The sequence below is a fragment of the Gorillibacterium sp. CAU 1737 genome, from assembly GCF_039888655.1.
Lineage (GTDB): Bacteria > Bacillota > Bacilli > Paenibacillales > NBRC-103111 > Gorillibacterium.
This window is the reverse complement of the sequence record NZ_JBDQQO010000002.1, coordinates 474,335-586,566: the sequence shown is the minus strand read 5'-3', so window position 1 is coordinate 586,566 and position 112,232 is coordinate 474,335. Positions and strand designations below refer to the sequence as shown.

The window sequence follows — 112,232 nt, the reverse complement described above, 5'->3', positions numbered from 1 at the left end:
AAACACGAGAGGTTGCCACGCGGCTTCATGTGGAGAAGGCGGTTTGGTCCGCCGCTATGGCGCCCTTGTATTCGGACGAGTCGATTCGCGGGGCTGTTGTTGTGCTCAGGGACGTTACGGAGGAATATCGAGCCGAGAAGATGAAGACCGACTTTGTCGCCAACGTCTCGCACGAGCTGCGCACTCCGTTATCCATGCTGCAGGGCTACAGCGAGGCACTCATTGACGATATCGTGGCCTCTCCGGAGGAGAGAAAGGAACTGGCCCGCATCATCTACGATGAGTCGCTGCGGATGGGGCGTCTCGTGCGGGACCTGCTGGATCTGTCGAGGCTCGAAACCGGGCATATGCGAATGCATTTCCGCGAGACCGGTGTGCATGAGCTTCTCTGCCGAATGCAAAAGAAATTTGCTGCCCTCGGACGAGAGAAGGGAGTCGAGCTTGCTCTGGAATGCGTCCCGAACGCCGAGATATGGATTCATGCGGACGAAGACCGGTTGGAGCAGATTCTCACCAACCTTCTCGACAACGCCATCCGGCATACGCCGGCAGGTGCCGTCATTACGCTGAGATCCTATCCAACGGTATGGAAAGGCCAGCCCGCCGTCACCATGGAGGTGGAGGATCAAGGGGAGGGCATTCCTGCTGATGATCTCCCTTACGTATTCGAACGGTTCTACAAAGCCGATAAAGCCAGGAAGAGAGGAGGGACCGGGGGGACCGGTCTCGGCCTGGCCATTGCGAAGAACATCGCTGAATTGCACCGCGGCTCCATTGAGGTGCGCAGCAAGCTCGGTACCGGTACGACGTTTACTCTGTTTCTGCCGTTATCGCCGCCCAAATGACGCCAATCGCCAAAAAACCGGAACTTCCTGAGGAAGTTCCGGTTTTTTTCTTGAAGTGGTGTAGCGAATGGATCATGATTTTGCCGCAATGACAGAGAGAATCTTGTTTGTCGTGGAACACTTTCGCCATTTGACGATTTAAAGCGTTAATTCTTTTACCTTCACGATCTCTTCCAGCTGCTCCAATTGAGCCTGGGCTTGGTGATCGGCGTGCTTGTCGATGGTTAACACCATGATGGCAGAGCCGCCCACTACCTTGCGGCCAACCTGCATGGAGGCGATGTTGACGTTGTTTTCTCCGAGCAGCGTCCCCACCTTGCCGATGATCCCGGGTTTATCCGTATGGGAGATCAGGAGGAGGGTCCCTTCAGGAGCGATGTCCACCGGGAAGTCGTTCACCTGCACGATGCGTTCTCCGTATTCGGCCAGCAGGGTTCCGGCCAGCGTCAAGTCTCCGGCTTTCGTCTTCAGCGTGACGGTAACGAGGTTCTTGTAGTTTGCTGCTGTCGCTGTCTTCTGGACAAGGACATTCACCCCGCGCGATTTGGCCAAATGCGTAGCGTTGACGAGGTTGACCTCGCTGCCCAAGTGAGCGGAGAGCACACCCATGATGACATAACGTGTAAGCGGGTTGGTGTCCAGGTCCATCAGCTCGCCCGAGTAGCTGACGATGATGTCCGAGACCGGCGCTTCCGCCATCCGTGCCACGAACAGGCCCAGCTTCTCGCCAAGCTTGAAGAAAGGCTGCAGCTTATTCAGTACCACAGCCGGTACCGGGGGCATGTTGACCGCATTCTTGTACGGCTGATCGCGCATGATGTTCAGCACTTCCTCCGAGACGTCGATCGCCACGTTCTCTTGGGCTTCAACGGTCGAAGCGCCGAGGTGAGGCGTGACGATGATGTTCGGATGCTGGGTGAAGGGATGATCCGCCGGAAGCGGCTCCTGCAAGAAGACGTCGAAGGCGGCTCCTGCCACGATACCTTCTTCGACTGCTGCGACAAGGGCTTCCTCATTGATGATGCCCCCGCGTGCACAGTTGACGATGCGCACACCCTTTTTCATTCTAGCAAATTGCGGACGATCGAGCAGATTCCTCGTATCGTTCGTAAGCGGAGTATGGACCGTTATGAAGTCGGCCTGCTCGACGATATCATCGACGCTGGCAAAGACCACGCCCAGCTTCTCTGCGCGCTCCTCCGTAAGGAAAGGGTCATAGCCGAGCACCTTCATGCCGAAGACTTTCGCTCTCTTGGCAACCTCGCTGCCAATGCGGCCCATGCCGATGACACCAAGCGTCTTGCCGCGAAGCTCCACGCCGACGAACGTCTTGCGGTCCCATTCGCCGCCAATCGTTTTCTTGTATGCCTGCGGAATCATCCGCGCCGTCGCCATCATCATGGCGAAGGACAGCTCCGCCGTAGCGATGGTGTTTCCGTCGGGAGCATTCACGACGACGATCCCTTTTTTGGTGGCCGCTTCGAGATCGATGTTGTCTACCCCGACCCCGGCACGACCGATCGCCTTGAGGCGGTGGGCGGCTTCCAGGATCTTCGCGGTTACCTTCGTCTGGCTGCGGACGAGAAGAGCATCGTAATTCCCGATGATTTCGACGAGCTCATCTTCCTTCAGTCCTGTGATTTTGTCGACTTGCACGTCCTCTGCATCGTGAAGCTGTTGAATCCCCATGTCGCTGATCGGATCCGATACCAATACTTTGTACATCCTTGTTACCCCTCTCCTCAATGGAAATGATCAGTCATGCCAAAAAAGCTCCCGTCCTCACACGGATATCCGTATGAAGGGACGAGAGCTTATACTTCGCGGTGCCACCCTTGGTTCGCTGGTTCGCTCGCGCAAAACAGCCTCATGGTCTGAGACAGACCCGGATTCGTAACGGTGCCCTACACCGGCGAGGCCTACTATCGTTCAGCTCCGCAACTCAGGATTGCTCTGCGTTCTTCCCCTCGCCGGTTCGCACCAACCACCGGTTCTCTGAGAGGGTCCAGACGCTTCCTTCCGTCATCGTTCTTGTTCGTCTATGATCTTTTCATACTTTATCACGTCAACGTATGAGTGTCAATATTCATTTCCGAATTAAAATCCTTAATCACGGTGAATAATCGCATTTATTTACAAAAGGGACGAACAATTGTCGAACAATATCGAATAATGTTCGTTTTCGAGGTATCAAAAAGCTCTCCATGAAGGAGAGCCTGGGTTAAACAGCATCAATTAAAGAAAGGAATAAGCGGCATCGTTTCGTTGGGATAACGCTTGGCCTTCAATCGAGAAAAGTCGCCTTCTCTCACGGCGTCTGTTGCGAGAAGCACATCCACAGCATCCTGAACCGATTTGAGCTTCAGCTTGTCTCTTTGCCCGGTTGCGATGAGTGCATCGATTTGCGCCGTAAGGTCTTGTGGGGCATAATTGGAGAAGAGCGGGGCTTCCGTAGCCGTGCGCGCCAGGTACATGTTCTTCTGGTTCAGCTTCAGCAACTCCCAATTCTTCAGGCTCAGATCTTTTTCCTTGAGGAGCTCTGCATTCTTCGTACCATCCGGTGCTTTATTATTCCATTGAAGGATGGCAGCAAAGTATTCTTCCTGAGCTTGCAAAGCGAAGCGCATTGCCTCCTTCAGGCCTGCACTCTTGTTCAAAGCAGCAGCCAGTTTGGAGCCGTCGAGCGTCTTGGCATCCGCTTCGAACTTGGCGAGCTCTTGGTCAAACAGCTTCATGCTCTTCAAGAGGTGGTTATGAGCATCTACCAGTAAAGGAGAGTGCTCTGGCATCGTGCCTTCGTGAATGCGATCGAAGGAGCTGGTGGCCTGCTTGCGGATCTCCTGCACAAGCGAGCTGGTTTCCTTTCCGCTGTCAGCCGTTTCGAGCGTATTTGTATTTTCAAACCAGACCTTTCGGAAATCTTCATAGGGAAGGTAAGCAAGATGGTAATAAGAGGAGAGACTTGCTTGGTCATAGGCTCCCGTTTGGTTGAGCGGATCGCTTCTTTCGGCGAGCAGGGTCTTGTACTTGGCTTCCACTTTATCGGTTCCGGTCAAAAATCCATAGAGGAACGCGACAGCGATACAAACCATAAAAAAGACGAGGGCCAAGGCGACGAAGTATTCGGATCGTGACTTTTTCAAGGCAAACACCTACTGTTTTTTCTTCCAGTATAGGGGAACGAGGAGAAAAAGGGAATACATCTTTCGACATGCCTGGAAGGATGCTTATGAAAAAATGGAACTTTCGTAATGTAAAAGTAAAGAAAGTGTCGATCGACGACCTGGACGACCGGCTGCTTCTCCTAAATCTGGGAATCACCCAGTTTCTAACGGTGCTGATCGGGATCATTCTTCTTGTGGTGCAGGAGCAAAACCTACGAGGTCTCTTTCCGATAAAGCTACCCGATATGGTGCTTTGGGGAGGGGGTCTTGCGCTCCTTGTCATGGCTGCCGATTTCCTCGTGGCGCGCGTGGCGGATGAGGAGGTTTCGGATGATGGCGGAATTAATGAGATGCTGTTCGGGAAGCGAAAGATCTGGGAGATTGCGGGAATCAGTCTGGTGGTCGCCCTTTGCGAGGAGATTCTCTTCCGCGGAGGAATTCAGTTCTGGCTAGGTCCGTATTGGACGAGCATCTTGTTTGCCGCTATTCATGTCCGCTATCTTCGGCATTGGCTCATGACCGGGTTGGTGTTTTCCATCAGCTACGGCCTTGGCTGGGTGTATCTCCATACCGGGACGCTGTGGACGCCGGTCATCGCCCATTTTCTTGTGGATTTTGTCATGGGCTGCCTCATTCGCTATCGGAGCAATAAGCTGGATGACGAAGAAGAGGAAGAAGCCTAAGCAGCAAAAAAAGCCCAATGAACTCAGCACGATAAACGAGAGTTTGAACAAATTCTCATTTATGCGGTACAGGGTTCATGGGCTTATTTATTTGGCAAAAATGCTTACGGTGATTCCGGCGTCAGCGTTTGAATTCGGTTCGGGTCGAGGAAGGAGTAGCCTTTTTCCTCCAACTGAGTAAGCAGGCTGTCCAGCGCTTCGCTGGTCCAGGGCAGCTCGTGCATCAAGATGTTCGAGCCCGAATGAAGCTGGTCCATCACATTCTGGATGACGGCCTTCGGTTTGTCTGTGGTTCCTTTGGGAAGAGCCCAATCGAGAGAGCCATTGGACCAGTTCATGCGGAGAATGCCCTGTTTCTTCAACTTTTCCCTTAAGTACTCATTGGAGAGGCCGTTCGGCGGGCGCATGAATTTCGGTGCGCTTCCCGTCAACTCCTCAATCTGCTTTTGTACGGTATCGATCTGATAATCGATGGAGGCGTTGTCTTCTTTATTCAAATGAATGTGATCGTAGGAATGATTGCCGATGATCTGGCCGCGCTCGTGAATGAGCTTGAGCAGCTCGGGGTTCTCCTTGATTCGATATCCATTGACGAAGAAGATGGCCTTGGCCTGATGCTTATCCAGCGTGTCCAGGATGGGCAGCAATGTCTCTTCCGCCTTCGGTCCATCGTCGAAGGTGAGCAGGATGACCTTGCGATCACCGCCCTCGGCAATCGGCACGACGTCGTAGTTGGCGTTCACCTGATAGTCCGCCTTCACTTCTGGTGATGGACTGGGTGAGGGGCTGGCCGTAGGGACAACGGTGGGAACGATGGATGGCGATGGCGAAGCGGATGCAGGCGCTGAAGGAGCAACTGAAGCCGTCGGGGCAACACCGCTTGGGCTTTGAGAGGCTGACTTCGCCCCGCATGCAGACAGGGCAAGCGAGAGGGCGGCAGCCGTACTGAGAACAGCGAATGCTTTTTTCATGGAGATCTCACCTTTTGCTTGGAGTAAAGAAGAATAAGGACAATGGAGCTTATGAACTCGTTTAGTATAGCATACTTCTTTTGAAGCTCTGGTTGAATTTACAGAAATGGGAAGGAAGACCTGAACGAAAGAATGGGTTTCCTAAATTTCACTTGCATAGGTCATTCCTTCCGGTTAAACCCTATCCCTGTATTACCTTACCCTATACGAGGAGGATGCAACATGCGAATGAGCGGGTTTATCGCCGGAGCAATCGTAGGAGCGTTCGCAACCCGGTATGTCATGCGGGGAGGAAAGTTCTCCTGGCTTACCCCGAATATGGCGTGGATCGGCGGCGGAACGGCAAGCAAGGCGGCAGCCGATAAGGGCATAAGCGGCGGAGCGGTTCGGTACAAGGAGCAGGGGGAAGCAGGGCTGGGCAAGGTGAGCGAGCTTCTCAATCAAGATCCTGAAGTGAAAGCTCAGGTCAATGAAATTCTGCGAAAGAATAGCGAAAAATCCGCTGAGCTTCACTGATTGCGGACCCGACTCCCGGAAATAACACAATTCCCCTTCCATCGGAATTGTGTTATTTTTCCGTTCGGCGTGTAATAAGGATAAACAAGGTTTCAGCCCGGGATGGACGGACTCTCGTGATCGTTTTCCAAACCCGAGGGCGTCATGATATAATAGAGAAAGCAGAATACATGGCTTGGCTTAAGCGGAACACCTTTGTGCTCAGGCATCATATTCTGTTAGCAAGTGTTCGTTCGGCATAGAGCCTGTTTGCAGACACGCTTTCCCCCAATAGCTTGATGGAAAAGGAGGATCCTGTATGAAAATTGAACGACTCGGTACCGATAAAATTAGGATTTTCCTTACGTTCGACGATTTGACGGAGCGTGGTATCAAGAAGGACGACATGTGGCGCGAAGTTCCTAAGGTTCATGAACTGTTCAGCGAAATGATGGAGCAAGCATACTCCGAGGTCGGTTTTGATGCCAGCGGTCCTCTTGCGGTGGAAGTGTTCGCTCTTCCGGCTCAAGGAATGGTCGTCATCGTGACGCGCAGCCGGAACGCAGAACCGGACGAAGACCGTTTTGAGGACGAAGACGGGTACGAGATGGAAGTAACGCTGGAGCACAGCGACATCATCGCGTACGCATTCCGTGATCTTGAGGATTTAATTCGAATGGCCAAGGTGATTCAGCCCCATGCGGGGAATGATGGCACCTTATATTCCTATAAAGATCGTTGGGTTCTGTTGTTCGATACGCCGGAAGTGGATGAGGATGAACCGAAGATTCAAGCCCTTATCGCCATTTTATCCGAATATGGAGAGGCCACTTCCGTCACACAGGCCGTTCTTGACGAGTACGGCAAGAAGGTAATCGAGCGGGACGCCGTCAACGTGCTTTGCACCCATTTCGGGTGAGAAGGCCGAGAAATCCGCGAACAAAGTCTTCAGCCCCCTTAAGGGGAAGGCTGGAGGCTTTTTTTTGTAGGAGCCCCGGATTCCGATCATGAGGGCGGTTCATCCGGGAAAACGTAAGATTCCAGCGGATTCCGGGGGGAAACCGGCTTTTTGCCAGCGGAAAGGAATAGCACCTGCCCGGTTTCCACGTTATAATAGAAGTATTTTAAACGGATGAGGTTGAGTGAATGGTTTTTTCCATCATTGCCGCCGCGGCGGCTCCCGGCTGCGCGCTGCTAGCGTACTTGTACCTGAGAGACCGCTACGATCCGGAGCCGATTCATCTGGTCGCCCGCATGTTTCTATGCGGTGCGCTCATTGTTTTTCCCCTTATGGTGCTTCAGCGAGCTTTCGTGCTGGGCTTCGGGGAGAACTCCTTCCTGTTCTCGTTCGTCTATTCCTCCGGCATGGAGGAGGCGGCCAAATGGCTGATCCTCTATGTGTTCATCTACAAGCATGTGGCGTTTGACGAACCCTATGACGGCATCGTCTATGCCGCGGCTGTTTCACTCGGCTTTGCGACGGTAGAGAACATCATCTATGCGTTGGTCAACTATTCCTCCTTTGGACAGATTGTCATGAGGGCGCTCTTGCCCGTATCCGGCCACGCGCTGTTCGCCGTCTTCATGGGCTATTACTTCGGCAAGGCCAAGTTCGAGCCGCAGGCATTTCGCAACCCGCTCGCGCTCTCGTTCCTTCTGCCGGTCTTTTATCACGGGGTGTTCGACTACATTTTGACCGATTACGATTCGCGTTGGGTGTGGCTGATCGGCCCGTTCATGCTCTTCCTGTGGGGGCGCTCGCTGTGGAAGATCAAGAACGCGGTTTCCGCCTCTCCCTTGAGGCTCGCCTTGGAGGAGGAGTATAAACTCCCTGTATGACGGAGATACTGGCTCGTGACAGCTTTCTTTGGAGGGAACGCAATGTCTTCACGGGTGAAGGTGCGGATTCGCTGCCGCCAGTGCGGCGAGAACTTTGTGTTAAAGGGGATTCGGTCGAAGGGCCGAATCGATACCGGCTTCAAGCGCTGTCTCTGCGACAACGACCGGGAGCTGGATGTGGAGGAGCTGGAATAAGGAGCATCGCCTTTTCTCGGGGCGGGCTCCTTTTTTCGTTGGCGGGTTGCTACCGATTTTGGCTTCATTTGCATAAAGGATCGCGAGGCGAAGAACTCTAATCGGGAGGATGAATCCCAGCACGGAAGGAGCAAGAAACCATGTACAAAACCGTAAGCGGAATCGTCATGCCCATCGCCGTCCTAGCCGCCATCGGCCTCGGGGTTTGGGGGTACCAGGTCAACGCGGAGAAGAACGCCATCCTGATCAAAGCCGAGAACCAGTACCAACGGTCCTTTCATGACCTGTCTCACAATGTAGGCCAGCTGCAGGAGGAATTGGGCGGCATGGTGGCGGTCAATCCGACCAAGCAAGCCTATTATCGGCGGGAGATGATCAACGTCTGGAGAATGACCAACCAGGCGAAGACAAGCATCACCCAACTGCCGCTGACGATGCTCCCCTTCGACAAAACCCAGGAGCTCTTGCATCGGCTGTCCAAATTTGCCTACCAGACCTCCATTCGCGACCTGGAAGCCAAGCCTCTGACGGCGGACGAGAAGAAAACCTTGACGTCCCTCTACGAGTGCACGAAGGAGATCGGCAAGGAGCTGAGCACGGTACAGACGCGGATCTTGTCCAACAACCTTCGATGGATGGACGTCGAGGCGGCGCTCGCCAGCCAGAAGGAGAACCAGGATAACGTCATCATCGACGGCTTCAAGACGCTCAACAAAAAGGCGGAAGGATACAGCGATTTGGACTTCGGGGCTTCCGTCATGGAGGCGAGCACGCGTCAGGATCTGAACAAGCTTCCCGGAAAAGAGCTGAGTGCAGAAGAAATCCGCAAGAAAGCGCAGCACTTCCTCGGCCTGTCTGATCCGAATGCGCTCAAGATCACGGAGAATGGATCCGGTACCGAATTTAACACGTATACGGCAACGTACCCGCTGAACAACAAGGAAGACTTGACGCTCGATTTTTCGAAAAAAGGCGGCCATCTGATCCAGTTCATGCGGCCCAGGAGCATTGGAGAGAAGGTCCTCGATGCAAAAGGGGCTGTGGAAGCCGCTAAGGATTTCTTGCAGGAGCATGGCTTCGCAGACATGGCGCTGATTAACTACGATGAGTACCAACGAACGGCGGCCCTCACCTTTGCTCATGAACAAAAGGGTGTGCTGGTCTACCCCGAATCGATCATGGTCAATGTAGCACTGGATGACGGTGAGGTCACAGACATGCGAGCGGCGGATTTCCATCTGGCTTACAAGGAAAGAACCTTCCCGGCCCCGAAGCTTACGGAAAAGGAAGCACGTAAGGAATTGAACCCGAAGTTTCAGGTGCTGTCCACTCGGAAAGCTTTAATTGAAGGAGAGCTTGGGGAAACCGTTCACTGCTATGAATTTTACGGAAAAATAAACGGCCAGCTCTACAAGATTTTTGTCAACAGCGGGACAGGCTACGAGGAGAAGATCGAGAACCTGCATGACGGCTCAGGCGCTCAAGCCAACCTCACCTGATCTCTAAAGTTTCGGATATTCAGCGGAAGCAACCTCATGGTATAATCTTCTCGGTTATGGCCGAAGGCGGCCGTTGTTGTTTTTACGGGGGGTGTCAGAGGGTTGCTTCCAAGCATTAATCAGCTTCTTTACATGCAGATCAATTCCATCGACGAAGCAGAAGCGAATCAGGAGTACAAGGCGAGAATCGCAGATATGGGAGACCGCCATCTGGCGATCGAAATCCCGATGAATGAGAAGACGGGCCGATTGAAGCGCCTCGTTCACGGGGATGAGCTGTCCGCTTATTTTGTGACCGGCGACGGATTTAAGCATTACTTCACAACCTCTGTCATCGGGTTCTCGGAGGACGGCATTCGGCTTGTCCATCTGCGAAAACCGGAGCAGGAGGAGATCACGAAAGTCCAACGTCGAAGCTTTCTGCGCATCGCCGCCGACCTCGAGCTGTCCGTGAAGCTGCCTAACGGCCGTTACTTCGTCACGCGGACCGACGATGTGGGAGGCGGAGGCGTGTCGTTCCTTTCAGACAAGGACAGCTTGTTTCAGCCGGACCAAGAGCTCAGCTGCTGGCTTCTTGTGCCGCAGCGCGGCAAGATCGAGCATGTCAAATTTTCCGGTGAGGTCATTCGCGAGCAAGTGACGGAAACTCGCCGCATCTGCATGCTTCGCTTCAAAACCATCACCGATATGGACCGCCAGAAGGTCATTCGGTTCTGCTTCGAACGGCAGATCGAGTCGAGAAAGCAATAGCGAGAAGGGGCGTCAGGCAACCTGCCATCCGGCTTTACAGCGACGGCCTGCTTTTGGTATACTTTCTGTTGTCGGCAGGCAAGCGCCTGCTTTTTTCGTCGAGGGAACGCCATCTCTCGAGCGTGCGAGCGGGACAACCTGCCGCATGGAACATGCATACGGCACGCAGGCCGGCAACGAACGGTCCAAGCGGCCGATTGGGGGCTTTTCACCTTGAATCGATTCAACATTGCTCTCGACGGACCGGCAGGTGCAGGGAAGAGCACGGTGGCGCGCATGGTCGCAAGCGCTTTAGGATTCGTATATGTCGACACGGGCGCGATGTACCGCGCCGTCACCTGGAAAATCCTGAAGCTGGGCATCCGTCCGGAGGACTTTGCCGAGGTGGCGAGAGCCACTCGGGAAATGGACATTCGGCTGGCCCGATCCGAGCAAGGACAGCGGGTCTATGTCGATGGAGATGAAGTGACCGACTTCATCCGTTCCGCTGAAATCAACGGTTCGGTATCCGTGATCGCGCAAAATCCCGATGTTCGGGAATTGCTGGTGGACAAGCAGAAGGCGCTCGCCGATAACAAAGGCGTTGTCATGGATGGCCGAGACATCGGAACACGGGTCCTGCCCGACGCCGAGGTCAAGGTGTTTCTGACGGCAAGCGCTAGACGCCGCGCGGAGCGGCGGCTGGCGGAGATGCCGGATGCGGACCAAACCGTCGAAGAGATGGAAGCGCAGATTTCCCAGCGCGACCGTATCGATTCGATGCGCGAAGTCTCTCCGCTGCGACAAGCGGAAGACGCGATCCTGCTCGATACGACGGAGATGGAGCTGGCGGAGGTTGTGGAAGCCGTTCTTGCTCTATGCCGATCTTATGTGTAGCGGAGGAACCGCCCATGTTTTATGAATTTGCGCGAGGATTGACAAGAGCGTACTACAAAAGCCTTTATCGGCTCGAAGCGAAGGGCCGGGAGAATATTCCGGCTGCAGGGCCCGTGATTCTGTGTGCCAATCACACCAGCAATCACGACCCGTTGGTCTTGGCGATTCCATTGAAGCGCCAGGTCAACTTCATGGCGAAGGCAGAGCTGTTCGGCGTTCCGCTGCTCGGACCGATCATCAAGAGGCTGGGCGCTTTTCCCGTCAAGCGGGGGGGCGTCAGCAAGGAATCGATCAAGCACTCCATTGAGCTGCTACGATCCGGGAAAGTGATCACCATCTTTCCCGAAGGGTCCCGCTCCAATGCCGGAGGAGCCGGGAAGAAGGGGGCCGCCATGCTGGCGCTTCGCTCGCAGGCAACGGTTATCCCCGCCGCCATTATCGGCAGCTATCGACCATTTCGCAAAATGACAGTCATTTACGGAGAACCCGTCGACCTCAAGGAATCCGAGGAAGCCGGCTCCGACCAGCTCGAAGTCGCGACCGAGAAAATTATGGCCGCCATTCGAAAAATGGTTACAACCCATGAAAAGCTGGGTAAAAATTGATTGAAGTGAATGGAAATGGTATCTTAGATCTATACTACTTATACATTATGTTTATTTTACCCATTTCGTAGCTGTTGGGTTGTTAAACGTTAGGAGGTTATCGGGAATGACGGAAGAAAACAATGTGCAAGGGAACTCTACACCTGAAACGGGAGTAAACCCGGAGAACGTACCTGCTGCCACCGGTGAAGAAACCGTAGCGGTGGAGGCAAATGCGGCAGCGCAAGCCGCTTCTTCGGAAGTGGAAGACGCTTACGGCGTTGCGGTGCTCAAAAAAGGAACGGTTGTCCGCGGCAAGATCGTAAAGGTGGACGACGACCAAGCATTTGTCGATATCGGTTACAAGTATGACGGCATTATTCCGATTCGCGAGCTGTCCTCGGTCCAACTGGGAAGCGCTCAGGATGCGGTCGAAGTCGGCCAAGAGGTCGAATTGAAGGTGGTTTCGCTGAACGACGAGAAGGAGAAGCTGGTTCTCTCCAAACGCGCCGTAGACAGCGAAAACGCATGGGGAGATCTTCAAGCGAAGCTCGACTCCAAAGAAGTCATCGAAGCCAAGGTTGTCGATGTCGTGAAGGGCGGACTTGTGGTTGACGTTGGCCTGCGCGGCTTCATCCCGGCTTCCATGGTGGAGCGTCACTTCGTGGAAGATTTCAGCGATTACAAGGGTCGTGATCTCCGCCTGCGCGTCAAGGAGCTGGACCGCGAGAAGAACAAAGTCATCCTGTCTCAAAAGGACGTTCTGGATGAAGAATACGAAGCCAAGAAGCAAGATGTTTTGGCTGGAATCAACATTGGGCAAGAGATCGACGGAACGGTTCAACGCCTTACCCCGTTCGGCGTATTCGTCGACATCGGTGGTGTAGACGGACTGGTCCACATCTCCGAGCTCGCTTGGAACCATGTAGAGCATCCTTCTGAAGTGGTGAAGGAAGGCGATCAAGTTCGCGTGAAGGTTCTGAAGGTAGATCCGGCGAACGAACGCATCAGCCTCTCCATCAAGGCCGCTCAACCGGGTCCGTGGCAGCGCGTCAAGGAAGAGCTTCAAATCGGTGCGATCGTTACCGGTACGGTGAAGCGCCTGGCCAGCTTCGGTGCATTCGTCGAAGTTCTGCCGGGAGTGGAAGGCCTTGTGCACATCTCCCAAATCGCTCATCGTCACATCGGTACCCCGCATGAAGTATTGAAGGAAGGCGAGCAAGTGAGCGTGAAGATTCTGGACATCAACCCGGATGAAAAACGCGTGAGCCTGTCCATCAAGGAAACCGAAGAAGCTCCGGCGCAAGCTCCTCGTCCAGAACGCGGCGAACGCCGTGCTCCGAAGGAAACGATCTCTGAAGAGTACAACCAAGCGCTGAACCTGACGCTGGGCGAACGCTTCGGCGACAAGCTGAGCAAATTTAAATGATTGCACCGATATAACCTTTAGCGGAGGTAGGGATAATGCGCCCATCGCGCAAGATGGAACACATCCGCTTCGCTCTGGAGCAAGGAACAGCGGGAACGAACGGCCTTCGGGACGTTCTGCCTCTGCCCTCCAATCTTCCGGAGCTGGCGCTTGATTCCGTTTCCCTCGCTACTTCTTTCGGCGAACTCACCTTGAGTTCGCCGATTGTCGTTAATGCGATGACAGGGGGAGCGGAGGAGACAGAACGCATCAATCGCAAGCTGGCAGAAGCCGCTGCCGCTTGCGGACTGGCGATGGCGGTGGGATCACAGATGGCTGCGCTTCGCGACTCGCGCGTGGAAGAAAGCTATCGGGTGGTACGCCGCACTCATCCCCACGGAGTGTTGTTTGCCAATTTGGGCTCGGAAGCCTCTGTCGATCAAGCGAAACGCGCGGTGGACATGCTGGAAGCGAATGCTCTGCAGATTCACTTGAACGTCATGCAGGAGCTCGTTATGCCGGAAGGCGATCGTGATTTCCGCGGAGCGCGCTCCCGGATTGAAGCCATCGTAAAGAGCCTGGATGTACCGGTCATTGTGAAAGAAGTCGGCTTCGGCATGACGGCCGATACGGCCCGCCAGCTTGCCGAGCTAGGCGTTGCGCTGGTGGATGTGGGCGGGCGAGGCGGTACGGATTTTGCCAACATCGAGAACGCCCGACGGCCGGAGCCGCTTGAGTGGCTGACCGGCTGGGGCTTGCCTACCGCTGTATCGCTGCTGGAGACGGTGCCGTGCTATCCTTCCGGTCACGTCATGGCGAGCGGCGGTCTGCAGCACAGCCTGGACATCGTGGCCGCACTCGTGCTGGGGGCGTCCGCTGCCGGGATGGCAGGCAAGCTTTTACGCGTTCTGCAGGATGAGGAGACAGCAGGGTTGATCTCGTTTCTGAAGAAAACGGAGGAGGGCGTTCGTCTTCTGATGACGGCCCTTGGTGCTTCGACGATCCCTGAGCTTTGGAAGGTGTCGGCTGTCATTAGCGGCAGAACGGCCGACTGGTGTCGGGAACGCGGCATTGATACAACCGCGTATGCGCAGCGAGTCCGATAAAACGGACATACTATCCCATATCTGCTTCATTCGATCAGGGAGAGCCATAACTGGTCAAGAGCGGATGGAGGGAGGCTGCAATGCACGCAGGCTACTTGGGCTATGTGTATCTGATTGCCACCCTGATTTTGTTCACAACCGGGTGGGAGGGGGTGCTGGCCGGCGGGATACGCGCCAGAGAGGTCTGGCGGTTTGCCGCGGTGACAGCGCTTTTCTCATTTTCACACCTCACATTTCCCGGGCTCACGGTTCGGGGAACGGTCATCCCGCTCGCCCTCTTCCTCATCTTAAGCATCAAGCGGCTTAGCAGCGGACTCGAAAGAGCCGTCGTGGTCGGGTCAGGAATCCTTCTTGCGGGTGCCGGCCATTTGACAGGTGAGTGGGCAACCGCCCAGCCCGCTCTGATCCTGACCACGCCCGAGATTGACTTCGCCCTCTTGCTCGCGTTGGTGCTCGGGCTTGGGCTCCGTGATCCCCGCTACCAGCTCCCTGTGATGACATTGGCTCTCCTGCTGCTTGACCTGATCAACATCGCCGAATTACCGGGGTATGCGGAGCGGGAGTGGGCGGGACGAGCCTTTTGGGACGAATGGTGGCTGACGCTGTGGACGGCTCGCTTCTTCTCGGTCATCGTCATTTTGCATATTGGGATCTGGCGAATTCTGAGGGGCAAGTGGAAGCCGTATGGCGGGATCAGGAAAGAGCCTTAGGCCGAACGAGCAGGCGTGGTGACGGCCCGTAAGTAGCCAAGGCCGGGCAATTTTGGTATGATGAAGCATGTTGATTGTTTTTGCGTATGCAATTTATTGGACAGGAGTGAACCCCATGGCAAAACCCGTGATTGCCATTGTCGGCAGGCCTAATGTGGGCAAGTCGACGATCTTCAACCGATTGGTCGGAGATCGGTTGGCCATCGTTGAAGACCGTCCGGGCATCACCCGGGATCGGCTGTACGGGACGGGGGAATGGCTCGACAAGCCGTTCAGCGTCATTGATACCGGCGGCATTGAGATCGACGGCGAAGATGAAATGTTGAAATCCATCCGTGTACAGGCCGAACTGGCGATTGAAGAAGCGGATGTCATCATTTTTATGGTGGATGCAAAGGCTGGATTGACCCCCGCCGATGAAGAAGTCGGGCAATTGTTGTTCCGTTCGGGCAAGCCCGTGATTGTTGCGGTCAACAAGACTGACAATATCAAGCTTCAAGAGAACATGTATGAGTTTTACAGCTTGGGCTTCGGTGAGCCGATTCCCATCTCCGGTGCACACGGCATCGGCATTGGGGATATGCTGGAGGAGGCCGTCAAGCATTTCCCGGAGGACGACGAAGACCCGTATGGCGAAGAAGTGATTCGCATCGCCCTTATCGGTCGGCCGAATGTCGGCAAGTCATCCCTGGTCAACGCCATTTTGGGTGAAGACCGCGTCATTGTAAGTCCGGTGGCCGGAACAACCCGCGATGCGATTGACTCCCCGTTCGAACGTGACGGGCAAAAATACGTCCTCATTGATACAGCCGGGATGCGCAAGCGCGGCAAGGTCTACGAGAACGTGGAGAAATACAGCGTCATGCGGGCCATGAAGGCGATTGAACGGGCGGATGTCGTCCTGATCGTCATCAATGGCGAAGAAGGCATCATCGAGCAGGACAAGCACATTGCAGGCTATGCGCACGAAGCAGGCAGGGCGTGTATGTTTGTCGTGAACAAATGGGACATCGTCGAGAAGGATGACAAGACGATGCAACGGTTTACGCAAACAATTCGCGATCACTTCCTCTTCATGACGTACGCGCCGATCGTGTTCCTGTCGGCTAAAACCAAGCAGCGTCTCCATAAGCTTCTGCCGGTTGTATCGGAAGTAGCGGAGCATCATTCGATGCGGATTTCCACCTCGGTGCTGAATGATGTGATCAACGACGCGGTATCCGTCACTCCGCCTCCTACGGACAAAGGACGTAGGCTGCGCATCAACTATGCGACCCAGGTAGCCGTGAAGCCGCCTACGATCGTACTCTTTGTCAACGATCCCGAGCTGATGCACTTCTCGTACACGCGGTTTTTGGAAAATCGGCTGAGGGAATCCTTTGATTTCACGGGAACGCCTCTTCGGCTCATTACCCGCCGAAAAGCTTCGGACGAATAGGAGACGGTTGCCATGCAGGTTCTTGCCATTCTGCTCAGTTATCTACTCGGTTCCATCAGCTTTAGCGTTCTAATCGGAAAGCTGAAAGGCATTGATATCCGGCAGCACGGGAGCGGCAATGCGGGGGCGACGAACACGCTTCGGGTCCTTGGAAAAGGGCCCGCCCTCTTCGTGCTTGCGCTGGATGTGTCGAAGGGCATTGCCGCCGTATGGATTGGCCGTCTTTTTGGCGGGGACCGCATCTGGATTGAGATCCTGTGCGGCCTTGCGGTCATCATCGGCCACAATTGGCCGGTCTTCTTCCGGTTTCGCGGCGGCAAAGGCATCGCTTCGACGATCGGCGTTTTGGCTACTCTTTGCTTCTGGCCGGCTCTCTTTGCCGGCATCTTCGCGATTCTATCGATCGCGATCACTCGCTATGTATCGCTAGGCGCACTCATCTTTACCTTCCTGACTCCGATCTTCCTCCTGCTGACCAATGCCGAACCGGAGCTGTTCTGGTGCAGCCTGCTGATCATGGCGTTCGCCTTCTTCCGCCATCGGTCCAACATCGTCCGGCTGTGGCAAAAGAAGGAGAACAAGCTCGGCGCAAAGAAATCGTAGTTTGGAAAGGATGGATGCAGCATGTCGAGGAAAGTAGCCGTATTGGTCGCAGGGAGCTGGGGAACCGCTCTTGCTTCCGTTCTCGCCGGGAACGGACATGAGGTTTTCCTGTGGTCGCACAGCCAGGAGCAGGTTGACGAAATTAATCAATACCATACCAATAAAAGCTTGTTAAAAGCCGTCACGCTGTCGGAGAAGATCGTAGCCACCCACTCTATGGAGGAAGCGGTTCGAGACGCGGAAGCGGTTGTCTTCGCTGCGCCTTCCTCGGTTATGAGAGAAGTAGCAGCCAAAGCAAGCGAGTACCTGCAGCCGAACACCCTCCTCATTCATGCGACAAAGGGCTTTGAGCCGGAGACGCTCAAGCGAATGACGGTCGTTCTGGCGGAGGAGATCCCCGCAGCTGATCCTTCGCGCATCGTGGTGCTGTCCGGCCCAAGCCATGCGGAGGAGGTCGTGCTGCGCTGCCCGACAACCATCGTTGTGGCAGCCGATGATATCCTGGCAGCGGAGGCCGCACAGGATCTATTCATGAGCAGCTACTTCCGTGTATACACGAACCCGGATGTCGCTGGAGTAGAGATCGGCGGAGCGCTCAAGAACATCATCGCGCTTGGTGTCGGAATGTCCGACGGCCTCGGGTTCGGCGACAATGCAAAGGCGGCTCTCATGACGAGAGGGCTTGCCGAAATTGCCAGACTCGGCATTCAGTTGGGTGCCAATCCGCTCACCTTTGCCGGTCTTGCCGGGGTAGGCGACCTCATTGTCACCTGTACGAGCAAGCACAGCCGGAACTGGAATGCAGGCTATCTGCTTGGGCAGGGCAAGCCGCTGGATGAGGTGCTGGAGCATATGGGGATGGTGGTCGAAGGGGTCAAGACCACCCGCTCGGCGTATTCACTCGCTCGGAGTCAAGACATTCCGATGCCTATCACCGATGCGCTGTATGCGGTTATGTTTGAGAACAAGCCTCCCAAGGAGGCGGTGGAGGACCTGATGGGCCGCGTTCGCACCCATGAGATCGAAGAGATCGCCCAATCTGCCGCATCCAATTGGATTCCTCGCGAAGAAGAACGTTAATTCGGAGAGCCATTTCACTTTTGTCCTCCTTCGTTTATATGCTCCGCCCACACCCAAACGGTCCCTCTTACATATCCTATCCTAGTGCGACAAGGTCGAGGAGGGATGGGCATGAGCAAGAATGTTCCCAAGGACGTGCTGAACCTGGTGAAATCGAAGACCGGCAAGACCGTCACGGAAAAGGACATCAAGTCCATCGCGGATGGGGTGAAGCCGGGAACGTCGCAAGACGAGATCCAGCTTCGCAAGCTGATCAAGCAAGTATCCACTATGGTGAACGTACCGGTGTCTGAGGAGACAACCCGCGAGATCATTCAAGCGGTAAAAGGCAGCGGGGGGAAGCTGGGGCTCGATACGCTCGTGAAGCTGCTCGCCGGGAAGAAAAAATAATCGGATTCGCGTGAGAAACGAATCGGCTTCCTTGCGGAGCCGGTTCGTTTTCCATAGACGATGGACAAGCGGATCCCGGGAAAAGAGGCGTGATCCATGATGCATCGAGTACGGTTTGAACCGATGGACGTGGAAGTCGAGGTTAGAGAGGGAACCACCCTCCTGGAGGCGGCGCGCAAGGGAAAGGTAACCATCCGTACCCGCTGTGCGGGGGTGGCCGGCTGCCTGATGTGCAAGGTGACCGTCCGGGACGAGAGCGGCTTGTCCCCGCTCAGCAAGGCCGAACAGCTGAAGCTTGGTGGCCAGGCGAGCCGAGGTATCCGCCTCGCTTGCCAAACCAAGGTTCAAGGGGATGCGGTCGTTCAGGTACCAGAGGATCCCCTGAAGGCAGCCATTCGCGCCCAGCTGGCCAAGCAGAAGGAAGAAGATTCTCTCTGGTGAAACCATTTTTGTGATGGGGTAATAGGCCAGATTGCAAGAATTCATAACGAGCCTGTGGATCAGGCATACGAGTCTGCACGCCAGTCTCCCTGTTGGGAGCTGGCGGCAGGCTTTTTTTGTACCATTTTGGTTGCAAGTGGGCCAAGTTTCAGATTTGCTGGCATATTCTATGAACCGGCACATATATTTTTACCAGTATAAAGGATTGTACGAGTGTGGTCGCGTGACGAGCCGTCCCATGGAACCGTTCCATGGCCGAAGTCCTTCCCGCTTCGGACCGGTTCTTTCCTTAGGTTCGCAGGCTTCCGCTGTCTTCGTTACATCAACCTGTAGGAGGAGATCTCAATTGGAGAAAGTTGATATCTTTAAGGACATCGCAGAACGAACCGGCGGGGATATCTACCTGGGGGTCGTGGGAGCCGTGCGCACCGGCAAATCCACCTTCATCAAACGATTCATGGAAGCCGGAGTGCTGCCGAATATCCGCAACGAAGCGGACCGTCAGCGCGCTATCGACGAGCTTCCGCAAAGTGCGGCAGGACGAACCATCATGACGACGGAGCCGAAGTTCGTTCCGAACAATGCGGTTCAGATCACGGTGGCGGAAGGACTGAATGTCAACGTTCGCTTGGTGGACTGCGTCGGCTACGCCGTTGAGGGAGCCAAGGGCTATGAGGACGAGAACGGTCCTCGCATGATCACGACCCCCTGGTTTGAAGAACCGATTCCATTCGAGGAAGCGGCGGAGATCGGAACGCGCAAGGTGATTCAGGAGCACTCGACGCTCGGGGTAGTGGTGACGACCGACGGCACGATCTCAGAGATTCCGCGTTCCTCCTATGTGCTGGCGGAAGAGAGAGTTGTGGCGGAGCTGAAAGAGGTCGGCAAGCCCTTCATCCTCATCATCAACTCCACGAAGCCGACTGGAGAAGCCGCGCAAGAGTTGAGAGGCGAGCTCTCCGCCAAATATGACATTCCGGTCATGGCCTTAAGCGTGGCCACCATGGGCGAGGAAGAAGTGCTGTCTGTGCTGCGCGAGGTGCTCTACGAATTCCCGGTTCATGAAGTGAACGTCAATCTTCCGAGCTGGGTCATGGTGCTCAAGGAAAACCACTGGCTGCGCAGCAGCTTCGAAAACTCGGTTCGCGATACGGTGCAGGACATTCGCCGTCTGCGGGATGTCGACCGGGTAGTCGGCCACTTTGCCGCCTATGATTTCATTGATCGCGCCGCGCTGGCCGACATGAACATGGGGCAAGGGGTTGCCGAGATCGACCTCTACGCCCCGGATGAACTGTACGATCAAATCCTCATGGAAGTGGTCGGCGTCGAAATCCGCGGCAAGGACCACCTGCTCCAGCTAATGCAAGAGTTCACCCACGCCAAGCGGGAATATGACCAGTTCGCCGAAGCGCTGGAGATGGTCAAGACGACGGGCTATGGCATTGCGCCGCCGACGCTTGCAGAAATGGCGCTTGACGAGCCGGAACTGATTCGCCAAGGCTCCCGCTTCGGCGTCCGGTTGAAAGCGACGGCTCCTTCGATCCACATGATCCGCGTAGACGTGGAATCCGAGTTCTCTCCGATCATCGGAACGGAAAAGCAAAGCGAGGAGCTCGTTCGCTACCTCATGCAGGACTTCGAGGAAAACCCGCTCAAGATTTGGGATTCCGATATTTTCGGGCGCTCCCTTCACTCCATCGTGCGCGAGGGCATTCAAGGGAAGCTCGCCATGATGCCGGACAACGCTCGCTACAAGCTGCAAGAGACGCTCGGCCGGATCATCAACGAAGGCTCCGGCGGGCTCATCGCGATCATTCTGTAAGGCAAAACCCGGCTCCGCAGCGAATGCTGCGGGGCTTTATTTATTGTCCAGTCTGAAAATAAGAGGAAAAAGCTGGTCGTCTTGGCCAAAATGGGATGGACGGCACTTGAAATTGCTTCGGTGGTGTATTACTATAAATCTGTTCCTAAAAGCTTGTTGGATCAAGGATTTTTCATGCTTCTATGTATAATTGCTTGCGAAAACGTGAAGAAAGATTGATAGCAATGCTGGACGTTCATAAGGAGGTGAATGACATGAATAAAACGGATCTGATCGCGAAAGTCGCGGAAGTGTCCGAGCTGTCCAAGAAGGATGCAACGAAAGCGGTGGAAGCCGTATTTGATGCCATCGCAGAAGCTCTTCAAGCCGGTGACAAGGTTCAATTGGTAGGCTTCGGTAACTTCGAAGTTCGGGAACGCTCTGCCCGCAAGGGTCGCAACCCGCAAACCGGGGAAGAGATCGAGATCGAAGCGAGCAAGGTGGCTTCCTTCAAGGCCGGTAAGACGCTGCGCGAAGGCCTTCGCTAAGCGAACGCTATCGAGCTCTCGATGGCTCCTCAAGCAGGTTCGGCCCTACCGGGTGACGGATATGGGCGTGCGTGACATACATACGACCTTTCGTTCTCGAACCTTCCTTCATGATTTCCCACAAGCGATGGACCTGCGCGAGCGGCTCCATAGGGATAAGAAAAAGGCAGACAGCCTGCACGCTGTCTGCCTTTTTGATTATTGGCTTTCTCTCTATGAGCGGTCGGTGATTTCATTCAAAAACTCGTGGTTGACAATCTTTTCTGTCTGTTATAAACTCTTTCTTGCAGTCGAAAAAGGACTGCCACTTTCAGAGTGTCGGGGTATAGCGCAGTCTGGTAGCGCGCACCCTTGGGGTGGGTGAGGTCGCACGTTCAAATCGTGTTACTCCGACCATGAGAAGGACATCGTCATGACGATGTCCTTTTCCTTTTGCAGAAGCATTTTTTTGTGATTCGAAGAAGAGGATGGGGTTTGACTTCCGCTGCTTTTTCCCTCATGATGAAGGCGAGAATGAATGTAGAGGCAGGCGAAGCGAAAGTGGAACCGAAGGAATTTGAATATGTGGTGATCAAAGCCAAGGAAAACGGCGTTCATGTGATCGGCTTGACGCGAGGGCAGGACACTCGATTTCATCACACCGAGAAGCTGGACAAGGGAGAAGTCATGGTTGCGCAGTTCACGGAGCATACCTCGGCTATCAAGGTACGCGGCAAAGCGACGATCCTGACCCGGCACGGATCCATCGAATCGAATGATTGACCAAAAAAAGCGGAATAGCCCGCTTTTTTTATTTGTACAATGAGATAAATAGATCCTCTGAGGGGGAGCCGCCGATGAACGGATTGACCCGATACGCCCTTGCTGCCGTGATGTCGATGGGGATTGCGGTCGGCTTGTCGCAGCTATCCAAAAGCGAGTTTCGGCCGGAGAGCGTAGCCGTTTCGGGAAAGGAGGATGATTCCCGATTGCTCACAGCTTCTACGCTTGTGGACCGAATGGCCGAGCTGCCCTTTTACTTGCCCCTTCGTCATGTGGCTTGGGAGAATGGAATGCTCAGCGTCGACTTCAAGGCGCCTGCCGCGGTGGACGTGGCGGCAGTCTATTCCGATGTCTATCGTTCGATCCGATTCGGACTGGCCAAGACGGCCAATGTGGAGGAGGTCCGGGTTCGGGTCTATGGCAAAGCGGCTGGTTCATCCGAAGCTCTTCCGCTCCTGATGTCGGCAGACGCTAGAAGAGAGGACGGCATCCGGTTTGGCCGCGAAGAGCTGCCGGAGGCGGATCAGGTGAAGAGGTTTCTGGAGACCCGATGCCGGTTAACCGAGACGGAGCGCTGGCGCGGTATGCTGGGCCATTAGGGTGGTCGCCGGCATCCTGGTTGCCATCCTCGGTTAAGTGCGATTGTGTTGGGGTTATGCTATAATAATGTGTCGGAACTGAGAACGAAGAAGAATTGTCACGATGAGCCCGGAGGAGCAGTATGACCCTGACCAACATTGAAAAGCTGGTAAAACGTTATACGGAATATGACGTCATTCAGATGTACACGGATCTACCGGCCTACCCCGAACTCCGTGTTCGTCTTCTGGATGCCTACCTGAAGGAAACGGGAATGGAATCGTCCCGCAGCGAGCTGTTCTCTCTGGTGACGGCGATCATTCAGATGGGGCTGGATGCTCATGAGCAAGTACCCGTTCGAAACACACTCAAAACGAAGCCGGAAGCTCGCAACCGTCAGTTGAAGGTGCTGGCGGGGGCTTATTTCAGCTCGCGCTATTACAACCTGCTTGCAGAGGCGGGCGAGGTGGCTGCCGTCAAGCTTCTGGCAAGCTCGGTGAGCGAAATCAATCGCTTGAAGCTCGCCCTGTATGTGAAGATCAAGCAGATGAAAGTAACGGCGGAAGAGTACATACGCCAGCGCGTACAAATCCAGGCGCAGCTTTTTCTCTCTTTTGCCGAGCTGATACCGGATTATGCCCGCAAGACATTAACCGACTTGATCTATGGGGTCTCCCGATTCGAAGTGTTGGCGGGTGAACTTGATCGGCTAAGAGAGGACCAAGCGGCAATCGAGAGCTGGGGATTCTGGCATGTGCACGACATGGGAAGCCGGGATGAACGCAAGCAGCTTGCAGCGGGAGCATCGGACCCGTCGCGGCTTAAGGCTCTGCTGTTGAAATACAAAGCCGGACAACAGCTGCAGCATTTGCTGGAGGAAGAAGCCGGCCATATTTGCCGCAAGCTGCGAGAGGTAAATTCCGAACGCCTGCTGGAGGAGCTTCGGCCGTTGACAGAACGGCTCTCCCGCGCAATGGGCAAGGCGCGAATACTGGAAGAACGTTGAGGTGAACCCACATGAAGGCAGCCAAATCCAAAGAGGAGTTTGTCCATGATGTCTTTGAGCGCATCGCGCCCAAATACGACCGCATGAACGACATTCTCAGCTTTCAACGCCATCGCTATTGGCGAAAATTCACGATGAACAAGCTGGCCATCAAGCCGGGTATGGCCGCGCTTGACCTGTGCTGCGGAACCTGCGACTGGACGATCGCGCTCGCGGAGGCGAGCGGGACGGGCAGAACCGTCGGGCTTGATTTTAGCCCAAGCATGCTGGAGGTAGGCGAGCGGAAGGTTCAGGAAGCGGGACTTGCCTCCCGCATCGAGCTGGTGCAGGGCAACGCGATGAGCCTGCCGTTCTCGGACAATCTGTTCGATATCGTCACGATCGGCTTCGGCCTTCGCAATGTGCCGGATATCGAGCAGGTACTGCTGGAAATGCAGAGAGTCGTGAAGCCCGGGGGACGCGTGGTCTGCCTGGAGCTGTCCAAGCCGACCTGGCAGCCCTTTAAGGGGCTTTATTATTTCTATTTCCGGCGGGTTCTGCCGCTCCTCGGCAAGCTGCTCGCTCGGAGCTACGAGGAGTACAAATGGCTGCCGGAATCGCTTCTCCAGTTTCCGGATCACCGGCAGCTGGCGGAAACCTTCCGCGAGACCGGACTTGTGCAGGTGGAGGCTCATCCATTGACCGGGGGAATCGCGGCCTTGCACATCGGCACCAAGAATTTAAACAAGTAGATCAGAGGGACGTTCATGTTGAGGAAGCTCAAGATATTTCTGGAAATGATCAAATTTGAACATACGTTATTCGCGCTGCCGTTCGCTTATATGGGCGCCGTGCTCGGTGCGGTGTTCATGCTGGAACGGCTGCCCTCCTGGCCTGAAATAGGCTGGATCACGCTGGCGATGATCGGGGCGCGCAGCGCAGCGATGGGGCTTAATCGCATCATTGACCGAACCATTGACAAGAGAAACCCGCGCACTTCGGCACGGGCCATTCCAGCCGGTCTCCTTCACTTCCGGGAAGTGATGGTGTTCGTCGTCGGCTCGTTCGGGCTGTTGTTTCTGGCGACGAGCAACCTGAGCTCCTTATCCATGAAGCTTTTGCCCGTAGCGGTGTTCATGCTGGTTGCCTATTCGTATACCAAACGGATTACCTGGCTGTGTCATCTATTTCTCGGGTTAACCATTGCTCTCGCTCCGGCTGGCGGCTGGCTTGCCGTCACGGGACAAGGGAGCTGGACTTCTCTTATCTTTTATCTATCGATTGCCTTCTGGACGACGGGCTTTGATATCATTTATGCCTGTCAGGATGTGGAGTTCGACCGTAAGGAGGGCTTGAAGTCGATCCCGGCACGCTTTGGCGTGCGCCGATCCCTGTGGATCGCGAAGGGCTGCCATCTGCTGACCGCCATCGGGCTCACCAGTCTTTTCTTCTTGGCTGATCTTCATGGGTGGTATTTGGCCGGCATCGTGATTTCGTACGGGATTCTCTTCTATGAGCACGCCATCGTGAGCGAGCATGACCTCTCCCGCGCTAACACCGCCTTTTTCACGATGAATGGTGTATTAAGCTGCGTGGTATTCGCCTTTACTTTGGTGGATACGCTGGTGAGGTTCTGGTGAGCGGGCGCTGGATCGTCGGTATCACCGGCGCAAGCGGGTCCATCTACGGGGTCAAGTTGGTCCGCTATTTACTGGAAGCCGGAATGGACGTGCATCTGGTCGTGACGGATGCCGGTTGGAGGGTCCTTCACGACGAACTGGGCTGGTCGGTGTCCCGACGTACGGAAGTGCTGGAGGAGCAATTCGGCTTCGCCCGTTCGAGGTTGATCTACCATTCAAATGCAGACATCGGAGCGAGTATCGCAAGCGGCTCCTTCCGCACGGACGGGATGGTCGTCCTTCCCTGCTCCATGGGAACCCTGTCTGGCATTGCACACGGAGCATCCGGTAATTTGCTGGAAAGGGCCGCCGATGTTATTCTGAAAGAAAATCGCCCATTGCTTCTCGTTCCAAGGGAAACACCGCTGTCGGTCATCCACTTGGAAAATATGCTCAAGCTGGCGAAGCTGGGGGTGGCGATGATCCCGGCGATGCCCGCCTTCTACCAGAAGCCGGCCTCTTTGGAGGAACTGACCGATTTTATGGTGGGCCGGGTACTGGACTCCATGAAGATCGAACATCATTTGTACCGCAGATGGGGGGAGCCTTGACCGATGACAGAACCCTTGAAAATCGGAAGGATCCTCTACACGAACGTGTGGCCGATCTTTCATCACTTTCCGGAGGAACGCTTCGCCGGAAAAATCGAGCTGTTGACCGAAGTTCCTTCCTCGCTCAATCGAGCGATGGCCGAGGGAACCATCGACATGGGGCCGATCTCCTCGTTTGCCTATGGAGAGCATGCTCACGAATATGTCCTGTTTCCAGACCTTTCCGTAAGCGCCTTCGGGCCGGTGAACTCGATCTTACTCTTTCATCGCAAGCCGCTGGAGGATATCGCCGCTGGAGGGCGAATCATGCTTCCGAACACGTCGGCTGCATCGGTGGCGCTCCTGCGCATCCTGATGGCCAAACGGTTTGGCGGCAATCCGGACTATCGCTATGATGAGCCGCATCTTTCTTGCTTGAGGCCGGACGAGGACGCCGCTCTGTTGATCGGAGACGATGCGATTCGAGCGAGCTGGGACCATCCGGGCTTCGAGGTTACCGACCTTGGAGCACTCTGGAGAGAGTGGACCGGGCAGTGGATGTCGTTCGCCGTCTGGGCGGTGCGAGAGGATGCGGCACGGCGCCATGAGGAGCTGCTTGCCGAAGTGTACCGGGCTTTCCAAGAAAGCAAGCGGCGCGGATTGGCAGCACCGAAAGAAATGATTCAGCACGCCATTCACACGGTTGGAGGAGACGAAGCCTATTGGCATAGCTATTTCGCCGGGTTATCCTTCGATTTCGGTGAAGAGCAGCACCGCGGACTCCAGCTTTACTATGATTACGCGTATGAGCTTGGGCTTCTGAAGCGCCCGGCTGCGATCCGATTCTGGCAAGACATTCCGTCCTACAGGTGAGTTCATGAAGCTGATTGACATCTACTCCCGCGTGAAGAAAGACTTGAACGCGGTTGAGAAAGAACTGGAAACAAGTGTATACAGCGATGTGGGGCTCCTGCGGGAAGCCTCCGTCCATCTGTTGAAGGCAGGCGGCAAGCGGATTCGTCCGATCTTTGTACTGCTGTCGGGGGAGTTTGGCCGCTACGACTTGAATCGATTGAAAAAGGTGGCGGTGCCGCTTGAGTTGATTCATATGGCCTCCCTCGTGCATGACGATGTGATCGACGATGCGGAAACCCGCCGCGGCCAACTCACGGTTCGCTCCAAATGGGATAACCGGATCGCCATGTATACCGGCGATTATATCTTCGGTCGAGCATTGGACGTCATCACGGAGTTGGGCGATCCTGAGATCCACCGCATCATGTCCCGGGCGATCGTGCAGATGAGCATCGGGGAGATGGAGCAGGTCCGGTTTTTCTTTCACACGGAGCAGACGATTCGCGATTACCTGCTCCGCATCAAGCGCAAGACGGCGCTCCTGATCGCCGTCAGCTGCCAGCTTGGCGCACTTGCGGCAGGCGCCTCGAAGGAGACGGCGGAGCGGCTCTATTCCTACGGATTTAACGTTGGAATGGCCTTTCAGATCCGCGACGACCTGCTCGATCTGAGCGGGACCGAGGAGCAGATCGGCAAACCGCCGGGCAGCGACATCAAGCAGGGCAACCTCACGTTGCCTGTCCTGTTCGCACTTTGCGACCCGAAGCTGCGCGGGCTGCTGCTGGAGGAGATCGAACGCATCCGGTTGGCCGATGGGCAAACGGACGTATCTCGGTTTCTCGATGTGATCAGGTCCAGCGAGGGATTGGTCGAGGCGGAGAAGCTGGCGGATCGCTATATCGACAAAGCGATCGAGCATTTAAGTCCGCTTCCCGATTGCCAAGCTCGTCGGGATTTGATAGGGGTTGCCCATTTTGTGGGGGAACGCTCTTACTAAGGCGTTTTACAAACACGCCCTAGAGGCGTACCGCCCATAATGGGAAGCCAATCGTCTCCTTCAAGCCCGGACTTCCTTCGTCGGCGCGTACTCGTTCATCCATTGCGCCGCCCGTCCTTTTCTCGTTTCGTGTGTAGACTCGCTTTTTATGGATAGAAGTCTCGCCCATTCCAGAGAAGAAGGTGAAGAACATGGAACGCACATTTTTGATGGTCAAGCCGGATGGGGTTCAACGACGACTCATTGGGGAAATCGTGAGCCGGTTTGAAGCGAAGGGGTTTCGGTTGGTAGGGGCAAAGCTGATGCGCCTTAGTCGTGAACGGGCAGAGCAGCATTACGCTGAACACAAGGCAAAGCCGTTTTATGAGGAGCTGCTCGATTTCATTACTTCGGGTCCCGTTTTCGCCATGGTATGGGAGGGGGACCGCGTGATTCCTCTGTGTCGTTCCATGATGGGCAAGACCGACGCGATCGAGGCGGCTCCGGGAACGATCCGGGGGGACTTTGCCGTACATAAGCGGTTTAATCTCATTCACGGGTCGGATTCCGAGGAGAGTGCGGCGCGGGAGATCGGCATTTTTTTCCGGGAAGAAGAGCTTCTGGATTATGAATTGGTGGTGTCGCCCTGGGTTTAATCGGCCCAGGCGGGATGCCGGATGAGGTTTGTTGGAGCTGGAGGGAGCTTAATGGACAACGCGGATCTGGATTTTGCGCGATTTATCAAGAGCATTAAGGAGTTAACGGGAATTGATCTGACTTTGTACAAGGAAGCTCAGATGAAGCGGAGGCTGACCACCCTTCGAATGAAGCTGGGCTACGCCTCCTTCGATGCTTACTTTGCGGCGATTGCCAAAGACAAAGACCTGCTGTACGAGTTTCTTGATCGTATGACGATTAACGTGTCGGAATTTTGGCGCAATCCGAATAGGTGGGTCGTCTTGAAGGACCGCTTCTTCAAAGAGCTAGCAGGAGGCGGCAAAAAGCTCAAGGTATGGAGTGCAGCCTGCTCGACGGGAGAAGAGCCCTATACGCTGGCCATGATTATGAATGAGCTGGGACTGCTTGCCGGGAACACCATTCTTGCAACGGATCTGGATGAAGGCGTCATCGCCAAAGCGAAGCAGGGGATCTATATGGATCGTTCGATTCGTGACGTTCCAGCGGACTTTATGAAGCGCTATTTTCGGCAGGAGGCAGGCTTGTACCACATTGTTCCCGAGCTCTTTGGTCATGTTTCCTATAAAAAGCAGGACTTGCTCGCCGATAAATTCGATACGGGATTTGACCTCATTGTGTGCCGCAACGTCATGATCTACTTCACCGAAGAGGCGAAGGATAAGCTCTATCAAAAATTCTCGGATGCCCTTCGTCCAGGAGGGCTTCTGTTTGTAGGCAGCACGGAGCAAATCTTCACTCCTTCCCGCTACAAATTTGAGCTGGCGGATACGTTCTTTTACCGGAAGTTGCCGTAAGGCTGGATAAGTCGCCCGCTTTCGGGTCAAGCTAGGGGAAACGAAAAGCGGGAGGATTCGATGGACAAGCGGTTGATCATCAGCGCTTATCGACAGGGACGCTTGACGCGCAAGCAATGCGCTCAGCTTCTTGGGATTGAATCGGAGTCGTTAGTAGGGCTGCTGAGCGACGAACGGAGCCTTCGAAAGCAGGGATTTGAAATCGTACTCCATGCTCTGGCGGAGGTTCGGGAGAGCGAAGACACGAAATGGCGAGAATATCCTCGTCCCCTTTCTCTTTAAATCGCACATAGGTATGGAAGATGGGGCTTCTGTCACGCTGAGAGCAACCGCCGTGTTCGTCGCGGCGGTTTTGCTGTATCCGAATACATGGAGCGGGGAAGTCCCGATGTTTCTTGTCAAAGCGGTATTGCTCGTTTATAATTAGCGCATAAAAGCGCTAAAGCGTCTAGCATTTGGGTATGCGATATGCACGCTCTGCTAGAGAATTCATCGGTCGCAAAGCGTCGATGCAAAAGGGGGAGACGGGTTTGCGTTTTTTGACAGCGGGAGAGACGCATGGGCCGCAGCTGACGGCCATTATCGAGGGATTGCCGAGCAACCTGCCGCTAGCGGCAGATGCGGTTAATGGAGAACTTGGACGCAGACAGAAGGGCTACGGCCGCGGGTTGCGGATGCAAATTGAGAAGGACACTGTCCAACTTGCAGGAGGAGTTCGGCACGGCTTTACGACTGGAGCGCCGGTGGCGCTTGTCGTGGAGAATAACGATTGGAAGCATTGGACCAAGATCATGGGCGCTGAGCCTGCGCTGGAGGAGAACGAGGGCAAGCGAAGGGTGCTTCGTCCTCGTCCCGGCCATGCAGACTTGAATGGCGGCTTGAAATACAACCAGAAGGATCTTCGGAATATCCTGGAGAGATCCAGTGCTCGCGAGACGACCATGCGGGTCGCCGTCGGCGCTGTGGCGAAGGAGCTTCTCGCTGCCTTTGGCATTCGGACGGCATGTCAAGTGCTGCGCATTGGAGAGGTAGAAGTGGAACGCGTGGAGCTGGGAGCCGAAGAGCTTGCCCGCGTCACGGAAGAATCGCCGGTACGCGTAGCGGATAAGGCGGCGGAAGCGAAGATGATCGCGGCCATTGACGAAGCGAAGGCGGACGGCGATACGCTCGGCGGCATCGTCGAGGTCATCGTGGAAGGGGTTCCTGTCGGGCTTGGCAGCCACGTGCAGTGGGATCGCAAGCTGGATGGCCGAATCGCACAAGCGGTGCTGTCGATTCAAGCCTTCAAGGGGGTTGAATTCGGCATCGGCTTCGAGGCTGCGGAACGGAGAGGTTCGCAGGTTCACGATGCGATTCTATATACCGGGGAAGAGGGATTCCGGCGGGAAACCAACCGGGCCGGCGGCTTTGAAGGCGGCATGACCACGGGAGAACCGATTGTGGTTCGGGCGGTGATGAAGCCGATTTCGACCTTGTACAAACCGCTGAAGAGCGTAGACATCGATACGAAGGAAGCCTTCTCGGCACAAGTGGAGCGTTCCGACACGTGCGCGGTGCCTGCCGCTGCGGTGATCATGGAGAATGTCATCGCCTGGGAAGTGGCTCACGCCTTCATGGAAAAATTCGGAGGAGACTCCCTGGAGGAGATCACCGCCAACCTCGCCAACTACAAAGCCCAAGTGGAGCGGTATTAAGATGAAGAAGCTGATGGTGGATTTGGGGGAACGCTCATACCCGATTTTAATCGGCCAAGGGATATCCGCTGATGTTGTGAAGCATTTGGTCGACAGCGGGATTCGGCCATCGTCGCCTCTTCTGATCGTGACAGATCAGAACGTCGCCGCCCATCACCTGCAGCCTCTCCAGGAGGCCTTGCAGGCGGGTGGCTACCGCACGCATGACTATGTGATTCCTGCAGGGGAATCGAGCAAATCGCTCGCGAATCTGGAGGAAATTATCGGGGTTGCCCTGGAAGCCGGGCTCGATCGAAGCTCGGTCATCGTCGCGCTGGGCGGCGGTGTAGTCGGCGATCTCGCCGGGTTTGTCGCCGCGAGCTACATGCGCGGCATTCGCTTCGTGCAGGTGCCGACGACCATCCTCGCTCATGACAGCAGTGTGGGCGGGAAGGTGGCGGTCAATCATCGCCTCGCCAAGAACGTCATCGGTGCCTTCCACCAGCCGGAGCTGGTGCTGTACGACACCGAGCTGCTCCAAACGCTGCCGGAGCGAGAAGTGAAGGCAGGCTTAGCTGAAGTCGTTAAAGAGGGGCTTATCCTCGATAAAGAATACGTGGAGTGGTTCTCGGATCATCTGGACGAGCTGCTGAAGCTGGACCCGACAACGCTGGAAAATGCACTCTTTGAAGCCTGCCGGATCAAAGCGGAGGTTGTCTCTCAGGATGAGAAAGAGAGCGGCTTGCGGGAAGTGCTCAACCTGGGGCACACCATCGGCCATGCCTTAGAGGCGGTAACCAGCTACAAGACGTTCCTGCACGGCGAAGCCGTTGCCGTTGGGCTGATCGGCGCTGCCAAGCTGTCGGAGGCGTTCGGGCGACCTGCCTCCATCACGGAGAAGACTCGCGAGCTGGTTGCTCGCATCGGCTGTCCTGCCTCCATTCCGGCTGAGCTTTCCACGGATGCCATTCTGGAAGCCATGATGCATGACAAGAAATTTCGCGAAGGCCGGATGACCTTCATCCTCCCGCTCGATATCGGCAGAGTCGAAATCAACCGGAAGGTGACCATCGATCAGGTTCGTCAAGTCATTGACGAATTAAAGCAGGAGGGGTAAGCCATGTGGGTAAGGGGAATACGGGGTGCCACAACCGTCGAACGAGACGATAAGGAAGAGGTACTCCGGGAGACGGCGGAGCTGCTTCGCCGCATCGTGGAAGCAAATGAGGTGGTGCCGGAGGACATCTGCAGCGTTTTCGTCACGACGACAGAGGATTTGACCGCGGCCTTTCCGGCGATGGCCATCCGTCAATTGAGCGGCTGGGAGCTTGTCCCGCTCATGTGCGCCTTGGAAATTCCGGTGAAGCCGAGCTTGCCTCGCTGCATTCGCTTGATGGTGCACGTGAATACAATGCGCGGCCAAGCAGAGATTCGGCATATCTACATGAACGAGGCAAAGAAGCTGCGTCCGGATATCGTGGCAGGAAGCGAAAAGTAAGAGGATCGAACGAATCAATTCTGATTCCGAAACGATTACCGCGCCAAAAAACCGTTCTCTCATGGGAGGGAACGGTTTTCTCGTTACTTACGAACATCTCGGGCTCCTGTCTTTCGTATCGGTGGCTTGGCTTTAAGTATCCGAAGTATAAAGCGAAACCCGATTAGACTTTGTATCGATCAAACACACGATTATGTTGTAATAAGCAGGTTGCTGAAAATCATCCCCGGCAATGACCTCTCCCTTACGAGTGATCAAGAGGTAATACCCCTCCTGAGCACCGAAATTTCGCTGCTTGGGAATGTCTTCATCGTAAGAATCCTCGAACAGCTCATGCAGTGCCTTAGCCCGTTCTGGCCTCATCGGCAGCTTGTTCCACGTCTGTTCGATTTTTTGCTCAAGAAGAATCTGTTTGATTTCCTCCTCTTTGAGTTGATAGACGGTCAGCATGGTTCCGTCTCCGTGAAACCCTCCATGCGTATCTTTGTGAAAGGGGATTGTCGGTTTTCCGGGCAAGGAGAAGTTCATGTAATCTTGAAAAACCCGTAAGCTCCTCGATTGAAGATCAAGAAATTGATAGGGGTACATTTGAATGAAAAAATAGATGGCCACGCCGAAACCTGGTAACAGGATAAACAGTGAAATTCTTCTTAATCGTTTCGTCAAGAATTTTGCCTCCAACCAGCTTTCTTTGGTTTGGTGTAAACTTGATAAGAAGAAATTAAAAAGCAATTGAGTTCTTTACCTAATCAAACTCATTTGTACGTTGTATGGGATGATAAGTAGTATTTTCCCATATTAAAGAATGAGACAATTGCTGTAACAGCAGGAGAATAAACACTCCTCCATTTTTGGTTTTTGTATTGTAAGGTATCTTGCACAAATATAAACACCTAAAATAATCAATTTGTAGCAAAAAACTTGAAATTCCATTTTGGAAAATAATATTTCATAATGGTTCTAATGAAATTCCGACTGTTCTAACTCGCCTTTGTTCTCTTGTTTCATCAGTAGACAAGCCGTTGACTTCAAAGAAATATTGCTAGCTTATGAAAGGGTGATTTATGTTTAACATGAGTTGGTTTGACAGCCACACAGTTGTCTTTGTTGGCTTAGAAACATTTAGAAGGGCAGACTTTGACTCTTGATTCTTTATTAGTAAATGAAGTTGGTTACGATCTCAATTATTCATAAACCTCCGCTTGACGCTAGCTTCTTCAATCGTGTATAGTGTTGGGTATCAAACCGGATTCGGGCGGGAGCGTCTGAATCGGTAGAGCGCAAGACCAAGAGTAGAGCTGAGTTGAGACGAGCGAGAGCTGAGCGTGCGGATGCAGGTCGCTTTCTTCGTTTGCTGATTTCCCTACCATTCATTTGATGGGGAGTGAAGCGGGCTGAGGATGCGTGCGTGGTCCGTCTGACTTGCATACGCGAATTTCCAACCCTCTACTAGCGTAGAGGGTTTTTTATTTGAATCGAAGGAGAGGAGCGCCGACATGTACCAACCCGAGCTGTCCGAAGTCGTTCGTCTGGCCAAACGCTACAACCTCATTCCGGTCGCCCGGCGGATTCTGGCGGATACGGAGACGCCGATCCGGGTGTTTCGCCACTTTTCCGATGAGCCGCAAGCTTTCCTGCTGGAAAGTGTGGAGGGCGGGGTTAAGTGGGCGCGCTACTCCTTCATTGGGTCATCGCCATACTTGACGCTGGAAGGCAAGAAGGGAGTCACGAAGGTGACGGTGGATGGGGAAACCACAATCCATCCCGAACGGCCGCTGGAGGTGCTGAAGGGCTACCACCGCATGTACCGCAGCCCGTCCCTTCCCGGTCTGCCGCGCCTTACTGGCGGAGCAGTCGGATTCTTCGGATACGACCTGTTGAAGGACTACGAACGGCTTCCCGAGCATCGTTGCGATGACCTGCAGATGCAAGACCTTCGCTTCCTGTTCTGCGACCGCCTGGTGGTCTTCGATCACTTCCGCCAGGAGCTGGTCATCATCGGCAACGTTCACGTGGCTCCCGGTGCTACCGATCGGGAGATCGAGGCGGAGTACGAGCGGGTCTGTCGGCAAATTGATGCAACCGTCGAGAAGGTGCAGCAAGCTCCGCCTCCACTCGGTCGTCCTCATCGCCCGATGCCCGAGCAGGTGGACCTGACCGGCATTCAGTCCAATCTGACCAAAGAGCAATACATCGCGAACGTCGAGCGGGCTAAGGAGTACATTCGGGCCGGAGACATCTTTCAGGTCGTGCTCTCCCAACGCTTTGAAAAGCGCACGGACATCGACCCCTTACAAGTCTATCGCGTGCTTCGGACGACGAACCCTTCTCCTTATATGTACTACTTGAAGTTTGAGGATGAGATCATCGTCGGTACCTCGCCGGAGCTGTTCGTTCGGGTAGAGGACGGCAAGGTGGAGACCCGCCCGATTGCGGGAACCCGGCCGCGCGGACGCGACGAGTTGGAGGATGCCGAGCTGGAGCGGGAGCTGCTAGCAGACGAGAAGGAGCGGGCAGAGCATCTGATGCTCGTCGATCTGGGCCGCAATGACATTGGCCGCGTAGCGGAATTCGGTTCCGTTCACTGCGATACGTTCATGGAGATTGAACGGTACTCTCACGTCATGCACATCGTCTCGAACGTGAACGGAAGGCTTCGCGAGGATAAAGACTTCTTCGACGCCTTCATTTCCTGCCTTCCGGCGGGAACGGTTTCGGGAGCACCGAAGCTGAGGGCGATGGAGATCATCGCGGAGCTGGAGCAGGAAGCGCGCGGCGCCTATGCCGGGGCGATCGGGTATCTCGGCTTTTCCGGGAATCTCGACACCTGCATCACCATTCGCACGATCATCTTCAAGAACGGCAAAGCTTACGTTCAAGCTGGAGCGGGCATCGTCTGGGATTCGGTTCCGGAAAAGGAATTTGAGGAAACGGTCAACAAGGCGAAGGCGATGCTGAGGGCGATTCGACTGGCAGAAGAGATGTTTCTGGAGCCGGTCAAGGCGGAGCACGAAGCCGAGCCTGTCATTAACGGGGATTACTATTACGCCTGAGGGCTTTCGAGATAAGACTGCTGCCAAGCGATTGAGTCTTGTCTAGAAGCGGTACGGTCGAGCAAGAGCTTAGCGGATGGCTAGCGGAGGTTGCCCTGAAGGGATCATCGCGGTGTCCGAAGTTGAGAAGAGTAGAGGAGGAGATCCGGATGGAAACGATAGAAGCTCCGGTATTTTCAGTGAAGCAGGCGATCGGCAAGGTGGTGGAAGGGCAGCACCTGAGCCGAGCGGAAGCCAGAATGGCGATGGCGGACATCATGGACGGTCTCGCGACCCCCGCCCAAATCGGGAGTCTGATGACCGCGCTCCGAATGAAGGGGGAGACGGTGGAGGAGATCACCGGATTTGCTGAGCTGATGCGGGCAAAAGCAAACCGGGTGGACACCGAGTGCACGGAGCTCCTCGACACCTGCGGTACCGGCGGAGACGGGGCCAAGACCTTCAACATCTCCACCGCTTCCGCGCTTGTCGCGGCGGCCGGCGGCATTCGGGTCGCGAAGCACGGCAATCGCGCCATGTCGAGCAAGAGCGGCAGCGCGGATGTGCTGGAGGCGCTCGGGGTGAACATCTACCTGAAGGAGCAGCAAGCGGCCGAATGCCTTTCGCGCATCGGCATCTGCTTCCTCTTCGCTCAAACCTACCACGGCTCAATGAAGCATGCTGCGGTACCGCGTAAGGAGCTCGGAATCCGCACGGTATTCAACCTGCTAGGGCCGCTTACGAATCCGGCAGGAGCGGATCGCCAGCTCCTCGGCTTGTTTGACCGCAGCAAGACGGAGCTCATCGCCGAAGTGATGAAGTCGCTCGGCGTGACCCGCGGGCTTGTGGTGGGAAGCTACGACGGGCTGGACGAGATCAGCGTCTCGGCGCCGACGAAGGTGACCGAGCTTCGTGAGGGCCGGGTCTTCACCACAGAGATCTCCCCGGAGGATCTCGGGTTGTCCACGCACCGCCTCACGGACCTGACCGGCGGCGATGCCGAGGAGAACGCGGCGATTATCCGCAGCGTTCTGGACGGAGAACTGAGCGCTCGACGGGATGTAGTGCTCGCGAATGCAGGCGCCTGCTTCTATGTGGCAGGACGCGCGGAGAGCCTGCGCGGCGGCGTCGAGCTGGCGGCCGCGATCATTGATTCGGGCAGGGCTTCCGCGAAACTGGCGGAGCTTGTCGCCTGCACCCGGGAGGTCAGCCATGTTTCTTGATCGGATTCGCGTAACGAAGGAACGGGAAGTGCAGGAGCTCGCGGAACGGTTGACCCTCCGGGAAGCGGAGCGGGTCATCCGCGACCTGCCGCCTTGCCGCGGCTTCGAGAAGGCGTTGACCGCGCATCGCAAGCGGCTGATGGGCCTCATCGCCGAGGTGAAGAAGGCTTCGCCTTCGAAGGGGCTCATCCGAGCCAACTTCGACCCGGTGGCCATCGCCCGAGCCTATCAAGAGGCAGGAGCGGATTGCCTTTCGGTCCTGACCGATCGGGAATACTTTCAAGGCGGGAATGAGTATCTGATGGAGGTTCGCCGAACGGTGAAGCTGCCAATCCTGCGCAAAGACTTTACGATCGATCCTCTGCAAGTCTACGAGGCGCGAATGATCGGCGCGGATGCCATCCTCCTCATCGCCGCCATGCTGACGAAAGAGGAGTTGGACCAGCTGTTGCAGCTTAGCCGGGAGCTTGGGCTTGACGCTCTGGTTGAGGTACACAATCACGAGGAACTTGCTATGGTACTGGACTTGCCGTCTGATCCTCGACTCATCGGTATCAACAACCGCAACCTGCATACCTTCGAGACGAGCCTCGACACCACGCAGGAGCTGGCTGACCGAGTCCCTCCAGGGAAAGTGCTGGTGAGCGAGAGCGGTATCGCGAGTGCCGGGGATATTACTCGGCTGTCCGGTTATGGAGCCCAAGCGGTTCTGGTAGGAGAGCATTTCATGAGGCAGGCGAATATCGGACAGGCGGTAACGGATCTCCTCGGCCCGGTAACGGCTGCGGAGGGGGCTTGACGCACATGGGAAACGGAAGGAAGCCGACCGTCAAGATTTGCGGCATCCGCGATGAGGAAACCTTGCGCGGACTGCTCACCCTTCCGGTCGATCAGATCGGGTTTGTCTTTGCGAAGAGCCGCCGGCAAGTAACGCCGGAGGAAGCAGGCAGCCTCATTCGGATCGCTCGCGAAGAACGCGGCGACGCTCTCCATCGAACGGTCGGCGTCTTTGTCGAGCCGAGCCGGGAGGAGCTGACGGCGGTGCTGGCGAAAGCTCCTGTAGACATTGTTCAGCTGCACAGCGAGGAGTCTCCAGACGATTGCCGATGGATTCGGGAGCAGTTCGGTGTACAAGTCTACCGGGTGATCTCCTTGGCGAGCCAAGCGAAGAGAAGCGGGAAGATGGATTTGAGGAGACCGATTCAACCGCTTCGGGCGGCGAAGGAGCTTCTCCTTCCGTACCAGGGCTCGGTCGATGCGGTACTGCTGGACACCTATGATCCGGTTACGATTGGCGGGAGCGGCCGAACCTTTCCTTGGGAGTCCATTCCGCCATACCGGGAAGCGGCACACCGCCTCGGGATGAGCTTGATCGCCGCCGGAGGACTTACGATCGACAATGTGCGAAGCCTGCTCGACCTCTACCATCCGGATGGAGTGGACATCTCCGGGGGAGTCGAGACAGACGGCGTGAAAGATATTCAGAAGATCCGAACATTCGTGGAAAGGGTGAAGGGACATGAGCAAGCTGACAGAATCGCAGCCAATCGCAAGCCCGACGAGTTATCCTGATCAGGACGGCCGCTTTGGTAAATTCGGAGGGAAATACGTTCCCGAGACGTTGATGAACGCTTTGATTGAGCTGGAGGAGGCGTACAAGCTGCACTCGGCGGATCCTTCGTTTCAGGAGGAGATCGATTACCTGCTGAAGGAATACTCCGGTCGCGAAACCCCTCTCTATTATGCAGAACGGCTGACGAAGCAGCTGGGCGGAGCGAAGATCTACTTGAAGCGCGAAGACTTGAACCATACGGGGGCGCACAAGATCAACAACGCCATCGGCCAAGCGGTGCTTGCCCGCCGGATGGGCAAGACAAAGCTGATCGCCGAGACCGGCGCCGGCCAGCACGGGGTAGCGACAGCGACGGTGGCGGCGCTCATGGGCTTTGAGTGTAAGGTGTTCATGGGCGAGGAGGACACCCGCCGACAGCAGCTGAACGTATTCCGCATGAACCTGCTGGGCACAGAGGTCGTCCCGGTCACATCCGGTACCCGCACCCTCAAGGATGCCTGCAACGAGACGTTGCGCTACTGGGTCAGCAACGTGGAAGATACGTATTACATTCTCGGGTCCGCTACAGGGCCGCACCCCTACCCGATGATGGTTCGCGACTTCCAGCGGATTATCGGCGATGAGGCCCGCCGTCAGATTCTGGAGAAGGAAGAGCGGCTGCCGGACCTCGTTATCGCTTGTGTAGGCGGCGGAAGCAATGCGATGGGCATTTTCTATCCATTCGTGCAGGATGCGGGTGTCCGCCTCATGGGCGTGGAAGCAGCGGGAAGAGGGATCGACACCGAGGAGCATGCGGCAACGATGACCAAGGGGAGCCATGGCGTCTTCCAAGGCTCGCTCAGCTACCTGCTCCAGGATGAATACGGCCAGGTGCTGCCGGCTCATTCGATCTCGGCGGGCCTCGATTATCCGGGCGTCGGCCCTGAACATGCTTACTTGAAGGACTCCGGCCGTGCCGACTATGTGCCGATTACGGATGCGGAAGCGCTCGATGCCCTTCATTTGCTGTCCCGTACGGAGGGCATCATCCCGGCGCTAGAGAGCGCCCATGCCATCGCCCAAACCTTGAAGGTTGCGCCCACGATGAGCAAGGATCAAATCATCGTCGTCAGCTTGTCCGGTCGCGGCGACAAAGACGTGGAATCCATCTTGGGCTATCAGAGGAGGGAAGAGGCATGAGTCAATCGAGTACGGTGAAAGTCAATCGCATTGATCAAGCCTTCGCCAGAGTGAAGGAAGAGGGGCGTTCGGCGCTGATTCCCTTCGTCACGGTAGGAGATCCGGATCTAGCCACCTCAGTGGAGATCATCCTCGAATTGGAAAAGGCGGGAGCCGACCTTGTGGAGCTGGGCGTACCGTATTCCGATCCGTTAGCAGACGGACCGGTCATCCAGCGATCCTCGCTGCGTGCCCTTCAAAACCGCGTAACGATCGCAGATTGCATTCAAACCGCCAAGGTGTGTCGGGACAAGGGAAGCGAGCTTCCGTTCATTCTCTTCACGTACTACAATCCTGTCCTGCAGTTTGGGCTGAAGCGTTTTTTTGAGGAGCTTGCCGCCCACGAGGTCAGCGGACTCATCGTGCCCGACCTGCCCATTGAAGAGAGCGGTCCGATTCGAGAGCTGGCAGACCAAGCGGGCATTCACCTCATTCCGCTCGTTGCACCGACCTCGAAGGAGCGCATTGCTCGTATTGCCAGCGGAGCCAAAGGGTTCCTCTATGCGGTCTCCTCGCTTGGGGTGACCGGAACGCGCAGCGAGTTCGCCGCCAACATCGAGGAGTTTCTCGATTCGGTGAAGCAAGCCTCGACGATTCCGGTTGCGGTTGGGTTCGGCATATCGAATGCGGAGCAGGTGCAGCGGTTTTCCGGGCTATGCGACGGGGTGGTCGTCGGAAGCGCGATTGTTCGGAAGATTGAAGAGGTGCTGCCTCATCTTGGAAATCCAGAGCAGAAAGCAGATGGACTCTTGCAAATCCGTGAATTTGTGAGACAATTGAAAGCATAATTTCTCGGTTGACCGCGTAATCGCTGTAATCCGGGAAATCGCCAATTGCAAAGGAGTGTCCGTCTTGCAGCCGAAACCCTCTATTGTTCACCTGCCGGTCTATCAACCGGGAAAGCCGATCGAAGATGTGAAGCGGGAGCTTGGCCTGGAGAAGGTCACGAAGCTCGCTTCGAACGAGAACCCGTTTGGCTGTTCGCCGAAGGCGAAGGAAGCCATCATCCGGGAGCTCGATCATCTCAGCTTGTATCCGGACGGAGCGGCGGTCGAACTGACCGAGACGGTCGCAAAGCATGTGGGTGTGGAACCGAACCAGCTGATCTTTGGCTGCGGCTCGGATGAGGTCATCGAAATGATCGCCAAGGCGTTCCTTCTCCCCGGAGAAGAGACGGTCATGGCTACGCATACGTTTTCCCAATATCGCCATAATGCTGAAATCGAAGGGGCGGTCATCGTCGAAGCCGAGATGAAGGACGGCACGCACGATCTGGACGCCATGCTCGCCAAGGTGACGGAGCGAACGAAGATCGTCTGGGTCTGCAACCCGAACAACCCGACCGGAACGATCCTCTCCCACGAGGTAATCGCCGGTTTCCTGAATCGGATATCGCCGGATGTTCTCGTTGTTCTGGATGAAGCGTATATCGAATACGTGACGGAGCCGGATTTTCCGAACGGATTGGAGCTTCTGAAGCAGCACAAGAATCTGATCCTGCTCCGCACGTTCTCCAAGATTTACGGCCTCGCTGCCTTGCGGATCGGATTCGGCATCGGACACCCAGACGTCATCAAGCTGGTCAATCAGGTGCGGCCGCCGTTTAACACGACGCGTACGGCGCAAGCGGCAGCCAAAGCCGCCATTCTGGACGAAGAATTCATCGAACGCTGCCGTGTAGCCAATCGGGAGGGGATTGAATATTTGACAAGTGAATTCGATCGCCTGGGCTTGACCTATTTCCCGGCACACGGGAACTTCATCATGGTGGAGACCGGGCACCCGTCCAAGGAGCTCTTTGATGCACTGCTGCGGAAGGGCTACATCATTCGTGCCGGTCATGCCCTTGGTTTTCCGACCTCCCTTCGAGTGACCGTAGGGAGTCGAGAGCAAAACGAAGGATTTATCGTTGCGCTCACAGAAGTGCTGGCGGAACGAGCGGTAACGGCATAATAGTGTGAACCCAAGCAGGGCGGGGAGGAAGGCGGAAGCGCCGCTCCCCGTCTTGAATCATTTTGAGCAAAAGGTTGATGATGGTGAAAAAGATCGCGATTTTCGGGGTGGGACTCATGGGTGGGTCCCTTGCTCTTTGTTTTAAAGGGAAGCCGGGCCTGCATGTGGTGGGGCACTCTCCCAATCCGGCCTCGGCCGCTAAATACGCGGAGAGAGGCGTCGTAGACGAAGCGACCGTCGATTTTGAGGCTGCGGCAGCGAATGCCGATTTTATTTTTCTTTGTGTCCCGGTTGGTTTGCTTACGGAGTATTTGGATCAGCTCGGTCGTATGCGCTTAAAGCCGGGCTGCATCATCACGGATGTTGGAAGCACGAAAGCAGAGGTGTGCCGGGCGGCAACGAAGGTCGATCTGGGAGAAGCATGGTTCATCGGCGGCCACCCCATGGCAGGCTCCGAACGCTCCGGTGTGGAGGCAGCTTCGATCGATTTGTATGAGAATGCCTTCTACATCGTGACCCCTCTCCCTGGAGTGCCGGAGGAAGTCGTTGCCCAGTTGGAGGAGCTCCTTGCCTTAACGAGAGCCCAAGTGGTTCGCGTAGAAGCGGAGGAGCACGACGCCATTGTCGGTGGAATAAGCCATCTGCCGCATATCGTGGCGGTGGCGTTGGTCAATCTGATCGCGAAGCATAACGAGGAGAACGGCCTCTACCACAGCCTGGCGGCAGGCGGCTTCCGTGACATTACTCGCATCGCAGCGAGTGAGCCTGTCGTGTGGCGCGATATCTTGCTCAGCAACCGGCAGGTCGTGCTCGAGCTTCTGCAGGAATGGATCTCCGAATCGAAGAAATTCGTTGAGCTGTTGGAGCAGGAGGACGGAGACGGCATCATCGATGAGTTCAGCCGCTCCCGAGCATTCCGCAACTCCATCCCGGATCGCCGTAAAGGCGCACTCAAAGGATGGTTTGATCTGTATGTAGATGTCCCTGACCATCCCGGGATTATCGGGCACATCGCTTCCCGACTCGGGGAGGAGCGCATCAACCTGCGCAACATTCAGGTGATCGAGAGCCGAGCAGATGCGCCGGGGGTACTTCGATTGTCCTTCGACCATCAAGAGGCGCAAGACCGAGCGGAAGCCTTGCTTGGACAGTCATATGCGGTACACAAATAACGAATTTTTTCCTAAATTCGGCCGGGAAATCGGATTTAAAGACACACCTCAGAGCCCTTCCTTCTCCTTTCTAAGGGGGAGTGAGGGCTCTTCTTCATGCCTCCGAAAGGGCGGGACGGGTGTTCGGGTAGGACATTTATGATACGCAGGGGTAAACTCGTAGTTGAGTAGACTTCCTGTTTTTCATATGTTCGTAGGACCAGAGGGATGTTATCATTTTTTTATAGCAAATAAAGTTATTGGAGGCGTTACTTGTGCTTGATGGACAGAGGCTGGGAGTTAAAATCAACGCCTTACGGAAAAAGTCCGGTTATTCGCAGGAGAAGCTCGCAAACATGCTTGCCATTTCACCGCAGGCCATTAGTAAATGGGAGAATGGGCACAGCTTGCCGGAAACCTCGTTACTTCCTGTCCTCGCGCAAATTTTCAACTGCACCATAGACGACATCATCATGCCCGCTTACATCTTGGATGAAAAGATAGAACTAGAAAAAACAAGCGCAGAGGAGCTGCAAGCAGAACGTATTGCAGATCAAATCTTGCGAAAACTGGGGGAAGCGCAAATGGGCAAGCCATTAATAGGAATGGATGATGAATCCATTGTCCATGCAATCCGTCATACACACCCGAATATCGGAAACTGTGAAGTCATCAGAGGAACTCCCTCAAAAACGGATCGATATACCAGTATCCACCTCACCGTTGTTGCCCCGCAGACAGAAATAAAGCTGATGGAAAAGATCCATTCACCGGGAGACAAAGAGCTCTATCATTATCAAGTAGTGGCCGGTTACACCCGAAACGTACCCCAGATCTTTCACATGGACATGGACAAGGGTGTGCTTTTAATGGAGGATTTGAATGAGGGCTATGTTCATGGCAATCATTTCAACGAGGACAACGACAGCGGCGCATACGTACGGGAAAATTATCATGCTTTGCTTCAAGCAACGGCAAAATTTCACGCTGCCTTTATGGACAACAATGACGCGTTTCGGCAAATCGGTCTGGATTGGCGTTTGGAGAGCCGGGAGAACCTGCTCGCCCATATCAACGGAATGGAAAAAGACTTTCAAAACTATCGCACCGCCGAAGAAACAGGTAAAATTCCGAAGGTGTGGAATAGCTTTGAAAACACGATCGAATGGGGCAAGCTGGATTATTTTCAAATCGCTATCGATCGGTTACGGGAAAACTATGTTGGATTGATTGACTCAAGATTTACCCCGAGTAAACATCTCACCGTTGTTCATGGTGATTTGCACCCCGGAAATATGTTTCTTTCCAAGACTTCAAAGACCGTTAAATTCATTGACATGGAAGCGGTACGAATGGGGATAGGTACCGAAGATTTAGCGATGCTTTTAGCGCTCCACATTGCGCCGAATAAAAAACAAGCGCTTCCGCTGCTCCAGGTTTATCATAACGGCCTTTGCGAAACCATAAAGGATTATCCGTTTGAGTTGTTAGTAAGCGACTATCAACTCTCGATAATGGAAGCGATGTTTTACACGATCCGCCTACTAAACAGCGGGATTTATGATTTTTCAATGAGGGATAGAGCCATGGAGGCGTTTGAAACGTTTGTGCTTGATAAAGTATAGCTATTACATAGGGAGAAATTTCATATGAATATTCATTACTACTTGGATTGGTTTCATGATAAGGGCTTTTCGGAGAAGCTAGTCAATGTGTTGCAGGAGGATGTCACCGACCGAAAATCACTTGTTATGATTAGCGCGGATTCGCCCGAATACAAAGATGAGCCAGTTGAGTTCTTTTTGATGACTATCAACTTATTGATCACCGCACGCAGAAGGAAGAGGCCCAACGATTCATTCAAAACGCCTCGGTCGTCTTTTTATGTGGTGGAAGCCCTCGGAGCCAAAAGCACCTTTTAAACGGAATATGATGGATAAAGGTATCGTTTATGACACGAGATTCAGAAAGGGGTCGAGACGCTCTGAACCTGATCCTTCCTTTTTCGCAAGTAGAATCAAGTGCTGCGATTTCCATCCCTCTATAATGACGATAGGGTGGTTGAAACGGGGTGAACAGGTGAATGTACGAGTGGCACAAGCAAATCCAATTCATCGTTGATGAAATTGACGAGTGTATTAAAAATCGCAGCGGGGAAGCCATCACATTGCGATTTCTATCTCGTAAGTTAGGGTATTCCGAATTTCATACGACGAGAAAATTTAAAGAAATAGCGGGTATGCCCTTTCGGGACTATCTGCGGCATAGAAAATTAGCCTTTGCCCTAAAAGAGGTACGGGATTGTGAAAAAAGCCTGCTGGATATTGCATTTGATTATGGGTTTTCCTCCCATGAAGCGTTTACCCGAGCCTTCAAGGGAGCCTATGGGGTAACGCCGAGTGAATACCGAAAAAGACCTATGCCTGTTGCCCTTCGCACCAAAATTAACCCTTTCGACCGCTACTTTTTTGGGTTTGGAGAGATGGGTATGATGAAATCTACCGAGGATGTGAAAACGTATTTTGTAACCATTCCCGCACACCAGTTTTTGCACATTCAAAACCGTGAGAGTAATGGGTATTGGGATTTTTGGCAAAAGCAAAGCCTTGTCCCTGGACAGGACTGCGAAACCATATGCGGCATCCTCGATAGCATCAAGGGAAAATTGGATGACGCTGGCGGGACTAATGTGAACAGCGGCAGCGGTCAGCTTATGGCGTACATCCAGGACCCGGACGGCAGACTTTGCGATTGGGGGATTCCGCGTACCGAGTGTTACGGTGTACGACTTCCTATGGAATATAAAGGCGAAGTGCCCTCGCAGATGCGAATGATCGATGTTCCCGAAGCGGAGTATCTTGTTTTTGAACATGGGCCCTTCGATTATGAGCAGGAAAATCGCAGTGTCGAGGAAAAGATGGAAAAGGCAATGGCAGCCTTTGATTTTACGGGCACCGGTTACGGCTGGGATACTTCCCCCGGTAGAATCATTTACATGTACCATGATCCAGAACAGTTTTTTAAGTATATTCGACCAGTACGGAAGTCTTAATCAAGATAAGGATCGGGTGGAAGCCGGATTCGAAGACCATGCAGAGCCCATCATTCTCCTTCTCAAAGGGGAGTGAGGGTTCTTTTTTTATACAGCCCCCCTTCACTTTGACGTTGGGTCAAGTGATATACTCTTGATCGAAGGAAGGATCAACCCAGTAAAGGAGCCGGTCATGAGCCTCGTTAAAATTACCGAAGTAACGGAGCAATTCGACATTACCTCACGGACTCTACGCTATTACGAGCAGATGGGCATTTTGGCGAGTGTTCGCTTGCCCCTGGAAAAATACCGCTTCTACGACGAAGCGAACCTTAAGCGCTTACAGCAGATTATGGTCCTCCGAAAAATGCAAATTCCGATCAAGGACATCATCAAGATTTACGAAAATCAGGATATGACGGTGCTGGTACAAATGTTTGTCCAACGGATTCACGCCATTGATAACGAGATCGATGCTTTGGCTGAATTGAAATCCCTTGTCCAGGATTTTTTGCAGGCGATGCTGGACAACGGCATCTCCCACATCTCGGCCCTGCCTTTGCTCTATGAACGGCTGGAACATCAGATGCTCTCTCAGAGCAAGGAGAAGAAGCTGACATTATCCCGTTTAGATGAAGTGGCGAACAAGCTGACCAAGCCGCTTGAGCTTACCCTGCTGGAACTGCCGTCCATGCGTATGCTTTCCTCGAAGAGGAAGGACAGCGGCCAATCGGATGCCGATGGGTTCTGGAATACCCTGGCGAGCCGACAAATTCCCTTTGGGATACCCGGAAGCCGTGACTTCTTTGAATTCCAGACCGAAGAAGACACCATTTTATTGCAAAAGGTTACCGGATCTTTTCAAAACGATACCGACTTTTCCGACATTCACCTGGAGGGAGGCTTGTTCGCGGTAGGCGCGGCTTACGTGGATGAGGACATGGGCGACCTGCATCGGCGGATGATCCAAAGCTTCGATGACAATCTCTACTACGAGGTGGACTATCGCCATGATGGCAGACTTCGCCAGGAAACCTTGGTAGAATCGGTGATTTCCCAAGACAGCCAAAGAGAACGAGTGCAGCTGTATTTGCCTATAAAAAGACGAATGCTACTGGCCGAGCACTTTGAGCCATTTCGGCAAATCACCGGACCTTCAGCAGAGGAGATTGAGGCAGCCAACCCCGCTTTACACGAGTACCCCGTTGACTTTCATAAGATAACCTCTATTTATGATCCGCACTATAGGGTGCTTGAGAATGGGGAAGCAGAGTTTATTGCCTGGATCACTCCTCGATTGCTGTCCACCAACATCGCGGTGAAAATCCCTTTTCGGGTGGATATTGAATTCCTCGCGGAAAGCCAGAGCGAAGCCTATCAATATGGAGCGGATGAAGGAAGCCTGTGGTTTTCACATGGCAGCCATACCTACACCATGAATGCCCAGAACAATGCGGATTCCTATCTCTCCAAGCACGCGATCAAATTCGATCAGCCGGTGATTGGCAATACTTATCTTTATCCCCAAATCGGCAACATCCCACACGATCGGTACAACAAGCTAACCTGGATCATTGGAGAAAAGCATTTTGCGGTGATCCTGAACGGCGAAGTGCGGTTTTGCTCGGACAATATGCCTTACATGGCGATGGATCTCCATTGGCAAAGGCCAGAAACTCTTTTCATCGGCTCTAACGGGCAGGGAAAAAAGCTGTTCCGTTCCATAACCATTTCGCAATTGAAGACAAGTCCGAAAATCAAGCTAAAAAAAGGAGAATTGGTCATGACAGCATCCAAACCAAGCAACAACAGGCTTCCTCATCTTCACCAGCTCGTAACCTTGCATTACGGAGAAAACTACTGGTTTAACGGCTGTGCCCGCTTTCTGATGGAATGTCTTGGCGAATCCGATTACGATTACTGGTTTTTTGCTGGTCTTATCGGGGAGAATTTCACGCAGGTGTACTCTCGTAATCATTTCCGAGGGGATGGGCCGTTAGACTATCGTTTAAGCGAAAAAGGCAATCACGAGGTGGTTGAGGAGATCTTTGCACAATGTGGCTATGCCAGCAGCTTTGTCCCGCTCAAGCAGATTTTAAACAACCGGGAGATGTATGTGCAGACGCTGATGGCTTATATCGACAAAGGAATTCCCGTCATCTTCAATGACCACGGCAACAATCCCAATGACCGATACAGCTGGGGAGTGCTTGTGGGGTATGAAGACTATGGCAAGACCCTGCTCTACCTGTTCGGGGATGTGGCCGAGCCGGATCGTATATCCGTGGATGATTTGCTGCCAGCAGATTATTTGGCGGATGGTGACCATTGCAATGGCTGGCTCTTTATTGGCGAGAAGAAAAAGGATGTCTCGCTTGTGGAACTGTATCGGAAGCGGATCGAAACCTTGCTGGAGCTTCTGACCTTTGAAAACCAAAACTATCTCTTTGGAGCGAAGGCTTATCGGGCCTGGGCGGATGATATCGAGAACGGCAAATTTGACTCCATAAAGCCGGAGGACTTTGACGATTGGGCAATGTATAAGGTGTACGTCTGCAACCTCGCGACGAATAGCGGCGGGAGTCAAGGATTCTTGACGAAGGCGCAGGAGCTGAATCCGGATTTGTCTTTCTTGGAAGAGGTGCGCGAGCAATACCGGCAAACCGGGCATCTGTGGAATGATCAACACGGGGAAGACCTGGAGGCGCTGGGCGGAGGCTTTAATATCACCTTGGACACTCTTCAGGATCGGGCGAAGCGCGATCGAATTGTTGCGAAGATTCGGGAGTTTGCGGTCTGTATGGATCAAGTTCAGGCTCTATTAACCGAGCATGCGTCCTCAATTTCATGAACCCGATGCAAACGGTGAGATCCTTTTGGACATTGGCTTTTTCGTTGTGTCATAAGAGGAAGCACTTCCAAAATCTACAATAGAAATCGCTTTCAAAAAAAGATTGACAGAATGAAAACGGATACATATAATAAAAGTACAGTATGGTTTCTCTCCACTCCTATCCGAATTTGCACTCTGTGCAAGCCGCCAATCTTGGCGGCTTCTTTTTTTGCAGAGGGGAGGAGCGGCGACTTCCCGGTGACGTATGGGGGCAGAGGGATTGTGGTGGCGAATTCAATCCATTACCTAACAAGGAGAATAGCGATGAATCTATTTCTGTTGGAGCCGGAAGTCAGTGGAGGGCATGGGGAATATACGATCTACAAAACGGATCATGGGGTAAGACCGTCTGACAAGGTTAAATTTCTTCATTACGAGTTTGACGGTTGGTTAGGAGATCATTTCCTTACCTCAACTCCATGCTTTATCATCACACAAGAATTAGATGAGGTATTTAAGCAAAGGAATATAGGGGATTATTCAGTTGAAGAATGTTTGGTGTCGAAGTCAGATTTCTTCGAGGAACTATACGAAGATAAATTGCTGCCCACGTTTTTAAGAATGATCCCTCATGGTGAAATAACGATAAATAAACAGTCCTATGACAATTGGTCAGGGCATCATTTTTGCTTATCGGAAAAAGGCTACTTGGTCGTTACAGCCAAGGTTGTGAATGCGCTAGAAAAATATGCAAGTCACGGCACAATGACTACGTTACATGCAGGTATAAAATAGATAATACTCAACCTTTCTCTGGCTCATTCTTTGATCAATCGATAAAATGTAATAGCTGCACTAAAATGAAATCGTTCCACGGCTGTTTCATACTGATCATCCTCGTTCAGAATTTTTTTGTTCCAACCTGCAACCTTTTTCCGTTTTTCAACGTCAGGGTATTTGGAAGAAGCAATCGGATCGGCTTATTTTGAAGATTCGGCAATTGCTAGATGGCCATGAATGGGTTATTCTAATTCTAGTAGATATCCAACGCCGCCACGTGTTTCGCGAGGCACTACATAGAGATTTCGTCCGTAAGAAAACCGCTTCATCCCCACCGAAACTTTTATTGCCAGGCAGAGTCTAATGGGATATGGTACCTGCCTTAGGCGTCATGATCTTTATTTTTATGTAAGGCAGGAGGCTGACAGGCCATGACGGATTCCGAGCTGATCCGGGAAATCAAGGACGGCAACGCAGAATTGTATGCGGAATTGATGCAGCGCTACGAGCGCAAGATCTACGCATTTATTTTCCACATGCTCAAAAGTGCGAAGATGGAAGCAGCTGTCGATGATCTGTCGCAGGAAACGTTTTACAAGGCCTATCGAAGCCTTCAAACCTTCCGCGAGGTAGAGGCTTCTTTCTCGACCTGGCTTTACACCATCGCGCGAAATACCGTGCTGAGCGAGCTTCGCAAGCAAAAGCACATTAAGGTATCCCTGGAGCAGAGCGGGATGACTCCGCTTGCCCAGGCAGAACTGATGCCGGAACATACCATCCTGCGAAACGAGAAGGTTTCCCTCGTCCGAGAGGCGATCAACAACCTTCCCGAGAAGCAGCGGTCCGCTCTGATCCTGCGGGAGTACGATCAACTGGATTATCAGGAGATCGCCAGCATTCTGGGGCAGACCGTCAGTGCTGTCAAATCGCTCTTGTTCCGAGCCCGCACGAGTGTCAAGATTCAGCTCGAGCCCTATTACATGGATACGATTTTTGATTGATCCGTTGAACGGACTCCCAAGGATGTGACGACGGATCGGCATCAAGGGGTGAGCGAGGATGGACTGCTCTCGAGCCGAGGAATTGCTCGGCATCTACTTTGATCTACCAGAGGGTGACGAACGGCGTCTGCTGGTGGATCAGCATATTTTGGAGTGCCCCGCCTGTGCGGAAGAATTCCGCCTGTGGGAAGAAAGCTGCAGCCTGATCCAAGACGGCGGCTATTTTGAAGAGTTGATCCCCACTCCGGCAGAATCGGTCAGCCGCCAGGTGATGGCTCGGATCTATCAGGATGAATCGTGGCGCCTTCCCGCCAGCGAGCGAACCTTCTCGCTTCCCTTCCGGATGCGGCGCAACGTCTTCGCGATCATTTCTCTCTGTTTGGCGCTCTTTAGCGTCAGCTTGTTTTACTCGCTCCAGCATCGTCCGGCCGAACCGGCCGCTGTCGCCTCGGAGCACTCGGCTCTCTTCGGCTTCCATCAATCGGCGAGCTTCTCGCCGGATGAGACGACGGATGCGGATACCTTGTCCAAATCAGCGGTAGCCAGCGCCACGACCTCGTTCTTCGTGGAACCGGCTCGCCTCGATCCGATTCGGGAGACACCCAATTATTGGCTCGCCTTTTCGATCATCGGGCTGATTGGGACCTTGCTGACCCTGAATTGGATCACTCGGACGAAGATGACAACCTCATCCACGTAGATTTCGTGGCGATCAGGGCATCAACAGACCAAAAGACGGCGGAAGTCGTCTTTTTTTGTGCTTGAGCAACATCCGGCATATTTCTCGTTCCTCTCGGCGATAATGGTAGGAAAATCGGGAAGCCCGGGAGGATGGGAAATGAACCTAGCTGACATGCTCACCTATGCGGATATCCATGAGCTGAGCCGAATTGCTCGAACCTATGAGCTCCCCTGCAACTTGCATTCCAAGCATGAGCTCATTCAGTCTATCCTGACGACCGTTGGAAGGATCGATCGATTGAGTGAGGAAGTCAGCCGTATGGACGAGAACGAGCTGCGATTTCTCCATTCTCTCTTATTCGATGAGCGACAATCGTTCAGCTTGGAAGAGCTCACAGGCCGGGTGCTGACGGCGGTTCACGATCCCGAGGTCAAGAAGAAGGTCAATGCGAGGGATACCATCGTTCGCTTCAAGCAAAGGGGATGGCTGTTTACCGGCCACCATCGGCTAAACCACTACCTGTTCCTGTTTCCTGAAGATTTAAAAAGACGCTTCCGGGAAACGCTTTGCCGTCAGGACACAGCCAAGCTGGTGCAGCTTCGGGAAGCGCCCCCCGTCTACCGGGATGAGGGGGAGCAATTCACCGCCGACTTCGCCCAGTTTCTTCACTACCTCTCGCAAAATGACCTTCCCCTGAACGGGGAAGGGGTTCTCTATAAGCGAAGCTTGCAGCAGATCGCCGACCGATTCTCCATTCAGGAGGAGCCCGTTCCGAAGGCAGCGTGGAGATTTGGCTACGGCCGAAAATTCCGCGAGTATCCGGCGCGCTTCTCCTTAATGTACGACTATGCCTATTACAACGGGCTGATGGAGGAGGGCGCAGCGGAGCTTCGCATTACGGACGCTGGCCGATACCGAGTCAGTGAGAACCGAAGAGAAGACGTGCAGCAGGTCTATCGCTTTTGGCTTCGCCTCTACAAAGGTCCGGTACCCAATCTTCCCGCACTCGCTCCGTGGATCGGTCTTCTGACGAAGCCTTGGACCTCGGTCACGTCTCTCGTGGGCGTACTCTCTCCGCTCGTAAAACCGTTTTACTACGATTCTCCCGACGCGATCGTGAAAGAGAGAATCCTGCCCATTCTCATCCATCTCGGCATTTTGCGGGTCGGGGAGGACTCGAATCGGGAGAGCTATGTTCAGATCACCCGTGCCGGAGCCAAGCTCGTCCAGGGCATCACGGTCTCCGAAGAGGATCGCATTCTCCTGCCCGAGTGACCGCCCGTCGTTCTCCTGGTCTCCTCCACCTTCAAAGCGGCCATAATCGCGTGGAAGGAAAATGAAGCGTTGAGCGCGAATGAAGGTAGAGTGCGTCTTCAAAACGGTTGGTATAGCTGAGTTTGAAGACACACTCTAGTTGGAACGGACGCATACAGCGGGAGGAGACTTGCAACAATGCGAAAAGCATGGGAGGTCTTTCAGTATCTGCTCGTGACGAGAAGGATGCTGTGGGCCTTGGTGATGATCAACTTTCTTGGAACCCTCTACGGGTATTACTGGTACGCCGATCAATTGGCCGACGTCTATCGCACAAAGCCGCTGTGGATGCTGATCCTTGTCCCTGACAGCCCAACGGGATCGCTGTTCTTCACGCTGGCCCTCATCGGCTTGTTGGCGGATGTCTATCGGAAGCATGGGGCAGAGAAGGCCGTTCCGACAATCGAGAATGGAAAACAAAAGCTGACGCTCCGAAGTGCTGTCGAGGCGCTGGCCTGTGCAGCCTCCTTCAAGTATGGCATCTGGGCGGTTGCCGTCATCGTCGCTTCGGATCTGATGGGAACTCCCTTCAACATCCTGGATGTCATGCTGTCCGTCTCGCACTTGGGCATGGCAGTAGAGGCTGTTTTGTTTGCGCGCTTCTTCCGACTAAACGGGCGCTCTCTTGCGATCGGAGCCTGCTGGCTCTTCACGAGTGATGTTGTGGATTACACATTCGGGGTGTACCCGAACCTATCCTCGGTGCTGTTGGATTCGGTGCCGGCCGTCGCCGTATGGACAACCCTGCTCAGCGCTCTGACAATCTATCTCTTTTCCCGGTTAAGCAAAAGGAACACGCTCTAGGAGCTTCATGGACCCTCTGATCCAGATGTCGAGGCATAAAGCCGGACAGCCCCCCATAGCATGGTAGGGGAGGGGTGCAGGATGAGCTTTCGTTCCGGGTTTGGAAAAGCATTTCGCATCGGGTGCGCAGGAATCCTCGCAATGAGCTTGCTGCTCGCCGTTTCCGCCTGCGGTCACAAGGAGGAGCGCGTTCCGAAAGGAGCGGCAGCCGTTACGGCCGAAGAACAGGCGGAGGTTTCAGCGCTTGATCAGCTGGCGCAGGAGGTAGAGCGCTTAACCCGCGAGGGCAAGATCGCCGAAGCCCGCTTGCGGCTGAATCAATTGGGGGAGCAGACGGTCAACACCCGCTTTGAGGGCTTAACCGGCCTGGAGGGCGTTCGGGCACTCTCCGATGCGATCCTGACCGCTCAGCGTGCCTATAATCAGGCGCGCTTCTCGGAACCGAATGCCCAGAATGCCATTGCTGCTGTTCGGCTCATCACGGACGCGATGCTGCAGCCGGATGCCCCCCTCTGGCATCGCTCCTACAAGCTGTTGAAGGACAGCGCCAGCCGATTAGAGACCGCTGCCTTGGAAGGAGACGCTGCTCCTTATCGGGAGGCATACGCAGATTTTGCGGGGGAGTATCGCGAGATTCGTGCGGCTGCAACCGTTAAGACCCCGATGGAGCGCATCGAAAAGCTCGATTCGCTGCTGGTCTTTCTGGGGAAGCAAGGTCCGAGCAGCGGAAATCGTTCCCGCCTAGTAGAAGTCGTCCGACAAGTGCAGGAGGGCATCGATGAGCTGTTTGAGCGCCATGAAGAAAAGACGGCCTACCTGCCGCTCGCCGGAGCCGACCGGCCGCTTCTCTGGACCTTCGGCATCGGGTCACTGCTCACGACGGTTTTGAGCTTTGTCGGCTGGAGAATGTATCATTCGGACAGGCGGCTCACTCGCATCAGCCGGGAGCAGTTGAGCAAACGGGTACGGCGCTAGGATACTTGGGTAAGATCACGACCCTGTGGAAGAACAAAACCCATAAGAAAAGGGAGGGCCGGAGCCCTCCCTTTTTTGCATATGCCATCGACGATGGTGATCCTTACCCTTGCGATTCGCGAAAGCCTTCGCCAAAGACATCGTGAACGTTGCCGATGATGACAAAAGCGGAGGGGTCTTTGGCATGCACGATCGCCTTCAAGCGGCTCACTTCATGGCGTGCTACGACGCAGTAGATCACGTTCTTCTCCTGCTTGGAATAAGCTCCGCGAGCGGGGAAGAGGGTAACGCCGCGATCCATTTCCATGGTGATTTTCTCAGCAAGCTCTTCGCCATGGTCAGAGATGATGGTGAGGGCGCGCGCCGAGTAAGCCCCTTCGGTGATAAAATCGATGGTTTTGGAGCCGACGAAGGCGGCGACGAGGGTGTAGAGGATTTTTTCCTTCGGCAGGAAGAACAAGGCGCTCCCGATAATGAGGACATCGAGAACCAGCATGATCTGGCCCATGCTCCAGCCGCGCCACTTGTTCAGAAGCCTGGCCACGATGTCGACCCCGCCGGTGGTTCCCCCCATTCGAAACACGATGCCGAGGCCTCCCCCGATCGATAACCCTGCGTAGAGGGTGACGAGGAAGTAATCTTCTCGAGATGCGAAGGGAATGATCCAGCCTTGCTTGGTCATCATTTCAAAGACCCATAGGAAGAGGGAGAGCGATAAGATTCCAAACAATGTATAAGCCATTGACTTTCCTCCAAACACACGGAGGCCGAGCAGGAACAGCGGAATATTGAGCACGAGGGTGGTAATCGAAGGAGAAATGTCCGCCAGGTAATGAAGGATCAGGGAGATCCCGGTGATGCCCCCTTCCATCAGCTCGTTGGGAATAACGAAATAGTTGATGCCGAAGGCATAGATGGCGGTTCCTAGCATAATGCCACCCGTTCGTTTGAAAAGCAAAGTCCAAGCCGTTCGTTTCATGCATACGCTCCTGTCGATAAAAGAGATGGTCAGTCGGCCTTATTATACCTAATTCTGTCTGTTGAGAGCCAGAGCGTGTTTTCAAACGGGTGGACCCCATGAAGGGACGGCTTGCTAAGCAGGTTGGACACAGGCTTCAGGTGGGCTGCAAGATTGTATTCGGTGAGGCTTTGAGTTAACATGAATGAAGAATCCGTGTCGAATGAAAGTTGAATTCAGGAGGAACCGTGCATGCGGCAAAAAACGCTGGCCGAGCTGCAGGGCGAGGTCGATGCTTACATAGCTCAATTCAAAGAGGGCTACTTCAGTCCGCTTGCTCTCGTAGCGAGAATGGCGGAAGAGGTAGGGGAACTGGCTCGTGAGGTAAATCATACCTATGGAGAGAAGCCCAAGAAGCCCGATGAAGAGGAGAACTCCATCGAAATGGAGCTCGGTGATATCCTCTTTATCACGATCTGCTTCGCAAATTCCCTCGGGATCGATCTGACGGAAGCCCATGATAAGATCATGCACAAGTTCAACACCCGAGATGCCAATCGTTGGACTCGCGTGAACACCGAATCCCCGTAAGCCTCATATGCTGTACCATCTACGGCTTTCCGAACGGGAAGCGAAGGAGGATGGACAGTGAACGGGGAAGCGTGGGTTAAGGAAGCTTATGACGCCATTCTTGAGGGCGACTTCGAGCGGGCGATCGCCTGCTTCGAACGGGCGATCGCGCTAGACCCGGGATGCGCGTCCTATCACTATAAGCTGTCGGTGACTTGTTCTCGAAGCGGGCGCCTGAAGCGTGCGCTGCAAGCGGCGAATCAAGCCGTTCGGCTGGCACCAGCTGATGAAGGATACCGCCAGCAGTTGAATCATGTGAAAGCATTGATCAGTATGGAGCAAGCTAAGGAACAGTTGCAGGCTCTGCAACAAGAGGACAAGGCCGAGTCTTTGCGCGCCGCGATCCGTCTGCTTCAAAATGCGGTGGAGCTGGATCCCCTTTCTGCGTCCGCCTATCTTATGCTTGCGGCGGTTTTTGAGGAAGCCGGGCGCAGCCGGGAGGCACTCGCCGCGGTGGAGGAAGCGCTGCATTTGGACCCCACCCATCCCGAAGCAGCGGCTTTCGCAGCCCGGCTCGGCGGCAAGAAGCTTTTGCACTAATCAATCGGATGGATAACAACAGACAGGAGATGACCAGGATGAACCCAACTACCGAACAACGCATTCGTATCGCCGTCGCCGGCGCCGGAGGAAAGATGGGCCGGGAAGTGATCAAGCTCGCCCTAACGGACCCGGGGTTGACCTTGGTTGCCGCAGTGGACCGCTCCCGCAAGGGAGTCGACGCCGGATTGCTGGCCGGAATGGAGGAGTGCGGCATTGCAGTAAACACCGATCTGGAGCTGGCTCTCGTCGAATCCCGTCCGGATGTCCTCGTGGATTTCACCATTCCCGAGGTGGTGATGAACAACGCGCGCATCTCCATCAAGCACGGGGTTCGTCCCGTCATCGGCACCACGGGGCTCAGCACGGACCATCTGGAAGAGCTGGACAAGCTGTCGAAGGAGAAGGGGATTGGAACCGTAGTGGCGCCAAACTTCTCCATTGGCGCGATCCTGATGATGAAATTCGCAGCAGAAGCTGCAAAATACATGCCGTATGTGGAGATCGTGGAATACCACGGGGGGCAGAAGCTGGATGCGCCGTCCGGGACCTCGATTAAAACGGCGGAGCTGATTGCCCAGAACCGGCAAGAATTCCGCCAAGGCCATCCGGATGAGAAGGAGATCATCGACGGCTCGCGCGGCGGGCTGTACGACGGCTTCCGCATCCACAGCGTCCGGCTTCCGGGCATCTTCGCACAGCAGGAGGTTCTGTTTGGCGGGGATGGGCAAACCCTGAAGATCCGCCACGACTCCTACGATCGCGCCGGGTATATGCCGGGTGTGTCCGTTGCGGTCAAGCGAGTGATGACCGAGCGAGGCCTTGTGTATGGAATTGAACATTTTCTAACTTCGAGCGAACAGGACAACCGCTAATCGAGCAAAGCCGGTTGAATGGCGCTCTACATAATGTCCCCGAAGCGGGACCTAACGACCAAAGGAAGTGGATAGCATGAGCCTGGATATCGCCTTTATTGCCCATGACCGAATGAAGGACGAGATGGTCAACTTTGTGACCGCTTATCAACACGTATTTGCTCAACAACACCGCCTGTATGCTACGGGAACGACCGGACAGCGCATCATGGACAAAACCGGCCTGACCATTACCCGATTCATGTCGGGACCGCTAGGCGGTGATCAGCAGATCGGCGCCCTCGTCGCCGAGAATGTAATGGACCTGGTGATCTTCCTGCGGGATCCGCTGACGGCGCAGCCGCATGAGCCGGACATCACGGCCTTGCTTCGCTTGTGCGATGTGCAGGGAATTCCGCTCGCCACGAATGTGGCGACAGCGGAGCTTCTCGTTCGTGCTCTGGAACGAGGCGAGTTCGGCTGGCGGGAAGTCGTGCACAAATACAAGCCGGAGGCCGGAAAATGACAGACGGGATTGACATTCTCATCTTCGGCGCTCATGCGGACGATGCCGAAATCGGGATGGGCGGAACCATCGCCAAGCATGTCCAAGCCGGGTTCCGCGTCGCCGTCTGCGAGTTAACCTGCTCCGAGCTGTCTTCAAACGGCACGGTGGAGCGGCGCAAGCAGGAGGCAGCGGAAGCTGCCCGCATTCTAGGTCTCGCCGAGCGGAGCAACCTGGGCTTGCCGGATCGCGGCATCTCCGTCTGCCAAGAGCACATTGAGGCAGTTGCCATGGAGATCCGTCGGCTTCGACCGCGGATTGTCTTCGCTCCCTACCATCGGGATCGGCACCCGGATCATGTTTTGTGCGGCCAGATTGTGACGGAGGCGGTCTTCAATGCAAAGCTGCGCCGCTATCGGCCGGAGGTCGAGCCGGTGACCGTGGAAGCCCTGTACTATTACTTTATCAATGATACTGCGGTGCCTGACCTTGTGGTCGATATCAGCGAAAGCTATGAGGTGAAGCAGCAGTCGCTCAGCGCTTATGAAAGTCAATTCGAAAGTCCGGTTGGGCGCGAGGATGCGGTGTGGACCCCTCTTAATCAAGGGTATTTGAGCCGTGTTGAGGCACGCGACCGCGCGCTCGGCACGCAGCATCAGGTCGCTTACGCAGAAGGCTTCGCCGTCAAGGTTCCTTATATGACTGAACTTATGCTATAAGCTTTGCTTTTTCAAGAAAGGAGGAGTCCCGCGTGGAAAAACGATTGAAGATCGGGATCACCTGCTATCCGACGTTAGGAGGCTCCGGTGTGGTGGCCACGGAGCTCGGCAAGATGCTGGCCGAGCGGGGGCATGAGATCCATTTTGTCACCCACAGCATTCCGTTTCGTCTCGGACGCTTTCATCGCAACATCCACTTTCATGAGGTGGAAGTGAGCGATTATTATGTGTTCAAATACCCGCCCTACGACCTGGCGCTTGCCAATAAGCTGGCCCAGGTCGCCCAAATGGAAAAGCTGGATCTCCTTCACGTCCACTACGCCATTCCGCATGCGGTATGCGCCCTGCTTGCCAAGCAGATGGTAGGCGATCACCTCAAGGTCATCACGACGCTCCATGGAACGGATATCACGGTGCTGGGAGAAGATCCGTCCATCCGCGCGCTGATTCAATATGCCATCAACCAAAGCGATGCCGTAACGGCTGTCTCGGATGATCTCATTCAGGAGACTCGCAAGCTGCTGGACATCACCCGGCCGATCGAGCTGATCTACAACTTCGTGGACAAACGCGTCTTTTACCCGCGGGAAGTGGACAAGCTTCGCTCGGAATTTGCCGACCCGAACGAGAAAATCCTGATTCACATGTCCAACTTCCGCCCGGTCAAACGGGTCATGGACGTCGTCGATATCTTCGCTTGCGTCAATCAGAAGGTGCCATCCCGCTTGCTTATGGTAGGAGACGGACCGGACATCGGTACGGTGATGAACAAGGTCGAACGGCTTGGCCTGAAGGATCGGGTCATCTTCTGCGGCAAACAGGACGCGGTTGCAGAAATTTTATCGCTGTCCGATCTCATGCTCCTTCCGTCGGAAAAGGAAAGCTTCGGCCTCGTTGCCCTGGAGGCGATGGCTTGCGGGGTTCCGACCGTGGGAAGCTTGGCCGGGGGGATTCCCGAGCTCGTCGAGCACGGCGTATCCGGATTCCTGTCTCCGATCGGCGATATTGCCTCCATGGCGGACCATGCCATTCGGCTGCTGCAGGATGGGGAGCTGTACAAGCGGGTGGCGGATGCTTGTCTCCACCGCGCTCACCACACGTTCTGCAACGATCGGATCGGGATGGAGTATGAGGATCTCTATTACCAGGTGCTGAGCGGCCAATCGGCTGATGCCGAGCATCCTGCTTGTACGAGGCGGAACCCATGACCGTAACCGACACGAAGATGATGATGGAAGAAGGAAAGCGGGTACTCGCGCGGTTAGAGGAAGCGGGGTATTCCGCTTTCTTTGTCGGAGGGTGTGTGCGGGATCTGGTCAGCGGACGGCCCATTCACGACGTGGATCTCGCGTCGTCCGCCCCACCGGAGAAAGCCATCGAGCTGTTCCCGGATGCACTCGCCACCGGCTTAAAGCACGGAACGATCACCGTGCGCCAAGGCGGGTGCTTTTTTGAATTGACAACCTTCCGCAAAGAGACCGAATACAAGGATCATCGTCGACCGGACGGTGTTGAGTTTGTTTCGGAGATTGAGGAAGATTTACGTCGACGCGACTTTACGATGAATGCGATGGCGATGGATCGGCATGGCGTGCTGCTCGACCCCTTTCAAGGGGCAGCCGATTTGGAGCAGGGCATCCTGCGAGCCGTTGGAGAGCCCGATGAGCGGTTTCGGGAGGATGCGCTCCGCATGCTGCGCTGCATTCGGTTTGCTGCGAACTACAAGCTGTCGGTTGAAGAGAATACTTGGCTCGCCCTGCTGGCTAACGCGAGGCTGCTTCGCCACATTGCGATGGAGCGGGTGCGCTCCGAGGTCGTGCGCATGATCGAGGGACCTTATCCGGTGGAAGGGCTTCGTCTTCTGTCGGACAGCCGACTGCTCCGATACACCAAGGAAAGACTTGATATGGCACTTCGCGACTGGACGGCAAATGAGCTTCCGCCTGTGCTGCTAACGCTGGATGGGCTTGCCTCTGAGCTTCGTCTTCTCTTGCTGGCGAAAGTGATGGAGCTCAGCGCCTCGCAAGCAGAAGCGTTGTGGAGAACGATGACGTTCTCCGTGAAGGAAGGCAAGCGGACCGCAGCCTTTCTCGGAGCGGATGCTTATTTGGCAAGGGAACTGGGCTTGGCAGCTCGCCATGCAAAGGCAATCGCGAGCGATGAGGCCGCTCCTCTCTTCAAGCGAGCGGTTCTTCTCTTCGCAGAGGAAGCCATGCAGGATTGGCTTGCGATCGCTCGCCACTTCAGTCAGCATGGTCTTCCCATATGGGCGGATGCGACTCTTCCTTCTGTAGAAGCGCTCCTCCAGGAAGGGGAGGATTGGCTTCGTCAGATGCCGGCGAAACGCATGGAGGAGCTTGCCGTTAACGGGGGGGCGATCCAGGCCTCGCTCGATCGAAAGCCGGGTCCTTGGCTAGGTAAGCTCATGAAGCACATGCTGGAGGAAGTTGCGGTCGGGGAGCTGCCGAACGAGGAGAACGCCCTTCTGGACTGGGCTTGCAAAAGAGCGCAGGAGATTACGGATTAGGGAGGAACAAGTGTTGGAGAAACAGGATCGGCTGGATGAGGAACGGCTTCAATCTGCCTTCACGTCGCAGATCTTCGGACGAACCTTGCGCGTCTATGAGTCAGTCGGCTCTACGCAGGACGAGGCTCGTTCCTGGGCGATTGCGGGTGCACCGAACGGATCGCTCGTCATGGCAGAGCAGCAGCGATCGGGCCGTGGCCGAATGGGGCGAGTGTGGCATTCTCCCAAGGGAAAAGGGCTTTGGATGAGTGCCGTCATCCGCTCGGGGTTCCGCCTGGAGCAGGCGCCTCCCTATACGCTGGTGACGGCGGTAGCCGTGTGCCGGGCCATCCGTGAACTAAGCGGGGCGAACGCCCGGTTGAAATGGCCCAACGATGTGCGCATTGACGGGAAGAAGATTGCCGGCATACTGGTGGAGCTGATCTCTTCGGGTACTCGGGTAGACGCCATACTCGTAGGGATTGGGATTGGCGTCAATTTGGACGAAGAGGATTACCCTGACGAGTTGAAGGAGAAAGCCACCTCACTCAAATTGGCGACGGGCAGCGCCGTGGATCGAACGGAGCTGGCCGCTCTTATCATGAAGAAGCTGGAGGAGCTCACGGCTTTCTATCTCCAGGAGGGCTTTGAACCGATCCGCAGCCTTTGGGAAGCGCTTAGCGATACCCTAGGCAATCGGGTACAGGTCGAATCTCCTCTCGGAACCATCGCGGGCACGGCGATTCGGTTGGATTCATCCGGGGCGCTGGTCGTCCGAACCGATAGCGGGGAGGAACATATTCTGTACAGCGGGGATGTCACAACCTTCTCGTCTCCTTGATTTTATGAGATTCTCATGCGGGATTAAGCTTCCTTTAAGGTTCACCCGGTATGGTTACTATACTCTCTTTTTCACGATATGCGTTTCATCCTTGCCCCGGAGCCTCTCCGGGGCCTTTTTTTTGTCGGCATTCCGAGAGTGCCTCTCTAGCCAGAAAGCTGCCAGTTCCGCATTGGATGAGATAGCGGGTTTGCGACTCGCCCAGCCTCAGGCATTCTTCGAAAGCGAGCGCCGCTTCTTCCCATCTTTGTTCGGCCATTCGGACGCTTCCTTTTGCATAATGGAGATCTACATAATCGGGATAGAGATGGATCGCCTTCTCGATGCCCGCTGAAGCGATCTTCCATTCCCCTGCCGCCAGCAGAGCGCTGTATTTCAGTTTGTATAGGAGCGGTGGCGGAAGCTGCCCGGCCTTCAGAAAACGCTGAATGGACAGGTTGACGGCTTGGATGGTATCGGGATAGAGCCCCATGCGGTACCATTCGCTGGCAAGGTGGTACTCCAGCCAGGGATGCTCTTCCTTTTGCTCGATTGTCTTATGCAGTAGGCTGAGGTTTCGTTGCTGCTTGAAGGCGGTTTGAGTTGTATCCTCGCGGTAGCCTTCGTGGACAAGCACCATCGGGAAGGAGCGAATCTCCTGATTCCACGGCCCCTGGGGTAGGACGTCTTCGATGTTCAGCATTTCGTGAATGCGGTAGCGAAACGAGAGTCCTTGCCGGTTGCGGAACAACCGCGGCTGTTCCATCTTGTACATCTCCTGTTGTCCAGGAGACACGGCTGTCTCGTGAAGGGTCAATATCGTTAGGAGCAGGTCACGCTCGAACGAGGGTTCGTCGAGCTTGCGTAATTCCTTACCGCCTTCGAGCACCTCATCGGCATCCATCCACAAAAGCCAGTCTCCCGTCGCCAAGGACATGGCATAATTGCGAGCTTCGGCAAAATGATCATCCCAACGGTAGTTGTGGATTTGCTCGGTATAAGACGCAGCAATTTCACGCGTTCGGTCGGTGGACCCGGTGTCCACCACAATGATTTCATCGACATGCGGGCACACGCTGTTCAAGCATCTTGACAGGTGGCGTTCTTCGTTACGAACGATCATGCATAGCGAGATACGGGAAGCCATCGGCTCATCACTCCTCTCCGTCGGCCTATTCCATCAGATTCGAAACGGTGCCGATATTCGGAACCATGTGGGCGATAGACCATATGATGAGGGTAGCGGTATGTAGAACAAAAAGCGGCTGATCGAGTGGAGGGATACCGGTGTCCATGCCCAACATTCCGGATATCAAGCCGGAAATCATTTTAAGTCGCCATGATGTCGTCCACCTGCTCTTGACGTCGATTGCGCTTGAGGAGATCAGTTTCTCCCATATTCTCAATGCGGAAGCGGAGAAGATTCAGTACATGCTGAAGATGGAGAACCTCTGTTTGGAGGACGCGCTCCGGGTGAACGACAGCGTGTACCGAATGCTCCAAGGCATCGTATCCAACCAAATTCTGCTTCAATTCAAGCTGAATGATGTCCTGAGGCTGGACCATCATCATCATGATTGCGATGAAGAGTAATTCCTTCGGCCTGCAGGATCCTTGTGAGGTGATCCTTTCATGTGGAACCGCCGCCCTCCACAGGGGATGATGGCTTCTTTCATCGGCGAGGATCGCCTGCGCCTTCAGCATGCGGAAGACCGCGAAGGGCTGGGTCCTCTGCTGAATTCGTTGGCTGGCCAGGTACTGGCCTTTTGCGATGGGAGCATTGGCGGTGAGGAAAGCAAAACAGCCGAGGGAGTTTGGAGGTACAACCGAAGCTTGCTGGCTATATTAGACTCTGTTTTGGCGATCAAGGAGATTGGGAGAATGGCGGCCGAGAAGGAGACACCGGAGAGGCCAAAGGGAACAGAAAAGCCCTGCGGCCCTCAAGGAGAGTCCAGGAACGACGGGGTGCGGCTAGCTTGTGCTCTTCTAAGGTTGGTGGATCTCGAGCTGCGAGTGCTTATCCGACCGGTGGAAAAGAATCAAGAGATCGAGCGGCAACTGATGGGGCTCCTTCATCGTACAGGCCGGCTCTATCTTTCGTTCGCCAGGGAAGGGAGCCGGCTAAAGGGCTTGAAGGTGCTTCGAGGAAGGGTAAATCGTCACCCTTTTTTGGTCCCTTCTTATCGGCATGAATTGGAGAAGGCTATCATTCGGCTTAATGCGCTCTCTCTGTGGACCTCAGGAGCAACCAAATGGGGCTCGCCCTTGACAGCGCCGCTCGTGGCCGAGCAAGCCGTCATACGCAAGCCCCGTCGATCGATTAATTCAAGCGAATGATAACGATGGTAGCGCCAGGTGCTTGCAAGCCGACGCCTACCGTCGAAGTGACCTGCAGTTGAATGGTATCGCCGTTTGCAATCGGGATAATCGTCTGTGCCTGAAGGTTCGTGGTGGTGAGCGAGGCCGTGTTGCTTGACGCTACCGCCGAACCGTTTTGGAGAAGGCGGGCGGAGGTTAAGAGCGAAGCGGCCATGTTGATGACATACCGAATGTAGTAGTTCCCCGCGTTTGTAAAGGTGAACGTGTTGTTGCCCGCGTTAATCGTGATGCCAACCGGGATGTTCTGACTGTCAGGGAACGTGACGGTCCCGGATCCGAGGAGAACGGCGATGGTACCGGAGATGTTTTGCGCAAAGGCATAATTGCTCGTAACGCCGACTCCGGTTACCCCTGTTGGGCCTGTCGAGCCGGTTGAGCCGGTAGGCCCGGTGGGTCCGGTGGGGCCGGTAGGCCCAGTAGGTCCTGAGGGTCCGGTGGGGCCTGTTCCACCGGTTGCTCCCGTTGCTCCACGAGCTGCCAGCAGGGTGTAATCCGTTGAAGAATCCGGCAACCCGGTTGGCGGCGCCGTCGTTACGACATAGGTCGAGCCGTTATACGTAACGACCTGGCCGACCGGGTAGCCAGGAGCTAGGGCAATGTTGAAGGTGACTGCACCGTCGAAGCCTGTTCCGGTTGCTCCCGTTGGCCCGGTGGGTCCACTGGCGCCGGTAGCCCCGCTGGCTCCGCTCGGCCCAGTGGGTCCCGTAGATCCGCTCTCAGCCAGAAGCGTATAGCTGGGAGAGCTTCCCGGGAGCCCTGTCGGGGGAACGGAAGTGACCATGTACGTGCTCCCGTTATAGAAGACGACTTGGTTAAGCGGATAGCCTGGAGCGATCAGGGGATCGAAGGTGACAATGCCGCTTAATCCGGCACCCGTTGGCCCGGTAGGCCCTGTCGGTCCCGTCGGCCCCGTAGCCCCGGCAGGTCCGCCGGATGGCCCAGTGGCCCCCGTCGGTCCGGTTGGCCCGACAAGGGTGGGAGCGGAGAAGGCCGTTTCCATTTTCGATTGCAGGAACAATTGGTTTCGCGCCGTTGTATCCATCATGGATCGAATGCTTTGGTTGACTTCCAAAAGCTCGCTGATCGAAGGGGCAGGACCGGTAAATCCCGGAAGTGTACCTAGGACGTATTGAAGCTTTTCACCCTCCGCATTCAAGATATGGCTCATTCCGAGTTCTTCCATGGCGATGGATGACAGGATTAAATTGATGGCATCGTCTCTTGTGATGGAGACAGTAGGCGTTATATTGGGAAGATTGGGCTGAGACAAAGGGATCCCCTCCTAACATTTTGAATCGATCAAAATAAACTATGACAGGAAAGGCAGTTGGGTAATGGGCACCCGACTTGGATTTACGAAAACTGATTCCATGGATGAATGGAGGAGAGGAGAAAAAGAATGAGAATTCTGATCGCGAGTCCTGTCCACCAGAGGCTGGCCGTGCTTCGCTTGTTTCTGAAGTCCCTGAAGGGCTTGGAGCACGGGGAGCATCAAGTCGGATATCGATTCGCGGATAACAACGATTCGGATGAAGCGAGGGAGCTGCTGAGGGAATTCGAGGCCGATATGCCGGAGGTAAGCGTGGTCACTTACCCGACAGTCGTCTACGAGCGTGACGAAGTGACGCATCGATGGAACGATGAGCTGGTGGACAACGTGGCTTCCATGAAGGACGATCTTCTGGACTATGCGCGAACGGAACAAGTCGATGCCCTCTTCCTGGTCGATTCGGATGTGCTCTTGTACCCGGATACCCTTCTGCGCCTGCTCGCCGCGGATCAAGAAATCGTCTCGAACATCTTCTGGACCCGCTGGCAGCCCGAATCTGATCCGCTCCCCCAGGTTTGGCTGATGGATGAGTACTCCTTTGAAGGGAAAAAGCCTCTGAAGCGCAGCCGCTCCGGAAATGAAGGGAATGCCGCAGCCGCTTTCCTGGAAAAGATGCGTACTCCCGGACTCTACGAAGTGGGCGGATTAGGAGCCTGTACATTGATTCGCCGCTCTGCCTTGGAGAAGGGAGTGAGCTTTCGACGGTTACGGAATCTTTCCTTTTGGGGAGAAGATCGGCATTTCTGCGTCCGCGCCGCCGCGCTAGGTATTCCACTCTATGTGGATACCCGGAATCCAGCGTTTCACGTATATCGGGAGTCGGATCTTCCTGCCGCTGAGGCCTTCCTGGACACCTTTCCTCCTAGCAAAAAGCCGTCCATCACCATCAGCTTGTGCATGATCGTCCGAGACGAGGAGGAGGCGCTCGCAAGCTGCTTGGAATCCGTTCATGGGATAGCGGATGAGATCGTCATTGTGGACACCGGCTCGACAGATCGCACGAAGGAAATAGCCCGCCGCTATACCGACCGGATTGTGGACTACACCTGGCATGACGATTTTGCCGCGGCGCGAAATCATGCCTTTGGGCATGCAACGAAGGAGTATGTGCTGTGGCTGGATGCCGATGATCGGATTCTCGAGGAGGACCGCCAAGCTTTTCTTCGGCTGAAGGAAGACCTTGATCCCGGTGTGGACAGCGTGATGATGCCCTATGTGCTCATGAGAGACGCAAAAGGAAACCCCACCTCAAGCTTGAAGCGCAATCGGCTGGTGAAGCGGTCGAAGGGCTTCCGTTGGATCGGCCCGGTGCATGAGTACTTGGAGGTATCTGGGCGCATTGAGCATCGGGAGATCAAGGTGACGCACGGCAAACAGAAGCCGCATACGGATCGGAACCTTCGGATTTATCGCAGTCGGGAGGAGCGGGGAGAAGTCTTTTCCGCGCGAGATCAATTTTATTTTGCGAATGAGTTGAGGGATCATGGGCTGCTTGAAGAAGCAATCGGCTATTACGAGCAGTTTCTAGCCGGCGGCTGCGGATGGGTGGAGGATGTCATCGCGAGCTGCCATCGGATGGCCGATTGCTATAAGCGACTGGGCAAGCGAGACGAGCGGCTCCGTTCCCTTTTTCGAGCGATGAAACACGATCGTCCCCGTGCGGAGACTTGTTGCGGGTTGGGGGAAGTCTTTTTCGAGGAAGGGAAGCTGGAGCAGGCGATCTATTGGTACGAACTGGCAACCATCCTTCCGAAGCCGGCAGACGTGGGAGGCCTATTGGATCATGCAGCCTGGAGCTGGCTCCCTTATCTTCAGCTGTGCCTTTGCTACGACAAGCTGGGTGACTATCAGAAGGCCGACGAGATGAACGAAGCGGCGCTCGCACGCTCTCCCGAGCATCCAAGCATGCTGTTCAATCGGACGTATTTCGACAAGAGGCTTGGCCGCTGCGAAACCCCGCTGAATTCCTGATCATTCCGCATATCGTTGGAACAAATCGCGGAGAGTGCTAGGGCGTAGTCATAATACCAAGCGCTTGGCAATTTGCCCGCTGCAACCAAAATCGAAAAAACGCATGTCTACAACCAAAGCCCACCAGCTCCGGCCGGTGGACTTATTTTTTTGCATAAACGAATTCGCCACCTGCTCGCCACTTTACTCAAAAAAATAAAAGCCCGGGATTATGAAAAATCCGCGAGCTTTAACTGATATTCGGTGCCCGCCGGGTGAGCGGACACCTTCATGGGAGAGGAGAAACCGGACGAAGCCTTATGGGGAAGTAAGTCTTCTCCGCGGTTGTCTGTCGGCATCTGGGATGCCGATACCCCTAGGATGGACAAGGGGTGGGAAAATTATACACATCGCTCATAAAGAGTTTTGGAGTCCTTCGGTGGAATATGATACGATAGCGTGGAATGAGACTTGGGGGGAACAGATAACGTGAGAGTGATCGCCGGAACGGCAAAAGGAAGAAGCCTGAAGGCAGTGCCCGGCATGGGAACGAGGCCCACGACCGACAAAGTGAAGGAAGCGATCTTCAGCATGATCGGCCCTTATTTCGACGGCGGAGAGGCGCTTGACCTGTTCGCAGGGACAGGCGGACTTGGGATCGAGGCGCTCAGCCGCGGGATGGACCAAGCCGTCTTTATCGACCAGGATCGGACAAGCCTGGATGTGGTCCGTCACAACCTGGAGACCGTCCGCTTTCTGGAACAAGCGGAGGTGTACCGCAATGACGCGGAGCGGGCGCTCAAGGTACTGGCCAAGCGGGACCGCCGGTTTCGCCTGGTGTTCCTGGATCCGCCCTACCGGATGAAGGTCGTTGGCGAGCTGATGCTGGCCATGCATGAGCTGAACCTTCTGGAGGATGGCGCGACGATTGTGGCCGAATATGAATCAGGGCATCATTATGACGAAGCATACGGTCCTTTTTATGAGTTCCGCAAGGCCATCTACGGGGAAACAGCGGTATCCCTGTATCGATACGAACAGCCGGGGGAACCGGCGGCTAGAGATGGAGTGGAGGAGTCCCATGAAACGAATTAAGCATGAGCCTTCGGTGGCGGTTTGCCCCGGGAGCTTTGATCCGGTAACGTATGGACATCTGGACATCATCACCCGGGCTTCCGAGGTGTTTGACAAGGTCATTGTCGCGGTGCTCAACAATATGAGCAAACAGCCCCTGTTCAGCGTGCAGGAGCGCATGGCACTATTGCAGGATGTGACCCGCGACATCAAGAACGTCGAGATCGATCATTTCGACGACCTCTTGGTCAACTACATGATGGAGAAGAAGGCCCATGTGATCGTGAAGGGCCTGCGTGCGGTTTCGGACTTCGAGTACGAGCTGCAGATGGCTTCGGTCAATCGCAAGCTGAACGAGCAGATCGAGACCTTCTTCATGATGTCCAGCAACCAATACTCCTACCTCAGCTCCAGCGTGGTCAAGCAGGTGGCTCGCTTTGGCGGTCCCGTGGGCGATCTCGTTCCCGAGACAGTGGAAGAGGCGCTGCGTCGCAAATATGTTGAGATTGGGCGCGGCTGATTAAGGCTGTGAGGGATTCCTCCGCGTAAGCAGAGCGAGCAGGCAGAGCAGCCCGATTCCCGTGCCGGCAACGGCGAGGGAGAGGCGAAGCGAGGATATGGCATGCCCCCATAGAGACATCTGGGAGACGGCTATGTTGGGAGCCCCTTCCGCTGCGAAGGCGGGCAAGAACGATAGAGCCTCGCCGGCTCCAAGCCAAGCAGACAAGGGCTTTCCCAACAGAACCGTTAAGGCTGCGGCAAGAAGGACCTGAAGCAGGCGATGGGACAGAAAGGTGCTGTACCAGGGAGAGGACAGGCCGGCAACGGCTTTCAATTGAAGATGCTGGGAGATGCCGCCCCAAGCCAGTGCGGCTCCTATGATCGCCAGCTGCAACAGGGACGGCTCCAGCCGGACAGCCGCTGCATACGAGCCAAGGTGCGGTTCAAGCAGAGCGGGCAGCGCGAGAAACAAGCTTCCCCCACTGCCTGTAGAGAGTAAGAGGCTCCCCAATCGGGCGACGACGGAGAACAGGATCAGCACTCCGCTCAACACAAACAAGGTCTGGATCGAGGAAGTGACCGCGTCTCCTAGCAGTTGGCCAAACCGCCGGCTGTCCTCTTGCCGTGCTTGTTGGAGGGCGCCATGAAAGCGAGCTGTTGCGGCGAGCGGCGGCTCATCTTCTTGACGGCTGCGCCGGGTAACCACTCCTGTGATCCACGCCGTGAGGAAGAGAGAAACATAATGGATTAAAGCAAGGAAGAAGCCCATTCTCGCCTGCTGAAGCATTCCTGCCCCCACTACAGTCACGATCAGCGCCGGGTTGGCCATGTGACTCATCGCAAGCAGACGAGCGGAAGGCGGGACTATTGCCGTGCCCTCCGCCCCTTGTAGATGCTTCCGAACGGCCTGCGCTCCGTAGGGAAAGCCGCCGAGGAAGCCGGCGACAACCGCCGGTCCGCCGCCTGAAGGGAGGCGAAACCAGCGCCGAAGTGCGGGCTCGACAAGTGCGCCGAGCGCGCGAATCAAGCCCATCCCGGCGATGATCTCGACAAACACGAGATAAGGGAGCAGCCCGGGCAGAAGAACGGTCCACCAGAGCCTTAACCCGCCTAGTGAAGCCTGAAGGGCATGATCGGGATAAGTGAGAATAAGAATAACGAGCAGCAGGGAAGACGCACCGAGCAAAGCGGTGGCGAGGCGGCTTCCTGCAAAACGGCTGGGACGCGTCATGGGGACACCTCGATTTCATCGGTATGGGTTCCGTACAGCGGGTTCCGCATTCCTGTATAACTGTACGTGCCGGGTTGTCCGAATAGACCGGATAGCTCATCAACCCTGATCGTGTGGTTTCAACGGGTTGGCAGGAGAGGACCGGAGAACAAGGAGGCAGCGCCATGGATCAAGATCAACCCGATATGAAAAAGAAGGAAGTACCCGTACAAGGCATTCCTCCAAAAAAGAGGCCTCGATGGATCAAGTATGCCGCTTCCACTCTGATCGGCCTGATCGCGGCTTATTTTCTCGTGCTGTATCCGCTCCCCTATTACATCTATCAGCCGGGATCGGCGGAAGACATCGCCCCAATGATTACCACGGCACCGGGACACCCCTCCGATTCAGGGGTCTTCATGCTGACGACGGTCGGGGTTATGGACGCCAACGTGGTCACTTACTTATGGGGAAAGGCAACCCATCAGGAGATCCGGCCCAAGCAAAAGGTGTTGGGCAACCAAACCGAGGAGGAATACAACCAAAGCCAGGTCTACAGCATGTCTTCTTCCCAATCCAATGCGATCCTGGCTGCTTATCACCACCTGGGGATCGACTTCGAGTATCGCGTAGACAGCATCCTCGTGCTGCATCTTATTCCGGGAATGCCCGCAGCCAGCGTGCTCGCCGTAGGCGATCAGCTGCTTAAGGTAGACGGCACCCCGCTTACGAAGCCGGATCAGCTCGTCAACTACTTAAGCGGGAAAAAGGTAGGCGATCAAGTGAAGCTGACGCTTCGCCGCGGAGGCAAGGAGATGGATGCGGAAGTGCCGCTCGCCTATCTCCCGGCTGAAGCAGGAGCGACCGGCGGCGAGGAGACGAGACGAGTCGGCATGGGCATCACGCAGGCCGTGATGCTGACCGTGCTGTCGAAGGACGAGCAAGAACGGATCACGATCAAGGCGGGAGACATCGGCGGTCCGTCAGCCGGACTGATGTTCACCCTCGAGATCATCAACCGCCTGCTTCCCGAAGACATCGCCAAAGGCCATCGCATTGCAGGCACTGGCACCATTGAGGAGAGCGGCAAGGTAGGGCCGATCGGCGGCATTCAACACAAGGTGGTGGCGGCGGATCGAGAGGGAGCGGAGATTTTCTTCGCCCCGAAGGATGAGAATGGTTACACCAACTATTCGGAGGCTTTGAAGCAAGCGGAGAAGATCGGCACGAAGATGAAGATTGTTCCCGTGTCCACCTTGGAGGATGCGATTGCTTATTTGAAACAGTTGCCTGATAAAGCATCCGAATAACAAGATCGAACGAAGCAAAGAACAACTTAGCAAAACAGAACAAACCGAACAAAAGCCTCCGGCATTCTCTCTGGGTCCGATTCGGGGTCGGGTGAGGGAAACCGGAGGCCTTATTTGGAAAAGGGACTTCTCGTGGAAAGAACGCAAAACGCGTTGTCCTCTACCCCTCCTGTTGTTCCGCTTGCAGGGGGGCCTGGTAGTAATCGCGGAAGAGCTCGCGCTCGTCTGCTGGCGAGAAGGCAGCCGCATACGCCGCCGAGGCGCGCAAGTCCAGGGAGAGCAGAGACGAAGCTCCTCTCGCCACCTTGGTGACGACCGGTACCTTCGCAGTCTGTTTCATTCGTTTCAAGAGCTCGCGCCCGGTTGAAGAAAATCCGAGGATGCGAAGGTAGGGCACGCCTTGCTCCAACACCTCGCGGGAAAGCTCGTCCTTCCGCCGCATGAGCAGGATGGAGAGCAGGGCGCGCTGGAGCCGGGGACGCGTGTAGCGCCGTGTCTTGGTCGCGTCCAGGAGCTGTTCCACAAAGCGGCCCTGCTGCAACGGCAGGACGGGTAGAGCCTGGCGAATCCGATGCTCCAGGCCTTCTCCCATCTCTGCCAGGTCGGCGTATGCCGAGTCAGGCAGGGTAAGCAGGAGATGCAGAAGCGGAGCGGAGAAGCTCTCCCAATGGAGCGGACCGCGGCCTGCCTGCCACTCGCGCTGCAGAATGCTGACGGTTGCGGGAGGGAGGTAGGGCGCGGCCGCCGCAATCCCCGAGGGAGTCGGATCGCGGAGCAGCAGCTGCCGCACGGCGGTTGCGCTGGCGATGCCGGGCGCGGCATCCGCGCCTCCCGCCTCCCGCTCGTGGTAGCCCGCGCCGAGCCGCGGAATCGTGAGCGGCTCGATGCCGCTCCCAAGCCGCTCCAGCGCGAGGCAATACTGCAGCCCCAGCACATTGTTGGGCTGCGACAGCTTGCCCTCGTCGGGCGATGGGACGAGCGAGGCGGCGGCCGAGGCATACGCCGCCGGATAGCTCGCTCCCGCCCGAAGGCGTTCCTGGAGCCGCGCTTTGAGCTCCGGCGGCTCCACGCGAAGGAGATCGGCCAGCTCGCGGAACCAGCCGATCTGCCCGCTCTCGCTGCCAAAGACCAGCGCATCCGCGACCCCGGTCGCCTCAAGCGCCGAGACGGCGCCGTAGGCGAACCATTCCGCGGGCTGCACCGCAAAGGCCGTGGGCAGCTCGATGACGAGATCGGCCCCCATCGCGAGGGCCATCTCGGTTCTCGCCCACTTGCTGCAGAGGGCGGGCTCGCCTCTTTGCAGGAACGGCCCGCTCATCACGGCGATAACCGCGTCGGCGTTCGCTGCCTTTTTCGCCTCGCGGCAATGATGAACGTGCCCGTTGTGGAGCGGATTGTATTCGACGATCATTCCGACGGTTCTCATGCGCACTTGTCCTCCGTCTGTTCCGGTAATCGCGGATCGTATGAATCCGGCTTCTCTCAGCCATTATACCGGAGAGGGACTGCCAGGAGGAAGGGCTGGACCAAGGATGTCCAGTTGACAGGGAGACCAGGAGCTTTTCAGCGAAGGGAAAGGTACCTTTTTTTAGCCTGTCAGTGAGAAGATGTTGACAAGGAAGCCTAGCAATAGCTATAATTATTTTTGTTTGTTTGGAGTGATGGCGATGCAGATTAACGTAAAAGAACTGACGATGAAGGACAAGCGAATTCAGCTGAATGAGAAGCTGGACCTGTCCGAACTTCTTAGCGGCCGGCAAGACCTCGAAAGCTTCGGGGAGCTTACGGCTGACCTTACCGCATCCGGTGAGGACAACACCGCTGTCGTCGAAGGAACCCTTCGGTTGCCGGTGACCATGGTATGCTCGCGCTGCCTCGGTCCGGCTCGGGAGACCCTCGTCATTCCGTTCCATGAACGGTTTACGAAGGAAGCCGTTCCTCCGGAAACAGAGGAAGAAGAGGAAAACCTTCACTCCGTTCAGGAAGATGTCGTCGAGCTTGCTCCTTATGTGGAAGAAGCCGTATGGATGTCGCTTCCGTACGTTCCGCTCTGCAAGGACGACTGCAAGGGGCTGTGCCCCGTCTGCGGGACGAATCGCAACGAGCGTGACTGCGGCTGTTCGACCGACCGGATCGACCCCCGCTTCGCCGGGCTGGCCGATCTGTTGAACAAAGACGAAGGAGACCTGTAAAGGTCTTTGAACTAAGGCAAGGAGGTGGGAAACAATGGCAGTACCTCAAAGGAGAACGTCCAAGACGCGCCGTGACAAACGCCGCACTCACTTTAAGCTGGCTGTGCCGGGTATGGTGAAATGCGAGCAATGCGGCGAACTGAAGCTGGCTCACCGCGTTTGCAAAGTATGCGGTTCCTACAAAGGCAGAGAGATCATCAAGCAATAATATTGCGGAAGTAGTACTTCATCTTCGGTGGGGTGCTATTTTTTTTGGCGGGGTGAACGCAAGACGGCATCCTGCCTGAAAAAGGGCGGGAAACCGCCCTTTTTCGCGTTTTTGAAGGAAATCGGATAAGGCTTGCAAAGCTTTTGCTTTCTTTTTGGCCGTGTTTTTTATATACTACGTCTTAGTACCAGGTAATAAAATGGAGAACGGAGGTGGTCCCCGATGGAACGGCTGCCGAAACGAGAACGGTTGAAGCAGTTAACCGTGTATCTCCAGGAGAACCCCTTCGTGACCGACGAGGAAGTCGCCCGCCATTTTCGCGTCAGCATCCAGACGGTCCGGCTGGACCGAATGGAGCTCGGCATACCCGAGCTGCGCGAGCGGTTGAAGGCGATGGCGGAACGCTCGCTCGACGAGGTCCGCTCCTTGCCCCTGGACGAAGTGATCGGCGACGTGATCGATCTCCAACTGGACAAGAGCGGCATCTCGCTGCTTGAGGTTAGAGAGGAACATGTTTTTTCCCGGACGGGAATTGCCCGCGGCCATCATATTTTCGCACAAGCCAACTCGCTCGCCGTTGCGGTCATTGACGATGAAATCGCCTTGACGGCCTCGGCCGATATCCGCTACCTCCGGTCGGTTCGGCTCGGGGAGAAGTGTGTCGCCAAGGCGGTCGTGCAGCGGCAATCCCGCGGCAACGCCAAGGTGGAGGTTCTCACGACGGTTGGCTCCGAGCTTGTGTTTGAAGGACAATTTCTAATACATCATTCCAAGACTCATGAGAAACGGAGCTGATAACCATGAGAATCGCCATCGATGCCATGGGTGGAGACAATGCGCCATGGGCGATTACGGAAGGGGTTCTCCTGGCTGCGAAGGAATGGCCGGACGCCGAGCTCATCCTGGTCGGTGACGAAACCAAGCTTCAGCCCATTACGGTGAATTGCCCGACGAACGTCAAGCTGCATCATGCCTCTGAAATCATCCTGTCGGATGATGAACCCGTGAAGGCCGTTCGCCGCAAGAAGGATTCCTCCATGGTGGTAGCCGCTCGCCTCGTTCGTGAGGGGGAGGCGGATGCCATGATCTCGGCTGGCAATACCGGGGCGCTCATGACGGCAGGCTTGCTCGTCGTCGGGCGCATTCCGGGCATTGAGCGGCCGGCGCTGGCCCCCATGATTCCAACGCTCGACGGAAGCGGCACGCTTGCCCTTGACCTCGGGGCCAACATGGACGCCACACCGGAGCAGTTGCTCCAGTATGCGATCATGGGAAGCATCTATCGGGCTAAGGTGGATGGCATTCCGCGTCCCCGGGTAGGCTTGCTCAATGTGGGCACGGAGGACAGCAAGGGCAACGAGCTGACCAAAGCCGCGTTTCGGTTGATGAAGGAAGCGCCGATTCATTTTGTCGGCAACATCGAAGCCCGCAATGTTTTGCACGGAGAATGCGACGTACTGGTGTGCGATGGATTCGCCGGCAACATTCTGCTGAAGTCGGTGGAAGGGACAGCGAGCGCCATCTTCAAGGTGTTGAAGGAAGAGTTTAAGCGCAACCTGTTCACCAAGGCAGCTGCGGTGGCACTAGCGCCCGGACTGAAGAACTTCAAGAAGCGCCTTGATTATTCCGAAACCGGCGGCGCGCCGATGCTGGGGCTGAATGGACTGGTGTTGAAGGCACATGGCTCCTCGGATGCCAATGCGATGATGAACGCGGTTAGACAAGCTCGAATCGCCATTGAAGGGAAGCTGGTCCCGTCCATTACGGCGGAGATCGGTGTAAGCGAAACGAAGGAGAGATAAGCAATGAATCTGATACCGGTTGGGGTTCTGGGGACGGGCAGACACGTTCCCGAACGCATCTTGACGAATCAAGACCTGGAGAAGATGGTCGATACGAACGACGAATGGATCCGAACCCGTACCGGCATGCGGGAGCGGCGCATCGCTCGCCCGGATGAAGCGGCATCTGACCTGTCGGTGCCTGCCGCTCAAGAGGCGTTAAAGCGCGCCGGCATTACCGCAGCGGATCTCGACCTGATCATCGTCGCGACCGTAACGCCGGACATGGCTTTTCCGTCCACCGCGTGCATTCTGCAGGAGAAGCTGGGAGCCAAGAAAGCAGCTGCTTACGATCTCTCTGCAGCCTGTACCGGGTTTATCTACGGGCTTGCGAATGCTTCGAACTTCATTGCACTCGGCACCTATAAATATGCACTGATCGTCGGCGTGGAGGTTCTTTCCAAGATTACCGACTACACCGACCGCAACACCTGCGTGCTCTTCGGAGACGGAGCAGGTGCGGTCGTACTCGGCGCCGTCCCGGAAGGGCACGGTTTCCAGTCCTTCGAGCTTGGCGCAGACGGCGCGGGCGGCGAACTGCTGAAGCTGGAGGGCGGAGGCTCGCGTAACCCGTCTTCTCCTGCCAGCATCGAGCAAAAGCTGCATTACCTGTACATGGCAGGAGCCGAGGTGTTCAAATTCGCGGTCCGCGTCATGGGCAGTGCAGCGGAGGAAGCACTCCGAAAAGCCGGCCTAACCAAGGAAGATATCGATCTCTTGGTCCCCCACCAGGCGAACATCCGGATCATTCAATCCGCGCTCCATCGACTGCATGTCCCCGAGGAAAAGTGCATGATCAACCTGGATCGGTACGGCAACGTGGGGGCCGCCTCGATTCCGATGGCACTTGCGGAAGCGGCGGAGACCGGCCGGGTCAAGGAAGGCGACCGGATCGTCATGGTCGGCTTCGGAGCTGGACTCACCTGGGGAGCCAGCGTACTCGTCTGGTAAGGAGCTGCGAGGAAATGAGTACTCGCTTTTGTTGACATAAGCTCCGCGACTCTGGGGATTTTGTCAACAAAGTAGGGGTACTTCTTTCGTCTCAGTCTCCAATCGGATTGGATCGACAGATTGGAGGAGTCATGCATGGGTAAACTGGCATTTGTTTTTCCGGGACAAGGCGCGCAGGCTGTTGGGATGGGCCGCGACGCCTGGGAAGCCTCCGAGGAAGCTCGCAAGCTGTTTGAGCGTGCAGACGCGGTCCTCGGGTATTCGCTCTCGGACCTGATCTTTCTAGGACCCGAGGAAGAGTTGAAGCAGACTTATCACACGCAGCCAGCCCTTGTGACGGTGAGCAGCGCCTATCTGGCGGCACTCACAGCAAAAGGGGTGCGCCCTGACTTTGTCGCCGGCCACAGCCTCGGGGAATACAGTGCACTGGTCGCAGCAGGCGTGCTAAACTTTGAGGATGCCGTGAAGACCGTGCGGCGCCGCGGAGAACTCATGGAGGCAGCGGTTCCGTCCGGTCAAGGCGCCATGGCAGCTGTACTCGGTGCGGAACGCGAGCCGCTTGCAGCGTTGTGCCGTGAGCTGTCCGAAGCTGGAAGCGGTGTTGAGCTGGCGAATGTGAACTGCCCCGGGCAGATTGTCATCTCCGGCACCAGGGAAGGCGTTCAGGCGGTGCAGGAGCGCGGCAAGGAAATCGGGGCGAAACGCGTGCTTCCACTTGAAGTGAGCGGGCCGTTCCATTCCTCGCTCATGATGCCTGCGGCCGAACAGCTGGCTGGTGTACTCGCCGAGCTTGCGCTGCAAGAGCCGTCCGTTCCGGTCGTGGCGAATGTAACGGCCGAGCCGGTAAGCGAACCGGAGAAGCTTCGGTCTCTCCTGGTGGAGCAAGTGTATTCGCCGGTTCTCTGGGAGGACAGCATTCGAAAGCTGATTTCCCTTGGCGTCGATACGTTCGTCGAGATCGGTTCCGGCGCCGTCCTGTCCGGTCTCATCAAGAAGATCGACAAGACCGTCACCGTCATAACGGTAAATAGCTGGGCCGCTGTAGAGAGCTACCCGGTTTAAGGGCGGCAGGGGTACCGCATGGCGCCGTTGCATGCGATTGAATGACAAGGATTGAAGGAGGGTTCCTATGCTTACGGAAAAAGTGGCTTTGGTCACCGGAGCTTCGCGCGGCATTGGTCGCGCGATCGCCGTCACGCTTGCAGAAGCCGGAGCAGACGTCGTCGTCAACTACTCGGGCAGCGAGGAAGCCGCGAAGAAAACGGCTTCTCTCGTCGAGGGCTTCGGCCGCAAGGCGCTCCTGGTTCGTGCGGACGTCTCGGATCCTTCTCAGGTAGAAGAGATGGTGAAGCAGACGATTGACGCTTTCGGGCGCGTGGACATCCTCGTCAACAATGCGGGCATCACCCGGGACAACCTGTTGATGCGTATGAAGGAAGAAGAGTTTGACGCGGTGATTTCAACAAATCTGAAAGGCGTCTTCAATTGCATGAAGGCTGTCTCCCGGCCGATGATGAAGCAGAAGATCGGCCGGATTATCAACATCTCCTCGGTTGTCGCTACGCTTGGCAACGCGGGACAAGCCAACTACGTGGCCGCCAAGGCAGGCGTGGAGGGATTGACGCGTTCCGCGGCGCGTGAGCTGGCAAGCCGCAACATCACCGTGAATGCGGTAGCGCCCGGTTTTATCGTCACCGATATGACCGACAAGCTCGGAACCGAAACCAAGGAGCAGCTGCTTTCGCAGATTCCGCTTGCCAAGCTGGGCCAGCCGGAGGATGTAGCCAAGGCAGTCCGCTTCCTTGCCTCAGACGATGCGGCTTATGTGACGGGGCAAACCCTTCACATCGACGGAGGCATGTCCATGTAAGCTCTCCTCCCTTGCAGAAGGAAGAGGAAAAAGCCCGCAACTGCGCGGTTTGTAAGCGATTTTGGTCCCGAAGCGGACCCTATGGTAATTTGTCGGCAAGTTTCGTATAATACCATGGAGGAGGTGAACCGGATGTCCGACGTTCTTGAACGCGTGAAGCGCATCGTGATCGACCGCCTCGGGGTGGAAGAGTCTGAAGTGACCCTGGAAGCGTCTTTTAAAGATGACTTGGGAGCTGATTCCCTCGATGTAGTGGAATTGGTCATGGAATTGGAAGACGAGTTCGATATGGAGATTTCCGATGAGGATGCTGAGAAGATTACGACGGTGGGAGAAGTTGTGAATTACATACAATCTCATACGTAATAGATCTCTCTCTAGAGTCCCGTTGCATCTTGACGGGACTTCTTCTCCATGTTAGAGCCTTTGAGCCGCGCAGGGCGGACAGTAACGCCAATACGCCATATTGAGGTGAGCCTATGTCTAGACGTGTTGTGGTTACCGGAATGGGGGTCGTCACCGCTCTCGGGCATGACCTTGAGACCTTTTGGTCCAATCTCTTAGCAGGTAAATCCGGTGTTTCGTTGATTGAGAGCTTCGACGTAAGCGATTATTCGACGAAGATCGCCGCTTCCATAAAAGATTTCAACCCGGAAGACTATTTTGAACGCCGCGATGTGAAGCGGATGGACCGGTTCGTGCAATTTGCCGGTGCCGCAAGCAAGCTGGCTTTGCAGGATGCCGGAATCGTCATCGGAGAGAATGCGGACGCCGAAATGACGGGGGTTTACATCGGCTCCGGGATCGGCGGTCTCGCCACTTGGGAAGAACAGCATACGATTTTGATGGAAAAGGGACCGAAGCGCATCAGCCCGTTCTTCATCCCGATGATGATCGCGAACATGGGCTCTGGCCAGGTTTCGATCATGACGGGGGCGAAGGGGCCGAACAGCACCGCGGTCACCGCATGCGCCACCGGCACGAACGCCATCGGCGATTCGCTCAAGCTGATTCAGCGCGGTGAAGCCGAGGTTATGATCTGCGGAGGTGCAGAAGCCACGATTACCCCGATGGGGGTTGGCGGTTTCTGCGCGCTGCGCGCGGTGTCTACGCGCAACGACGAGCCGGAGCGTGCAAGCCGTCCGTTTGATAAGGATCGCGACGGATTCGTCATGGGCGAAGGCGCAGGGATTCTCATCCTTGAGGAGCTGGAGCATGCGAAGGCGAGAGGGGCCCGCATCTATGCCGAAGTCGTCGGCTACGGGATGTCGAGCGATGCGCATCACATGACCGATCCCTCGCCGGGCGGCGAGGGGGCTGCCCGTTGCATGAAGCGTGCCCTCAAGGACGCGGGGATTGAGCCGGCGGATGTCGGGTACATCAACGCGCACGGCACGTCGACCGGAGCGGGCGACATTGCAGAGACACAAGGGATTAAATCCGCCTTCGGCAGCGATGTGCCTCCGGTAAGCTCCACAAAGTCCATGACCGGGCATATGCTCGGCGCGGCTGGCGGGGTAGAGGCGGTCATCTGTGCGCTTGCGGTGCAGGACGGCAAACTGCCGCCGACCATCAACCTGGAGAACCCGGACCCCGAGTGCGATCTTGACTACATCCCGAACGTTTACCGCGAAGCGGACATTCGCTACGCGCTGTCCAATTCGTTCGGCTTTGGCGGCCATAACGCCACCATTATCATGAAAAAATACGAGGCCTAAACCATGAACCGTGATTTGAAGCAGCTTCAGGAACAGCTTGGCATCTTCTTTGAGAATACAGCCATCCTTCGGCAAGCCTTTACCCACTCGTCGTTTGTGAACGAGAACCGGGCGGCCGGTGCCAAGGACAACGAACGGTTGGAATTTCTCGGGGATGCCGTCCTCGAGTTGACGGTATCCGAATACTTGTATGAGGCGTATCCGAACCGCTCGGAGGGTGAACTGACCAAGCTGCGGGCATCCATCGTCTGCGAGCCGTCTCTGGTCGTTTTCGCCGAAAACCTCGGCTTCGGCCAATACGTGCTGCTCGGCAAGGGTGAAGAGCTGACCGGGGGAAGGACGAGGCCTGCGCTGCTTGCCGATGTGTTCGAATCCTTTATCGGAGCGCTCTACCTGGATCAAGGGTTGGAGGCGGTCAAACGGTTTCTCGGAAGCTGCCTCTACCCCAAGATCGCAACAGACGGCAAGCCGCAAATCATCGATTACAAAACCCGGCTTCAGGAGCATGTGCAGCAGCATGGGATGGGTTCGCTGGAATACCGCATCGCGGGGGAACGCGGGCCGGCCCATGAGAAGGAATTTTTGTCCGAGGTGCACATGGAAGGCGATCTTCTCGGCACCGGCTCCGGCCGTTCCAAGAAGGAAGCCGAGCAACAGGCGGCCCGGGAAGCGCTCAGCAAGCTGAACGTCGGGCTGGAATAAGGTCGGCTGGATCCGAACGAAGAACCGCCATGAAAAGGAGGGACAAGTCCTTCCGGTTCATGGCGGTTTTTTGATTTAAGGGCAACGGGTTCGTTAGGAGTGCTGCTCCTAGTGGAGGGTGTTATTCGTCTCCATCCGCTCTGCTTTGCGGAAGAGGATGAAGCCGACCGCAAACATAACGACGATAACCGCCACTCCCGTGCGGGAACTTCCGCTTAGCTGACTGGAGAGGCCCATGACCGCCGTCCCGAGGAAGGCGGCGCCTTTGCCGAAGATGTCAAAGAAACCGAAGTATTCGCTCGATTTTTCCTTTGGGATCAGCTTGGCGAAGTACGAACGCGAGAGGGCTTGAATGGCCCCCTGGAAGACCGCGACGCAGACGGCAAGGAGCCAAAACTCCCATGCCTGATCCAACTGAAGGGCGAACAGGCTTATGGCCAAATAGCCAAGGATGCACAGGAGGATGAGGTTGCCTGCCTTCATTCGACCCGCGAGACGGCCAAACAGCAGGGCGAACGGAAAGGCAACCACCTGCGTCAAGAGAAGGGCGAGCAGCATGGCGTTGTCGGTAATGCCGACATCCTTGCCGTAGACGGTGGCCATCTCGATGATGGTATAAACCCCGTCGATGTAGAAGAAAAAGGCAAGCAGGAACCAAAAAATCTTCGGGTTCCGCTTCATTTCCCGTCCGGCATCGGCGATCCGTCGGAAGGTATGAGCGATGGGCCGGTTGGGAACGTCGACATAGCAGATTTGCCGGTACCCGCGCAGAAGCGGAATGGAGAAGGCGAGCCACCAGACCGCGGTAACTCCGAAGGCCGTCATGGTGGCAGCTGTCGTGGTGGTACCGAGCTTTTCTGCGTTAAGAATAAAACCCAAGCTTAGCAGAAAGGGCACACAGCTGCCGAGGTAACCCCAGGCGTAGCCCTGTGACGAGACATGATCCATTCGTTCGTCCGTGGTAATGTCGTTCAGCATGGAATCGTAGAAGATGAGGCTGCCGGAGAAACCGATTCGAGCAATCGTGAAAATGATCAGGAACGTCAGCCACCCTACCGGCAGCGCCATGGCAGCGCATCCGATCCCGCCGAGTAGAAGAAAGCTTAAGAACAGCGGTTTCTTGTATCCGTTGGTGTCTGCGAGCGTTCCGAGGATGGGGCCGAGAACCGCTACGACAAGCGTAGAGATCGACAAAGTATAGCCCCAGTAGGCAGTGGAATCGGACAGCGACAGCTCTGCGTCTCCTGCGAGGCTCTTGAAATAGAGGGGGATGATCGTTGAGACGAGCAGGATGAAGGCGGAATTGCCCACGTCATACAAGGTCCAGCTTATTTCCCTGGCATTCATTTTGGTCACAGTGCTCTCTCCTTTTGGAAGACTTGGCGGTTGCAAGCCTCCTATTTCGGTTTGCATCCAGTGTAGCGAAACCGGCTTTGGGCCATGTTCGGGGGAGATGTAGTCTTTGTAAATCCGGGCAGCGTGAAGTCTCTGTGAAAGAAGAGAGGGACCGCGTACAATTTGTCCACTGCCTGCCCCTTCTCTTCGCAGACTGCCTATGGGCCGCGGAATGTTTTAGTAGGTGGGCATTCCTCGGATATGGTACAATATACGTTGTATTTCCACACCCTGAGGTGAGAGCATGTTTTTGAAACGACTGGAGCTCGCGGGCTTCAAATCCTTTGCCGACCGGACGGAGTTAGAGTTCGTCCCCGGCATCACAGCGGTCGTCGGACCGAATGGCAGTGGCAAGAGCAACATCTCCGACAGCATCCGCTGGGTGCTCGGTGAACAGAGTGCAAGATCCCTGCGGGGCGGCAAAATGGAAGATATCATTTTCGCGGGAAGCGACGCGCGCAAACCGGTCAATTACGGGGAAGTTTCGCTCACGCTGGACAATACCGACGAAACGCTTCCTCTCGGCTTCAGCGAGGTAACTGTTACCCGACGGGTTCACCGCAGCGGAGACAGCGAGTACTTAATCAACAAGCAGCCTTGCCGGCTGAAGGACATCACCGAGCTGTTCATGGACACCGGGATCGGCAAGGAGGCCTATTCGATTATCGGCCAAGGCCGGATCGAGGAGATCCTAAGCACGAAGTCCGAGGATCGAAGAGGGATCTTCGAAGAAGCATCGGGCATCGTCAAGTATAAATCCCGCAAGAAAGAAGCGGAGAAGCGGCTTTCCGAGACGGAGCAGAATCTGCTTCGGATTCATGACCTTGTGACCGAGCTGGAGGATCAAGTGGAGCCCCTTCGGGACCAGGCGGAGAAGGCGGTTCGCTTTAAAGAGTTTAAGCAAGAGCTGAAGACGAATGAGATCTCGTTGTACATCTACCAGATTGAGCAGCTTCATCGACAATGGACTGAAACAGCGGGGAAGCTCGCTACCTTAAAAAGCAGACAGCTTGAGCTGTCTGCTGAGGTCGGCAAGCATGACGCGCAGCTGGAGAAGCATCGCTGGGAAACTCGCCGGCTGGATGAAGAGCTGGAGCGCCTGCATGGCCTCCTGCTCTCGGTGAGCGAGGAGACGGAGAAGTGCGAAGGCCAGGGCGAGGTGCTCAAGGAGAGGCGCAAAAATCTTGCGGCGAACCGTGAGCAGATGCTCGCCTCGCTTGCTACGAGGGACAAGCGTCTTGCGGAGCAAAAGCAGGAGATGGCCGAGCAGGAGGAGCAGATCCGCGAGATCAGCGCGGTCTTGAAGGACCTGCAGGCCACCGTGCAGACGGAGGAAGCGAGCCTGATCGGCGTCGCCGGCGGCCTCGGCTCCGACAAGGAGGAGGCCCTCAAGGGCGAGCTGCTCACCGTGCTGAACGAGCTTGCGCAGGCGCGCAACGAGATCCGCTATGCGGAGCAGCAGACAGAAGGCTTGAAGCGCCGCAAGGAGCGCCTTGGCGACGACACGGCCCGCTGGGAGGAAGAGCGCGAGCTGCTCGTGAAGCGCCGCGCCGAGCTGACCGAGCGCCGCGACCGAGCTGCCGTCAATGTCGAGCGGATGCGCGCTGAATACGAGACGCTTACGGCGAATATGCGCAACCGCCAGACACTGGAGGCGGAAGCGGCCTCTGCCGAGCGCAAGTGGGAGCAGCGGCTGGATGCGCTCGTCTCCCGGCGGGATACGATGCGCGAGCTGCTGAACGATTACGACGGCTTCCAGCACGGCGTCAAGGAAGTGCTGCGCGCCAAGGATCGCCCAGGCGGACTGAGCGGCATCCACGGTGCCGTGGCGGAGCTCGTCAAGGTTCCGCAGGATGTGGAGCTGGCGGTCGAAACGGCGCTTGGGGCGGCGCTGCAAAACATTGTCGTCGAGAGCGAAGCGGATGGCCGGGCGGCCATTGCCTTCCTGAAGCAGCGCCAATTCGGGCGTGCGACCTTCCTGCCGCTCGACGTCATTCGCGGCCGCTGGGTCGGGGATGCCGAGCTGCGCGGCGTGAAGGATCACCCCGGCTTCATCGGGGTCGCCGCAGACCTCGTGGAATACGAGGAGCTGTACAAGCAGGTCGTTTACTCCCTGCTTGGGACGGTCATCATCGCACGCTCGCTGGAGGATGCGAACCGGATCGCCGCGCGCTGTCAATACCGGTACCGGGTCGTCACCCTGGAAGGGGATGTCGTTAACCCGGGCGGTTCCATGACCGGCGGCAGCCAGCATAAGAAAGCAGCCAGCCTGCTTGGCCGTCAGCGCCAGATCGACGAGCTGGAGGACGAGATTCGCTCGACCCGCCGTCAGCTAACCGACCTGCAGGCGAAGAGCCGCAAGCTCAAGGAAGACCTGGCGACGGCCGGAACCCGGATCGAGGAGCTCCGCCGCGAGGGCGAGCAGAAGCGAATCGAGCTGGAGCAGGCGACGGCTGAGCTGAATCCGCTGGAGAAGGAAGCGCGGAACGCCGAGGACAGCCTCTCCGTGCAGCTGCAGGAGAAAGAAGAGGTTGAGCGCGAGCTGACCTCGCTCTCCCAACGGCGCGGAGCCGCTATCCTGGCGGTAGAAGAGTATTTGGAGCGTGAGCAAGAGCTTCGTAAGTTAATCGAAGCGGCTGAGAAGTCGCGCAAGGCGAACGAATCGGCGAAGGAAGAGATGCAGACGCAGCTCACCGACCTGAAGATTCGCGCCGCTTCACTTGCGCAGGAGAAACAATCGCTGCAGGATCAGCTTCGCCGCATGCAGGCGGCTTACAGCGCGGAGGAGAACGAGCGAGAGGTTGGACGCCGCGCGCTCATTCAGCTCGAGCAGGAGATAGCGCTGGCTGAGCAAGAGACGCTGCTTCAGACCGAGCAGCTCAACAGCATGCGGATCAAGAAGCAGGATTATACGCAGGAGACTGAGTTCAAGCGATCCGAAAGAGCCCGCTGGACGGCGGAGCTGGAGGAGAAGGAGAACGAAACCCGCGAGCAGCGGAACAGCTTGAAGCAGGTGGAGGAAGACTTGCACCGTTCCGAGGTGCAGGCAAACCGACTCGATGTCGAGCTCGACAACCTGCTGAAGAAGCTGTCGGAGGATTATGAACTGAGCTACGAGCTGGCGAAGGAGCGTTATCCGGTTCCGGAAGACATCACCGCCACCCAGCTTGCCGTGAAGGAGCTTCGCCGCTCGATTGCGGCGCTCGGGGAAGTCAACCTCGGTGCAATCGATGAATATGCCCGCGTGAGCGAGCGCTTTGAATTCCTGAGCGGTCAAAAAGCCGACCTCATGGAAGCGAAGGCGACGCTCTATCAGGTCATTCGCGAAATGGACGAGGAGATGTCGAAGCGATTCCATACGACCTTCGAGGCGATTCGCCGGGAGTTCGTCGTCGTCTTCGCCAAGCTGTTCGGCGGCGGGCGAGCCGATCTTATCTTGTCCGACCCGGATCACGCGCTCGACACCGGCATTGAGATCGTCGCGCAGCCCCCAGGGAAGAAGCTGCAGAACCTGCAGTTGCTCTCGGGCGGCGAGCGGGCGCTCACGGCCATTGCGTTGCTGTTCGCGATCCTCTGCATCAAGCCGGTCCCCTTTTGCGTACTGGACGAGGTGGAAGCGGCTCTCGACGAAGCCAACGTTAACCGGTTTGCTGAATACTTGCGCGAATTCTCCGATACGACGCAGTTCATCGTCGTCACCCACCGCAAAGGAACGATGGAGGGGGCGGACGTCCTGTATGGGGTAACCATGCAGGAAGGCGGCGTATCGAAGCTCGTCTCGGTGCGGCTGGAGGAAGAAGAGGCCACCGTTTCGGCATCTTGAGGCAGAATATAGGTTCGAAGGATCAAAAGGTCAAAAGGTTGAAGAAACGAAGGAGTTTATGCGAAAGACAAGGAATCCGTTCGGAAGAGGATACAAGGAGGATGAAGCATGAGCTTCTTCAAAAAGCTTAAAGACAGCATCGCCAGCAAGACCGAGGCGGTGACCACCATATTCAAGGAAGGCCTGACCAAGACGCGCGATCTGTTCGTGGAGCAGTTCGAGGACCTCTTGTTCCGGCACAAAAAGATCGACGAGGAGTTCTATGAGGAGCTCGAGGAGATTCTGATCCGGGCGGACGTTGGCGTGAACACGGTCATGAAGCTGATCGACGAGCTGCGCTCCGAGGTGAAGAAGCGCAAGATCGAAGAGGCGGCCGAGCTGAGGCCCATTCTCTCCGAGAAGCTCGTCGCCCTTCTCCGAAGCGAAGCGGACACTTCGCTCCACATGGCCTCCAGCGGCATCACGGTCATCCTCTTCGTGGGTGTGAACGGAGTCGGCAAAACGACCAGTATCGGCAAGCTGGCCCACCGTTTCAAGAAGGACGGCAAGAAGGTAATGCTCGCAGCTGGAGATACCTTCCGCGCTGGGGCCATCGAGCAGTTGGAGGTGTGGGGGCAGCGCGTAGGCGTTGATGTCATCCGCCAGCAGGCCGGATCGGACCCAGCTGCCGTCATGTTCGACGCCATTCAGGCGGCGAAAACCCGCGGCGTGGATGTGCTCCTGTGCGATACGGCAGGCCGCTTGCAGAACAAGGTCAACCTCATGGAAGAGTTGAACAAAATCTATCGCGTCATCAAGCGCGAGATTCCCGACGCCCCTCACGAAGTGCTGCTGGTTCTGGATGCGACGACCGGACAGAATGCGCTCAGCCAGGCGAAGCTGTTTGGCGAGAAAACCGGAGTGACCGGCCTCATCCTCACCAAGCTGGACGGCACAGCCAAGGGTGGCATCGTCATCGCCATCCGGCAGGAGCTGGACATTCCCGTGAAGTTTGTTGGCTTAGGGGAGAAGATGGACGACATGCAGGAGTTCGATTCCGAGCAATTCGTCCATGCCCTCTTCGCCGGAATGATTCAGGAATCAGAAGGCGAGAAGGACGAGGCATAGCTCGTCAAGAACGGAAGTGTCTGTAATTACCGGCCATGTGGATAATCGATGGTCGGTTGAATGTAAGGTTTGCTAAAGGCTCAAACGATTCCTTTCGTTTGAGCCTTTTCTTCAAATAAAGGAGAATCGTAAGTAGGAGGAGTCAGGATGCTTCGAGCGGAAATGCCAAGCGGTGAGGTGATTGACAACCCGAGTGAGGACCTATTGAGACAGCAACTGATCGAGGCGCTTCCCGCCCTTTGCCAACAAGGAACGAGAACGGCAGTCCTCGATTATGAGGACGAGGAGAAGGGGGCGCGGTCGCTTCTGCTTTTTTTGAATCAGGAGCATGGAATCTACTTGAAGTACCTCCTCCTTACCAACCATAGAGTCACCGAGGAATGGCTGTCCTTAAGCAATCGGTCCGCTCTAGAGGAATGGGTCGATCTATCGGATGAGTGGTACGCGTCGGTCGGCCTCTTTTTACCCGTAGAGGCAGCATGGGAAGCGATCTGCGAGTTCCGGAAGTCCGGTGAGCGTTCCATTCAGGTCGAATGGGTCCATGCAGAAGACATGCCGGAGGACAGCAATTGGTAACGGGGGAAGAATGCATGAAAAAAGGACCTCATCCTCCACGGTAGGTGGGAGGAGAGGTCCGTATTCATTTTGCGGATCAGGCGAGTTACTCTGCGACGATACCCGTGTCCGGATGGGCGGCGGCGTAGTCGACAGCCTTTTGCAGCAGGTCGGTGGCCTCCTGCTGGGTAATGAACTCCTTAGGAAGGAACTCGCCGTCCTTGTTCAAGCTGATGATGCCCTTGTTCAAGGCGCGTTGAATGGCTCCTTGGTATTCGGGGGTGATGTCGTTTTCGTCCGCGATGGGAGCAGGAACGAGCTTGATCAGCGGATAATGACGGGATTTCTCCAACGCTTGCTGCAGGTAGAAGGTGAACTCCTCTCGGGTGAGCGCCTTGGACGGATCAAAGGTTTTCGGCAGCTCCACTCCATGGCCGTGGGCAACCACTAGAGCGTCTGCATAAAACGCGTCATTCGAAACGTTCGGGAAGAGCTCGTTGGGCGTCGGAACGACATTGAAGTCGATCGCGGCAAAGCTCATCTCCAACCCTTTCACGATCCGGTAGATGGCCGAACCGCCGGTGAGCTGGGCTTCCGCTTCAAAGGGATCCTTTGCTAGCTCCTCTTCCAGGGACTTGCGGGTTTCGACATACGTCATCGCATTGTAGGCGTATTGAGCGGCTTCCGCACGGGTCAATACGGCCTTCGGATTGAAGTTGCCGGCCGAGTCCAGCTCGCTGATCTTCATGATCAGGGACCGTTGAATGGCTCCTTGGTACGACGTGGTAAGCGAATCACCATCGGTGATGTTGATGTAAATTTTGATGAGCGGGTATTGACCGGTCGCTTCGATCGCTTGCTGCAGATAGAAGACGTACTCTTCCTTTGTTATCGGTCGGTTGGGATCGATGTTTTCGGGAAGGCCGAACGCCTTGTAGCCTGCAATCGAGAAGGAGTAGGCGTACCACGCTTGGTTGGAAACCTTCGGGAAGGTGGCGTTCGGTCCAGCCAGCTTGACGGTTTCAAGGCCTAGCCTATCTCGAAGCGAATTGACGATCAGGGTGATGCCTTCCGCTACCGTAAGGGTTTCCTTCGGAGCAAAAATACCGTCTTTCACGCCTTGCACGATTCCACGTTCCCGGAGGGTCTCGATCTGGGTTGCTTGGGGAACGCCCTTCAAATCTTGAAAGCCGTTGGCCGCGAAGGCTTGACCTGCGAGCGTACCGGCAAGGATGGCCGCCAGGGATACGGCGGCGGTTGTTTTTTTCATGTTCATGAAAAGCTCACCTCATCTGAGTTGGATTGGAGAAAGTTCCCTCCAGCACCCTCCAGACGGAGGTTCCCCGAAAAAGGTTGCAGACGCCTCTAAATCAATTGCTGAAAAAGAATAGGATCTTCGTTCAGCTCCTTGAACGGGTATCCCTTCTTGTTCATCCGCCCCAGAAGAGGCTCATAGTCCTCGCGGTTTTTGAGTTCAACGCCTACAAGCGCAGGTCCGTTGTCCTTGTTGTTCTTCTTCGTATATTCGAAGAGCACGATGTCGTCGGTCGGTCCGAGGACATCGACGAGGAACTCGCGGAGCGCTCCGGCCCGTTGAGGGAATTGAACCGTGAAATAATGCTTCAAGCCCTCATAGATCATCGAGCGCTCTTTGATCTCCTGCATCCGATCAATGTCGTTGTTCCCGCCGCTGATGATGCAGACGACGTTCTTTCCCTTGATCTCCTCCCGATAGAAATCGAGGGCGGCGATGGGGAGAGCGCCGGCAGGCTCGGCCACAATGGCATTCTGGTTGTAGAGGCCGAGAATGGTGGTGCAAACTTTTCCCTCCGGTACGAGGACGATGTCATCGACGACCTCGCGGGCAATGGTGTAATTCAGGCTGCCGACTCGCTTGACGGCAGCTCCGTCCACGAACTTCTCGATGGTATCAAGCGTAACGACTTCGCCGCGCGCAAAAGATTCCTTGAGCGAGGCGGCACCCTCCGGCTCGACGGCGATGATCTTTGTATCCGGGCTGATTGCTTTCACATAAGCCCCGACGCCGGAGATCAAACCGCCGCCCCCTACGGTAACAAACAGATAATCGACGGGGGCCTGCATGTCTTCCATAATCTCCATGCCGATCGTGCCGTTGCCGGCCACAATGCGCGCATCATCGAAGGGATGGACGAAGGTCATGCCCGTCTCCTCGCAGGTGCGCATCGCTTCCGCGAAGGCGTCGTCGAAGGTATCGCCTGTCAGGATGACTTCCACATTCGCGCCGCCGAAAAAGTTCACTTGGGTTACCTTTTGCCGGGGGGTGGTGCTGGGCATGAAGATTTTGCCTTGGATCCCGAGTGCTTGGCAGGAATAGGCGACGCCCTGGGCATGGTTGCCCGCACTGGCACAGACAATGCCTTTGGCCCGTTCGGCTTCCGTCAGGGACCGGATGCGGTGGTAGGCGCCGCGAATCTTAAACGAGCGGACCACCTGCAGATCCTCTCGCTTTAAAAAGACGTTGCAGCCGTATTTGCCGGACAGGTACGAATCCCGAAGGAGCGGAGTCCGGGTGATGACATCCTTCAGCATATGGTGCGCGTACACAATCTCCTGCATCCCGACTCGATCATCGGGCGAAACTCCCATCATGACCATCCCATCCTTCTCTTTTGATGCAATAAAAATAAAAAAAGCCCCGTTCCCCGAAGGGACGAGACGTTCTCGCGGTACCACCCTTGTTTCGTGCATGAGAAACGGTCGCCCGAAGGCGACGCGGTCGAACAAGCACGACGCTTTGCTGCGCTGACTGCCAGCGCGTGCCCGGTAACGGAGGCATGCCGTCAAGGCTTACTCTTAGGGGAGAGAGGAGTCTCATTCATGATGACTTCTGCAGGTCCCGTTGTTCGGCCTCGCTTCTCCGAGAGGATATCCGGCGGGTTCAACCATTGGCTCGCAGCATGTGCCAACTCTCTGGGGGCGGAAGGTCCGGCGGTGTTGCTCTCTTCATGGAATTGTCGGGTTTCTTCTACTATAGACGCATTCACTCCATTTATACCGTGATGTCATCTTTTTTGTCAAATGAAAAGAGGGAAACGTGACAACGTTAAGTGGTTGACAATCGGATCGGATTCGGGTAAACTGTTCAAGGTTGATGATGTGTAAAGGTTTTTTTCTTTACGGGGAGGGAAGGCGGCATGTCCTCGGACAACGTGCTCGAGAAGACAACCCGGGTGAATCTGCTGTTCGATTTTTACGGACCGCTCCTCACCGAGAAGCAGCAAACCTTTCTGACGTGTTATTTTCTCGATGATTTGTCGCTCGGCGAGATCGCCGCGGAGTTCGGCATCAGCCGTCAGGCCGTGTACGAACACATTCGCCGCGCGGAAGCCACCCTCGAAGGGTACGAGGAGAAGCTGGGCCTCGCTGCCGATCACGAGCGAAGAACGGCGATTCTCGCCGATCTCAAGACGGCGGTGGACACCTGGAAGCCGGATGAGCGCGACAGCTACTTCCGCAAGAAGGCGCTCGCTTGCATCGAGCAATTGGAACAAATAGAAGGCTAGACCGTATAGATGGTGTACCATGGGTAACTAGGGAATCGAAGAGGAGGTGCGGCAATGGCATTTGAAAGTCTGTCCAGTCGACTGCAGAATGTGTTCGGCAAGCTGCGAGGCAAAGGCAAGCTCTCCGAAGACGATGTGAACGAAGCCCTCCGCGAAGTGCGGCTTGCCCTCCTGGAAGCGGACGTTAACTTCAAGGTAGTGAAGGAACTGGTCGCCAAGATCAAGGAACAGGCTGTCGGGCAAGAGGTCATGAAGAGCTTTACGCCCGGCATGGTCGTCATCGACATCGTCAACAAGGAACTGACGGCGCTGATGGGCGGTACGCAAAGCAAGCTGGCCCGCTCGAATCGCCCGCCGACGGTCATCCTGATGGTCGGTCTGCAAGGCGCAGGGAAGACGACCACCTCCGGCAAGCTGGCCCGCCTGCTGCAGAAGCAGAATCACCGTCCGCTGCTCGCAGCGTGCGATATCTACCGCCCCGCTGCCATCAAGCAGCTGCAGGTGCTGGGGGAGCAGCTCAAGGTCCCGGTCTTCACCATGGGCGACAAGACAAGCCCGGTAGAGATCGCCAAGAACGCTCTGGAGCATGCCAAGGACAACAACCACGATTACCTGATCGTCGATACCGCCGGACGTCTGCATATCGACGAAGCGCTCATGGACGAGCTGAAGCAAATCCGCGAGGTGGTCTCGCCGGATGAAGTGCTGCTCGTCGTGGATGCCATGACCGGGCAGGACGCCGTCAACGTGGCCGAAAGCTTCAACAAGCAGACGGAGCTGACCGGGGTCGTCCTGACGAAGCTGGATGGCGATACCCGCGGTGGTGCAGCCTTGTCCGTCAAAGCGGTAACCGGCTGCCCGATCAAGTTTGCGGCGATGGGTGAAAAGACCGACGCGCTCGAACCGTTCTATCCTGATCGGATGGCTTCGCGGATTCTCGGCATGGGCGACATGCTCACCCTGATCGAGAAGGCGCAGGCGGGCATCGATGCCGATAAGGCGAAAGAGATGGAGCGCAAAATGCGTAACGCCGAATTCACCTTCGACGACCTGATCGAGCAGATGGAGCAAGTGAAGAAGATGGGACCGCTGGATGAGCTCATGAACATGATTCCGGGCATGGGCAAGCTGAAGGGCGCTCAGGACATGAAGGTTGACGACAAGCAGTTCGGTCGTGTAACCGCCATCGTTCGCTCGATGACCAAGATCGAGAAGGAGAAGCCGGAGCTACTCAACGCCAGCCGACGCAAGCGGATTGCGAACGGCAGCGGAACATCGATCCAGGAAGTCAACAAAGTGATCAAGCAGTTTGACGATATGCGCAAGGTCATGAAGCAATTCTCCGGGATGATGGGTCCGGGAGGCAAAGGCTTCAAGAACAAAGGCAAAGGCCCGCTCGGCAAGATGGGCAAGAACTTCCGTTTTCCATTCGGCTGATTGTGATGGCCGTTTGATAAATCCGCTTGTTATTCTAGTAAGGAGGTGACATTTAATCATGGCAGTTCGCATTCGTTTGAAACGTATGGGTGCTCACAAAGCCCCTTTTTACCGTGTCGTCGTTGCGGAATCCCGTTCGCCCCGCGATGGTCGCTTCATTGAAGAGATCGGGACGTACAACCCGCTGACGAAGCCGGCTACGGTTACCCTTGACGAAGAGAAAGCGCTGAAGTGGCTCCAAAACGGAGCTCAAGCTTCCGATACCGTCCGCAGCCTGTTCAGCAAGGCTGGAATTATGACGAAATTCCACGAATCCAAACTCCAGAAGTAACCGAAATCGGTTGGAGGAATGCCCATGAAGGATCTAGTGACCGTGATCGCGAAAGCGTTGGTTGATCATCCCGAAGATGTGCGTGTGAACGAAGTGGAAGACAAATATGGCATCGTGTATGAGCTGTCGGTGAACTCGAGTGATATCGGGAAGGTAATCGGCAAGCAAGGACGCATCGCCAAAGCACTCCGAACGGTTGTCACTTCGGCGTCCGTGAAGGAGAACAAGCGCGTGTCTGTGGAGATCCTGTCCTAAGCGGATGGGATCCTAAGCACGAGCGGGGGGAGTCTGTCTCCGGCCGACGCCGGGCAGGCTCTTTGTGTGTTTTTGGAAGCAAAGGGGTTCGAAACGTTCGGACGGGCCCGATCCGTCCATCATTCAAGGGGGTTCACATGGAAGGGAAACTGTATAATGTTGCGAAAATCGTTAACACCCACGGGGTCCGCGGCGAGCTGAAGCTCGTTCCACAGACCGATTTCCCCGATGTACGCTTCGCCAAAGGAAGTGAGCTGCTTCTGCTTGGTCCGAAGGGCGAGCGGCTTCCGGTGACGGTGGAATCGGGCCGTCCGCAAAAGAACGTGTGGATGGTCAAATTCAAGGAATTTGCAGACATCAACGCCGCCGAGAAGGTCAAGAACTGGGAAGTCAAGGTGAGCAGTGAAGACTTGGTTGATCTGGACGAAGGGGAATTCTATTACCACGAAATCATTGGTTGCCGCGTGTTCACAGAAGAAGGAGAGGATCTCGGCACCATCAAGGAAATCCTCACGCCGGGAGCCAATGATGTTTGGGTCGTGGAGATGCCGAATGGCAAGGACTTGCTCCTTCCCTACATTGATGACGTGGTAGTAACGGTCGACAAGACGGCCCAAAAAGTAACGGTCCGACTGATGGAGGGACTTCTGTAACGATGAGAATTGACGTACTGACGCTGTTCCCCGAGATGTTCGATGGGGTTTTCGGAGCGAGCATTCTCGGAAAGGCCCGCGACAAAGGGCTCGTTCAGCTGGATACCGTGAACTTCCGCCAATATTCGACCAACAAGCACAACACCGTAGACGACTATCCATTTGGCGGCGGGGGCGGCATGGTACTGAAGCCGGACCCGATCTTTGCAGCGGTGGAAGACCTGCTGGCTCAGCAAGCAGAGGCTCCCGTCGAGGTCCGCGAAGCCGGGGACGGTGAGAGTGGGGCAGGTGTCGAGACATCGACTCCGGTCGAGAATCACGGAGAGGATGTCAGGACGCAGGAGGCCCAGCCGGTGCGTCCGCGCGTTATCCTCATGTGCCCGCAGGGAGAGACCTTCACCCAAAGCAAAGCGGAAGAGCTGGCTCGCGAGGAGCACCTGGTGTTCATCTGCGGCCACTATGAGGGCTATGACGAGCGCATTCGCGAGCATCTTGTCACGGACGAGCTGTCCATCGGCGACTATGTGCTCACAGGCGGGGAACTGCCGGCGATGGTGGTCATCGACAGCGTCGTGCGCCTCTTGCCGGGGGTTCTCGGCAATGAAACCTCCGCCGTGACGGATTCCTTCAGCACCGGCTTGCTGGAGTATCCACACTTTACGCGGCCTGCCAGCTTCCGCGGCTGGGATGTACCGGATGTGCTGATCTCCGGCCATCACGGCAATATTGAGGCGTGGCGCCGCGAGCAATCGCTTCGCCGTACCTGGGAACGCCGTCCGGACCTGTTGGCCTCGGTGGAGCTTACGGCCAAAGAGCGCAAGCGAATCGAGCAGTGGGAAGCGGAAAAGGTTCGCCAAACCGATCCCGCAGAGAATTCGACGACGTCATGATGTTCGCCTGATTTGGGGTCCGTTTTCGTCTCCTGTGAACGGGAAGAACGGCTGAAAAAGTGCGCAGCAGCGCCTCTTTTCGTGTTGTTTTTTGCAGGATGATATGGTATCATGATTCATGTTGTGGTTTTTAATCCGGTGGTCCTCTGCGCCTACCTTCTCAGTACCGACATCTATGAGAGCGCCATGAACACCTGTGGGGAAGGAGGGAATCCTATGAATTTGATTCAAGAGATTACGAAGGAACAACTTCGCAAAGACATTCCGAGCTTTCGCCCTGGCGATACGCTGAAGGTCTATGTGAAAGTTATCGAGGGTTCTCGCGAGCGGGTTCAGCTGTTCGAAGGCGTGGTTATCAAGCGCCGCGGCGGCGGAATCAGCGAAACGTTTACCGTTCGCAAAATTTCCTACGGAGTAGGCGTTGAGCGTACGCTTCCGCTGCACTCCCCGAAGATTGACAAAATTGAAGTGGCTCGCCGCGGTAAAGTCCGCCGTGCGAAACTGTACTACCTGCGCGGTCTGCGCGGGAAGGCAGCCAGAATTCAAGAAATCCGCTAAAACGACCAAGGGGCTTGTTGTTGAGACAAGCCCCTTTTCGTTGATTGCTTTTCAGGTGCGATTTGTCCCCCGGGGATAAGTTGAACGGCATTCGATGTGGAGAAAGAGAGGCCCCGCCATGGAACTGGACGAGAAGGACGAGCTTGCTGAGCCGGTTAAGCCTGCTGCCAAAAGTGAAGTTTGGGAGTGGTCCAAAGCAATTCTGATCGCGGTGGTTTTGGTCATCGTCATCCGCATGTTTATCTTCAAGCCATTTATCGTCGATGGACCTTCGATGCAGCCGAACTTTTTTACAGGCGAACGATTGATTGTCAGCGAATGGATTTATCACCTGCGTAAGCCTCATCGTGGAGAGGTTGTCGTCTTCCATGCTTCGAAGGAAAAGGACTACATCAAGCGGGTCATCGCCCTTCCGGGAGAAACCATCTCCATCTCTGACGGCACCGTATACATAAATGGATCGCCATTGGACGAGCCTTATATTGCAGATGCTGCGAAGAGATACAAGGAAGAAACCAACGGAAACTACAGTGCGGATTTTCCGGAGCAGACCGTTCCGGAAGGGACTGTTTTTGTCCTCGGCGACAATCGCGTGGACAGCACGGACAGCCGAATCATCGGCCCCGTGAATTACGGTGAAATCATCGGTCGGGCGGACATCGTCTTCTGGCCGTTAAACAAAGCACAAATCGTCAATCATAAGAACTAACCGATAGAGACGGGCTCGGTCTCTTCGGTACCGAAGAGAGGTGAGCCGCTTGACCATTCAATGGTTTCCCGGTCACATGACACGGGCACGCCGTCAAATTGAAGAAAAGCTCAAGCTGATCGATCTCGCCATCGAGCTGCTGGATGCCCGTGTGCCGTTGTCGAGCCGAAACCCGATGATCGACCAGATTTTGAAGGACAAGCCGCGAATTATCTTGCTGAACAAGCAGGACCTGGCCGATCCGAAGATCACTTCCGAGTGGGTTGCTTATTTCCGGGAGCAAGGCCTTGATGCACTTCCGATCGATGCGAACAGCGGCGCCGGCGTGAAGGAGATCGTTCCGAGAAGCCGGGAGCTTCTGACAGCCAAGATCGAAGCCCAACGGGCGCGAGGCGTGAATCCCCGGGCCATTCGCGGGCTGATCGTCGGCATCCCGAACGTAGGCAAGTCGACGCTGATCAACCGCTTGGCGGGACGAAAGGTCGCCATCACCGGCGACAAGCCCGGCGTGACCAAGGGGCAGCAGTGGATCAAGACGGCGGAAGGGTTGGATTTGCTCGATACGCCGGGGATTCTGTGGCCCAAGTTTGAGGATCAAAAGGTCGGGGTGCGGCTTGCTGCGACCGGCGCTATCCGTGACGAAGTGCTTCATGTCCAAGACGTCGTATTTTACACGCTGAAATACCTCGGCCTGCATTATGCGAAGGAACTGAACGAACGCTACCTGCTTTCGATCAATCCGGATCAGCTGGACGTGGACAACCCGGATGAGTTGGTTGCGATCATGGAAGGCATCGGGCGCAAGCGCGGGTGCCTGGTGAGCGGCGGACGAGTCGATCTGGAGAAAGCCTCGCAATTGTTCCTCCGGGATTTACGCGATGGCAAGCTTGGCCGCGTCAGCCTGGAAAGCCCGTTGGACTTGGGCTGAACGGGAATGCTGCAAAACGAAACGGACATCCAAGACTCTCACCATCTATTCGAGGGAATGCACCTTCGAAGGACGGGTAAGGGTAGCAGATGTCCGTTATTTTGTTATGGACTTATTCTCGGATGGGCAGAATCGCGGGGCACTTAAGCGAGCTCAGCCTCAATGGTCTTGAGGTCGTTCAAGAGCGCTTCCTGACTCGACAGGTCGGTGATAAGCTCTGCGAGCTTCTTCGCTTCCTGAAGGGCTTCCTGAGCTTGCTCGTGAAGGCCCAGTGTCTGAAGAGCTCGAGCTTCCGCTTCAAAGGCATATGCCTTGTAGAAAGGTGCCAGCTCCGCCGGAAGGGATACGTCTTTGCATTGCTTGGCGTAACGAAGAGCGGTTTCCCCCCGTCCCAGAACGGCATAGACCCTCGCCAGCTGCCAGCAGCCGATGCTTAGATTTTTTACCGTGTGTTCGGGGGTTTGGGTCCAATGCCAGTAAGAGGTGTGGCAGAGGTGAGCCATCTGCTCGTCTTCCTGCTCGGTCCGAGTCACTTTGTCCAGCAGGTCCCACACTTGATTGAAACAGGATACGGCAAGCTCACGATGGCTCCATTTTGGGATTTCGATGCTTTCGGTCATGCAGATTTCTCCTTTTGGATGGGATGGAAAATGCACAGGTAGGGATGCTGAGATGGCTGAATTTTAGTATAATACGAGGATCATAGAAATGGGAACGTTGGATTCCCGCAGGAGTGCGGTTGAGATGAAAAAAGCGGTGGAGAAACCGGATGTAGATTTGCTCGAATACGAAAAGAGGCTCTGGTCGGAGAGGGGCTTGACGTTTATTGCCGGAATTGACGAGGTGGGTCGGGGCTGCCTGTTTGGAGATGTCGTCGCGGCCGCCGTCATTTTGCCGAAAGGTCTCGTGCTGGAGGGAGTCGACGATTCCAAAAAGCTCAGCGCCAAAAAGCGCGATGAGCTGTACGAGATGATCTGTGAACAAGCGGTTTCCTATGGAATATCAAAGGTCTCAAATGAAGTGGTCGACCGGATCAACATCAAGCAGGCGGCTCGACTTGCCATGAAGCAGGCCCTCGAGCAGCTGAATCCTTCCCCGCATTATCTGCTTGTTGACGCGGAAAAGGTGGATTCCCCCTTGCCCCAGCTTGCCCTTATTCACGGGGATGCTTGCAGCCAATCGATCGCGGCGGCATCCATTCTTGCCAAAGTAACCCGGGACCGCATGTGCTTGGAATGGGACAAGCAATATCCCGAGTACGGCATCGGCATACATAAAGGCTACGCGACCAAGCAGCATCGGGACATGCTGAAGGCATTTGGTCCGACGCCCCTGCATCGCACAACCTTTCTCAAAAACTTGTTTGCAGAGATGGAAGCGGAGCAGCAGGAATTTCAATTGGATCTCTGAGAAGCGGAGCATCCTGCCGATATAGAAGGTAGGAAGGGGGCGAGGAGATGAACATTGGACAAGCGGTTCGTAGTCTCTTTGGAGAGCTGCGGACCGGGGAAGCTCGATCGCTTGCGCTCAAGCCGGGGCAGATTGTCCGCGGGGTAGTGGGAAATGTCGGTGCGGACCGGCAAGCCACGGTCATGATCAACGGTGTGGCGGTTCAGGCATTACTGGAAGTCGGACTGTCGGCAGGAGATGCGGCATGGCTCCAGGTTCAGCCACCCGGCGCGGACGGAGCCATCCGGTTGAAGCTGGCACAGACGGCTTCGGAGCTTCCGCAAGGAGCCGCTCCCGCCCAAACGGACGGAAAGCTCGCAGGCTTGGGCTTGTCTGCGACAAAGGGAAACCAGCAGGCGCTTGCGCTTCTTGAGGAGCTCGGCTTGCCTGTGACGAAGACCGGCGTGCAGGAAGCGGCGCTGGCCCTTCAATCACCGCCGACAGGAGTCGGCAAGGGGGAGTGGCAGGCAGCCGTTCGCCTCGCGCTGGCCAAGGGACTGCCGCTGAGCCGGGAGACACTGGCCTCGCTCGCCAGCCTTACCTCCGGGCCGAGCCCGGATGAGACGCTGGCGACGCTTGGCCAGCAGATCCGCGCGGCGCTCGCAGAGGAAGGCGGCGCAGCCAAGAATGCCGCGCCGCTCCGCCAGCTCGGCGAGCTGCTTACGCGGCTGGCCGAGGCGGTGCAGCAAGGCGCGCGCGGGGATGCGGCGGCTGCCGGGACTGCCCGCGCGGCGGCGGACCTCGGCGCGGGCCGCGCCGCTAGCCCGGCGGGCGCGGCAACGCCGGACGGCGCTCACGCCGGCGTCCAGGCGGAGACCGCCCCGGCGGCGAACCCTGCGGCTGCGGCGAGTCGCCCGGCGGCCAGCGCAGCGGCAGGTGCCGGTGCTGCGCAAGCGCCCGGCGATGCCGCGCCATCGGCGCTGCCGGAGAGCGCTGCCGCCGCAGGGCGCCTCGCGCCGGAGCGTACCGCAGGGCCGCCGCTAGCCGCCGCCGGCCTCGGGGAGACCGCAGCGGATGCTGCTGCCAGCCCGCAAGCGGGGAGAGCTGACTGGCTGAGTCAGCTGCTGACGGAGCTCGGCGTCGAGCACGAGGCTAAGCTTGCAGAGCGAAGCGAGCAGTTGGGAGGGCTGAGAGCGGAAGGCCCGCATGCCAAAGGCGGGGAAACCTTGAAGGAGCTGCTCTTACAGGTTAGCCGCCAAGAGGACCTGCCCCCCGCGCTGAAAGAATCCGCGAGCCGGGCTTTGCTGCAGGTTACCGGGCAGCAGCTCCTGCTCGCAGGAGATCGGACGCAGCCGCTTGCTCATCTGACGGTGATGGTCCCCTTTTACAACGAACAAGGGCAGCAGACCGCTGCGGTTCATATCGAATCGCGAAGGGGGAGCCGCGGCGAGCTGGATGCGGATAACTGCCGGCTGCTCTTCGACCTGTCGATGCGGACGCTCGGCCCGATGATTGTGGATGTGCAGGTGACCGACCGGGCGGTCGGCATCCGGCTTCTGAACGGCCAAGGCAAACCCAATGGGATTTTTGAATCGGCCCGCGGGGAACTCTCGGCCATGTTGGAATCGACGGGTTATCGCCTGGCCTTTCTCACGACTGGAGAGTACCCGACCTTTCGCCCTTCGGGTGAGGAGACAGCGGCAACGGACGGATGGGCCGACGTTGGCTTGAGGGAACGACTCGACTATCACTCCCGACCCTACAAGAGCATGGATGTGCGAATATGAAGAACTCCTCTTCGAAGATGAAGAAGGCCGTGGCGCTCAAATACAGTCCCCAAGAGATGCAAGCCCCCTCGGTTGTGGCCAAAGGCAAAGGGCTGGTAGCCGAGGATATCCTCCAAAAAGCCCGCGAGCACGGCGTTCCCATTCAGGAGGATGCTTCCCTTGTGGAGGTACTGGGACAGCTGGAGCTGAATCAGGAAATACCAGAGGAGCTTTACCAACTGGTGGCAGAGATTCTCAGCTTTGTGTACCGGATGGACAGCAAGGCAGGAGGGGGCGGAACAGCGGAATGAGGATGAAGGAGAACCCTCCGCCATCTGGCCGTGCGGCGGCGGATACACGCCGGAGGACGGGAACAATCGGAGAAGAAGCGGCTGCCCGCTATTTGCAGGAGAAGGGGTATACCCTCTTGCAGCGAAATTGGCGTTGCCGCTCCGGTGAGCTGGATCTGATTGCCGAGCAGGACGGATGTCTCGTGATCGTGGAGGTCCGAACCCGGAAGCCCTCTGCGCGGTTTGGCTCCCCGCAGGAGTCCGTGGATGGGCGCAAGCAGCTGCAAGTCCGTCGAACCGCCGAGGTTTACCTCCATCAGAATCGGCGCAGCGACAGCCGCATACGGTTTGATGTCATTGCGGTGCGGTTGGACGGGCAGGGGATGATTCAGAGCCTGGAGCATTATCCGCATGCCTTTTAACTGCTATTCGGCCCTATCTTGAGGTTCAGTCTCTCTGAGGACCCCGACTTATGCTGTGGCGAATCGTGGTCGTTCCGCAACTTTTCTACCCTACTTCGCGTCAATAAGGAAAAGCCTGCCAATGGGTTGGTGCGATAGGAGGAAGATCAGTTGAAAAAGCATACGTGGGTGGTTCTTGCGGTATCTTGTTCCCTGATTTTTGGCGGGGTGGCACTGGCGAATGGCGTGGTGGATAAGGCTAAGCCTGGAGAAACCTCTGTTGTTGTTCCATGTGAAGTGGCTATCGATGAACAGCTCGTGAAGGTTAAGCAGACGGAGGCAGCTGACTTGGAAGCCGCACGAAATCCCCAAAGCGATCGGGAACGGTTTCTTCAAGCTTTTGCCGGTTACAAGGACCTGTATGCCATCGAGAGTGCGGCTTATGCCGACCAAAGCGACTCAACAGATCCTGCTGTCCAGCGGGTATGGAAGGAATTGGAGAGGAAAGGCGATGTGATTGCGCGATTTGAACAGCTGCTCACAAGCCAATCCGAGAAGGAACCGTCGCTGTATGAAGCATTTGTGGAGGAAACTCAACAAGTAAACCAAGAGCTTTACCCTGAACAATACAAGTAACTACCCACAATAAGCCGCTGCCTCGGATTACCGGAGGTAGCGGCTTCTGTATTTGGTGGGGGCCAGTCCAACCTTGGCCGAAAAGCAGCTGGTGAAGTACGACAGGCTCTCGAAGCCTACGCGAGCAGCGATCTCCGAGATCGGCCATTCGGTTTTGACAAGCAGCAGCTTGGCCTGCTCCAAACGGTAATTCATCAGGTATTCCATCGGAGGCTGCCCATAAACCTGCTTCATACATCGGGAAATGTAATTGTAATGAAAGGACAAGGCTTCGGCCATCATTCCGCTTGTAATGGGCTGTGGATAATGAGCCTTGAGGTAGGCTTCTGCTTGCTCGGCCAGAGCCAATACTGGACTGGCATCCCGATCGTTTTGCCGTAAGTCAAGGTGGCGAAGCAGTTCCTCAAAGGCTTGCTGCCGTGCCCAAAAAGCAAGCGACGGCCGTTCTTGCTCCGCTTCATGCAAACGATTCAGCAGGTGAAAAGCTTGCTCGGGATCGGGAAAGCTCCAGCTTTGTTTTATGCGCAGCGAGTGCGGGGATGTCCCGAATTGCTTCCAGTGAGCGTCGTAATCGGGAGCAGCGGGCTCCCCGCCTGGATCGCTTCGCGTCCATTCGCCTACCGCTTGAAAGTGTACCCAACTGAATACGGTCCTCGTCTCGACGGGCTTGACGGAGTAATGGAACCGGTTGGGAAGCAGCACAAGGCTTTGACCGGGACTGAGGCTCCAGGTTAAGTCGTCTTCCCCCAAGTAGAGCATGCCTTCCTCCACCACGATCAGATCGAATACGCCGATGGATTGTCGATCCGGATGGCGATCTCCCGGAGCATAGTCAACCCGGCCGCTCTCCAGAAGGTAGGGGACGGGCGGAACCGAAAACCGCAGGATGGGGGATGTCTCCATGGAAAGTCTCCTTATTTTAGCCATTGCAGATTTTGTGTGAAATATTGATAGAAAGAAGTTGCTTCTCTTGATTTTCTCCTAATGGAAAAAGGGATACAATCCATAATAGCAAGTGAAGATTGTGCAAATCAAGAGGAGGCTTCGCAGCGATGACCCAAGAATGGAAAAACAATGGGGCACTAGCAGAGAATACGGTTCACGCCAAGATAGAGGATGCATTCTGGAGCAACTATCGTTCGCTTGTGCGGGATGTCGTATTGCCTTACCAATGGGAGGCCTTGAATGATCGCATCCCTGGAGCGGAAAAAAGCTACGCGGTCCAAAACTTTAAAATAGCAGCTGGACTGGAGCAGGGTCAATTCGGCGGGATGGTCTTTCAGGACAGCGACATCGCCAAGTGGCTGGAGGCCATTGGTTACGTGCTTCAAGAACAACGAGACCCCGAACTGGAAGCCATTGCGGATGAGATGATCTCGATTCTAGAGAAAGCTCAGCTTGAGGATGGGTACTTGAATACGTACTATACGTTGAAGGAGCCTGGCAAGCGGTGGACCAATTTGGCAGAATGCCACGAGCTGTATGTTGCCGGCCACTTCATGGAAGCGGCGGTCGCTTATTACGAGGCGACGGGAAAAACCCCGCTGTTGGACCTGGTATGTCGCATGACGGACAATATCGCAGACGTATTCGGAGATGGTCCTGGGCAGCTTCCCGGTTATGACGGGCATCCTGAAGTGGAGCTTGCGTTGATCAAGCTTTACCGGGCGACAGGAAATCAAAAGTATTTGGATCTAAGCAATTACTTCCTGAACAAGCGCGGCCAACAGCCGAACTTTTTTGAAGAAGAGGCCGAGAAGCGCGGCTGGACGGGGCATTGGCATCCGGGACCAATGAAGCTTGAGCCGGAATATTGGCAGTCGCATAAGCCGGTGGTTGAGATGGATACAGCGGTTGGTCACGCGGTACGGATGGTTTACCTTTGCGCCGGAATGGCGGATGTCGCTAGAATCAATGGAGACGAGGCCATGAAAGCGGCTTGTGAGCGCTTATGGACGAACATTGCTTCCCGGCAGATGTATGTAACAGGCGGGATCGGCTCCATGGCGCAAGGGGAAGCGTTCTCCGTCGACTATGATCTCCCGAACGATACGGCTTATTCGGAGACCTGTGCTTCGATTGGGTTGATCTTTTTCGCCTGGAGAATGCTCCAGATGAGTCCTCAGCGCAAGTATGCCGATGTGATGGAACGGGCTTTGTATAACACGGTGCTTGCGGGAATGGCCAAGGACGGTCGTCACTTCTTCTATGTGAATCCGCTTGAGGTCGAACCCCATGTTTGTGAGGGAAAAAACCTTGGCTTTAACCATGTCAAGCCGGTGCGGCAGGAATGGTTCGGCTGTGCTTGCTGTCCTCCGAATATTGCTCGTCTGATCGCATCGCTTGGCGATTATCTCTATACGGTTCAGAACGATACGGTGTTTGCCCATCTTTACATTGGAGGGAAAGCGACCGTTCAGGTGAAGGGACAAGACGTGATGCTGGATCAACAAGCAGAACTGCCTTGGAGCGGAAACGTGCGATTCCAGGTGCAGACGGCTCTTCCCGTTTCCTTCGCGTTAGCCCTTCGGGTACCCGAGTGGAGCCGCGGTGCTCGCCTTCTCGTGAATGGGCAGGAGAGCATTCTGGTGACGCCGGAGGCAGACGGGTACTTCCATCTTGAAAGAGAGTGGAAGGACGGCGATACGATCGAGCTGGCGCTGGAGATGCCGGTGCTGAGGTTGTACAGCCATCCGAAGGTGAGAGCAGATGCCGGGAAGGTTGCCCTGCAGCGGGGACCGCTGGTCTACTGCCTGGAGGAAGCTGATAACGGGCCTCTGCTTAGTCAAGTGTGGCTCTCGAGATCGGAGTCTTCGGCTCCGATCCAGCCGGAATGGGATGAGGAGCTCCTGGATGGAATGATCGTTCTTCATGCAGAGGCGTGGCGCATGGAACGTCCGGATTCCGACCGCGACACCCTCTACCACGCTGATCGGCCGCCGGTGACGAAGCCGTTCCACGCGGTGTTCATTCCCTATTACGCATGGGCCAACCGTGGCAAAGGGGAAATGACCGTATGGGTGAAGGAACAGCCGCAACTCGGCTGATTCCTCCCCGCCTCGCGGATGCATAAATGGGACACATAAGAAAAATAAGCAAAGCCCTTTCGTACCCGGGTGGGTAGCGAATGGGCTTTGCTGTCTTTCAGCAGCATTTGACCAAAATGCTGCTTATTCGTATTACATGTTGGTGGTGCGGTGCTGCGGTTGCTTTTGAGCGGCGCTTACCACCAGCAGAATTCCCGTAATCAAGTGCATGACCATTCCCACGAAGGGGATCACAGCAACCAAGGATGTGATGATACCTAAAATGGAGCCGTGTTTCGCCTCATTGTATCTCGCAGATACAGCGAGAGTGACAATATGCAGGAAAAACATAACAAACAACGGTGTATAGAAGGTGCTCAATATGAACAGTCCTCCCAAAACGGGAATACCAAGAAGAATTTCAAAAATACCAGTAATTAACATCCAAACCTTTGCCGTCGACATGTACGCATTCCCCCAAATTGGATTAAAGCCCATCCTTACTCTTATTACCTCAAGTGTTAAAAGGTTGAAGTTGAAAAGGTAATGATGCTCAGCATTATCTGAGATTACCATAGATTTTTTTGCGAAGAAAGCAGGAATTTGAAATAAATCCGCAAAACATGATCGGTTTTGCCTATATTTCTCGACACTTTCTGAACCTGTGGGACAAATAAAAGCGCCAGCTTGGAGGCTGACGCTTCCTGCATTTGTTGCATTTGACCTAATGCAGATCATAACGTGCTTACTTTTCGTTGGGAAGCTTGATTTTGATCTCCCCGTCATTGCTGAAGCTGAGCTTGGTCAGGTCTACGTTGATTTCGAGCTGCTTCCAATCCTTCGGCACTTCATAAGCCAATTGACCGCGCAGCTTCTTGCCTGCTGCCAATTCGCCGTCTAAGGTGGAGAGCTTGTTGTCCAAGGTCAAGGCCATGAAATCCTGATTGATGGAGAAGTCGTCTTGGTACGCATCGAACATCAAAGCCGAGCTCACCATGTAGTCCTTCTTGGAGATGTTTTCAATCAGAACCACCACTTGAACGAATTCGTTGCCATCCGTCGGCTTAACAAAGTCCGAACCGGAAAGCTTGTTGAGGGCTTCGACGGTCAGCTTGAAGTTTTTCGTCGTAATGGTTTCGCCAGGCTTCGTGATGGCGATCTCCTCTGGCTCTTTGGATGCTTCAGGACTTGGCGATGAGCCATCCGTTGCTGTCTTGGCACCTGCTGTCGAACTGGAAGGGCCGGAAACGGTTTTTTCCTCTTTTCCGCCCAGTTGAGCCCCGATGATTCCCAACAAAATCACGATAAGTACCCAGAACCACCACTTTTTATGAATCGGTTTCTTCATTTCAGCCATACTACCCTTTTAAATAGGTATAAATGCTCAGCATCCTCTGAGACTACCATAGATTCCAGTGCAAATAAAGGGGGAATATTCCATAAAAGATCGAATCCGCTAGAGAAAAATCGATTGAACAGATGGCTGTTTACCTGTCTCGTTTGTCCAACTGGCGGAACTGCACCGCTTCCGCAACGTGTCGGACCGCAATGGCGGGCTCGTGCTCCAGGTCTGCGATGGTCCGCGCGATCTTGAGAATGCGGTCATGCGCCCGAATGCTGAGGCCAAGGGCCTCGAAAGTTTGCCCCAGCATCGCCTCCGCCTTCGGCTCCAGGCGGCAATGCTTGCGAAGCAGGCGGCCGGTTAGCTCGCTGTTGCAGCGAATGCCAGTGCCCGCATAGCGCCGCGATTGCACCTCACGTGCGGCCAAAACATGCGCCTTCATCTCGGCAGAAGATAAAGACGGCATCGAAGCACTCAATTCCTGAAAATCTACCCGGGGAACTTCGACGTGCAGATCGATGCGGTCGAGCAGCGGGCCGGAGATCCGCGAGCGGTATTGAAGCAGCCGATTGGGGGAGCAGGTGCACGCGGCATGAGCGGAGTCTGCTCCATAGAAGCCGCACGGACAAGGGTTCATGGAGCAGATAAGCATAAAACTCGCCGGGTAGGTATATACAGCTTTGGCGCGTCCAATGGTCACCTTCCGGTCCTCGAGCGGCTGGCGGAGCACCTCCAAGGTCGCTCGGGAAAACTCGGGCAATTCATCGAGGAAGAGGACCCCGTTGTGGGCTAGGCTGGCCTCTCCCGGACGAGGAACAGACCCTCCGCCGATTAAGCCTGCGGAGGATACCGTGTGATGCGGCGCGCGAAAAGGGCGGACGCGCATCAGCTCGGAACGGCTCATGAGCTTCCCGGCAATGCTGTACAGCTTGGTTGTTTCCATGGCTTCCTCGTCGTCGAGCACGGGAAGTATCGTAGGGAGTCGACGAGCCAGCATGGTTTTGCCGGTACCCGGCGGTCCAATCATGAGAGCATTGTGGAAACCGGCCGCTGCGATCATGAGAGCCCGTTTTGCATGCAGCTGTCCGCAAATGTCAGCATAGTCGATCCCTTGCTCTGGCAGACTATCGGCGCTGGTCTTATCCGATGCTGGCTTTGCTTCGACAGCGCCAAGCTGCTCCTGAAGCCTGTCGGACTTCGACCAATGGCTGTTGCCTTCTGTAAACGGACGAACCTCCTTCAGATTTGTCAGCGCACACACGGCAATCTTGTCGATCAGGAAGGCTTCTCTTTCGTTGGCGGCAGGCAAGAGAACCTTTTCGTAGCCGTGCGCCTTCGCATGATGAACCATAGCGAGAACGCCTGGCACCGGACGCAGGTCTCCGTTCAGGGCAAGCTCCCCGATGACAAGGGTGTCTGCTAATTGCGCAGGGGAGAGCTGACCGCTTGCAAGCAGCATGCCCAGTGCAATGGCCAGGTCATAAGATGTCCCTTCTTTCCGTACGTCGGCCGGGGCCAAATTGACGGTGATCCTCTCCTGAGGAAACGTGTACCCGCAATTGCGGATGGCGGCGCGAACTCTTTCGACCGATTCGCGAACCGCAGAATCTGGAAGGCCGACTAGGTTTACTTGGGGGAGACCGTGGGACAGGTCTACCTCCACTTCGATCAACTGGCCGTCCATTCCGACGACGCAGGCGGTGGTCACTTTGGCAAACATAAAAAAGCCCTCCTCCAAAAACAACGAATCTCCCTGGTGACAGGGGCGGCTGTTTGCGGAAAAGGTGCTTCCTTTTTCCTGGATGCTATTGAATTTGATCCGATCTTACCCATTTCGCCGTAAGGGAGTAAATTCCTGCCTAAGCTTCTCGGTTAGGCAGACATTTCATCTGAATGATCAGACGAGGGTTCATGAACCCGAAACCCTCATTCTGAATTTTTCATGCGATCAGCGATTCCATCTCGTTCGAGTGCTCGTTGAACCAAGTCTTTGGTTGAAGGGGATAGCTTGGCGTTTATGCTGAAGAGGAGAATGGTTTGGATAAGCAGGAACAGCAGGATGAGGATGATGAAGAACATAACGAGCTCCTTTCCGATTCGGAAGATGGGCATTCTTCCATATAGACTCTTGAAACGGGAGGCGGTTGCGCAAATTGGAAAACTCTTTACAGTAACTCATACCGTTAAAGGCTTTTCCAACTCTTCGCGCACGCTCACCGTCCTTTACGGAGATCCTGCTCAAGCCTTCGAGGGATCATCGTTCGGATGCAGGTGCAGGTGCGGCACTGTCGTGATGCGGGGAATGATAGCTTGCACTAGAGTGCTTGAGATTGTCATTTTCTTTCGACAATTCAACATACTTGCTTGGGCTGATCCCAAACACATGCATAAACGAGCGGTAAAAGGTCCGCATGCTATTAAAGCCAGCACCCAACGCGATCTGAGTGATGGATTCCTCGCCATCCAATAGCATGCCCGCGACCTGCCTGCATCGCAAGGCGTTGACGTATTCGCTGATGCTGCACCCGATGTGCTTATTAAAGATATGAGAGAACCGACTGGCACTATAGCCAAAATCCTCAGCAATGGATCTCAGTGACAGGGGGTTCTTGTAATTGATGTGTAGATAGGTAAGGATATTGCGGACCAATGCATCATCATCTTTTGCATGGATCTCTTCTAATGGAATGGTTTCTGTCAGTAAGGCCATGATCACATGGATATACCCTTTTAGCGCCTTAGAATCCGGCCTCGTTTGCTGCAAGGTGCAGCAGCAGCGCATGCAGCGTGCGATTTCTTTAGTTAGTGCTTTGTCCGACAAATGACTTTGCGCAAAGCTTTTTCCTCTCAGAACCTTTTGAAAGGTTGGAAGATAGGAGAGAGGAATGGTCATAACCACGGTATCCGATTTGTCCGGTGTTACGTAGCGATGCACCGTATAACTTGGGACCAACAAAAGCTCACCGCTTTGAATACTGAAAAATTGCCCGTTTAGTGTCGCTTCCATGATGCCGCTGCGGACATACACCAGTTCTAACGTGCTGTGAAAATGGGGGGCGCAATTGTTATTTGGAGAATTCCAACAGGCGGGATCTGCCTGGTTGTCTCTTGCAATTTCGTAATCATACATTTGGTTAGCCATCATCATTTCTCCTCACAACAACAAGTGCATCGTAGCTAATTATGGCACAAGATATATGGTTTACGGCAAGCTAATCTTGAATCAATATACTATAATTTCATCGAATAGAACACACAGCAGGATGAACCTTTTGAAAGAGGATGAAAGGATGAGATCGGATGGAACCTATAAAAATTGGGATTATCGGATGTGGAGGCATTGCCAACGGTAAACATTTGCCGGCTATCCAACAAGAAGGGACTGCGGAGGTAGTTGCCTTTTGCGACATTATCAAAGAACGTGCGGAAGAGGCTGCAAAAAAATATGGCACAAGCGATGCAAAGGTGTTTGTGGATTATCGGGAACTGATCCGCTTGGATTTAGATGCTGTATATGTATGTACCCCTAACCGTTCTCATTGTGAAATCTCGGTTGCTGCCCTTCATGCTGGAAAGCATGTGATGTGTGAAAAACCAATGGCGATCAACTACGCGCAAGCCTTAGAGATGGTAGAGGCCGCCAAGAAAACGAATAAGTTGCTAACGATCGGCTACCAAAATCGTTACCGTCCGGATAGTACTTACCTCAAGCAGGAATGCGTCAGCGGGGAACTGGGTGACGTTTATTATGCGAAAGCGAAAGCTATCCGTCGCCGGGCTGTACCCACATGGGGGGTATTTTTGAACGAGTACGAGCAGGGGGGAGGCCCTTTGATCGATATCGGCACGCATGCACTCGATCTAACGCTTTGGATGATGAACAATTATAAACCGAAGAGCGTGGTAGGTACGGTATACCATAAGCTCAACGGGGAAACCCAGCCTGCCAATGCTTGGGGACCATGGAATCCTGATCAGTTTACAGTGGAAGACAGTGCTTTTGGCTTTATTGTGATGGAAGATGGCGCCACGATTACATTGGAAGCAAGCTGGGCACTCAACTCCTTGGACGTGCATGAGGCCAAGACGGTTCTGTGCGGTACGAAGGCCGGGGCGGACATGTTGAATGGCCTGACGATCAATGGAACGAAAAATGACCGACTGTACGAGCTGAAGCCTAACCTGGAAGCGGGAGGAGTTGCCTTCTATGACGGTAACACCACCACTCCGGAAGTTGTCGAGCAACAAACCTTCTTCCATGCAATCCGCGGTAAGGGAGAGCTGGTCGTACTGCCGGAGCAGGCTGCGGTTGTTACCCAGATTCTCGATGCTGTGTACCAGTCGGCAAAAGAAGGACGTCAGATCATTTTGTAAACCGAAAGGAGAATGGCTATGAAATTAGGCGTATTAACCGTTCCGTTATACGATCGCAGTGCAGAGGAAGCATTCCGCTATCTTAGCAGCTTAGGGGTACAAACCGTTGAAATTGGTACAGGCGGTTCTCCAGGCAGTCAGCACTCCAATCCGGAAGAATTGCTTTCCAGCGAGATCAAGTTATCGGCCTATCAGGATTTGCTGAAGAAATACAACTTGGAAATAAGCGCATTGAGCTGTCACTCTAACCATGTCCATCCGAATGCCGATGTAAGAGCCCTCGCTGCAAAGGACTTTACTCAGACACTGCGTTTGGCAGAAAAGCTGGGAGTGGATACGGTCGTCACCTTTTCCGGATGTCCCGGTGATTTCGAAGGTGCAAAATACCCCAACTGGGTCACTTGCTCCTGGCCAACGGACTATCGGCAAGTGCTTGACTATCAGTGGAATGAAGTCCTGATTCCGTTCTGGCAAGGTGCTGCTGCTGAAGCAGCCAATTACGGTGTACATAAAATTGCACTGGAATTGCATCCCGGCTTTAACGTGTACAATACGGCCACGCTCCTTCGCTTAAGAGAAGCGGTCGGCGATGCAATCGGCGCCAATTTTGATCCCAGTCACCTGTTTTGGCAGGGAATTCGTCCATCCGAGGCGATCAAGGCACTCAAAGGGGCGATCTATCATTTTCATGCCAAAGATACAAAAGTGGATAAAACGAATACTCAAATCAATGGTGTACTGGATACCGGAAGCTATGGAGATCTCTCGGACCGCAGTTGGTTGTTCCGCTCTGTAGGCTGGGGGCATGATGCTGACGAGTGGAAAGAAATCATCACTGCTCTGCGGTTGATTGGCTATGACGGAGCAATCAGCATCGAGCACGAGGATGCATTCATGTCCATTGAAGAAGGCTTGGAAAAAGCCATTGCATTTTTGAAGGATATTGTCATTCAGAAGCAGCCCGCAGCCGTGTGGTGGGACTAACACGAGCGCCGCTGCGACAGTGTTGCCTCACATAATCTCTTCCAAAAAAGGGCATTCTGTACGAGAGGTGATCCGATGGAAGAGAAACCCTATTTTTGCCCCAACTGCCGCTCCAATCGATTCAAGTTCAGCCGAATTACGACGTTTTCTACTCCTTTTCGCAAGGACGCCATAACCGGCGCTCTGCTCGAAACGGACGAGCCGATGCTGGTTCCCGATGAGGAGGACATCATCCAGTGTCAGGTTTGCCAGTTTGCCGGCAACGAGCTGCGATTTATCAAACAGGCGGAGAGAGAGCCGCGAACGGTAACCCCGGTGACGTCCACCTACACGTAAGACAGAGAAAAGCCGCTTCTCTCCGAAATCGGAGGGAAGCGGCTTTTATTAGGTTTGTCCTTTACACCGGAACGTTCCAGCCGAAGGAATCCTCCAGCTTGCCGGTTTGGATGCCGGTGATCGAATCATACAGGCGTTGAGACAGCTCGCCGATGGAGCCGTTCCCGATCCGCATGTCCACGTCCTTCCAGCTCAGGCGGCCGACGGGAGAGATGACGGCAGCGGTCCCGGTGCCGAACGCTTCTTCCAGCTCGCCTTTCTTGTAGGCTTCCGCCAGCTCTTCAATGGAGATGCGGCGTTCGGTTACCGGAATGCCCCAGCTGCGGAGCAGGTGCATGACTGATTGACGGGTGATCCCGTCCAGGATGCTGCCATTTAGCTCAGGGGTGATGACTTCTCCCGCCACCTTGAAGAAGACGTTCATGCTGCCGACTTCCTCAATGTAACGCTGCTCGATGCCATCCAGCCAGAGCACTTGATCGCAGTGGTCCTTTTTGGCGATGACTTGCGCCTTGAGGCTTGCTGCGTAGTTCCCCGCCGTCTTCGCGAAGCCGGTGCCGCCGCGAACGGAACGAACATAGGCGTCTTCCACGCGAATTTGAACCGGGTTGAGTCCGGAGCTGTAATAGGCGCCGCTCGGGGAGAGGATGACGGAGAACAGGTAACGGTTAGACGGGCGAACACCGAGCCCCGCTTCCGTGGCGA

The 112,232-nt window shown here is 55.4% G+C and carries 117 protein-coding genes and 1 tRNA gene (2 of these 118 running past the window's edge); 98 read left to right on the top strand and 20 right to left on the bottom strand.

The window, feature by feature from the left end:
* Nucleotides 1–845: the final stretch of an ATP-binding protein gene (locus AAFN83_RS07250; protein ID WP_347768203.1), read on the top strand. It extends 970 nt beyond the left edge of the window; only the last 845 of its 1,815 coding nucleotides appear in the window; its start codon lies beyond the left edge, outside the window; it ends in the stop codon at nt 843–845.
* A gap of 138 nt (nt 846–983) precedes the next feature.
* Here the strand turns inward: AAFN83_RS07250 and serA are convergent, their stop codons facing one another.
* Nucleotides 984–2,570, bottom strand: coding sequence for a phosphoglycerate dehydrogenase (gene serA / locus AAFN83_RS07245; protein ID WP_347768202.1), 1,587 nt, complete (start codon nt 2,568–2,570; stop codon nt 984–986).
* Nucleotides 2,571–3,076: 506 nt separating this feature from the next.
* Entirely contained in the window at nt 3,077–3,988 is a 912-nt protein-coding gene (locus AAFN83_RS07240; protein ID WP_347768200.1) for a hypothetical protein, read from the bottom strand.
* Nucleotides 3,989–4,074: 86 nt separating this feature from the next.
* On the opposite strand from AAFN83_RS07240, the gene AAFN83_RS07235 reads away from it, so the two are divergent.
* Nucleotides 4,075–4,692 (top strand): CPBP family intramembrane glutamic endopeptidase, encoded by a 618-nt coding sequence (locus AAFN83_RS07235; RefSeq protein ID WP_347768199.1) that lies wholly within the window; start codon nt 4,075–4,077, stop codon nt 4,690–4,692.
* Nucleotides 4,693–4,796: 104 nt separating this feature from the next.
* Here AAFN83_RS07235 and AAFN83_RS07230 read toward each other — a convergent pair whose 3' ends face one another.
* The gene (locus tag AAFN83_RS07230) at nt 4,797–5,663 is read right to left on the bottom strand and encodes a polysaccharide deacetylase family protein (protein ID WP_347768197.1); all 867 of its coding nucleotides are present in this window, start codon (nt 5,661–5,663) and stop codon (nt 4,797–4,799) included.
* A 222-nt stretch (nt 5,664–5,885) separates the two neighbouring features.
* On the opposite strand from AAFN83_RS07230, the gene AAFN83_RS07225 reads away from it, so the two are divergent.
* The 33 genes from AAFN83_RS07225 to aroH all read left to right on the top strand — a co-directional run bounded on the left by AAFN83_RS07225 (nt 5,886) and on the right by aroH (nt 32,459).
* Nucleotides 5,886–6,179, top strand: a complete 294-nt coding sequence (locus AAFN83_RS07225; protein ID WP_347768195.1) for a hypothetical protein — start codon at nt 5,886–5,888, stop codon at nt 6,177–6,179.
* Between the two features lie 298 nt (nt 6,180–6,477).
* On the top strand, nt 6,478–7,077 hold the full coding sequence (locus tag AAFN83_RS07220) for a genetic competence negative regulator (RefSeq protein WP_347768193.1): 600 nt from the start codon (nt 6,478–6,480) through the stop codon (nt 7,075–7,077).
* Nucleotides 7,078–7,304: 227 nt separating this feature from the next.
* Complete coding sequence (prsW, locus tag AAFN83_RS07215) at nt 7,305–7,997, top strand: glutamic-type intramembrane protease PrsW (RefSeq protein WP_347768192.1); 693 nt, start codon at nt 7,305–7,307, stop codon at nt 7,995–7,997.
* A gap of 42 nt (nt 7,998–8,039) precedes the next feature.
* A complete protein-coding gene (locus AAFN83_RS07210) occupies nt 8,040–8,192 on the top strand; it encodes a hypothetical protein (RefSeq protein WP_347768191.1) in 153 nt (50 codons plus the stop codon).
* Nucleotides 8,193–8,332: 140 nt separating this feature from the next.
* Nucleotides 8,333–9,691: a germination protein YpeB gene (gene ypeB, locus AAFN83_RS07205; protein WP_347768189.1), complete on the top strand. Its 1,359-nt coding sequence runs from the start codon at nt 8,333–8,335 to the stop codon at nt 9,689–9,691.
* A 102-nt stretch (nt 9,692–9,793) separates the two neighbouring features.
* Nucleotides 9,794–10,441, top strand: a complete 648-nt coding sequence (locus AAFN83_RS07200) for a flagellar brake protein (RefSeq protein WP_347768187.1) — start codon at nt 9,794–9,796, stop codon at nt 10,439–10,441.
* A 213-nt stretch (nt 10,442–10,654) separates the two neighbouring features.
* Nucleotides 10,655–11,317, top strand: a complete 663-nt coding sequence (gene cmk, locus AAFN83_RS07195) for a (d)CMP kinase (RefSeq protein WP_347768186.1) — start codon at nt 10,655–10,657, stop codon at nt 11,315–11,317.
* 14 nt (nt 11,318–11,331) lie between these two features.
* Nucleotides 11,332–11,922 (top strand): lysophospholipid acyltransferase family protein, encoded by a 591-nt coding sequence (locus tag AAFN83_RS07190; RefSeq protein ID WP_347768184.1) that lies wholly within the window; start codon nt 11,332–11,334, stop codon nt 11,920–11,922.
* Nucleotides 11,923–12,028: 106 nt separating this feature from the next.
* Entirely contained in the window at nt 12,029–13,330 is a 1,302-nt protein-coding gene (rpsA, locus tag AAFN83_RS07185; protein ID WP_347768182.1) for a 30S ribosomal protein S1, read from the top strand.
* A gap of 35 nt (nt 13,331–13,365) precedes the next feature.
* Nucleotides 13,366–14,415 carry a type 2 isopentenyl-diphosphate Delta-isomerase gene (gene fni, locus AAFN83_RS07180; protein ID WP_347768180.1) on the top strand — a complete coding sequence of 350 codons (1,050 nt, stop codon included), beginning with the start codon at nt 13,366–13,368 and terminating at the stop codon, nt 14,413–14,415.
* 80 nt (nt 14,416–14,495) lie between these two features.
* Nucleotides 14,496–15,125: a hypothetical protein gene (locus AAFN83_RS07175; protein WP_347768179.1), complete on the top strand. Its 630-nt coding sequence runs from the start codon at nt 14,496–14,498 to the stop codon at nt 15,123–15,125.
* A 115-nt stretch (nt 15,126–15,240) separates the two neighbouring features.
* On the top strand, nt 15,241–16,563 hold the full coding sequence (der, locus tag AAFN83_RS07170; protein ID WP_347768178.1) for a ribosome biogenesis GTPase Der: 1,323 nt from the start codon (nt 15,241–15,243) through the stop codon (nt 16,561–16,563).
* A 12-nt stretch (nt 16,564–16,575) separates the two neighbouring features.
* Nucleotides 16,576–17,166 (top strand): glycerol-3-phosphate 1-O-acyltransferase PlsY, encoded by a 591-nt coding sequence (plsY, locus tag AAFN83_RS07165; RefSeq protein WP_347768176.1) that lies wholly within the window; start codon nt 16,576–16,578, stop codon nt 17,164–17,166.
* Between the two features lie 21 nt (nt 17,167–17,187).
* Nucleotides 17,188–18,246 carry an NAD(P)H-dependent glycerol-3-phosphate dehydrogenase gene (locus AAFN83_RS07160; protein WP_347768175.1) on the top strand — a complete coding sequence of 353 codons (1,059 nt, stop codon included), beginning with the start codon at nt 17,188–17,190 and terminating at the stop codon, nt 18,244–18,246.
* A 111-nt stretch (nt 18,247–18,357) separates the two neighbouring features.
* Entirely contained in the window at nt 18,358–18,636 is a 279-nt protein-coding gene (locus tag AAFN83_RS07155; RefSeq protein WP_347768173.1) for a stage VI sporulation protein F, read from the top strand.
* Nucleotides 18,637–18,732: 96 nt separating this feature from the next.
* On the top strand, nt 18,733–19,077 hold the full coding sequence (locus tag AAFN83_RS07150) for a 2Fe-2S iron-sulfur cluster-binding protein (protein WP_347768171.1): 345 nt from the start codon (nt 18,733–18,735) through the stop codon (nt 19,075–19,077).
* A gap of 346 nt (nt 19,078–19,423) precedes the next feature.
* Nucleotides 19,424–20,902, top strand: a complete 1,479-nt coding sequence (spoIVA, locus tag AAFN83_RS07145) for a stage IV sporulation protein A (protein ID WP_347768170.1) — start codon at nt 19,424–19,426, stop codon at nt 20,900–20,902.
* Nucleotides 20,903–21,156: 254 nt separating this feature from the next.
* Entirely contained in the window at nt 21,157–21,429 is a 273-nt protein-coding gene (locus AAFN83_RS07140; RefSeq protein ID WP_347768169.1) for an HU family DNA-binding protein, read from the top strand.
* Between the two features lie 319 nt (nt 21,430–21,748).
* A tRNA-Pro gene (locus tag AAFN83_RS07135) sits at nt 21,749–21,825 on the top strand.
* A 117-nt stretch (nt 21,826–21,942) separates the two neighbouring features.
* The gene (gene mtrB / locus AAFN83_RS07130; RefSeq protein WP_347768269.1) at nt 21,943–22,191 is read left to right on the top strand and encodes a trp RNA-binding attenuation protein MtrB; all 249 of its coding nucleotides are present in this window, start codon (nt 21,943–21,945) and stop codon (nt 22,189–22,191) included.
* 74 nt (nt 22,192–22,265) lie between these two features.
* Entirely contained in the window at nt 22,266–22,790 is a 525-nt protein-coding gene (locus AAFN83_RS07125; protein ID WP_347768167.1) for a hypothetical protein, read from the top strand.
* A gap of 122 nt (nt 22,791–22,912) precedes the next feature.
* Nucleotides 22,913–23,776, top strand: coding sequence for a heptaprenyl diphosphate synthase component 1 (locus tag AAFN83_RS07120; RefSeq protein ID WP_347768165.1), 864 nt, complete (start codon nt 22,913–22,915; stop codon nt 23,774–23,776).
* A gap of 11 nt (nt 23,777–23,787) precedes the next feature.
* Nucleotides 23,788–24,507, top strand: coding sequence for a demethylmenaquinone methyltransferase (locus AAFN83_RS07115; protein ID WP_347768163.1), 720 nt, complete (start codon nt 23,788–23,790; stop codon nt 24,505–24,507).
* A gap of 15 nt (nt 24,508–24,522) precedes the next feature.
* Nucleotides 24,523–25,395, top strand: coding sequence for a UbiA-like polyprenyltransferase (locus AAFN83_RS07110; protein ID WP_347768162.1), 873 nt, complete (start codon nt 24,523–24,525; stop codon nt 25,393–25,395).
* Nucleotides 25,392–25,985: a UbiX family flavin prenyltransferase gene (locus tag AAFN83_RS07105; protein ID WP_347768160.1), complete on the top strand. Its 594-nt coding sequence runs from the start codon at nt 25,392–25,394 to the stop codon at nt 25,983–25,985. Before AAFN83_RS07110 ends, AAFN83_RS07105 begins: the two co-directional genes overlap by 4 nt.
* A 3-nt stretch (nt 25,986–25,988) precedes the next feature.
* A complete protein-coding gene (locus AAFN83_RS07100; protein ID WP_347768159.1) occupies nt 25,989–26,837 on the top strand; it encodes a menaquinone biosynthetic enzyme MqnA/MqnD family protein in 849 nt (282 codons plus the stop codon).
* A 4-nt stretch (nt 26,838–26,841) separates the two neighbouring features.
* Nucleotides 26,842–27,816 carry a polyprenyl synthetase family protein gene (locus tag AAFN83_RS07095; RefSeq protein ID WP_347768158.1) on the top strand — a complete coding sequence of 325 codons (975 nt, stop codon included), beginning with the start codon at nt 26,842–26,844 and terminating at the stop codon, nt 27,814–27,816.
* Nucleotides 27,817–28,007: 191 nt separating this feature from the next.
* Nucleotides 28,008–28,451, top strand: coding sequence for a nucleoside-diphosphate kinase (gene ndk, locus AAFN83_RS07090; RefSeq protein WP_347768157.1), 444 nt, complete (start codon nt 28,008–28,010; stop codon nt 28,449–28,451).
* A gap of 51 nt (nt 28,452–28,502) precedes the next feature.
* Complete coding sequence (locus AAFN83_RS07085) at nt 28,503–29,288, top strand: CheR family methyltransferase (RefSeq protein WP_347768156.1); 786 nt, start codon at nt 28,503–28,505, stop codon at nt 29,286–29,288.
* Nucleotides 29,289–29,348: 60 nt separating this feature from the next.
* On the top strand, nt 29,349–29,570 hold the full coding sequence (locus tag AAFN83_RS07080) for a hypothetical protein (RefSeq protein ID WP_347768155.1): 222 nt from the start codon (nt 29,349–29,351) through the stop codon (nt 29,568–29,570).
* Nucleotides 29,571–29,818: 248 nt separating this feature from the next.
* Complete coding sequence (aroC, locus tag AAFN83_RS07075; protein WP_347768153.1) at nt 29,819–30,982, top strand: chorismate synthase; 1,164 nt, start codon at nt 29,819–29,821, stop codon at nt 30,980–30,982.
* Between the two features lies 1 nt (nt 30,983).
* A complete protein-coding gene (gene aroB / locus AAFN83_RS07070; protein WP_347768152.1) occupies nt 30,984–32,078 on the top strand; it encodes a 3-dehydroquinate synthase in 1,095 nt (364 codons plus the stop codon).
* Between the two features lie 3 nt (nt 32,079–32,081).
* Complete coding sequence (gene aroH / locus AAFN83_RS07065) at nt 32,082–32,459, top strand: chorismate mutase (protein WP_347768150.1); 378 nt, start codon at nt 32,082–32,084, stop codon at nt 32,457–32,459.
* 132 nt (nt 32,460–32,591) lie between these two features.
* Here the strand turns inward: aroH and AAFN83_RS07060 are convergent, their stop codons facing one another.
* The gene (locus tag AAFN83_RS07060; protein WP_347768149.1) at nt 32,592–33,125 is read right to left on the bottom strand and encodes a hypothetical protein; all 534 of its coding nucleotides are present in this window, start codon (nt 33,123–33,125) and stop codon (nt 32,592–32,594) included.
* An 830-nt stretch (nt 33,126–33,955) separates the two neighbouring features.
* On the opposite strand from AAFN83_RS07060, the gene trpE reads away from it, so the two are divergent.
* The 18 genes from trpE to AAFN83_RS06970 all read left to right on the top strand — a co-directional run bounded on the left by trpE (nt 33,956) and on the right by AAFN83_RS06970 (nt 54,029).
* Entirely contained in the window at nt 33,956–35,512 is a 1,557-nt protein-coding gene (gene trpE, locus AAFN83_RS07055) for an anthranilate synthase component I (protein WP_347768147.1), read from the top strand.
* A 149-nt stretch (nt 35,513–35,661) separates the two neighbouring features.
* Entirely contained in the window at nt 35,662–36,714 is a 1,053-nt protein-coding gene (gene trpD, locus AAFN83_RS07050) for an anthranilate phosphoribosyltransferase (RefSeq protein WP_347768146.1), read from the top strand.
* Nucleotides 36,704–37,513 (top strand): indole-3-glycerol phosphate synthase TrpC, encoded by an 810-nt coding sequence (gene trpC, locus AAFN83_RS07045; RefSeq protein ID WP_347768145.1) that lies wholly within the window; start codon nt 36,704–36,706, stop codon nt 37,511–37,513. Before trpD ends, trpC begins: the two co-directional genes overlap by 11 nt.
* Before the next feature lie 5 nt (nt 37,514–37,518).
* Nucleotides 37,519–38,286, top strand: coding sequence for a phosphoribosylanthranilate isomerase (locus AAFN83_RS07040; RefSeq protein WP_347768144.1), 768 nt, complete (start codon nt 37,519–37,521; stop codon nt 38,284–38,286).
* The gene (gene trpB / locus AAFN83_RS07035) at nt 38,234–39,466 is read left to right on the top strand and encodes a tryptophan synthase subunit beta (RefSeq protein ID WP_347768143.1); all 1,233 of its coding nucleotides are present in this window, start codon (nt 38,234–38,236) and stop codon (nt 39,464–39,466) included. The genes AAFN83_RS07040 and trpB overlap by 53 nt, the downstream gene beginning before the upstream one ends.
* Nucleotides 39,463–40,293, top strand: a complete 831-nt coding sequence (gene trpA / locus AAFN83_RS07030) for a tryptophan synthase subunit alpha (RefSeq protein WP_347768141.1) — start codon at nt 39,463–39,465, stop codon at nt 40,291–40,293. Before trpB ends, trpA begins: the two co-directional genes overlap by 4 nt.
* A gap of 64 nt (nt 40,294–40,357) precedes the next feature.
* Nucleotides 40,358–41,458 carry a histidinol-phosphate transaminase gene (gene hisC / locus AAFN83_RS07025; protein ID WP_347768140.1) on the top strand — a complete coding sequence of 367 codons (1,101 nt, stop codon included), beginning with the start codon at nt 40,358–40,360 and terminating at the stop codon, nt 41,456–41,458.
* Between the two features lie 80 nt (nt 41,459–41,538).
* A complete protein-coding gene (locus tag AAFN83_RS07020) occupies nt 41,539–42,630 on the top strand; it encodes a prephenate dehydrogenase (protein WP_347768139.1) in 1,092 nt (363 codons plus the stop codon).
* Between the two features lie 254 nt (nt 42,631–42,884).
* A complete protein-coding gene (locus tag AAFN83_RS07015) occupies nt 42,885–44,234 on the top strand; it encodes a helix-turn-helix domain-containing protein (protein ID WP_347768137.1) in 1,350 nt (449 codons plus the stop codon).
* A gap of 24 nt (nt 44,235–44,258) precedes the next feature.
* On the top strand, nt 44,259–44,531 hold the full coding sequence (locus tag AAFN83_RS07010) for a hypothetical protein (protein WP_347768136.1): 273 nt from the start codon (nt 44,259–44,261) through the stop codon (nt 44,529–44,531).
* Nucleotides 44,532–44,692: 161 nt separating this feature from the next.
* Nucleotides 44,693–45,661, top strand: a complete 969-nt coding sequence (locus tag AAFN83_RS07005) for a helix-turn-helix transcriptional regulator (RefSeq protein WP_347768134.1) — start codon at nt 44,693–44,695, stop codon at nt 45,659–45,661.
* A 172-nt stretch (nt 45,662–45,833) separates the two neighbouring features.
* Entirely contained in the window at nt 45,834–48,491 is a 2,658-nt protein-coding gene (locus AAFN83_RS07000; RefSeq protein WP_347768133.1) for a MerR family transcriptional regulator, read from the top strand.
* Between the two features lie 306 nt (nt 48,492–48,797).
* Nucleotides 48,798–49,268: a hypothetical protein gene (locus tag AAFN83_RS06995; RefSeq protein WP_347768132.1), complete on the top strand. Its 471-nt coding sequence runs from the start codon at nt 48,798–48,800 to the stop codon at nt 49,266–49,268.
* Nucleotides 49,269–49,684: 416 nt separating this feature from the next.
* Nucleotides 49,685–50,254, top strand: a complete 570-nt coding sequence (locus tag AAFN83_RS06990; RefSeq protein ID WP_347768130.1) for an RNA polymerase sigma factor — start codon at nt 49,685–49,687, stop codon at nt 50,252–50,254.
* A gap of 58 nt (nt 50,255–50,312) precedes the next feature.
* A complete protein-coding gene (locus tag AAFN83_RS06985) occupies nt 50,313–50,954 on the top strand; it encodes an anti-sigma factor family protein (RefSeq protein ID WP_347768129.1) in 642 nt (213 codons plus the stop codon).
* Between the two features lie 138 nt (nt 50,955–51,092).
* Nucleotides 51,093–52,211, top strand: a complete 1,119-nt coding sequence (locus AAFN83_RS06980; protein ID WP_347768128.1) for a hypothetical protein — start codon at nt 51,093–51,095, stop codon at nt 52,209–52,211.
* A 177-nt stretch (nt 52,212–52,388) separates the two neighbouring features.
* The gene (locus AAFN83_RS06975; RefSeq protein WP_347768127.1) at nt 52,389–53,054 is read left to right on the top strand and encodes a DUF1405 domain-containing protein; all 666 of its coding nucleotides are present in this window, start codon (nt 52,389–52,391) and stop codon (nt 53,052–53,054) included.
* 81 nt (nt 53,055–53,135) lie between these two features.
* The gene (locus tag AAFN83_RS06970; RefSeq protein ID WP_347768126.1) at nt 53,136–54,029 is read left to right on the top strand and encodes a sporulation protein YpjB; all 894 of its coding nucleotides are present in this window, start codon (nt 53,136–53,138) and stop codon (nt 54,027–54,029) included.
* A 103-nt stretch (nt 54,030–54,132) separates the two neighbouring features.
* Here the strand turns inward: AAFN83_RS06970 and AAFN83_RS06965 are convergent, their stop codons facing one another.
* The gene (locus AAFN83_RS06965; protein ID WP_347768125.1) at nt 54,133–55,008 is read right to left on the bottom strand and encodes a YitT family protein; all 876 of its coding nucleotides are present in this window, start codon (nt 55,006–55,008) and stop codon (nt 54,133–54,135) included.
* Between the two features lie 231 nt (nt 55,009–55,239).
* Here AAFN83_RS06965 and AAFN83_RS06960 point away from each other — a divergent pair, with 231 nt between their 5' ends.
* The 8 genes from AAFN83_RS06960 to AAFN83_RS06925 all read left to right on the top strand — a co-directional run bounded on the left by AAFN83_RS06960 (nt 55,240) and on the right by AAFN83_RS06925 (nt 61,582).
* Nucleotides 55,240–55,578, top strand: coding sequence for a nucleotide pyrophosphohydrolase (locus AAFN83_RS06960; RefSeq protein ID WP_347768124.1), 339 nt, complete (start codon nt 55,240–55,242; stop codon nt 55,576–55,578).
* A gap of 57 nt (nt 55,579–55,635) precedes the next feature.
* The gene (locus tag AAFN83_RS06955; protein WP_347768123.1) at nt 55,636–56,157 is read left to right on the top strand and encodes a tetratricopeptide repeat protein; all 522 of its coding nucleotides are present in this window, start codon (nt 55,636–55,638) and stop codon (nt 56,155–56,157) included.
* 38 nt (nt 56,158–56,195) lie between these two features.
* A complete protein-coding gene (dapB, locus tag AAFN83_RS06950; protein WP_347768122.1) occupies nt 56,196–57,032 on the top strand; it encodes a 4-hydroxy-tetrahydrodipicolinate reductase in 837 nt (278 codons plus the stop codon).
* A 76-nt stretch (nt 57,033–57,108) separates the two neighbouring features.
* A complete protein-coding gene (gene mgsA, locus AAFN83_RS06945) occupies nt 57,109–57,537 on the top strand; it encodes a methylglyoxal synthase (RefSeq protein WP_347768120.1) in 429 nt (142 codons plus the stop codon).
* Nucleotides 57,534–58,235: a bacillithiol biosynthesis deacetylase BshB1 gene (bshB1, locus tag AAFN83_RS06940; protein WP_347768119.1), complete on the top strand. Its 702-nt coding sequence runs from the start codon at nt 57,534–57,536 to the stop codon at nt 58,233–58,235. The genes mgsA and bshB1 overlap by 4 nt, the downstream gene beginning before the upstream one ends.
* Before the next feature lie 32 nt (nt 58,236–58,267).
* Nucleotides 58,268–59,443 carry an N-acetyl-alpha-D-glucosaminyl L-malate synthase BshA gene (gene bshA, locus AAFN83_RS06935; protein WP_347768118.1) on the top strand — a complete coding sequence of 392 codons (1,176 nt, stop codon included), beginning with the start codon at nt 58,268–58,270 and terminating at the stop codon, nt 59,441–59,443.
* Nucleotides 59,440–60,762, top strand: a complete 1,323-nt coding sequence (locus AAFN83_RS06930) for a CCA tRNA nucleotidyltransferase (RefSeq protein WP_347768117.1) — start codon at nt 59,440–59,442, stop codon at nt 60,760–60,762. Before bshA ends, AAFN83_RS06930 begins: the two co-directional genes overlap by 4 nt.
* A 13-nt stretch (nt 60,763–60,775) precedes the next feature.
* Nucleotides 60,776–61,582: a biotin--[acetyl-CoA-carboxylase] ligase gene (locus AAFN83_RS06925; protein ID WP_347768115.1), complete on the top strand. Its 807-nt coding sequence runs from the start codon at nt 60,776–60,778 to the stop codon at nt 61,580–61,582.
* 85 nt (nt 61,583–61,667) lie between these two features.
* Here the strand turns inward: AAFN83_RS06925 and AAFN83_RS06920 are convergent, their stop codons facing one another.
* Entirely contained in the window at nt 61,668–62,708 is a 1,041-nt protein-coding gene (locus tag AAFN83_RS06920; protein WP_347768114.1) for a glycosyltransferase family 2 protein, read from the bottom strand.
* Between the two features lie 146 nt (nt 62,709–62,854).
* Between AAFN83_RS06920 and AAFN83_RS06915 the strand changes: the two genes are divergently transcribed.
* Nucleotides 62,855–63,154: an alpha-helical endospore appendage domain-containing protein gene (locus AAFN83_RS06915; protein ID WP_347768267.1), complete on the top strand. Its 300-nt coding sequence runs from the start codon at nt 62,855–62,857 to the stop codon at nt 63,152–63,154.
* Between the two features lie 39 nt (nt 63,155–63,193).
* On the top strand, nt 63,194–63,898 hold the full coding sequence (locus tag AAFN83_RS06910) for a hypothetical protein (RefSeq protein ID WP_347768112.1): 705 nt from the start codon (nt 63,194–63,196) through the stop codon (nt 63,896–63,898).
* Here AAFN83_RS06910 and AAFN83_RS06905 read toward each other — a convergent pair.
* Nucleotides 63,882–65,210, bottom strand: a complete 1,329-nt coding sequence (locus AAFN83_RS06905; RefSeq protein WP_347768110.1) for an alpha-helical endospore appendage domain-containing protein — start codon at nt 65,208–65,210, stop codon at nt 63,882–63,884. The genes AAFN83_RS06910 and AAFN83_RS06905 overlap by 17 nt on opposite strands.
* Before the next feature lie 129 nt (nt 65,211–65,339).
* On the opposite strand from AAFN83_RS06905, the gene AAFN83_RS06900 reads away from it, so the two are divergent.
* From AAFN83_RS06900 to coaD, 3 genes are all read left to right on the top strand, one after another.
* Nucleotides 65,340–67,241, top strand: coding sequence for a glycosyltransferase (locus AAFN83_RS06900; RefSeq protein ID WP_347768109.1), 1,902 nt, complete (start codon nt 65,340–65,342; stop codon nt 67,239–67,241).
* Nucleotides 67,242–67,709: 468 nt separating this feature from the next.
* Nucleotides 67,710–68,315, top strand: coding sequence for a 16S rRNA (guanine(966)-N(2))-methyltransferase RsmD (gene rsmD, locus AAFN83_RS06895; RefSeq protein WP_347768108.1), 606 nt, complete (start codon nt 67,710–67,712; stop codon nt 68,313–68,315).
* Nucleotides 68,302–68,814: a pantetheine-phosphate adenylyltransferase gene (coaD, locus tag AAFN83_RS06890; protein WP_347768106.1), complete on the top strand. Its 513-nt coding sequence runs from the start codon at nt 68,302–68,304 to the stop codon at nt 68,812–68,814. The genes rsmD and coaD overlap by 14 nt, the downstream gene beginning before the upstream one ends.
* On the opposite strand, the gene AAFN83_RS06885 is transcribed toward coaD, so the two are convergent.
* Nucleotides 68,815–70,026 carry a sporulation protein gene (locus tag AAFN83_RS06885; RefSeq protein WP_347768105.1) on the bottom strand — a complete coding sequence of 404 codons (1,212 nt, stop codon included), beginning with the start codon at nt 70,024–70,026 and terminating at the stop codon, nt 68,815–68,817.
* A 164-nt stretch (nt 70,027–70,190) separates the two neighbouring features.
* Here AAFN83_RS06885 and AAFN83_RS06880 point away from each other — a divergent pair, with 164 nt between their 5' ends.
* Nucleotides 70,191–71,315 (top strand): SepM family pheromone-processing serine protease, encoded by a 1,125-nt coding sequence (locus tag AAFN83_RS06880; protein WP_347768103.1) that lies wholly within the window; start codon nt 70,191–70,193, stop codon nt 71,313–71,315.
* A 160-nt stretch (nt 71,316–71,475) separates the two neighbouring features.
* On the opposite strand, the gene AAFN83_RS06875 is transcribed toward AAFN83_RS06880, so the two are convergent.
* Nucleotides 71,476–72,741, bottom strand: a complete 1,266-nt coding sequence (locus AAFN83_RS06875) for a nucleotidyltransferase (protein WP_347768102.1) — start codon at nt 72,739–72,741, stop codon at nt 71,476–71,478.
* Between the two features lie 241 nt (nt 72,742–72,982).
* Between AAFN83_RS06875 and AAFN83_RS06870 the strand changes: the two genes are divergently transcribed.
* From AAFN83_RS06870 to rnc, 10 genes are all read left to right on the top strand, one after another.
* Nucleotides 72,983–73,507, top strand: a complete 525-nt coding sequence (locus tag AAFN83_RS06870; protein WP_347768101.1) for a YceD family protein — start codon at nt 72,983–72,985, stop codon at nt 73,505–73,507.
* A 34-nt stretch (nt 73,508–73,541) separates the two neighbouring features.
* Nucleotides 73,542–73,715 carry a 50S ribosomal protein L32 gene (gene rpmF / locus AAFN83_RS06865; RefSeq protein WP_058303876.1) on the top strand — a complete coding sequence of 58 codons (174 nt, stop codon included), beginning with the start codon at nt 73,542–73,544 and terminating at the stop codon, nt 73,713–73,715.
* 222 nt (nt 73,716–73,937) lie between these two features.
* Nucleotides 73,938–74,510, top strand: a complete 573-nt coding sequence (fapR, locus tag AAFN83_RS06860; RefSeq protein WP_347768099.1) for a transcription factor FapR — start codon at nt 73,938–73,940, stop codon at nt 74,508–74,510.
* Nucleotides 74,511–74,515: 5 nt separating this feature from the next.
* On the top strand, nt 74,516–75,517 hold the full coding sequence (gene plsX, locus AAFN83_RS06855) for a phosphate acyltransferase PlsX (protein WP_347768097.1): 1,002 nt from the start codon (nt 74,516–74,518) through the stop codon (nt 75,515–75,517).
* Between the two features lie 3 nt (nt 75,518–75,520).
* Nucleotides 75,521–76,507, top strand: a complete 987-nt coding sequence (locus tag AAFN83_RS06850; protein WP_347768096.1) for a beta-ketoacyl-ACP synthase III — start codon at nt 75,521–75,523, stop codon at nt 76,505–76,507.
* A gap of 135 nt (nt 76,508–76,642) precedes the next feature.
* A complete protein-coding gene (gene fabD, locus AAFN83_RS06845) occupies nt 76,643–77,569 on the top strand; it encodes an ACP S-malonyltransferase (RefSeq protein WP_347768095.1) in 927 nt (308 codons plus the stop codon).
* A gap of 67 nt (nt 77,570–77,636) precedes the next feature.
* Nucleotides 77,637–78,377, top strand: coding sequence for a 3-oxoacyl-[acyl-carrier-protein] reductase (gene fabG, locus AAFN83_RS06840; protein ID WP_347768093.1), 741 nt, complete (start codon nt 77,637–77,639; stop codon nt 78,375–78,377).
* Between the two features lie 132 nt (nt 78,378–78,509).
* Complete coding sequence (acpP, locus tag AAFN83_RS06835) at nt 78,510–78,743, top strand: acyl carrier protein (RefSeq protein ID WP_347768092.1); 234 nt, start codon at nt 78,510–78,512, stop codon at nt 78,741–78,743.
* A gap of 113 nt (nt 78,744–78,856) precedes the next feature.
* Entirely contained in the window at nt 78,857–80,095 is a 1,239-nt protein-coding gene (gene fabF, locus AAFN83_RS06830) for a beta-ketoacyl-ACP synthase II (protein ID WP_347768091.1), read from the top strand.
* A 3-nt stretch (nt 80,096–80,098) separates the two neighbouring features.
* Nucleotides 80,099–80,797, top strand: coding sequence for a ribonuclease III (gene rnc / locus AAFN83_RS06825; RefSeq protein ID WP_347768089.1), 699 nt, complete (start codon nt 80,099–80,101; stop codon nt 80,795–80,797).
* Between the two features lie 108 nt (nt 80,798–80,905).
* Here the strand turns inward: rnc and AAFN83_RS06820 are convergent, their stop codons facing one another.
* A complete protein-coding gene (locus AAFN83_RS06820; RefSeq protein WP_347768266.1) occupies nt 80,906–82,144 on the bottom strand; it encodes an MFS transporter in 1,239 nt (412 codons plus the stop codon).
* Between the two features lie 292 nt (nt 82,145–82,436).
* On the opposite strand from AAFN83_RS06820, the gene smc reads away from it, so the two are divergent.
* The 3 genes from smc to AAFN83_RS06805 all read left to right on the top strand — a co-directional run bounded on the left by smc (nt 82,437) and on the right by AAFN83_RS06805 (nt 87,698).
* Entirely contained in the window at nt 82,437–86,015 is a 3,579-nt protein-coding gene (smc, locus tag AAFN83_RS06815; protein WP_347768087.1) for a chromosome segregation protein SMC, read from the top strand.
* A gap of 108 nt (nt 86,016–86,123) precedes the next feature.
* Nucleotides 86,124–87,122, top strand: a complete 999-nt coding sequence (gene ftsY / locus AAFN83_RS06810) for a signal recognition particle-docking protein FtsY (RefSeq protein ID WP_347768086.1) — start codon at nt 86,124–86,126, stop codon at nt 87,120–87,122.
* Between the two features lie 147 nt (nt 87,123–87,269).
* Complete coding sequence (locus AAFN83_RS06805) at nt 87,270–87,698, top strand: hypothetical protein (protein WP_347768084.1); 429 nt, start codon at nt 87,270–87,272, stop codon at nt 87,696–87,698.
* A gap of 85 nt (nt 87,699–87,783) precedes the next feature.
* On the opposite strand, the gene AAFN83_RS06800 is transcribed toward AAFN83_RS06805, so the two are convergent.
* Both AAFN83_RS06800 and ilvA read right to left on the bottom strand, forming a co-directional pair.
* Entirely contained in the window at nt 87,784–88,953 is a 1,170-nt protein-coding gene (locus tag AAFN83_RS06800) for an S-layer homology domain-containing protein (protein ID WP_347768082.1), read from the bottom strand.
* Nucleotides 88,954–89,042: 89 nt separating this feature from the next.
* Entirely contained in the window at nt 89,043–90,308 is a 1,266-nt protein-coding gene (ilvA, locus tag AAFN83_RS06795; protein WP_347768081.1) for a threonine ammonia-lyase IlvA, read from the bottom strand.
* A gap of 545 nt (nt 90,309–90,853) precedes the next feature.
* On the opposite strand from ilvA, the gene AAFN83_RS06790 reads away from it, so the two are divergent.
* The 9 genes from AAFN83_RS06790 to ylqF all read left to right on the top strand — a co-directional run bounded on the left by AAFN83_RS06790 (nt 90,854) and on the right by ylqF (nt 96,983).
* Nucleotides 90,854–91,222 carry a putative DNA-binding protein gene (locus tag AAFN83_RS06790; RefSeq protein ID WP_347768079.1) on the top strand — a complete coding sequence of 123 codons (369 nt, stop codon included), beginning with the start codon at nt 90,854–90,856 and terminating at the stop codon, nt 91,220–91,222.
* 54 nt (nt 91,223–91,276) lie between these two features.
* Complete coding sequence (gene ffh, locus AAFN83_RS06785; protein ID WP_347768078.1) at nt 91,277–92,659, top strand: signal recognition particle protein; 1,383 nt, start codon at nt 91,277–91,279, stop codon at nt 92,657–92,659.
* Nucleotides 92,660–92,717: 58 nt separating this feature from the next.
* Complete coding sequence (gene rpsP, locus AAFN83_RS06780) at nt 92,718–92,990, top strand: 30S ribosomal protein S16 (protein WP_347768076.1); 273 nt, start codon at nt 92,718–92,720, stop codon at nt 92,988–92,990.
* 24 nt (nt 92,991–93,014) lie between these two features.
* Nucleotides 93,015–93,245, top strand: a complete 231-nt coding sequence (locus AAFN83_RS06775) for a KH domain-containing protein (RefSeq protein ID WP_347768074.1) — start codon at nt 93,015–93,017, stop codon at nt 93,243–93,245.
* A gap of 137 nt (nt 93,246–93,382) precedes the next feature.
* Complete coding sequence (gene rimM / locus AAFN83_RS06770; RefSeq protein ID WP_347768072.1) at nt 93,383–93,898, top strand: ribosome maturation factor RimM; 516 nt, start codon at nt 93,383–93,385, stop codon at nt 93,896–93,898.
* Between the two features lie 2 nt (nt 93,899–93,900).
* The gene (gene trmD / locus AAFN83_RS06765) at nt 93,901–94,788 is read left to right on the top strand and encodes a tRNA (guanosine(37)-N1)-methyltransferase TrmD (RefSeq protein WP_347768071.1); all 888 of its coding nucleotides are present in this window, start codon (nt 93,901–93,903) and stop codon (nt 94,786–94,788) included.
* A gap of 216 nt (nt 94,789–95,004) precedes the next feature.
* Complete coding sequence (gene rplS, locus AAFN83_RS06760) at nt 95,005–95,346, top strand: 50S ribosomal protein L19 (RefSeq protein WP_347768070.1); 342 nt, start codon at nt 95,005–95,007, stop codon at nt 95,344–95,346.
* 118 nt (nt 95,347–95,464) lie between these two features.
* Nucleotides 95,465–96,055 carry a signal peptidase I gene (gene lepB / locus AAFN83_RS06755; RefSeq protein ID WP_347768068.1) on the top strand — a complete coding sequence of 197 codons (591 nt, stop codon included), beginning with the start codon at nt 95,465–95,467 and terminating at the stop codon, nt 96,053–96,055.
* Nucleotides 96,056–96,104: 49 nt separating this feature from the next.
* Nucleotides 96,105–96,983 carry a ribosome biogenesis GTPase YlqF gene (gene ylqF, locus AAFN83_RS06750; RefSeq protein ID WP_347768067.1) on the top strand — a complete coding sequence of 293 codons (879 nt, stop codon included), beginning with the start codon at nt 96,105–96,107 and terminating at the stop codon, nt 96,981–96,983.
* Between the two features lie 143 nt (nt 96,984–97,126).
* Here the strand turns inward: ylqF and AAFN83_RS06745 are convergent, their stop codons facing one another.
* The gene (locus AAFN83_RS06745; RefSeq protein WP_347768066.1) at nt 97,127–97,603 is read right to left on the bottom strand and encodes a hypothetical protein; all 477 of its coding nucleotides are present in this window, start codon (nt 97,601–97,603) and stop codon (nt 97,127–97,129) included.
* An 88-nt stretch (nt 97,604–97,691) separates the two neighbouring features.
* On the opposite strand from AAFN83_RS06745, the gene AAFN83_RS06740 reads away from it, so the two are divergent.
* The 5 genes from AAFN83_RS06740 to AAFN83_RS06720 all read left to right on the top strand — a co-directional run bounded on the left by AAFN83_RS06740 (nt 97,692) and on the right by AAFN83_RS06720 (nt 101,465).
* Nucleotides 97,692–98,393: a ribonuclease HII gene (locus AAFN83_RS06740; protein WP_347768065.1), complete on the top strand. Its 702-nt coding sequence runs from the start codon at nt 97,692–97,694 to the stop codon at nt 98,391–98,393.
* Between the two features lie 47 nt (nt 98,394–98,440).
* On the top strand, nt 98,441–100,159 hold the full coding sequence (locus AAFN83_RS06735; RefSeq protein ID WP_347768064.1) for a hypothetical protein: 1,719 nt from the start codon (nt 98,441–98,443) through the stop codon (nt 100,157–100,159).
* The gene (locus tag AAFN83_RS06730) at nt 100,156–100,449 is read left to right on the top strand and encodes an EscU/YscU/HrcU family type III secretion system export apparatus switch protein (protein ID WP_347768063.1); all 294 of its coding nucleotides are present in this window, start codon (nt 100,156–100,158) and stop codon (nt 100,447–100,449) included. The genes AAFN83_RS06735 and AAFN83_RS06730 overlap by 4 nt, the downstream gene beginning before the upstream one ends.
* Nucleotides 100,446–100,850: a YraN family protein gene (locus AAFN83_RS06725; RefSeq protein WP_347768062.1), complete on the top strand. Its 405-nt coding sequence runs from the start codon at nt 100,446–100,448 to the stop codon at nt 100,848–100,850. Before AAFN83_RS06730 ends, AAFN83_RS06725 begins: the two co-directional genes overlap by 4 nt.
* A 150-nt stretch (nt 100,851–101,000) precedes the next feature.
* Nucleotides 101,001–101,465 (top strand): hypothetical protein, encoded by a 465-nt coding sequence (locus AAFN83_RS06720; RefSeq protein WP_347768061.1) that lies wholly within the window; start codon nt 101,001–101,003, stop codon nt 101,463–101,465.
* Nucleotides 101,466–101,492: 27 nt separating this feature from the next.
* On the opposite strand, the gene AAFN83_RS06715 is transcribed toward AAFN83_RS06720, so the two are convergent.
* Entirely contained in the window at nt 101,493–102,368 is an 876-nt protein-coding gene (locus AAFN83_RS06715) for a helix-turn-helix domain-containing protein (RefSeq protein ID WP_347768059.1), read from the bottom strand.
* Nucleotides 102,369–102,517: 149 nt separating this feature from the next.
* Between AAFN83_RS06715 and AAFN83_RS06710 the strand changes: the two genes are divergently transcribed.
* Entirely contained in the window at nt 102,518–104,512 is a 1,995-nt protein-coding gene (locus AAFN83_RS06710) for a glycoside hydrolase family 127 protein (RefSeq protein WP_347768057.1), read from the top strand.
* A 132-nt stretch (nt 104,513–104,644) separates the two neighbouring features.
* Here AAFN83_RS06710 and AAFN83_RS06705 read toward each other — a convergent pair whose 3' ends face one another.
* From AAFN83_RS06705 to AAFN83_RS06685, 5 genes are all read right to left on the bottom strand, one after another.
* Nucleotides 104,645–104,956, bottom strand: coding sequence for a hypothetical protein (locus AAFN83_RS06705; RefSeq protein WP_347768056.1), 312 nt, complete (start codon nt 104,954–104,956; stop codon nt 104,645–104,647).
* A 280-nt stretch (nt 104,957–105,236) separates the two neighbouring features.
* Nucleotides 105,237–105,839 carry a DUF4352 domain-containing protein gene (locus AAFN83_RS06700; protein ID WP_347768055.1) on the bottom strand — a complete coding sequence of 201 codons (603 nt, stop codon included), beginning with the start codon at nt 105,837–105,839 and terminating at the stop codon, nt 105,237–105,239.
* A gap of 139 nt (nt 105,840–105,978) precedes the next feature.
* Complete coding sequence (locus AAFN83_RS06695) at nt 105,979–107,553, bottom strand: YifB family Mg chelatase-like AAA ATPase (RefSeq protein WP_347768053.1); 1,575 nt, start codon at nt 107,551–107,553, stop codon at nt 105,979–105,981.
* Between the two features lie 206 nt (nt 107,554–107,759).
* On the bottom strand, nt 107,760–107,912 hold the full coding sequence (locus AAFN83_RS06690) for a hypothetical protein (RefSeq protein ID WP_347768052.1): 153 nt from the start codon (nt 107,910–107,912) through the stop codon (nt 107,760–107,762).
* A 175-nt stretch (nt 107,913–108,087) separates the two neighbouring features.
* Nucleotides 108,088–108,975: a helix-turn-helix transcriptional regulator gene (locus tag AAFN83_RS06685; protein ID WP_347768050.1), complete on the bottom strand. Its 888-nt coding sequence runs from the start codon at nt 108,973–108,975 to the stop codon at nt 108,088–108,090.
* Nucleotides 108,976–109,133: 158 nt separating this feature from the next.
* On the opposite strand from AAFN83_RS06685, the gene AAFN83_RS06680 reads away from it, so the two are divergent.
* The 3 genes from AAFN83_RS06680 (at nt 109,134) to AAFN83_RS06670 (ending at nt 111,527) form a co-directional block, all read left to right on the top strand.
* Entirely contained in the window at nt 109,134–110,207 is a 1,074-nt protein-coding gene (locus AAFN83_RS06680; RefSeq protein WP_347768048.1) for a Gfo/Idh/MocA family protein, read from the top strand.
* Between the two features lie 18 nt (nt 110,208–110,225).
* Nucleotides 110,226–111,191, top strand: coding sequence for a sugar phosphate isomerase/epimerase family protein (locus tag AAFN83_RS06675; protein WP_347768047.1), 966 nt, complete (start codon nt 110,226–110,228; stop codon nt 111,189–111,191).
* Nucleotides 111,192–111,266: 75 nt separating this feature from the next.
* On the top strand, nt 111,267–111,527 hold the full coding sequence (locus tag AAFN83_RS06670; RefSeq protein WP_347768046.1) for a hypothetical protein: 261 nt from the start codon (nt 111,267–111,269) through the stop codon (nt 111,525–111,527).
* A 61-nt stretch (nt 111,528–111,588) separates the two neighbouring features.
* Here AAFN83_RS06670 and AAFN83_RS06665 read toward each other — a convergent pair whose 3' ends face one another.
* A protein-coding gene (locus AAFN83_RS06665) for a branched-chain amino acid aminotransferase (protein ID WP_347768045.1) crosses the window boundary here: on the bottom strand, nt 111,589–112,232 show its 3' portion. Its footprint extends 439 nt past the window's final position; 644 of the gene's 1,083 nt are visible here — the last part of the coding sequence; the start codon falls outside the window, past its right edge; the stop codon is at nt 111,589–111,591.

Excerpts from the sequence above, each read along its gene's own strand:
- AAFN83_RS07095 (WP_347768158.1), top strand. The coding sequence starts at position 26,842 with ATGAAGCTGATTGACATCTACTCCCGCGTGAAGAAAGACTTGAACGCG.
- AAFN83_RS06790 (WP_347768079.1), top strand. The coding sequence starts at position 90,854 with ATGTCCTCGGACAACGTGCTCGAGAAGACAACCCGGGTGAATCTGCTG.
- AAFN83_RS06850 (WP_347768096.1), top strand. The coding sequence starts at position 75,521 with ATGAATCTGATACCGGTTGGGGTTCTGGGGACGGGCAGACACGTTCCC.
- AAFN83_RS07125 (WP_347768167.1), top strand. The coding sequence starts at position 22,266 with ATGAACGGATTGACCCGATACGCCCTTGCTGCCGTGATGTCGATGGGG.
- AAFN83_RS07000 (WP_347768133.1), top strand. The coding sequence starts at position 45,834 with ATGAGCCTCGTTAAAATTACCGAAGTAACGGAGCAATTCGACATTACC.
- AAFN83_RS06990 (WP_347768130.1), top strand. The coding sequence starts at position 49,685 with ATGACGGATTCCGAGCTGATCCGGGAAATCAAGGACGGCAACGCAGAA.
- AAFN83_RS07100 (WP_347768159.1), top strand. The coding sequence starts at position 25,989 with ATGACAGAACCCTTGAAAATCGGAAGGATCCTCTACACGAACGTGTGG.
- AAFN83_RS06695 (WP_347768053.1), bottom strand. The coding sequence starts at position 107,553 with ATGTTTGCCAAAGTGACCACCGCCTGCGTCGTCGGAATGGACGGCCAG.
- AAFN83_RS06800 (WP_347768082.1), bottom strand. The coding sequence starts at position 88,953 with ATGAACATGAAAAAAACAACCGCCGCCGTATCCCTGGCGGCCATCCTT.
- rpmF (WP_058303876.1), top strand. The coding sequence starts at position 73,542 with ATGGCAGTACCTCAAAGGAGAACGTCCAAGACGCGCCGTGACAAACGC.
- rplS (WP_347768070.1), top strand. The coding sequence starts at position 95,005 with ATGAATTTGATTCAAGAGATTACGAAGGAACAACTTCGCAAAGACATT.
- acpP (WP_347768092.1), top strand. The coding sequence starts at position 78,510 with ATGTCCGACGTTCTTGAACGCGTGAAGCGCATCGTGATCGACCGCCTC.
- AAFN83_RS06730 (WP_347768063.1), top strand. The coding sequence starts at position 100,156 with ATGAAGAACTCCTCTTCGAAGATGAAGAAGGCCGTGGCGCTCAAATAC.
- fabG (WP_347768093.1), top strand. The coding sequence starts at position 77,637 with ATGCTTACGGAAAAAGTGGCTTTGGTCACCGGAGCTTCGCGCGGCATT.
- AAFN83_RS06885 (WP_347768105.1), bottom strand. The coding sequence starts at position 70,026 with ATGACGCGTCCCAGCCGTTTTGCAGGAAGCCGCCTCGCCACCGCTTTG.
- AAFN83_RS07225 (WP_347768195.1), top strand. The coding sequence starts at position 5,886 with ATGCGAATGAGCGGGTTTATCGCCGGAGCAATCGTAGGAGCGTTCGCA.
- lepB (WP_347768068.1), top strand. The coding sequence starts at position 95,465 with ATGGAACTGGACGAGAAGGACGAGCTTGCTGAGCCGGTTAAGCCTGCT.
- AAFN83_RS06670 (WP_347768046.1), top strand. The coding sequence starts at position 111,267 with ATGGAAGAGAAACCCTATTTTTGCCCCAACTGCCGCTCCAATCGATTC.
- coaD (WP_347768106.1), top strand. The coding sequence starts at position 68,302 with ATGAAACGAATTAAGCATGAGCCTTCGGTGGCGGTTTGCCCCGGGAGC.
- AAFN83_RS06715 (WP_347768059.1), bottom strand. The coding sequence starts at position 102,368 with ATGGAGACATCCCCCATCCTGCGGTTTTCGGTTCCGCCCGTCCCCTAC.
- serA (WP_347768202.1), bottom strand. The coding sequence starts at position 2,570 with ATGTACAAAGTATTGGTATCGGATCCGATCAGCGACATGGGGATTCAA.
- trpC (WP_347768145.1), top strand. The coding sequence starts at position 36,704 with ATGTTTCTTGATCGGATTCGCGTAACGAAGGAACGGGAAGTGCAGGAG.
- AAFN83_RS06875 (WP_347768102.1), bottom strand. The coding sequence starts at position 72,741 with ATGAGAACCGTCGGAATGATCGTCGAATACAATCCGCTCCACAACGGG.
- AAFN83_RS07150 (WP_347768171.1), top strand. The coding sequence starts at position 18,733 with ATGATGCATCGAGTACGGTTTGAACCGATGGACGTGGAAGTCGAGGTT.
- AAFN83_RS06960 (WP_347768124.1), top strand. The coding sequence starts at position 55,240 with ATGCGGCAAAAAACGCTGGCCGAGCTGCAGGGCGAGGTCGATGCTTAC.
- AAFN83_RS07235 (WP_347768199.1), top strand. The coding sequence starts at position 4,075 with ATGAAAAAATGGAACTTTCGTAATGTAAAAGTAAAGAAAGTGTCGATC.
- AAFN83_RS07210 (WP_347768191.1), top strand. The coding sequence starts at position 8,040 with ATGTCTTCACGGGTGAAGGTGCGGATTCGCTGCCGCCAGTGCGGCGAG.
- trpE (WP_347768147.1), top strand. The coding sequence starts at position 33,956 with ATGTACCAACCCGAGCTGTCCGAAGTCGTTCGTCTGGCCAAACGCTAC.
- AAFN83_RS06985 (WP_347768129.1), top strand. The coding sequence starts at position 50,313 with ATGGACTGCTCTCGAGCCGAGGAATTGCTCGGCATCTACTTTGATCTA.
- AAFN83_RS06870 (WP_347768101.1), top strand. The coding sequence starts at position 72,983 with ATGCAGATTAACGTAAAAGAACTGACGATGAAGGACAAGCGAATTCAG.
- trpD (WP_347768146.1), top strand. The coding sequence starts at position 35,662 with ATGGAAACGATAGAAGCTCCGGTATTTTCAGTGAAGCAGGCGATCGGC.
- AAFN83_RS06805 (WP_347768084.1), top strand. The coding sequence starts at position 87,270 with ATGCTTCGAGCGGAAATGCCAAGCGGTGAGGTGATTGACAACCCGAGT.
- AAFN83_RS06910 (WP_347768112.1), top strand. The coding sequence starts at position 63,194 with ATGTGGAACCGCCGCCCTCCACAGGGGATGATGGCTTCTTTCATCGGC.
- AAFN83_RS07140 (WP_347768169.1), top strand. The coding sequence starts at position 21,157 with ATGAATAAAACGGATCTGATCGCGAAAGTCGCGGAAGTGTCCGAGCTG.
- AAFN83_RS06700 (WP_347768055.1), bottom strand. The coding sequence starts at position 105,839 with ATGAAGAAACCGATTCATAAAAAGTGGTGGTTCTGGGTACTTATCGTG.
- AAFN83_RS06740 (WP_347768065.1), top strand. The coding sequence starts at position 97,692 with ATGGGAACGTTGGATTCCCGCAGGAGTGCGGTTGAGATGAAAAAAGCG.
- AAFN83_RS06965 (WP_347768125.1), bottom strand. The coding sequence starts at position 55,008 with ATGAAACGAACGGCTTGGACTTTGCTTTTCAAACGAACGGGTGGCATT.
- trmD (WP_347768071.1), top strand. The coding sequence starts at position 93,901 with ATGAGAATTGACGTACTGACGCTGTTCCCCGAGATGTTCGATGGGGTT.
- aroH (WP_347768150.1), top strand. The coding sequence starts at position 32,082 with ATGTGGGTAAGGGGAATACGGGGTGCCACAACCGTCGAACGAGACGAT.
- mgsA (WP_347768120.1), top strand. The coding sequence starts at position 57,109 with ATGAGCCTGGATATCGCCTTTATTGCCCATGACCGAATGAAGGACGAG.
- AAFN83_RS06930 (WP_347768117.1), top strand. The coding sequence starts at position 59,440 with ATGACCGTAACCGACACGAAGATGATGATGGAAGAAGGAAAGCGGGTA.
- AAFN83_RS06980 (WP_347768128.1), top strand. The coding sequence starts at position 51,093 with ATGAACCTAGCTGACATGCTCACCTATGCGGATATCCATGAGCTGAGC.
- AAFN83_RS06725 (WP_347768062.1), top strand. The coding sequence starts at position 100,446 with ATGAGGATGAAGGAGAACCCTCCGCCATCTGGCCGTGCGGCGGCGGAT.
- AAFN83_RS06675 (WP_347768047.1), top strand. The coding sequence starts at position 110,226 with ATGAAATTAGGCGTATTAACCGTTCCGTTATACGATCGCAGTGCAGAG.
- AAFN83_RS06710 (WP_347768057.1), top strand. The coding sequence starts at position 102,518 with ATGACCCAAGAATGGAAAAACAATGGGGCACTAGCAGAGAATACGGTT.
- AAFN83_RS07175 (WP_347768179.1), top strand. The coding sequence starts at position 14,496 with ATGCACGCAGGCTACTTGGGCTATGTGTATCTGATTGCCACCCTGATT.
- AAFN83_RS07155 (WP_347768173.1), top strand. The coding sequence starts at position 18,358 with ATGAGCAAGAATGTTCCCAAGGACGTGCTGAACCTGGTGAAATCGAAG.
- rpsP (WP_347768076.1), top strand. The coding sequence starts at position 92,718 with ATGGCAGTTCGCATTCGTTTGAAACGTATGGGTGCTCACAAAGCCCCT.
- AAFN83_RS06745 (WP_347768066.1), bottom strand. The coding sequence starts at position 97,603 with ATGACCGAAAGCATCGAAATCCCAAAATGGAGCCATCGTGAGCTTGCC.
- rimM (WP_347768072.1), top strand. The coding sequence starts at position 93,383 with ATGGAAGGGAAACTGTATAATGTTGCGAAAATCGTTAACACCCACGGG.
- AAFN83_RS06995 (WP_347768132.1), top strand. The coding sequence starts at position 48,798 with ATGAATCTATTTCTGTTGGAGCCGGAAGTCAGTGGAGGGCATGGGGAA.
- ftsY (WP_347768086.1), top strand. The coding sequence starts at position 86,124 with ATGAGCTTCTTCAAAAAGCTTAAAGACAGCATCGCCAGCAAGACCGAG.
- der (WP_347768178.1), top strand. The coding sequence starts at position 15,241 with ATGGCAAAACCCGTGATTGCCATTGTCGGCAGGCCTAATGTGGGCAAG.
- AAFN83_RS07005 (WP_347768134.1), top strand. The coding sequence starts at position 44,693 with ATGTACGAGTGGCACAAGCAAATCCAATTCATCGTTGATGAAATTGAC.
- rnc (WP_347768089.1), top strand. The coding sequence starts at position 80,099 with ATGAACCGTGATTTGAAGCAGCTTCAGGAACAGCTTGGCATCTTCTTT.
- ffh (WP_347768078.1), top strand. The coding sequence starts at position 91,277 with ATGGCATTTGAAAGTCTGTCCAGTCGACTGCAGAATGTGTTCGGCAAG.
- AAFN83_RS07220 (WP_347768193.1), top strand. The coding sequence starts at position 6,478 with ATGAAAATTGAACGACTCGGTACCGATAAAATTAGGATTTTCCTTACG.
- dapB (WP_347768122.1), top strand. The coding sequence starts at position 56,196 with ATGAACCCAACTACCGAACAACGCATTCGTATCGCCGTCGCCGGCGCC.
- fabF (WP_347768091.1), top strand. The coding sequence starts at position 78,857 with ATGTCTAGACGTGTTGTGGTTACCGGAATGGGGGTCGTCACCGCTCTC.
- fapR (WP_347768099.1), top strand. The coding sequence starts at position 73,938 with ATGGAACGGCTGCCGAAACGAGAACGGTTGAAGCAGTTAACCGTGTAT.
- AAFN83_RS07160 (WP_347768175.1), top strand. The coding sequence starts at position 17,188 with ATGTCGAGGAAAGTAGCCGTATTGGTCGCAGGGAGCTGGGGAACCGCT.
- AAFN83_RS07190 (WP_347768184.1), top strand. The coding sequence starts at position 11,332 with ATGTTTTATGAATTTGCGCGAGGATTGACAAGAGCGTACTACAAAAGC.
- rpsA (WP_347768182.1), top strand. The coding sequence starts at position 12,029 with ATGACGGAAGAAAACAATGTGCAAGGGAACTCTACACCTGAAACGGGA.
- AAFN83_RS06920 (WP_347768114.1), bottom strand. The coding sequence starts at position 62,708 with ATGGCTTCCCGTATCTCGCTATGCATGATCGTTCGTAACGAAGAACGC.
- AAFN83_RS06900 (WP_347768109.1), top strand. The coding sequence starts at position 65,340 with ATGAGAATTCTGATCGCGAGTCCTGTCCACCAGAGGCTGGCCGTGCTT.
- fabD (WP_347768095.1), top strand. The coding sequence starts at position 76,643 with ATGGGTAAACTGGCATTTGTTTTTCCGGGACAAGGCGCGCAGGCTGTT.
- AAFN83_RS06680 (WP_347768048.1), top strand. The coding sequence starts at position 109,134 with ATGGAACCTATAAAAATTGGGATTATCGGATGTGGAGGCATTGCCAAC.
- aroB (WP_347768152.1), top strand. The coding sequence starts at position 30,984 with ATGAAGAAGCTGATGGTGGATTTGGGGGAACGCTCATACCCGATTTTA.
- AAFN83_RS06735 (WP_347768064.1), top strand. The coding sequence starts at position 98,441 with ATGAACATTGGACAAGCGGTTCGTAGTCTCTTTGGAGAGCTGCGGACC.
- AAFN83_RS07010 (WP_347768136.1), top strand. The coding sequence starts at position 44,259 with ATGAATATTCATTACTACTTGGATTGGTTTCATGATAAGGGCTTTTCG.
- AAFN83_RS06915 (WP_347768267.1), top strand. The coding sequence starts at position 62,855 with ATGCCCAACATTCCGGATATCAAGCCGGAAATCATTTTAAGTCGCCAT.
- AAFN83_RS07120 (WP_347768165.1), top strand. The coding sequence starts at position 22,913 with ATGACCCTGACCAACATTGAAAAGCTGGTAAAACGTTATACGGAATAT.
- AAFN83_RS06880 (WP_347768103.1), top strand. The coding sequence starts at position 70,191 with ATGGATCAAGATCAACCCGATATGAAAAAGAAGGAAGTACCCGTACAA.
- plsX (WP_347768097.1), top strand. The coding sequence starts at position 74,516 with ATGAGAATCGCCATCGATGCCATGGGTGGAGACAATGCGCCATGGGCG.
- AAFN83_RS07040 (WP_347768144.1), top strand. The coding sequence starts at position 37,519 with ATGGGAAACGGAAGGAAGCCGACCGTCAAGATTTGCGGCATCCGCGAT.
- smc (WP_347768087.1), top strand. The coding sequence starts at position 82,437 with ATGTTTTTGAAACGACTGGAGCTCGCGGGCTTCAAATCCTTTGCCGAC.
- AAFN83_RS06685 (WP_347768050.1), bottom strand. The coding sequence starts at position 108,975 with ATGGCTAACCAAATGTATGATTACGAAATTGCAAGAGACAACCAGGCA.
- prsW (WP_347768192.1), top strand. The coding sequence starts at position 7,305 with ATGGTTTTTTCCATCATTGCCGCCGCGGCGGCTCCCGGCTGCGCGCTG.
- AAFN83_RS06775 (WP_347768074.1), top strand. The coding sequence starts at position 93,015 with ATGAAGGATCTAGTGACCGTGATCGCGAAAGCGTTGGTTGATCATCCC.
- trpA (WP_347768141.1), top strand. The coding sequence starts at position 39,463 with ATGAGTCAATCGAGTACGGTGAAAGTCAATCGCATTGATCAAGCCTTC.
- mtrB (WP_347768269.1), top strand. The coding sequence starts at position 21,943 with ATGAATGTAGAGGCAGGCGAAGCGAAAGTGGAACCGAAGGAATTTGAA.
- bshB1 (WP_347768119.1), top strand. The coding sequence starts at position 57,534 with ATGACAGACGGGATTGACATTCTCATCTTCGGCGCTCATGCGGACGAT.
- AAFN83_RS06820 (WP_347768266.1), bottom strand. The coding sequence starts at position 82,144 with ATGAATGCCAGGGAAATAAGCTGGACCTTGTATGACGTGGGCAATTCC.
- trpB (WP_347768143.1), top strand. The coding sequence starts at position 38,234 with ATGAGCAAGCTGACAGAATCGCAGCCAATCGCAAGCCCGACGAGTTAT.
- AAFN83_RS06705 (WP_347768056.1), bottom strand. The coding sequence starts at position 104,956 with ATGTCGACGGCAAAGGTTTGGATGTTAATTACTGGTATTTTTGAAATT.
- AAFN83_RS07080 (WP_347768155.1), top strand. The coding sequence starts at position 29,349 with ATGGACAAGCGGTTGATCATCAGCGCTTATCGACAGGGACGCTTGACG.
- AAFN83_RS07110 (WP_347768162.1), top strand. The coding sequence starts at position 24,523 with ATGTTGAGGAAGCTCAAGATATTTCTGGAAATGATCAAATTTGAACAT.
- ndk (WP_347768157.1), top strand. The coding sequence starts at position 28,008 with ATGGAACGCACATTTTTGATGGTCAAGCCGGATGGGGTTCAACGACGA.
- AAFN83_RS07020 (WP_347768139.1), top strand. The coding sequence starts at position 41,539 with ATGGTGAAAAAGATCGCGATTTTCGGGGTGGGACTCATGGGTGGGTCC.
- plsY (WP_347768176.1), top strand. The coding sequence starts at position 16,576 with ATGCAGGTTCTTGCCATTCTGCTCAGTTATCTACTCGGTTCCATCAGC.
- AAFN83_RS06690 (WP_347768052.1), bottom strand. The coding sequence starts at position 107,912 with ATGTTCTTCATCATCCTCATCCTGCTGTTCCTGCTTATCCAAACCATT.
- ilvA (WP_347768081.1), bottom strand. The coding sequence starts at position 90,308 with ATGATGGGAGTTTCGCCCGATGATCGAGTCGGGATGCAGGAGATTGTG.
- fni (WP_347768180.1), top strand. The coding sequence starts at position 13,366 with ATGCGCCCATCGCGCAAGATGGAACACATCCGCTTCGCTCTGGAGCAA.
- AAFN83_RS06975 (WP_347768127.1), top strand. The coding sequence starts at position 52,389 with ATGCGAAAAGCATGGGAGGTCTTTCAGTATCTGCTCGTGACGAGAAGG.
- ypeB (WP_347768189.1), top strand. The coding sequence starts at position 8,333 with ATGTACAAAACCGTAAGCGGAATCGTCATGCCCATCGCCGTCCTAGCC.
- AAFN83_RS07230 (WP_347768197.1), bottom strand. The coding sequence starts at position 5,663 with ATGAAAAAAGCATTCGCTGTTCTCAGTACGGCTGCCGCCCTCTCGCTT.
- AAFN83_RS06970 (WP_347768126.1), top strand. The coding sequence starts at position 53,136 with ATGAGCTTTCGTTCCGGGTTTGGAAAAGCATTTCGCATCGGGTGCGCA.
- AAFN83_RS07085 (WP_347768156.1), top strand. The coding sequence starts at position 28,503 with ATGGACAACGCGGATCTGGATTTTGCGCGATTTATCAAGAGCATTAAG.
- AAFN83_RS07115 (WP_347768163.1), top strand. The coding sequence starts at position 23,788 with ATGAAGGCAGCCAAATCCAAAGAGGAGTTTGTCCATGATGTCTTTGAG.